The organism is Specibacter sp. NPDC078709, assembly GCF_040686795.1.
In the GTDB taxonomy this organism is placed as follows: domain Bacteria; phylum Actinomycetota; class Actinomycetes; order Actinomycetales; family Micrococcaceae; genus Specibacter.
Genome location: NZ_JBFBLU010000005.1, coordinates 138151 through 251977 on the forward strand (window position 1 = coordinate 138151; position 113827 = coordinate 251977).

At 61.3% G+C, this 113827-nt stretch carries 107 protein-coding genes, 3 pseudogenes and 1 riboswitch (2 of these 111 running past the window's edge); of the genes and pseudogenes, 44 read left to right on the forward strand and 66 right to left on the reverse strand.

Annotation, left to right across the window (positions count from 1 at the left end; all coding sequences use genetic code 11):
- Together AB0P14_RS11085 and tgt are read left to right on the forward strand one after the other, a co-directional pair.
- A protein-coding gene (locus AB0P14_RS11085; protein ID WP_363841764.1) for an MFS transporter crosses the window boundary here: on the forward strand, positions 1-495 show its final stretch. Its footprint begins 963 nt before the window's first position; only the last 495 of its 1458 coding nucleotides appear in the window; its start codon lies off the left edge, out of view; the stop codon is at positions 493-495.
- 198 nt (positions 496-693) lie between these two features.
- Positions 694-2040: a tRNA guanosine(34) transglycosylase Tgt gene (gene tgt, locus AB0P14_RS11090; protein ID WP_363841767.1), complete on the forward strand. Its 1347-nt coding sequence runs from the start codon at positions 694-696 to the stop codon at positions 2038-2040.
- 76 nt (positions 2041-2116) lie between these two features.
- Here tgt and AB0P14_RS11095 read toward each other — a convergent pair whose 3' ends face one another.
- Together AB0P14_RS11095 and AB0P14_RS11100 are read right to left on the reverse strand one after the other, a co-directional pair.
- Positions 2117-2842, reverse strand: a complete 726-nt coding sequence (locus AB0P14_RS11095; RefSeq protein ID WP_363841770.1) for a queuosine precursor transporter — start codon at positions 2840-2842, stop codon at positions 2117-2119.
- Positions 2843-3160: 318 nt separating this feature from the next.
- The gene (locus AB0P14_RS11100; RefSeq protein ID WP_363841773.1) at positions 3161-3790 is read right to left on the reverse strand and encodes a hypothetical protein; all 630 of its coding nucleotides are present in this window, start codon (positions 3788-3790) and stop codon (positions 3161-3163) included.
- Between the two features lie 99 nt (positions 3791-3889).
- Here AB0P14_RS11100 and AB0P14_RS11105 point away from each other — a divergent pair, with 99 nt between their 5' ends.
- From AB0P14_RS11105 to AB0P14_RS11120, 4 genes are all read left to right on the forward strand, one after another.
- The gene (locus AB0P14_RS11105) at positions 3890-5107 is read left to right on the forward strand and encodes an alpha/beta hydrolase (protein WP_363841776.1); all 1218 of its coding nucleotides are present in this window, start codon (positions 3890-3892) and stop codon (positions 5105-5107) included.
- A gap of 195 nt (positions 5108-5302) precedes the next feature.
- Entirely contained in the window at positions 5303-6229 is a 927-nt protein-coding gene (locus AB0P14_RS11110) for an NADP-dependent oxidoreductase (RefSeq protein ID WP_363842172.1), read from the forward strand.
- A 98-nt stretch (positions 6230-6327) separates the two neighbouring features.
- Positions 6328-7551: a hypothetical protein gene (locus AB0P14_RS11115; protein ID WP_363841779.1), complete on the forward strand. Its 1224-nt coding sequence runs from the start codon at positions 6328-6330 to the stop codon at positions 7549-7551.
- A 136-nt stretch (positions 7552-7687) separates the two neighbouring features.
- Positions 7688-9514 carry a plasmid pRiA4b ORF-3 family protein gene (locus tag AB0P14_RS11120; protein WP_363841782.1) on the forward strand — a complete coding sequence of 609 codons (1827 nt, stop codon included), beginning with the start codon at positions 7688-7690 and terminating at the stop codon, positions 9512-9514.
- Between the two features lie 83 nt (positions 9515-9597).
- Here the strand turns inward: AB0P14_RS11120 and AB0P14_RS11125 are convergent, their stop codons facing one another.
- Both AB0P14_RS11125 and AB0P14_RS11130 read right to left on the reverse strand, forming a co-directional pair.
- Complete coding sequence (locus AB0P14_RS11125) at positions 9598-10515, reverse strand: ketopantoate reductase family protein (protein WP_363841784.1); 918 nt, start codon at positions 10513-10515, stop codon at positions 9598-9600.
- The gene (locus AB0P14_RS11130; RefSeq protein ID WP_363841787.1) at positions 10512-11003 is read right to left on the reverse strand and encodes a DUF2127 domain-containing protein; all 492 of its coding nucleotides are present in this window, start codon (positions 11001-11003) and stop codon (positions 10512-10514) included. Before AB0P14_RS11130 ends, AB0P14_RS11125 begins: the two co-directional genes overlap by 4 nt.
- 244 nt (positions 11004-11247) lie before the next feature.
- Here AB0P14_RS11130 and AB0P14_RS11135 point away from each other — a divergent pair, with 244 nt between their 5' ends.
- The 5 genes from AB0P14_RS11135 to AB0P14_RS11155 are packed head-to-tail and all read left to right on the forward strand — an operon-like array spanning position 11248 to position 16902.
- Positions 11248-12744: a fumarylacetoacetate hydrolase family protein gene (locus AB0P14_RS11135; protein WP_363841790.1), complete on the forward strand. Its 1497-nt coding sequence runs from the start codon at positions 11248-11250 to the stop codon at positions 12742-12744.
- Positions 12741-14237, forward strand: a complete 1497-nt coding sequence (gene hpaE, locus AB0P14_RS11140; RefSeq protein WP_363841792.1) for a 5-carboxymethyl-2-hydroxymuconate semialdehyde dehydrogenase — start codon at positions 12741-12743, stop codon at positions 14235-14237. Before AB0P14_RS11135 ends, hpaE begins: the two co-directional genes overlap by 4 nt.
- Positions 14234-15337, forward strand: coding sequence for a 3,4-dihydroxyphenylacetate 2,3-dioxygenase (gene hpaD, locus AB0P14_RS11145; RefSeq protein ID WP_363841795.1), 1104 nt, complete (start codon positions 14234-14236; stop codon positions 15335-15337). The genes hpaE and hpaD overlap by 4 nt, the downstream gene beginning before the upstream one ends.
- Positions 15338-15349: 12 nt before the next feature.
- The gene (gene hpaH / locus AB0P14_RS11150) at positions 15350-16135 is read left to right on the forward strand and encodes a 2-oxo-hept-4-ene-1,7-dioate hydratase (protein ID WP_363841797.1); all 786 of its coding nucleotides are present in this window, start codon (positions 15350-15352) and stop codon (positions 16133-16135) included.
- Entirely contained in the window at positions 16120-16902 is a 783-nt protein-coding gene (locus tag AB0P14_RS11155) for an HpcH/HpaI aldolase/citrate lyase family protein (protein ID WP_363841799.1), read from the forward strand. The genes hpaH and AB0P14_RS11155 overlap by 16 nt, the downstream gene beginning before the upstream one ends.
- Before the next feature lie 30 nt (positions 16903-16932).
- Here the strand turns inward: AB0P14_RS11155 and AB0P14_RS11160 are convergent, their stop codons facing one another.
- Entirely contained in the window at positions 16933-17298 is a 366-nt protein-coding gene (locus AB0P14_RS11160) for a YciI family protein (RefSeq protein ID WP_363841801.1), read from the reverse strand.
- A 207-nt stretch (positions 17299-17505) separates the two neighbouring features.
- On the opposite strand from AB0P14_RS11160, the gene AB0P14_RS11165 reads away from it, so the two are divergent.
- Positions 17506-17673, forward strand: a complete 168-nt coding sequence (locus AB0P14_RS11165) for a hypothetical protein (RefSeq protein WP_363841804.1) — start codon at positions 17506-17508, stop codon at positions 17671-17673.
- A gap of 84 nt (positions 17674-17757) precedes the next feature.
- Here the strand turns inward: AB0P14_RS11165 and AB0P14_RS11170 are convergent, their stop codons facing one another.
- The gene (locus AB0P14_RS11170) at positions 17758-18288 is read right to left on the reverse strand and encodes a hypothetical protein (protein WP_363841806.1); all 531 of its coding nucleotides are present in this window, start codon (positions 18286-18288) and stop codon (positions 17758-17760) included.
- A complete protein-coding gene (locus AB0P14_RS11175) occupies positions 18281-18631 on the reverse strand; it encodes a PadR family transcriptional regulator (RefSeq protein ID WP_363841809.1) in 351 nt (116 codons plus the stop codon). Before AB0P14_RS11175 ends, AB0P14_RS11170 begins: the two co-directional genes overlap by 8 nt.
- Before the next feature lie 85 nt (positions 18632-18716).
- On the opposite strand from AB0P14_RS11175, the gene AB0P14_RS11180 reads away from it, so the two are divergent.
- The 3 genes and pseudogenes from AB0P14_RS11180 (at position 18717) to AB0P14_RS11190 (ending at position 20403) form a co-directional block, all read left to right on the forward strand.
- Positions 18717-19442 (forward strand): DNA methyltransferase, encoded by a 726-nt coding sequence (locus AB0P14_RS11180; protein ID WP_363841811.1) that lies wholly within the window; start codon positions 18717-18719, stop codon positions 19440-19442.
- 300 nt (positions 19443-19742) lie between these two features.
- Positions 19743-19919: pseudogene (locus AB0P14_RS11185) on the forward strand (type II toxin-antitoxin system ParD family antitoxin); the annotation flags it as partial.
- Positions 19920-19977: 58 nt separating this feature from the next.
- Positions 19978-20403, forward strand: coding sequence for a type II toxin-antitoxin system RelE/ParE family toxin (locus AB0P14_RS11190; protein ID WP_363841814.1), 426 nt, complete (start codon positions 19978-19980; stop codon positions 20401-20403).
- Positions 20404-20689: 286 nt separating this feature from the next.
- Here AB0P14_RS11190 and AB0P14_RS11195 read toward each other — a convergent pair whose 3' ends face one another.
- The 10 genes and pseudogenes from AB0P14_RS11195 to AB0P14_RS11240 form a co-directional block, all read right to left on the reverse strand.
- Positions 20690-20947: a type II toxin-antitoxin system RelE/ParE family toxin gene (locus AB0P14_RS11195; protein ID WP_363841817.1), complete on the reverse strand. Its 258-nt coding sequence runs from the start codon at positions 20945-20947 to the stop codon at positions 20690-20692.
- Entirely contained in the window at positions 20944-21192 is a 249-nt protein-coding gene (locus AB0P14_RS11200; RefSeq protein WP_363841820.1) for a type II toxin-antitoxin system Phd/YefM family antitoxin, read from the reverse strand. The genes AB0P14_RS11195 and AB0P14_RS11200 overlap by 4 nt, the downstream gene beginning before the upstream one ends.
- A gap of 93 nt (positions 21193-21285) precedes the next feature.
- On the reverse strand, positions 21286-21885 hold the full coding sequence (locus AB0P14_RS11205) for a class I SAM-dependent methyltransferase (protein WP_363841823.1): 600 nt from the start codon (positions 21883-21885) through the stop codon (positions 21286-21288).
- A 187-nt stretch (positions 21886-22072) separates the two neighbouring features.
- The gene (locus AB0P14_RS11210) at positions 22073-23965 is read right to left on the reverse strand and encodes an FAD-binding monooxygenase (protein ID WP_363841826.1); all 1893 of its coding nucleotides are present in this window, start codon (positions 23963-23965) and stop codon (positions 22073-22075) included.
- Between the two features lie 192 nt (positions 23966-24157).
- Positions 24158-25237, reverse strand: coding sequence for a phosphotransferase family protein (locus AB0P14_RS11215; RefSeq protein WP_363841829.1), 1080 nt, complete (start codon positions 25235-25237; stop codon positions 24158-24160).
- The gene (locus tag AB0P14_RS11220; protein WP_363841831.1) at positions 25237-26493 is read right to left on the reverse strand and encodes an acyl-CoA dehydrogenase family protein; all 1257 of its coding nucleotides are present in this window, start codon (positions 26491-26493) and stop codon (positions 25237-25239) included. The genes AB0P14_RS11215 and AB0P14_RS11220 overlap by 1 nt, the downstream gene beginning before the upstream one ends.
- Positions 26490-27155: pseudogene (locus AB0P14_RS11225) on the reverse strand (SDR family oxidoreductase); the annotation flags it as partial. The gene AB0P14_RS11220 and the pseudogene AB0P14_RS11225, both read right to left, overlap by 4 nt.
- Positions 27156-27172: 17 nt before the next feature.
- The gene (locus AB0P14_RS11230) at positions 27173-27691 is read right to left on the reverse strand and encodes a GIY-YIG nuclease family protein (RefSeq protein ID WP_363841834.1); all 519 of its coding nucleotides are present in this window, start codon (positions 27689-27691) and stop codon (positions 27173-27175) included.
- Between the two features lie 150 nt (positions 27692-27841).
- Positions 27842-28705 carry a hypothetical protein gene (locus tag AB0P14_RS11235; protein ID WP_363841836.1) on the reverse strand — a complete coding sequence of 288 codons (864 nt, stop codon included), beginning with the start codon at positions 28703-28705 and terminating at the stop codon, positions 27842-27844.
- 140 nt (positions 28706-28845) lie between these two features.
- Positions 28846-30342, reverse strand: a complete 1497-nt coding sequence (locus AB0P14_RS11240; RefSeq protein ID WP_363841839.1) for a helix-turn-helix domain-containing protein — start codon at positions 30340-30342, stop codon at positions 28846-28848.
- A gap of 157 nt (positions 30343-30499) precedes the next feature.
- Here AB0P14_RS11240 and aceA point away from each other — a divergent pair, with 157 nt between their 5' ends.
- From aceA to AB0P14_RS11260, 4 genes are all read left to right on the forward strand, one after another.
- Positions 30500-31822, forward strand: coding sequence for an isocitrate lyase (gene aceA, locus AB0P14_RS11245; protein ID WP_363841842.1), 1323 nt, complete (start codon positions 30500-30502; stop codon positions 31820-31822).
- Positions 31823-31947: 125 nt separating this feature from the next.
- Positions 31948-33597, forward strand: a complete 1650-nt coding sequence (aceB, locus tag AB0P14_RS11250; RefSeq protein ID WP_363841845.1) for a malate synthase A — start codon at positions 31948-31950, stop codon at positions 33595-33597.
- 212 nt (positions 33598-33809) lie between these two features.
- Positions 33810-34514, forward strand: coding sequence for a DsbA family oxidoreductase (locus AB0P14_RS11255; protein ID WP_363841848.1), 705 nt, complete (start codon positions 33810-33812; stop codon positions 34512-34514).
- 502 nt (positions 34515-35016) lie between these two features.
- The gene (locus AB0P14_RS11260; RefSeq protein ID WP_363841850.1) at positions 35017-35859 is read left to right on the forward strand and encodes a trypsin-like peptidase domain-containing protein; all 843 of its coding nucleotides are present in this window, start codon (positions 35017-35019) and stop codon (positions 35857-35859) included.
- A 79-nt stretch (positions 35860-35938) separates the two neighbouring features.
- On the opposite strand, the gene AB0P14_RS11265 is transcribed toward AB0P14_RS11260, so the two are convergent.
- The 5 genes from AB0P14_RS11265 to AB0P14_RS11285 all read right to left on the reverse strand — a co-directional run bounded on the left by AB0P14_RS11265 (position 35939) and on the right by AB0P14_RS11285 (position 42026).
- Positions 35939-36778 carry a carbohydrate ABC transporter permease gene (locus AB0P14_RS11265; RefSeq protein WP_363841853.1) on the reverse strand — a complete coding sequence of 280 codons (840 nt, stop codon included), beginning with the start codon at positions 36776-36778 and terminating at the stop codon, positions 35939-35941.
- Positions 36771-37745 (reverse strand): sugar ABC transporter permease, encoded by a 975-nt coding sequence (locus AB0P14_RS11270; protein WP_363841856.1) that lies wholly within the window; start codon positions 37743-37745, stop codon positions 36771-36773. Before AB0P14_RS11270 ends, AB0P14_RS11265 begins: the two co-directional genes overlap by 8 nt.
- A gap of 136 nt (positions 37746-37881) precedes the next feature.
- On the reverse strand, positions 37882-39186 hold the full coding sequence (locus AB0P14_RS11275; protein ID WP_363841859.1) for a sugar ABC transporter substrate-binding protein: 1305 nt from the start codon (positions 39184-39186) through the stop codon (positions 37882-37884).
- Between the two features lie 468 nt (positions 39187-39654).
- Positions 39655-40755, reverse strand: coding sequence for a LacI family DNA-binding transcriptional regulator (locus AB0P14_RS11280; RefSeq protein ID WP_363841862.1), 1101 nt, complete (start codon positions 40753-40755; stop codon positions 39655-39657).
- Between the two features lie 5 nt (positions 40756-40760).
- Positions 40761-42026 carry an ROK family transcriptional regulator gene (locus AB0P14_RS11285; protein ID WP_363841865.1) on the reverse strand — a complete coding sequence of 422 codons (1266 nt, stop codon included), beginning with the start codon at positions 42024-42026 and terminating at the stop codon, positions 40761-40763.
- 138 nt (positions 42027-42164) lie between these two features.
- On the opposite strand from AB0P14_RS11285, the gene AB0P14_RS11290 reads away from it, so the two are divergent.
- The 4 genes from AB0P14_RS11290 to AB0P14_RS11305 are packed head-to-tail and all read left to right on the forward strand — an operon-like array spanning position 42165 to position 46219.
- Positions 42165-42914 (forward strand): sugar phosphate isomerase/epimerase, encoded by a 750-nt coding sequence (locus AB0P14_RS11290; RefSeq protein WP_363841868.1) that lies wholly within the window; start codon positions 42165-42167, stop codon positions 42912-42914.
- A gap of 5 nt (positions 42915-42919) precedes the next feature.
- Complete coding sequence (locus AB0P14_RS11295; protein ID WP_363841871.1) at positions 42920-44026, forward strand: Gfo/Idh/MocA family oxidoreductase; 1107 nt, start codon at positions 42920-42922, stop codon at positions 44024-44026.
- Between the two features lie 11 nt (positions 44027-44037).
- Positions 44038-45213 carry a Gfo/Idh/MocA family oxidoreductase gene (locus tag AB0P14_RS11300; RefSeq protein ID WP_363841874.1) on the forward strand — a complete coding sequence of 392 codons (1176 nt, stop codon included), beginning with the start codon at positions 44038-44040 and terminating at the stop codon, positions 45211-45213.
- A 4-nt stretch (positions 45214-45217) separates the two neighbouring features.
- The gene (locus AB0P14_RS11305; RefSeq protein ID WP_363841877.1) at positions 45218-46219 is read left to right on the forward strand and encodes a sugar phosphate isomerase/epimerase family protein; all 1002 of its coding nucleotides are present in this window, start codon (positions 45218-45220) and stop codon (positions 46217-46219) included.
- Between the two features lie 78 nt (positions 46220-46297).
- Here the strand turns inward: AB0P14_RS11305 and AB0P14_RS11310 are convergent, their stop codons facing one another.
- From AB0P14_RS11310 to AB0P14_RS11355, 10 genes are all read right to left on the reverse strand, one after another.
- Entirely contained in the window at positions 46298-47056 is a 759-nt protein-coding gene (locus AB0P14_RS11310) for an SDR family oxidoreductase (protein ID WP_363841880.1), read from the reverse strand.
- A gap of 76 nt (positions 47057-47132) precedes the next feature.
- Positions 47133-48476 carry an MFS transporter gene (locus tag AB0P14_RS11315; RefSeq protein ID WP_363841883.1) on the reverse strand — a complete coding sequence of 448 codons (1344 nt, stop codon included), beginning with the start codon at positions 48474-48476 and terminating at the stop codon, positions 47133-47135.
- Complete coding sequence (locus AB0P14_RS11320) at positions 48451-49551, reverse strand: allophanate hydrolase (protein ID WP_363841886.1); 1101 nt, start codon at positions 49549-49551, stop codon at positions 48451-48453. The genes AB0P14_RS11315 and AB0P14_RS11320 overlap by 26 nt, the downstream gene beginning before the upstream one ends.
- Positions 49548-50264, reverse strand: coding sequence for a carboxyltransferase domain-containing protein (locus AB0P14_RS11325; RefSeq protein WP_363841889.1), 717 nt, complete (start codon positions 50262-50264; stop codon positions 49548-49550). The genes AB0P14_RS11320 and AB0P14_RS11325 overlap by 4 nt, the downstream gene beginning before the upstream one ends.
- A gap of 1 nt (position 50265) precedes the next feature.
- Positions 50266-51054 carry a 5-oxoprolinase subunit PxpA gene (locus AB0P14_RS11330; protein ID WP_363841892.1) on the reverse strand — a complete coding sequence of 263 codons (789 nt, stop codon included), beginning with the start codon at positions 51052-51054 and terminating at the stop codon, positions 50266-50268.
- A gap of 188 nt (positions 51055-51242) precedes the next feature.
- Entirely contained in the window at positions 51243-52058 is an 816-nt protein-coding gene (locus AB0P14_RS11335) for an ABC transporter permease (RefSeq protein ID WP_363841895.1), read from the reverse strand.
- A gap of 2 nt (positions 52059-52060) precedes the next feature.
- Positions 52061-52633 (reverse strand): ABC transporter permease, encoded by a 573-nt coding sequence (locus AB0P14_RS11340; protein WP_363841898.1) that lies wholly within the window; start codon positions 52631-52633, stop codon positions 52061-52063.
- Positions 52573-52983: a hypothetical protein gene (locus AB0P14_RS11345; protein WP_363841901.1), complete on the reverse strand. Its 411-nt coding sequence runs from the start codon at positions 52981-52983 to the stop codon at positions 52573-52575. Before AB0P14_RS11345 ends, AB0P14_RS11340 begins: the two co-directional genes overlap by 61 nt.
- Positions 52980-54098 (reverse strand): ABC transporter ATP-binding protein, encoded by a 1119-nt coding sequence (locus tag AB0P14_RS11350; protein WP_363841904.1) that lies wholly within the window; start codon positions 54096-54098, stop codon positions 52980-52982. Before AB0P14_RS11350 ends, AB0P14_RS11345 begins: the two co-directional genes overlap by 4 nt.
- A gap of 48 nt (positions 54099-54146) precedes the next feature.
- The gene (locus tag AB0P14_RS11355; RefSeq protein ID WP_363841907.1) at positions 54147-55226 is read right to left on the reverse strand and encodes an ABC transporter substrate-binding protein; all 1080 of its coding nucleotides are present in this window, start codon (positions 55224-55226) and stop codon (positions 54147-54149) included.
- Between the two features lie 305 nt (positions 55227-55531).
- Here AB0P14_RS11355 and nac point away from each other — a divergent pair, with 305 nt between their 5' ends.
- The gene (gene nac / locus AB0P14_RS11360; protein ID WP_363841910.1) at positions 55532-56455 is read left to right on the forward strand and encodes a nitrogen assimilation transcriptional regulator NAC; all 924 of its coding nucleotides are present in this window, start codon (positions 55532-55534) and stop codon (positions 56453-56455) included.
- 127 nt (positions 56456-56582) lie between these two features.
- On the opposite strand, the gene AB0P14_RS11365 is transcribed toward nac, so the two are convergent.
- The gene (locus AB0P14_RS11365) at positions 56583-57260 is read right to left on the reverse strand and encodes a 4-carboxy-4-hydroxy-2-oxoadipate aldolase/oxaloacetate decarboxylase (protein ID WP_363841913.1); all 678 of its coding nucleotides are present in this window, start codon (positions 57258-57260) and stop codon (positions 56583-56585) included.
- Between the two features lie 31 nt (positions 57261-57291).
- Complete coding sequence (locus AB0P14_RS11370; protein ID WP_363841915.1) at positions 57292-58500, reverse strand: aspartate transaminase; 1209 nt, start codon at positions 58498-58500, stop codon at positions 57292-57294.
- 246 nt (positions 58501-58746) lie between these two features.
- Here AB0P14_RS11370 and AB0P14_RS11375 point away from each other — a divergent pair, with 246 nt between their 5' ends.
- Both AB0P14_RS11375 and AB0P14_RS11380 read left to right on the forward strand, forming a co-directional pair.
- Positions 58747-59331 carry a hypothetical protein gene (locus AB0P14_RS11375; RefSeq protein ID WP_363841917.1) on the forward strand — a complete coding sequence of 195 codons (585 nt, stop codon included), beginning with the start codon at positions 58747-58749 and terminating at the stop codon, positions 59329-59331.
- A gap of 12 nt (positions 59332-59343) precedes the next feature.
- Entirely contained in the window at positions 59344-59724 is a 381-nt protein-coding gene (locus AB0P14_RS11380; RefSeq protein ID WP_363841920.1) for an RNA-binding S4 domain-containing protein, read from the forward strand.
- A 124-nt stretch (positions 59725-59848) separates the two neighbouring features.
- Here AB0P14_RS11380 and AB0P14_RS11385 read toward each other — a convergent pair whose 3' ends face one another.
- Positions 59849-61522 (reverse strand): ribonuclease J, encoded by a 1674-nt coding sequence (locus AB0P14_RS11385; protein WP_363841923.1) that lies wholly within the window; start codon positions 61520-61522, stop codon positions 59849-59851.
- A 595-nt stretch (positions 61523-62117) separates the two neighbouring features.
- Here AB0P14_RS11385 and AB0P14_RS11390 point away from each other — a divergent pair.
- The 3 genes and pseudogenes from AB0P14_RS11390 to AB0P14_RS11400 form a co-directional block, all read left to right on the forward strand.
- Positions 62118-62594, forward strand: a complete 477-nt coding sequence (locus AB0P14_RS11390) for an NAD(+)--rifampin ADP-ribosyltransferase (protein WP_363842175.1) — start codon at positions 62118-62120, stop codon at positions 62592-62594.
- Between the two features lie 39 nt (positions 62595-62633).
- Entirely contained in the window at positions 62634-62897 is a 264-nt protein-coding gene (locus tag AB0P14_RS11395) for a ribbon-helix-helix domain-containing protein (protein WP_363841925.1), read from the forward strand.
- Between the two features lie 40 nt (positions 62898-62937).
- Positions 62938-63039, forward strand: a pseudogene (locus AB0P14_RS11400) (toxin); the annotation flags it as partial.
- Between the two features lie 365 nt (positions 63040-63404).
- Here AB0P14_RS11400 and AB0P14_RS11405 read toward each other — a convergent pair.
- The 7 genes from AB0P14_RS11405 to AB0P14_RS11435 form a co-directional block, all read right to left on the reverse strand.
- Entirely contained in the window at positions 63405-63881 is a 477-nt protein-coding gene (locus tag AB0P14_RS11405) for a GNAT family N-acetyltransferase (protein ID WP_363841928.1), read from the reverse strand.
- A gap of 47 nt (positions 63882-63928) precedes the next feature.
- Entirely contained in the window at positions 63929-64222 is a 294-nt protein-coding gene (locus AB0P14_RS11410; RefSeq protein ID WP_363841931.1) for a hypothetical protein, read from the reverse strand.
- 46 nt (positions 64223-64268) lie between these two features.
- Positions 64269-65330, reverse strand: a complete 1062-nt coding sequence (locus tag AB0P14_RS11415; RefSeq protein WP_363841934.1) for an LLM class flavin-dependent oxidoreductase — start codon at positions 65328-65330, stop codon at positions 64269-64271.
- A gap of 136 nt (positions 65331-65466) precedes the next feature.
- Positions 65467-66024 carry a dihydrofolate reductase family protein gene (locus AB0P14_RS11420; RefSeq protein WP_363841937.1) on the reverse strand — a complete coding sequence of 186 codons (558 nt, stop codon included), beginning with the start codon at positions 66022-66024 and terminating at the stop codon, positions 65467-65469.
- Between the two features lie 48 nt (positions 66025-66072).
- Positions 66073-66216: a hypothetical protein gene (locus AB0P14_RS11425; RefSeq protein ID WP_363841940.1), complete on the reverse strand. Its 144-nt coding sequence runs from the start codon at positions 66214-66216 to the stop codon at positions 66073-66075.
- 143 nt (positions 66217-66359) lie between these two features.
- The gene (locus AB0P14_RS11430; RefSeq protein WP_363841943.1) at positions 66360-68105 is read right to left on the reverse strand and encodes an ABC transporter ATP-binding protein; all 1746 of its coding nucleotides are present in this window, start codon (positions 68103-68105) and stop codon (positions 66360-66362) included.
- The gene (locus AB0P14_RS11435; protein WP_363841946.1) at positions 68105-69937 is read right to left on the reverse strand and encodes an ABC transporter ATP-binding protein; all 1833 of its coding nucleotides are present in this window, start codon (positions 69935-69937) and stop codon (positions 68105-68107) included. Before AB0P14_RS11435 ends, AB0P14_RS11430 begins: the two co-directional genes overlap by 1 nt.
- 217 nt (positions 69938-70154) lie before the next feature.
- Between AB0P14_RS11435 and AB0P14_RS11440 the strand changes: the two genes are divergently transcribed.
- Entirely contained in the window at positions 70155-71378 is a 1224-nt protein-coding gene (locus tag AB0P14_RS11440) for a hypothetical protein (protein ID WP_363841948.1), read from the forward strand.
- Between the two features lie 54 nt (positions 71379-71432).
- Here the strand turns inward: AB0P14_RS11440 and AB0P14_RS11445 are convergent, their stop codons facing one another.
- Positions 71433-72440, reverse strand: a complete 1008-nt coding sequence (locus tag AB0P14_RS11445) for a 1-aminocyclopropane-1-carboxylate deaminase (RefSeq protein WP_363841951.1) — start codon at positions 72438-72440, stop codon at positions 71433-71435.
- 113 nt (positions 72441-72553) lie between these two features.
- Here AB0P14_RS11445 and AB0P14_RS11450 point away from each other — a divergent pair, with 113 nt between their 5' ends.
- Positions 72554-73198, forward strand: a complete 645-nt coding sequence (locus AB0P14_RS11450) for a GntR family transcriptional regulator (protein WP_363841954.1) — start codon at positions 72554-72556, stop codon at positions 73196-73198.
- 83 nt (positions 73199-73281) lie between these two features.
- On the opposite strand, the gene AB0P14_RS11455 is transcribed toward AB0P14_RS11450, so the two are convergent.
- Complete coding sequence (locus AB0P14_RS11455; protein ID WP_363841957.1) at positions 73282-73806, reverse strand: MarR family winged helix-turn-helix transcriptional regulator; 525 nt, start codon at positions 73804-73806, stop codon at positions 73282-73284.
- Positions 73807-73927: 121 nt separating this feature from the next.
- Between AB0P14_RS11455 and AB0P14_RS11460 the strand changes: the two genes are divergently transcribed.
- Together AB0P14_RS11460 and AB0P14_RS11465 are read left to right on the forward strand one after the other, a co-directional pair.
- A complete protein-coding gene (locus tag AB0P14_RS11460) occupies positions 73928-74986 on the forward strand; it encodes an LLM class flavin-dependent oxidoreductase (protein WP_363841960.1) in 1059 nt (352 codons plus the stop codon).
- Positions 74983-75681: an NAD(P)-binding domain-containing protein gene (locus AB0P14_RS11465; protein ID WP_363841963.1), complete on the forward strand. Its 699-nt coding sequence runs from the start codon at positions 74983-74985 to the stop codon at positions 75679-75681. The genes AB0P14_RS11460 and AB0P14_RS11465 overlap by 4 nt, the downstream gene beginning before the upstream one ends.
- 179 nt (positions 75682-75860) lie before the next feature.
- Here the strand turns inward: AB0P14_RS11465 and AB0P14_RS11470 are convergent, their stop codons facing one another.
- Entirely contained in the window at positions 75861-76439 is a 579-nt protein-coding gene (locus AB0P14_RS11470) for an OsmC family protein (protein WP_363841966.1), read from the reverse strand.
- 37 nt (positions 76440-76476) lie between these two features.
- Positions 76477-76596, reverse strand: a riboswitch (SAM riboswitch).
- Between the two features lie 230 nt (positions 76597-76826).
- Here AB0P14_RS11470 and AB0P14_RS11475 point away from each other — a divergent pair.
- From AB0P14_RS11475 to AB0P14_RS11485, 3 genes are all read left to right on the forward strand, one after another.
- Positions 76827-78464, forward strand: a complete 1638-nt coding sequence (locus AB0P14_RS11475; RefSeq protein ID WP_363841969.1) for an ABC-F family ATP-binding cassette domain-containing protein — start codon at positions 76827-76829, stop codon at positions 78462-78464.
- A 381-nt stretch (positions 78465-78845) separates the two neighbouring features.
- Entirely contained in the window at positions 78846-80252 is a 1407-nt protein-coding gene (locus AB0P14_RS11480; RefSeq protein WP_363841972.1) for an NAD(P)/FAD-dependent oxidoreductase, read from the forward strand.
- 206 nt (positions 80253-80458) lie between these two features.
- Positions 80459-80920, forward strand: coding sequence for a hypothetical protein (locus AB0P14_RS11485; protein ID WP_363841975.1), 462 nt, complete (start codon positions 80459-80461; stop codon positions 80918-80920).
- Positions 80921-81102: 182 nt separating this feature from the next.
- On the opposite strand, the gene ccsB is transcribed toward AB0P14_RS11485, so the two are convergent.
- From ccsB to AB0P14_RS11510, 5 genes are all read right to left on the reverse strand, one after another.
- The gene (ccsB, locus tag AB0P14_RS11490) at positions 81103-82194 is read right to left on the reverse strand and encodes a c-type cytochrome biogenesis protein CcsB (protein ID WP_363841978.1); all 1092 of its coding nucleotides are present in this window, start codon (positions 82192-82194) and stop codon (positions 81103-81105) included.
- Positions 82194-83807: a cytochrome c biogenesis protein ResB gene (locus AB0P14_RS11495; RefSeq protein ID WP_363842178.1), complete on the reverse strand. Its 1614-nt coding sequence runs from the start codon at positions 83805-83807 to the stop codon at positions 82194-82196. The genes ccsB and AB0P14_RS11495 overlap by 1 nt, the downstream gene beginning before the upstream one ends.
- Before the next feature lie 89 nt (positions 83808-83896).
- Complete coding sequence (locus tag AB0P14_RS11500; protein ID WP_363841981.1) at positions 83897-84652, reverse strand: cytochrome c biogenesis protein CcdA; 756 nt, start codon at positions 84650-84652, stop codon at positions 83897-83899.
- 11 nt (positions 84653-84663) lie between these two features.
- Positions 84664-85251, reverse strand: coding sequence for a TlpA disulfide reductase family protein (locus AB0P14_RS11505; RefSeq protein WP_363841984.1), 588 nt, complete (start codon positions 85249-85251; stop codon positions 84664-84666).
- A 110-nt stretch (positions 85252-85361) separates the two neighbouring features.
- Complete coding sequence (locus tag AB0P14_RS11510; RefSeq protein WP_363841987.1) at positions 85362-86024, reverse strand: histidine phosphatase family protein; 663 nt, start codon at positions 86022-86024, stop codon at positions 85362-85364.
- A gap of 163 nt (positions 86025-86187) precedes the next feature.
- Here AB0P14_RS11510 and AB0P14_RS11515 point away from each other — a divergent pair, with 163 nt between their 5' ends.
- From AB0P14_RS11515 to AB0P14_RS11525, 3 genes are all read left to right on the forward strand, one after another.
- A complete protein-coding gene (locus AB0P14_RS11515) occupies positions 86188-86745 on the forward strand; it encodes a YceI family protein (RefSeq protein WP_363841992.1) in 558 nt (185 codons plus the stop codon).
- 200 nt (positions 86746-86945) lie between these two features.
- Entirely contained in the window at positions 86946-87686 is a 741-nt protein-coding gene (locus tag AB0P14_RS11520; RefSeq protein WP_363841994.1) for a hypothetical protein, read from the forward strand.
- Between the two features lie 177 nt (positions 87687-87863).
- On the forward strand, positions 87864-88571 hold the full coding sequence (locus tag AB0P14_RS11525) for a hypothetical protein (RefSeq protein WP_363841997.1): 708 nt from the start codon (positions 87864-87866) through the stop codon (positions 88569-88571).
- 30 nt (positions 88572-88601) lie between these two features.
- On the opposite strand, the gene AB0P14_RS11530 is transcribed toward AB0P14_RS11525, so the two are convergent.
- Together AB0P14_RS11530 and AB0P14_RS11535 are read right to left on the reverse strand one after the other, a co-directional pair.
- Complete coding sequence (locus AB0P14_RS11530) at positions 88602-89309, reverse strand: redox-sensing transcriptional repressor Rex (protein WP_363842000.1); 708 nt, start codon at positions 89307-89309, stop codon at positions 88602-88604.
- 179 nt (positions 89310-89488) lie between these two features.
- Entirely contained in the window at positions 89489-89797 is a 309-nt protein-coding gene (locus AB0P14_RS11535) for a glutaredoxin family protein (RefSeq protein ID WP_363842003.1), read from the reverse strand.
- 215 nt (positions 89798-90012) lie between these two features.
- On the opposite strand from AB0P14_RS11535, the gene AB0P14_RS11540 reads away from it, so the two are divergent.
- Positions 90013-90825, forward strand: a complete 813-nt coding sequence (locus AB0P14_RS11540; RefSeq protein WP_363842006.1) for an HAD-IB family hydrolase — start codon at positions 90013-90015, stop codon at positions 90823-90825.
- Between the two features lie 98 nt (positions 90826-90923).
- On the opposite strand, the gene AB0P14_RS11545 is transcribed toward AB0P14_RS11540, so the two are convergent.
- From AB0P14_RS11545 to AB0P14_RS11570, 6 genes are all read right to left on the reverse strand, one after another.
- A complete protein-coding gene (locus AB0P14_RS11545) occupies positions 90924-91022 on the reverse strand; it encodes an AURKAIP1/COX24 domain-containing protein (protein ID WP_074712200.1) in 99 nt (32 codons plus the stop codon).
- Between the two features lie 114 nt (positions 91023-91136).
- A complete protein-coding gene (locus AB0P14_RS11550) occupies positions 91137-91373 on the reverse strand; it encodes a helix-turn-helix domain-containing protein (protein WP_363842010.1) in 237 nt (78 codons plus the stop codon).
- A gap of 127 nt (positions 91374-91500) precedes the next feature.
- On the reverse strand, positions 91501-92634 hold the full coding sequence (locus AB0P14_RS11555) for a 3-deoxy-7-phosphoheptulonate synthase (protein ID WP_363842013.1): 1134 nt from the start codon (positions 92632-92634) through the stop codon (positions 91501-91503).
- 201 nt (positions 92635-92835) lie between these two features.
- The gene (locus AB0P14_RS11560; protein ID WP_363842016.1) at positions 92836-93846 is read right to left on the reverse strand and encodes an acetylxylan esterase; all 1011 of its coding nucleotides are present in this window, start codon (positions 93844-93846) and stop codon (positions 92836-92838) included.
- Positions 93847-94047: 201 nt separating this feature from the next.
- On the reverse strand, positions 94048-95307 hold the full coding sequence (locus AB0P14_RS11565) for an FAD-dependent oxidoreductase (RefSeq protein WP_363842019.1): 1260 nt from the start codon (positions 95305-95307) through the stop codon (positions 94048-94050).
- A gap of 101 nt (positions 95308-95408) precedes the next feature.
- Positions 95409-96821, reverse strand: a complete 1413-nt coding sequence (locus AB0P14_RS11570) for an amino acid permease (protein WP_363842022.1) — start codon at positions 96819-96821, stop codon at positions 95409-95411.
- Positions 96822-97294: 473 nt separating this feature from the next.
- Between AB0P14_RS11570 and AB0P14_RS11575 the strand changes: the two genes are divergently transcribed.
- A complete protein-coding gene (locus AB0P14_RS11575) occupies positions 97295-99697 on the forward strand; it encodes a beta-galactosidase (RefSeq protein ID WP_363842024.1) in 2403 nt (800 codons plus the stop codon).
- Between the two features lie 32 nt (positions 99698-99729).
- On the opposite strand, the gene AB0P14_RS11580 is transcribed toward AB0P14_RS11575, so the two are convergent.
- The 4 genes from AB0P14_RS11580 to AB0P14_RS11595 are packed head-to-tail and all read right to left on the reverse strand — an operon-like array spanning position 99730 to position 104848.
- A complete protein-coding gene (locus AB0P14_RS11580) occupies positions 99730-101244 on the reverse strand; it encodes a rhamnulokinase family protein (protein WP_363842027.1) in 1515 nt (504 codons plus the stop codon).
- A complete protein-coding gene (locus AB0P14_RS11585; RefSeq protein WP_363842181.1) occupies positions 101241-103304 on the reverse strand; it encodes a bifunctional aldolase/short-chain dehydrogenase in 2064 nt (687 codons plus the stop codon). The genes AB0P14_RS11580 and AB0P14_RS11585 overlap by 4 nt, the downstream gene beginning before the upstream one ends.
- Before the next feature lie 21 nt (positions 103305-103325).
- Complete coding sequence (gene rhaI / locus AB0P14_RS11590) at positions 103326-104492, reverse strand: L-rhamnose isomerase (protein ID WP_363842030.1); 1167 nt, start codon at positions 104490-104492, stop codon at positions 103326-103328.
- On the reverse strand, positions 104489-104848 hold the full coding sequence (locus tag AB0P14_RS11595) for an L-rhamnose mutarotase (RefSeq protein WP_363842033.1): 360 nt from the start codon (positions 104846-104848) through the stop codon (positions 104489-104491). Before AB0P14_RS11595 ends, rhaI begins: the two co-directional genes overlap by 4 nt.
- Before the next feature lie 118 nt (positions 104849-104966).
- Here AB0P14_RS11595 and AB0P14_RS11600 point away from each other — a divergent pair, with 118 nt between their 5' ends.
- The 3 genes from AB0P14_RS11600 (at position 104967) to AB0P14_RS11610 (ending at position 110459) form a co-directional block, all read left to right on the forward strand.
- Positions 104967-105974: a LacI family DNA-binding transcriptional regulator gene (locus tag AB0P14_RS11600; RefSeq protein WP_363842036.1), complete on the forward strand. Its 1008-nt coding sequence runs from the start codon at positions 104967-104969 to the stop codon at positions 105972-105974.
- 282 nt (positions 105975-106256) lie between these two features.
- Complete coding sequence (locus AB0P14_RS11605) at positions 106257-108251, forward strand: DUF6807 family protein (RefSeq protein ID WP_363842039.1); 1995 nt, start codon at positions 106257-106259, stop codon at positions 108249-108251.
- 216 nt (positions 108252-108467) lie between these two features.
- Positions 108468-110459, forward strand: coding sequence for a beta-galactosidase (locus tag AB0P14_RS11610; protein WP_363842184.1), 1992 nt, complete (start codon positions 108468-108470; stop codon positions 110457-110459).
- Positions 110460-110543: 84 nt separating this feature from the next.
- Here AB0P14_RS11610 and AB0P14_RS11615 read toward each other — a convergent pair whose 3' ends face one another.
- The 4 genes in view from AB0P14_RS11615 to AB0P14_RS11630 are tightly spaced (at most 19 nt apart) and all read right to left on the reverse strand, a layout consistent with a single transcriptional unit that may run on beyond the window.
- Complete coding sequence (locus AB0P14_RS11615) at positions 110544-111245, reverse strand: Poxvirus protein I5 (RefSeq protein ID WP_363842042.1); 702 nt, start codon at positions 111243-111245, stop codon at positions 110544-110546.
- A gap of 2 nt (positions 111246-111247) precedes the next feature.
- Positions 111248-112171, reverse strand: a complete 924-nt coding sequence (locus tag AB0P14_RS11620) for a carbohydrate ABC transporter permease (protein ID WP_363842045.1) — start codon at positions 112169-112171, stop codon at positions 111248-111250.
- Complete coding sequence (locus tag AB0P14_RS11625) at positions 112168-113121, reverse strand: sugar ABC transporter permease (protein WP_363842048.1); 954 nt, start codon at positions 113119-113121, stop codon at positions 112168-112170. The genes AB0P14_RS11620 and AB0P14_RS11625 overlap by 4 nt, the downstream gene beginning before the upstream one ends.
- Before the next feature lie 19 nt (positions 113122-113140).
- Positions 113141-113827, reverse strand: the 3' portion of a protein-coding gene (locus AB0P14_RS11630) for an ABC transporter substrate-binding protein (protein ID WP_363842051.1). Its footprint extends 597 nt past the window's final position; the window shows 687 of its 1284 coding nt (coding positions 598-1284); its start codon lies beyond the right edge, outside the window; the stop codon is at positions 113141-113143.

Sequence of the window (113827 nt, forward strand, 5' to 3'; positions counted from 1 at the left end):
GTCATGATGCTTCTCTCACCCGTTTCGGCCCGCCTATCCGCACGCCGCGGCCCCAAATTCACACTGCTAACCGGTGCCGTAGTGATCGGCATTGGTTACGTGCTGGCCTTCTTCCTCACCTCTGCCGTGTGGGAAGTTATCTTGTCAGCCATGGTTATTGGCGCGGGTATTGGTCTGGCTTATGCCGCCATGCCGGCCCTCATCATGGGTGCCGTTCCGCTGAGGGAAACCGGAGCTGCCAACGGTTTGAACTCGCTGATGCGCTCGGTAGGAACGTCCACCTCGGCCGCCGTCATGGGCGTAGTTCTGGCCAACATGACCATGTCAATCGGCTCAGCAACGCTGCCCACCCTGGATGGATTCCACATGACCTTCGGAATCGCCATCCTCGCCGCAGTTGCTGCAATCATTCTCGGTGCGCTCATCCCCCGGGCCAAGCCTTACGTCGAGAGCACGCCGGAAGTAGCATCCACCCTGGTGGACGCAAACAGCTAGCTTGTTCATCGAGATTCATATTCGTTGAGGAGGCGCATATCCGCTGATTCCGCTTCGGATTGACAGTGATTCCACCGCTTCGGGCTACTGCGCCCGAAGCGGTGGAATTATTTAACCGCACTGCACCAAGTGAGCTGTGAACCGGTCCCGCAGCTTCCTCCGGTCGTGGCCGCGGGCAAAGACTGGCAAAATGGAGGAATGCCTTCCCCAGAAACTACTGCTGATCTGCTTGCCCCCGCCCCTGTTGCCACCCCCGGAACACCCGGCCATCCGGCGTCGCAAGGTGAATTTGGCTTTGAAGTGACCACGCGGTTGAACGAGAGCTGTAATCCCACGGCTGAGGCCATCGAGCAGAACGGCGGGACGTTCCAAGGCCGCACCGGCGTCATCACCACCCCGCACGGCACCATCAAGACCCCGGCGTTCATCGCTGTAGGAACCAAGGCAACGGTGAAATCCGTGCTTCCGGAATCGATGGAAGACCTGGGCGCGCAGGCCCTCTTGTCCAACGCCTACCACCTCTACTTGCAGCCTGGCGCGGACATCCTCGACGCCGCCGGCGGCCTCGGGGCGTTCATGAATTGGCAGGGCCCCACCTTCACCGACAGCGGCGGATTCCAGGTCATGAGCCTGGGCTCGGGCTTCAAGAAGGTCATCAACATGGACGCCGTGGCGGCCTCCCCGCACGCCGGCGCCGACGATTCCGTGGCCGTGGGCAAGGAGCGCTTGGCGCACATTGACGACGACGGCGTCTGGTTCAAGTCCCACCTGAACGGGGACATGCACCGCTTCACCCCCGAGGTTTCCATGCAGGTGCAGCACCAGATTGGCGCCGACATCATGTTCGCTTTCGATGAGCTGACCACGCTGCTGAACTCTCGCGGCTACCAGGAAATGTCGCTGGAACGTACGCGTTTGTGGGCGCTGCGCTGCATCGAGGAACACTTCCGGCTCACCGAGGAGCGCACAGGCAAGCCGTACCAGGCCCTGTTTGGTGTGATTCAGGGAGCCCAGTATGAGGATCTGCGCCGCAAGGCCTCGCATGATCTGGGGGAGATGAACTTTGACGGCTTCGGCATTGGCGGTGCTCTGGAGAAGGAAAACCTCGGAACCATTGTGCGCTGGTGCGCCGAGGAGCTTCCGGAGAACAAGCCCCGCCACTTGCTGGGTATTTCAGAGCCGGATGACATCTTCACCGCTATTGAAAACGGTGCCGACACCTTCGATTGTGTCTCCCCCACAAGGGTGGCCCGCACCTCGGCGTTCTACACCCCTGACGGCCGCTTCAACCTCTCCGGCGCCAAGTACAAGCGAGACTTCACGCCGCTCTCTGAGGAATGCGATTGCTACACCTGCGAGAACTACACGCGCGCCTACATCCACCACTTGTTCAAGGCCAAGGAGATGGTCTCTGCCACGCTGGTCTCGATCCACAACGAGCGCTTCGTGGTGAAAATGGTCGACGACGCCCGCCTCGCCATTGAAAACGGCACCTTCTTCGAGTTCAAGGCCGAGACGCTCCGCCGCTACTACCCCAAGCGCTAGGCGCCACTCGCCACTCGCCTCTCGTCGGGCGCAGGCCGCAGGGCGCTCGGAAGCAGGCCCCGAAACCCGGAGCAAACTATGCCGCGGTGGCAGCCTGGTACGACGGTTCGTTGCGCTTGAACCAGCCGATCGCCAGCGATGTGACCGGAATGAGCGCGTACTGCACACCCACCTTGTACAAGAAGCCCACCAGCACGTAGTTCGCGAACATGCCGAAGCCTACGATCCCGATGACCGGCGCCGCTACGGCGCAGAAGATCAGGGTGTCCAGGAACTCGCCGGCACCGCTGGAACCCATGAGCCGGACCCAGAGTTTGCGCTCCCCGTGGTGTGCCTTCAGGCGAACCATGATCCAGGAGTTGACGGTCTGCCCGGCCAAGAATGCCAGCAAGCTGGCCAGCACAATCTGCGGTACCGGGCCCAGCGCGTCCTCGAGGGCGTGTTGCTTGGAAACGCCGTAATCGTCGGTGAATCCGGGCAGGAGGATGATCACCCAGTAGCTGAGGGAGGCAAAAATGGACAGCACAAAAGTGGTCAGCACGGCCTTGCGGTTGACCTTGAAGCCGTAAATTTCACTGATCACATCGCCCAGAATGTAAGCGAACGGGAACAGGAAAAAGCCGCCGTCGGTGATGATGGGCCCAAATTGGACACCCTTGGAGGCGCCAATGTTGGACAGGATCACAATGACCGCCATGCAGGCCAAGAGAATCCCGAAATAGGGGCTTCCTACTGCGGCAAAGGTGGGGGCGGCGGTGGTTTTAAGAGGGGTTGCCGAAGCGTTGCTTTGCAGCGGGGACATGTTCAGTCTCAAATTTCTGTTGTTTAAGTGGTTTGCTCATGCCGCACCCCGCAGGGCCCGGCCGGCTGTATTATCACTGGGCCCGTCTGCACCCGGGCCATCCTCTATTCTGCCATGTCCTGAATTTTCTGCCCACCCGGCTCAACGGCGGCCGGATGGTTGCATTCCACGCAGTGCGGCGGGAACTGAAACGTGCAAGGCACTCGCACTGCTCACCGATTTGTTGGTGAATGCTACTTCAGCCATGGCGGCCCCACTTTTCGTAACGCACAGCCTCACCTCGACCGGCTCGACCGGCTCAGCGCTAGCTGCGCGGAGCTAGCTGCTGAAGCCGAGAATGTCCGCCACTTTGTGCCAACCTTCGACGCCGGCAAACCTCTCGGCCTGCTCCAGGCCAGCGATCAAGTACAGAGTGTCGGCGCCGTGGGTGAAGGCTTCTTCGCCCAGCCCTGCAACCATGGCCTGTTCGAAGGCGGGGACATGCTCTTCATGTCCGTCGTCGACCACCAGTGCGGCCATGACCGCCAGTCCGTCGCCTAGGCACAGCCGACCCCTAGCCACCGGGCGGTCAAAAAGTGCCACCTCAACCAGGTCGTAATTCTCCATGGGAGCTTCAGCGAGGTATGCGTCCGGCGGCAGATCAGGGACCAAATCCAGGTCCTCCGTCTCGGCGGACAACAACACGTTTGAGATGGTGGCCCGCAGCCCCTGCGACTGGGCAAATTCGGTAGCTCCGCCGGGATCATCGGTGACCAAGAGAAGCTCGCTGCCGGCGGAAACCGGCTCAAAAGCAGCGCCATCGCCCGGCCACACCATCACCTGCTGCGCCCCGATCGTGACCACAGCACCGGTCGCGGTGGGCTCCACATCCTGCAAGGTAGCCCAAGCGCGGGCCCAGTCGTGAAAAGAATCCTGCCAGAGAGCCATGTCTTTGCCTTTCTCGCCCATGCCAGTGTCGCCCACGCCTCGCGGTCAAAACTGGCCGCACGTTAGGGCGCATCTTCAGCATACAACCGCTTCCGCCCGTGATACGGCTAGCATCAAAGCATGACCTCATGGCAGCAAGATGTCCTCGGCCCGAACTTTGAGCAGCTGACCCTGGACCTGCCTGCCGGATCGCCCGCCACGCTGGTCCGGCACGTAGGCGAGTCGTCACCGGGAGCCTCGAGCGCTCTCGCCGGGGTTGACATTTTGTATGTCCACGGCTGGTCCGACTACTTTTTTCAGCACGAATTAGCCGAGTTCTGGCACCGTGCCGGCGCGAATTTTTATGCCCTTGACCTGCACAACTATGGCCGCAGCCTCCGTCCGGGCCTGCTCCCCGGGCAGGTTTCCTCCCTCACCGAGTACGACGACGACATCGCCGCCGCGCTTTCGGCCATGGGGCGCAGCGGGATTCCCGAAGCGGCCCCAGCCGGGCTTGGGGTTGAGGACTCTGCCGGGCAGCAGACCGCAGTTGCGGATGGTCCCGATGAGGAGGCAGAGCAGCAAAGTTTTGAGCTGGCCTTCCTGGAGGAGGCCCGGCACCGGCTCAGTGCGGCCTTTGACGCTTTGGCCGGGCGGGAGCGCCCCGAGGAGACACCCGAGCCCAGCGGTGAACGTCCTCTGGTGCTGCTGGGTCATTCGACAGGCGGGCTGACCTTGAGCCTCTGGGCCGCGCGGCACCCAGGTGCGGCAGCCGCCGTCGTACTCAATAGTCCGTGGCTGGAATTCCAGGCAAGCGAGGTGGGCCGGGCCATGGTGGCGCCGCTCATACAGGCGCGGACCAGGTTCAGGCCGATGGTGCCTTTTCCCTCGATCGATCCTGGTTTCTATACGCGGGCGGTTTCCAAGCGGTTCGACGGCGAGTGGGAGTATGAATCGCTGTGGCGCCCGGACCGCGGATTCCCAGTGACGCCGTCGTTCCTGCACGCCGTTTTTCAAGGACAAGCGCACGTGGCACAAGGGCTGGGACTAGACGTTCCGGTGCTGGTGATGCTCTCCGATAAAAGCTATCTACAGCCAAAATGGTCCTCCACTGCGCTGGCCGCAGATGTGGTGTTGAATGTGGACACGGTGGCCAAACGTGCTCTCGATCTGGGCTCCAAGGTGACGCTGCACAGAATTCCCGGCGCCTTCCATGACGTTTTCTTGTCCCCGTCCAAAATTCGGGAACAGGCATACGCCGGCATGGGCCGCTGGGTCGAGGCCGCGCTGGATACGGCCGCACGAGACCGGTGGCGGGAACAGGCACACCGCGCCCCGGAGTTCAAGGCCCGCATCTAGGCTATGCGTCGTACCCGCCACAGGTTCAGCACATACTGCACATACTGCACATACATAGAAGAGTCTTCACTGGACAGGATAACAAGCGGGGTGAATCAGTAGCTGTACTCCGAGGTGAAGCCGATGCCAAACACCGACTGACACAGACTAAGAGCCACACACGCTACGAAAGGAACAAACGCCATGAGTTCGATGATGAAAGCCATGAGCTACTCCCAGTACGGCGGCACGGAGGTGTTAACCCAATCGCAGCTGCCAACACCCAAGGTCGCCCCGGGGTCGGTGCTGATCCGCGTGAAGGCGGCCGGCGTCAACCCGGTGGATTGGAAGATCATGTCCGGCGGTTTGGATGCCTTGATGGACGTCAATTTTCCTGTCATCCCTGGCTGGGATGTGGCCGGCGTGGTTGCAGCCGTGGGCTTCGACACCCCTGAATTCACGGTGGGCGATGAGGTTTACTCCTATGGCCGCCGTGACACCGTCCATGGCGGAACGTTTGCCGAGCTCGTGGCCCTGCCGGCTGCCATTGTTGCCCACAAACCAGCCGGGCTTTCTTGGGAACAGGCGGCGGCACTCCCCTTGACCGGCCTGACAGCCCAACGCACTCTTGATGCGCTCGGCGTTGCAGAAGAACAGACGCTATTGATCCACAACGGCTCCGGCGGCGTGGGCCGCACAGCCATCCAGCTTGCCGTCAACGACGGCGTCCGTGTCATCGCTACTGCCTCCCCCAAAAATCACGACCGGATGCGTGAACTTGGTGCAATTCCGCTCTCCTACGGTCCCGGTTTGGTGGAGCGTGTGCAGGAACTTGGGCTGGAAGGAGTGGACGCGGTGGCAGATTTTGCCGGTGGGGTGCTAACCGAAACCCGTGCCCTGCTGAAAGCTGGAGGGCGGCACGCCTCTATCGCCGACTGGTCTGTCACACAGCACGGCGGCCAGTACGTGTGGGTGCGCCCCGATGCCAGTGAGCTGGAACGGCTGAGTTTGCTGGTCGAAGATGGCACCTTGAGCGTTGATGTGGCCCAGACCTTTCCGATGCAGGATGCTGCTCAAGCTTTCGAAGCCAGCATGTCTGGCCACGGCACCGGCAAAATTGTCCTGACCGAGTTCACCAACTAGTCCGAGTTCACCAACTAGCCACTGGGCTGGTGCCCTACCGTTGCAGGCGAATGCGGCTACGGTTAAGGGGTCCCATCACGCCGACCGCAAGGAACCCTGTGGCCAAGAAGACCAAGAAGTCCCGATTCGGCAACCCTGCCAAAGCCAGCGCCGACGCCGCCACCCGTTCGGTCAACCGGCCGTCCCTCGAAGCACGCTTGAACCGGGCCATGGAATCGCTGTCGCCGGGGTTCGTAGCGTGGCTGGAAGCCCAGAGCCGCCCGGACAAATCGATCGATATGAGCCTGGCAATCTTGGACGATTTCTTTGACATGTACCGCATGCTGGAGCCCCACACCGACCCCACAAATCTGGATCCGGCCGCTGTTCAGGAAGTCATGGAGGTCACCAGTCACGCGAACCCGCTGGGTGTTCTGACGCTACGCGCAGGCGTGCGGGACTACGTTGATTATTTGACTCAGGCCAAGCTCTGGACCGGGACCGCCGAGGACCTGGGGACCGTTCAAAGCGAGCTTGCGCGCACGGGAGTAGACCCCGCCGAGAGTGATTGGGCCCCTGAGGACTACGAATTTGCCGACGTTTTTGTTCCGGAACTTTCCTCGGAAGAAATCCTTGAAACCGTAACAAAGACCCCCTTGTGGCAGAACACCATGGCCTTGCTAGAGTGGATTGGCGATGGCAAGGAGCTGAATGAAGACAACTCTTTGACTGATGCGGAAGGCGCCGCGGCCACTCTGGTCCACAGTGGCCTGGGGTTGCTGAGCGACGCCACCAAATTGGCCACTGCCGAGGACCGTAGCGCCGCCCGGCTGGCGCTCTACTTGGACATGCTGGATGTCACGGGGCTGATTAGCTTCACCGAAGGTCAGCTGCAGGCCACCAAGCCTGCCCTTGATCCCGAGTCCGACGACGATGTCATCGAGACCATGCGTGAGCTGATGGGCCTGTTTATCTTCACCGTGACGCTGGCCGGTTCCGACAACGGCGACGAGGACGGCGAAGAAGGCGAGCTCGAGTACTGGCAGCTGGAAATGACCGACTGGCTGACGCAGTGTTCATCCGTGGAACCGCCGGAGTCGGCGCTGTTGATCCAGGCGTTGGCGGAGCCCGATTCCGTGCACCCGGATCTGCTGTCCATCGCGACAAACATTGCTCACTGGGCCGATGAGGGCCTGGTCATCGTGGGCGAATTTATTGAAGTTCCGCCCGCCTACCGTGCCGACGTGGTCGATATGCTCAGCGACGATGTTCCGGTTCAGGCCGTGGGCCCGGGCGCGAATTCAGTGAATTCTTCCGCGCGAGATTTGCCTGAGTCGCACTGACCGCCCTTTTCCCAAGCCCCGTTTCCGAGCACCACTCCCAAGCACGACGTCGGCCACGCACCTTTCGCGAAAGGGTGCGGAGCCGGCGTCGGGCTGGGGCTGAATACGACCCTCCGTCCCTATTCTTTAGGAACCCATGGCCAAGAAGTCCAAACCCAGCAAGGCATCCCGTTTCGGCAACCCGGCAAAGGCAGCCGAGGATAAAGCCAAAGCCAGTAGCGCCGGCGTCAACACAGCCCTGAACACAAGCACAAACGTGGTGTCTTTAGCCAACGCCGTGGCTGCGCGGACACTGGCGTCGGTGCTGCCAGCATTCAAGTCTTGGATGATTCAAGCTGGCATTGACCATGAAGAAGCCGATTGGCTCTCCGCTCTGCTGCTGGACTTCTTCAAGAACTACGTACAAAGCGTTCAGGCTTCGGATGCGAGCAATTTAGAGGTCGATATGACCTCTAGAATTTTGGATTCAGCTGGCGGATTCCATCCTGAAATGCGTGTATCCATAGCGCTGGCGCTCAACAGCTATTTGAAATTTCTCATGACCACCCAAGCGTGGACCGGCCCCGTCGATAACCTGATTCAGCTGATCACCATGACTTCCCCGGACGCAACCCAGGCCGCCAATGCGAAGTACGCTCAGCGCGTTTTCAGGCAGCCACAGACCGCCGCACAAGCAGCCGAAGCCGCCGCGGATTTGGTGTTTGTCCATCGGGTGGGGGCTCTTCTGGAATGGATCGGAGAGGGCCGTAAAACCACCCCGTCAGGGTTGCTCCCCCGTAAAGATATCCAGGGGGCCGCGGCCTGCGTCGAGGTGAACGCCGTCGGAGCAGCTACGCGTAGTTCCGTTACTAGTGCCATATCCAGTGATGACGACGAGCCTCGCCAGGTGACGTCCATGACCCAGCTGCCACGCCTGATGGAGTACTGGGAAGTGATGACCGAGGCCGAGCTGATTCACGTTGACCGTCAGCGTGTGCAGCTGACCGGCCAAGGCCGACTCTTTCAAAGCGATCCGAATCAGAGGGCCAGATACGCCGCCATACTGGCCTATTTCTTCCTCTACGACGCTTTGGTTCCGTACGATGACTCCAGGCCGGACAACCCAGTGCGAACCCAAGTCGCAGAGATCATTGCTGCGGCCGCCTCCGGTAATCCCCCGGAGACATCCGCGGTCTTCGGGCAGGGGCCTGCGGCTGGCCCTGAGAAGTACACGGCGATATTTGTTGAGACAAGGATCCGGGACGCCGCCGCCCACGGGCTACTGGAAATAGGTACTCACGTGGTTGTCCCTCCAGTTCTGCGCCACGCCGTGGAGCAACTTCTGGGGCTTTTGGACAAGCACATTGCGAAGCAGTCAAGGGTTCCTCGGGGCCCGTCGAAAGCCACGTTCCAGCTGAAAATTCAGATTGACGGGATCACCCCTCCTGTCTGGCGCAGCGTCACCGTTCCCGCCGAGCTGGGCCTTGATGAGCTCCACGAAATCATCCAAAACCTCTTCGCCTGGAATGAAACTCACCTGCACGAGTTCATGCTGGGCACCCACCCCAACGGCGTCCGCTATGCTCCGGCCGACCCCGAAGCGGACCACTGGGGTGATCCGCCCGCCGATGAGGAGGGCGTAGCCTTGAACACCCTCTTGCACGCCCCGAAGGACACACTGCTGTACACCTACGATTTTGGTGACAACTGGGAGCACACCATCACGTTGGAGAAAATCCTGCCCGCAAAGGCCCCCGGAATCCTGCCGCTGTGCGTGGCCGGCAGCGGTCATCCCCCGCAAGAGGACTCTTCCGGCCCCCACGGCTGGATGGAAAAACTTGCCACCTCAAGAAATCCCAGCGACCCGGACCACGCATACATACGCTCATGGATGGGCTTGCGCAAGGGCCAGCACATTGACCCGACAGCCTTCGATCCGTCCGCCGTCAACAAGCAACTGGCGCCGTTGCGGAAGATGCTTTAGCCCGCTTTCTTGCCTCAAGCACGACGACGGCCCCGCACCTTTCGCGAAAAGGTGCGGGGCCGCCGGGTTACTTCACGCAGGCATCAGGTTCTGGCCACCCCGTGGACGCGCAGCTGCAGTAGAGCCAGGTCCAGGAGCGGCGTGGCCACCCCGAGCTCGGCGGCTCGGCGGGCAAAGTCGCCCACAATGTGCTCGCCCTCATTGGGCAGCCCGGCCGTGACGTCGCGGTACAGCGATGAGGTGAACGCCGAACCCGGGGCGGTCAGGAATGCCAGAGTGTTGGCTTGTTCGGCCTCCGGAACGGGGAACCCGGCAGCAGCTGCCACGGCTGCCGTCTCCGCCACCACACCGGCCACAAAGGCAGCACCTCCGGGCACCGCGGCGATGTCGCCCACGGGCCCGCGCATCAGGCATGTCACCACGCCCGCGGCAACAATGAACACCCATTTTTGCCACATCGCATCCAGTCCGTTGGGCGCCTCAATGACGTCAATGCCGGGCACCGACACCTCGGCCACGAGCCGCTCCAGCCGTGCAGATGGGCCGCCGTCCTGTTCGCCGAGGGTCCACCGCGCCATCGGCGCCAAGATGGCAACGTCGCCGTCTCCGTTAATGGTGCCGATCAGGTGCACCACGGATCCCAGCACCTTCTCCGCACCGAACGCCGCCGCGAGCGCATCCATGTGCGCCATCCCATTCAAGAACGGCACAATCAACGTGTCCGGTCCCACCGCCGGCGCCACATCAGCAATCGCGCTTTGAAGTCCGGCAGCCTTCACGGTGAGAAGAACGACGTCGAACCTCTCACCCAGCTCCCCTGCCGTAAGCACCTTGGGTTCGATCCGCAGCTCCTGCTCAAGCCCAGCAATCCGCAGGCCGCGCCGCTTCAGGAACCCCGCGCGCTGTTCGCGGACCAGGAACGTCACGTCCCGCCCGGCCTCGGCCAGCCGGGCACCAAAATAGCCACCCGTGGCGCCTGCCCCAACAATGAGAATCTTCATGGCGTCCCTATTCTTCGCGCACGGTGCCGGCGGTATTCGTGCCAGGTGAGCACCACGATCAGGATATCGAACACCGTCAGCGCCACGAGGCCGGCCGCCGGCGTGAGGATGAGTTGGTAGAGCTGGTACAGGATGAAGATGATCAGGACGGCTATCATCCACGGGTAGGCCCACAGTTTCTGGCGCAGTAGGGCGGTGACGAGGACAACCTTCACGATGCCGTGAGCCAGCAGGTAGATGGCGCCGAAGAGCACCACATGGTCGGTCAGCCCGGCAGTCCCCTGCAGGACGTGGTTGGCGATGAAGTCGTTGGGGTCTTCCGTCAGTTCCGGCTGGGTGATGAGGATGGCTAGCTGCTTGATCTTGTCCGGGGCAACAAAAAGCAGCAGCGTTCCGCCGATCAATTCCAGCACACCGTCGAGACCTTTGAAGATGATGGCGACGTAGAAGAATCTGTCCCACCAATCGGATTTGCGTGTCGCCTTCACGGTTCCTCCCGCCGTGCTTTCTCTGTCTGGAGGTTAGCACTGCAGGCTAGGCGGAAGCTCAGCGCCGGCCTGGCTGTACGTCGGTTGGTTGACGTGGCGGCAGCGGCGGCGGAAGCTTGAGCGTACATGGTCCCGGACGCCAGCAAGCGGAAAGGACCATCGCAGCGCAACCGCCGCAGCCGCCCCTGGCCGCGGCAGCAGTCAACGGCAGCAGTCAACGGCAACAGTCCAGACGGGATGTTTCGTGGAACAGGTCTCAGCAGGCACATTCAAGGCGGCCGGCAAGGTCATAGCCGTCCACGTGGCCTACCGCTCGCGGGCCGAACAGCGCGGCATCACCCCCGCCCTGCCGTCCTACTTCCTCAAAGCTGCGTCCTCGCTGAGCCTGTCGGGCGCAGACGTTGAACGCCCCGACGGCTGCGAGCTGCTGGCCTTCGAGGGCGAGATCGCCCTGATCATCGGAACCGCGGCCCGCCGCATCAGCCCGGCGGAAGCCTGGTCCCACGTCCAGTACGTCACGGCGGCCAACGACCTCGGCGTGTACGACCTCAAATATGCCGACAAGGGCTCCAATCTCCGCTCAAAATCCGGCGACGGCTTCACCCCGCTAGGCCCGGGACTCATCGCGGCCCCCTCCGTGGACCCAACCGCCCTGCGCCTCCGGACCTGGCTCAACGGGACACTTGCGCAGGAGGACAGCAGCGCAGGCCTGTTGTTCCCGTTCAGCCAGATCATCGCAGACCTGTCCCAGCTCCTGACGCTCGAGCCCGGCGACATCATCCTCACCGGCACCCCCGCCGGCTCCTCCGTTGCCGTGCCGGGCGACGTCATCGAAATTGAGTTGGACGACCCCGCCGCGGGACTGCCCACCGGCCGGCTCCGCACCACCGTAATACAGGGTCAAACCCCCATGGCCACCTACGGAAACCGGCCCAAAATCACCGACGCCGACCGCATCGATGCCTGGGGCTCCCCGGAGGCCGCCGGATTGCCGCCCCAGAGCTTCAGCTCGGACCTCCTGCGCAAACTGTTGAGCGTCGGCACCGCCACCCTGAGCTCGCAACTCCGCAAAAGGGGCCTGAACAACGTCAGCATCGACGGCCTCACCACCACCCAACCCGGCCAGCGCATCGCCGGCCCCGCCCGCACGCTGCGCTTCGTGCCCAACCGCGAGGACCTCTTCACGAGCCACGGCGGCGGCTTCAACGCGCAAAAGCGCATCATCAATTCCCTGCACGACGGCGAGGTGCTGGTCATGGAGGCCCGCGGGGATCCCAGCGCGGGAACCTTGGGTGACGTCCTGGCCCTGCGGGCCCAGGTGCTCGGCGCCGCGGCCATTGTCACCGACGGCGGCGTCCGCGACATCACCGAGGTGGCGGCCCTGGGGCTGTCCGTCTTCCATGCCGGCGCCCACCCGGCCGTCCTGGGCCGGCGCCACATCCCGTGGGACACCGACGTCACCATCTCCTGCGGCGGAGCCACCGTCCAGCCGGGTGACATCATCGTCGGCGACGCCGACGGCGTTCTGGTCATCCCGCCGTCGTACGCGGAAGACGTGGCGGACGCGGCCATCGCCCAGGAACTCGAGGAAACGTTCATCGCCGAGATGGTCGCGCAGGGCCACAGCGTGGAAGGCCTGTTCCCCATGGACGAGACGTGGCGGGCCCGGTTCACGGAATGGGCGGCCGGGCAAACAGGGGCACACACCGCAGACAGAGCAGAAGGAGCGGACACCCCATGACCGGCCACTTCATCCCGGACAAATTGCCCACCCACATCCAGCATTACATCGACGGCGAGCACGTGGATTCGGCGGGTGGGGAGAGCTTTGACGTGCTCGATCCCGTGTCGGACGGCAATTACGCCACGGCCGCCGCTGGGCAAAAGGCGGACGTGGATCGCGCCGTGGACGCCGCCACGCAGGCGTTCAAAAACGGGCCCTGGCCGCACCTGAAACCCCGCGAGCGCGCCCGCATCCTGAACAAGATCGCCGACGCCATCGAGGACCGCGAAGACCGGCTGGCCGAGCTGGAAACGTTCGACACCGGCCTGCCCATCACCCAGGCCCGCGGCCAGGCGCAACGCGCGGCAGAGAATTTCCGCTTCTTCGCAGACCTGGTGGTGGCCCAGGTTGACGACGCCATGAAGGTCCCCGGCGCGCAGCTCAACTACGTGAACCGCAAGCCGATCGGCGTCGCCGGGCTCATCACGCCATGGAACACCCCGTTCATGCTGGAATCGTGGAAGCTGGCGCCCGCGCTCGCCGCCGGCTGCACAGTGGTGCTCAAACCGGCCGAATTCACCCCGCTCTCAGCATCCCTGTGGGCCGGGATCTTCGAGGAAGCAGGCCTGCCCCAGGGCGTGTTCAACCTCGTCAACGGCCTCGGCGAGGACGCCGGCGACGCCCTCGTCAAGCACCCGGGCGTCCCGCTGATCTCCTTCACCGGCGAAACCACCACCGGCCAGACCATCTTCGCCAACGCCGCCGCAAGCCTGAAGGGGCTCTCGATGGAGCTCGGCGGCAAGAGCCCTTGTGTGATCTTCGCCGACGCCGACCTCGACACCGCGATCGACTGCGCCCTGTTCGGAGTCTTCTCCCTCAACGGCGAGCGCTGCACGGCAGGTTCGCGCATCCTCGTGGAACGCAGCATCTACGAGGAATTCTGCGAAAAGTACGCCGCCCGGGCCAGGAACATCGTGGTGGGCGACCCTCACGATCCGCGCACCGAGGTGGGCGCGCTGGTGCACCCCGAGCACTACGCGAAGGTCATGCGCTACGTGGAAATCGGCAAATCCGAGGGCCGCCTACTCGCCGGCGGCGGCCGCCCCGCGGGCCTGGACACCGGCAACTACGTGGCGCCCACCGTCTTTGCCGATGTGGGGCCCGACGCGCGGATCTTCCAGGAGGAGATCTTCGGCCCGGTCGTTGCCATCACGCCTTTCGAGAACGACGCCGAGGCACTGGCTTTGGCCAATGGCGTCAAGTATGGCCTGGCCGCCTATGTGTGGACGAGCGATCTGGCCCGCGCCCACACCTTCGCCCAGAGTCTGGAGGCCGGCATGGTCTGGTTGAACTCGCACAACGTGCGGGACCTGCGGACCCCGTTCGGCGGGGTCAAGGCATCCGGGCTGGGTCATGAGGGCGGCTACCGCTCCATCGACTTCTACACCGACCAGCAGGCAGTCCACATCACGCTGGGGACAGTGCACACGCCCAGGTTTGGAGCGTCATGAGCCGCTTTATCCCCACCCCCAGCGTCCCGCCGCCTGACATTGTGCGCTGCGCCTATATGGAACTGGTGGTCACCGATCTGGCCGCCTCCCGCGAGTTTTATGTGAACCTGTTGGGCCTGCATGTCACGTTCGAGGATGCGGACACCATTTACCTGCGCACCCTGGAGGAGTTCATCCACCACAACTTGGTGCTGCGCCAAGGCCCGGTGGCCGCCGCAGCCGTGGCCGCATTCCGGGTGCGGACCCCTGCCGACGTCGGCGCTGCCGAAGCGTATTACCAGGCGTTGGGCTGCCGCACCGAGCGCCGCCGCGAGGGTTTTGTGAGAGGCATTGGCGACGCCGTCCGGGTGGAGGACCCGCTGGGCTTCCCGTACGAGTTCTTCTACGAGGCGACCCATGTGGAACGGCTGACCCAACGGTACGACCTCTACACCGCGGGCGAGCTGGTCCGGCTGGACCACTTCAACCAGGTCACCCCGGACGTCCCTCGTGGCCAGAAGTACCTGGAGGATCTGGGCTTCCGTGTATCCGAGGACATCCAGGACGGTGCCGGCACCACTTACGCGGTCTGGATGCACCGCAAGCAAACAGTCCACGACACTGCACTCACCCAGGGCGACGGCCCGCGCATGCACCACCTGGCGTTCGCGACGCATGAAAAGCACAACATCATCCAGGTCTGCGACAAGATGGGCGCGCTGCGCATCTCCGACAGGATCGAGCGCGGGCCTGGACGGCACGGCGTCTCCAACGCGTTTTACCTCTACATCCTGGATCCTGACGGGCACCGGGTGGAGATCTACACGCAGGACTACTACACCGGTGATCCAGACAATCCGGTCATCACGTGGGATGTGCACGACAATCAGCGCCGCGACTGGTGGGGCAACCCCGTGGTCCCGTCCTGGTACACCGAGGCTTCCCTGGTGCTGGACCTGGACGGCAACCCACAGCCTGTCTCTTCTCCAGTGGGCACCTCGGAGCAGGCCGTCACTGTCGGCGCCGACGGCTTCTCGTACACCCGCGGCGATCCTGCCAAGGACGGGAACGGCGGCAGAAACGGCGGGAACAAGGGCTTCAAGTTGGGCGGACAGCTATGAGGGGACAACACCATGCTGGATGAGGAAACCATCGCCGCCATTGCCGACGAACTTGTGGATGCGGCACGGACCAGGACACCGGTCCCCCTGCTGACCACACGCCATCCCGGCATGAGCGTTGAGGACGCCTACCGGGTGCAGCGCCTGTGGCGGAAACGCGGCGAGGCCGAAGGCCGGGTGTTGGGCGGGCACAAGATCGGCCTGACGTCCAAGGCCATGCAGCGGGCCACCGGCATTACCGAACCCGACTACGGGGTCATCTTCAAGGACACCATCCTGGAATCAGGCGCCACACTTGACTGGGCGCACTACACCCATCCGCGGGTCGAGGTGGAGCTGGCCTTCCTGCTCAAGGAGGGCATCGGCGGCCCGGATGCCACACTCTTCGACGTCGTGCGCGCCACCGAATACGTCACCCCGGCCCTGGAGATCCTGGACTCGCGCATCGAGATGGAGGGGCGGACCATTGTGGACACCATCAGCGACAATGCAGCCCTGGGCGCCATGGTGGTGGGCGGCACCCCGGTGCACCCGGACGCCGTCGACCTTCGCTGGGTGGCCGCCATCCTGTACCGCAACCAAACAGTGGAGGAGACAGGGGTGGCGGCAGGCGTTCTGGGCCACCCCGCGAACGGCGTGGCGTGGCTGGCCAACAAACTCGCCGCGCACGGGGACACGCTCAAGGCAGGGGAACTCATCCTGGCCGGCTCCTTCACCAGCCCGCTGTGGGTCAGAGCGGGCGACACCATTTATGCCGACTACGGAAAACTGGGAACCATCACATGCCACCTCCAATGACCCCCGACCCCTCTCTCAAGAACGCGCTCGCAGATGCCAAACGTCCGCTCGTGGGCATGTGGGTGTCCTCCGGCAGCGCGCTCATGGCTGAGATTTGTGCCGGGTCCGGCCTGGATGTGGTCCTGGTCGACGGCGAGCACAGCCCGAACGGGCTGGAGGGAATCCTGGCCCAGTTGCAGGCCATCCACGGCTACCCGATCACACCCGTCGTCCGGCCGCCGGTCAACGATCCCGTCATCATCAAGCAGTATCTGGACTTGGGCGTGCAGTCGCTTATGGTCCCCATGGTCCATACGGTGGCCGACGCCGAAGCTGCGGTGGCCGCCGCCCATTACCCGCCGCAGGGCGTGCGCGGCGTGGGCTCGGCACTGGCCCGCTCCTCCCGCTGGAACCGCATCCCGAACTATGCCGAACGCGCCTCGGAAACCGTCACGGTGATGGTGCAGATTGAATCGGCGCACGCGGTGGAGAACGTCGCGGACATCCTGGCCGTGGACGGCATCGACGCCATCTTCCTGGGCCCCGCCGACCTCGCCGCATCCATGGGCAGGCTGGGAGTGCAGGGGCACCCCGAGGTGATGGCCGCCGTCGAACATTGCATTGCGGCGGCGAAGGCGGCAGGCAAGCCGGTGGGCGTGAACGCGTTCGCCCCGGAGACCGCCAAGCACTACATGGACGCCGGCGTGGACCTCATCCTGGTCGGCGCCGACGTCACCCTGCTGGCGAGGGGCAGCGAGGGCTTGGCCGCCACCTACATTCCGGAATAGAGGCACGACGGCGGCACGCCGGGATTCCGTCTAGGCCGGATCTTCCTGGAAGGCGCGAACCTCCACCCGCCCCGCGCAGGCTTGGGAGGCAGCCTTGGCCCACCCCAAGGCGGCGTCGAAGTCGCTGGCTTCAATGACCCAAAACCCGCCGAGGTATTCCGCGAACTGGGCATGCGGCCCATCGGTCACCACAGGTGTGTCGCCGGTGTTGTCGACCGTAGTGGTTGCCTGAATCGGCTGCAACCCTCCGGCGAACACCCAGGCACCTGCTTCACGGAGCTTGTCGTTGAATGCATCGACCGCGTCAATGATCGGCTGGATCACGGCTAGATCCATGTTTTCCATGGTCGGGCCCTCTGCCGCGTTGTGGCTTACCGAGATCATGTACTGCGTCATTTCGGCTCTCCTGCCGAGTGCCAGTTCGTGCTCGTCGCAGTCACTCTACCTATTAACAGGGCCGCCAACAGGGTGCCGGCACAGCCAATTTGTGGCAGGGACGACGGCGACACACCGGCCGGGTGCCATCTGCAGCGTGACGCTGTGGTTACTGTGGTGCAACTGACTATCCGAGACTTTTTGGAAAACACCGAGCAGGAGCCATCCATGAACACAGGCAAGAATGCACAACTCGCCGCAGACTATGCCAACAAGGCGGCTGAGGTTGCCAGCAAATTAAAGCCGGGCACGTGGGACTCCGTTCAATCCTTGGCCCTCTTGTCCATTGCCCACAGCCTTGTTGTCCAGGACGCCGCCGGCAAACCCGCCCCCTGAGCAACTTGGACACGGTGGCGTTGTTGGAGCCCCCGTTCACCGGCAGATTGCCCGCAGTTGGCCGGCCACCCTGCCTACAGCGGCTCAGTGCCGCCTGAACGCCCGCCAGATTCGGGCTCCCGCGAGGAATGCAACAAGGATGACCAGGGTGGGCACCACCAGCCACGCCCAGCCTCCGGTCCAGCCGACACCCAGCGTATCTGCCGAAGCGAATGCCTGGACCGGAATGAACAGGAACGACGATTCTGCCCTTGCCGGTGCCGCGCTTTCAACGGCGGCGAGCATTCCACCGGTGAACGCGAAGAACAGCGCCCAGTAGACCAACAGGGCGGCCCCGGCCGTGACAATTCCAATAGACCACAGCGGGCGCAGCGTCCCTTCATCGGCGTAGCGCGCTGCAAGGATCCGCGGCGCCCCAAGTTCGCGCAGGGCAGCGCCCGTCTCATGGGGATCCGCCACGAGCTCCTCCCGCAGCCCCTTGATGACGGCCTTGCGCTCCCCGCCCCGCAGGCTGCCCTCAAGATGCCACTCGAGGCGCGTCAAATAGGCGTCAATGCGCAGTCGGTCGGCAATGGACCGTCGTGAACCGTTGGCGGGGAAAATGGCGTCAGTCATGGTCGTGCCCTTCATTGGTGAATGCGTTGTCGACGGCGGATGAGACCAGGTGCCACTGATCCTGCGCCGCATTGCGTGCGTTTTGCCCGGCTTCCGTGATGGCGAAGTACTTGCGTGGCGGTCCGGCAGGTGATGCGACCGGGCGGGTGGTGACCAATCCGTCCCGTTCGAGCCGGGCAAGCACCGGGTATATGAGCCCCGTGCTGACGTCCAGCCCCAATCCGGCCAGCCGCTCGAGAATCTCGTAGCCATATGAATCGCGCTCCCCGATCAGGGTGAGTGTGAGAAGCGGCAGAGCCGCACGGACTATTTGGGCATCCTGCTGGGCCTGTATTCGTGACACACTATTAGTAAACTATTAATAGTGAAAATGCGCAATCGTCCTTGCAACCCTGAAACCCCCAGCATGGACGGGTAAACTTCCCCAGATGAAGGGCTTGGACACTCAATTGCTCGGCAGCACGCCACCATCGTCCCCGCTGGACGCCCAACTCAGCGCATCAATCGACACATTCGTGGCAGAGCGTCCCCCGGGCGCCGACGAAGATGTGCACATGGTTTCAGCGCTCGTGGACCACATCATTGAACGGTGCTCCAAACCGGGCGATCTGGTGTTTGATCCCTTCGCAGGGTTTGGCACCACCCTTGAGCGGGCCCTCGCGCTGGAACGGAGGGCGCTCGGCATCGAACTGCTGCCCGAGCGTGCGGAGTACCTGCAGGAACGCATTCCCGGCGCGCGCATTGTGGAGGGCGACGCGCGGGAGCTGCACAGGATTAGCCGCAGTGCAGAACTGCCCCACCTTGACGCCAGCGTCGACCTGATTATCGCCTCTCCGCCGTACATGACCTCAACGTTTCACGACGCCGACCCCCTCACCGGATATGAGAAAAACAACGGCGATTACGGCCGTTACCTGGCCGAGCTTGGTCTGGTCGCAGCCCAGTGCGCAAGCATCGTTGTGCCCGGCGGCTTCGTGGTCTGGAACATGGCGGACATCCACCACAGAGGCCGCACCACCCACCTGATCCGCGACGTCGCACGCGTGCTCGAGCAGCACCTCACCCCCGTGGGCGTCACCGAGATTGTCTGGGACCAATACCCTCACGACCTGATTGCCGACGCACTGCTCGTTTTTCAACGGCCTACCGCGTAACCGTCCCCTTTCAAGGACAAGCACGACGGCGGCACACCCGTCAGGCGCCGAGGCCCAGCCCTGCGATGGGCAAGTGGCGCTCAAAAATGGCAGGGTGGCTCAGCTCAGTTTGGTGTACCAAGTTCTTGTAAAGTGCGTTGCTGTCATCCGCTTATTGTGACTCGTGCGATCGGGCCCGACTTGAAGTTTTTGCAAAGCGCGACGAGGGGCTGCCTGTCCGCCACCTCGTTGACCACCGATTGTGGCCAAGAATTCTCAGTGATTCCATGCCCGGCACCCCCGCATTGGCATATACCGCCAATGGAGGTGGGTGTCGTGGCTACGAGGAATGTTGTCTTGAGTCAACATCAGCACGAACTTGTAGACTTGTTAGTCAGGTCCGGGCGTTATCAGAATGCCAGCGAGGTGCTTCGCGAGGGTCTTCGCCTTCTGGAACGCAGGGAATCGGAGGACGCGGCCAGGCTTGCTGCACTGCGTGATGCTGCAACAAAGGACTGGTCGGATCTCGCCGACGGACGCTACGACGACATTACCGATGACAACCTCGATGGCTGCATTGGACAGCTCGGCGCCCGCGCGGCACGGGCTGGCTGGCTGGCTGATGGTGGGATACCGCCTTACCCGCGTCGCTCAGGCCGATGTCATCGATATCCTTGCGTGGTCTGAAGCGGAGTTCGGTGAGGAAGCACGCAAGCGCTATGAGACTCTGATCGCAAACGGCATCCGCGACGCAGCTTCAAGCACCAGCGACGTCGGGCATATCACCCGCCCCGAAATGGGAGAAGGCGTGTTCTCTTGGCACTTGGCACAGAGTCGCGCAGTGGCCGCTGGACAGACCGTCCGACGACCACGACACTTCCTCATCTGTCGTCGCGAAGAAGAAGTGTTGGTCGTCGGCCGAGTTCTTCACGACGCCATGGATCCCCGGCAACACGTCGAATCCCAGCAGACTCGGGATTAGTCCCTCTCGGCGACACCCATCAATTTCGGAGGCCGCGCCGCTGAGGGTCGGAGGCCTGCCATGCGTCAAGTTGGCGGCGGATCCCATTTCTGGCTGGGAGCGCCAAACGGGACGACTATCGCAGGATGGTGTAGCTGTCATCCCACTCATGCGGCTCACCGTTTTAGGGCTGCCTGCGGTCAAGGCAAGGTTAGGAGCCGGTCGTGAGGAAACCCGATGAGCGAACCCCGTAAAGGGAACGCTCTGGACACCGGGGTGACCGAAAAATGGATTCATTGGTGGGCAGTCAGCGTTCGTAGACGCTGCTGCGATGACCGAGCGTGATCACTGCAACAACGAGGATGTTGTCGTCAACTGTGTAGACGATGCGGTGGTCCCCGATGCGAACCCTGAGGCCGGGACGCCCTTGAAGGGCTTTGGCTCCTGGCGGCCGCGGATCCTCTCCGAGGAGCGCGATCGCTCCACGAATGCGGTCGCGATCCTGATGGTCAATTTGTTTCAACGCGCGAACTGCGGCAGGTCGCAGCTCGACTTGGTAGATCATACCCAGCCCAGATCAGCTTTCACCTGAGCCCAAGGAATATTGGGGCCCTCCTCTGCCATCGCCTCATCGAACGCAGCGACGTCTGCGGCGTCTTCCAGAGCTTCGAGCATCCGGTCGTACTGCTCAGGACTGACAACCACGGCGGCGCGCTGACCGCGGCGCTCGATGAACACCGCTTCGGTCTTCGATCGATCGATGACGTCTGAAAAGTGGTTGCGTGCATCTGCGACGCTGACAATGGACATAGCGCAATTGTACATCCCATATGTTGAAATGTACATGAAGTGGATTCTTTGAAAGGAAAGCCATGCTGATCGCGATACCCACTGAAGGGATGCTTACCGGGCAATCGCGGAGATTGCTGCGTGGGGCCGGCCGCCCGGATCTTGGCGTGCTTCGCTATTGATCACTTCGAACCCGGCGTCATGCAGCAGGCTGCTCATCTGATCGAGCGACCAGCAGTACGCCGGGGTAACAGCATGGTTGAGCGGTTCTGCAGACACACCATCGAAAAAGCCGACGAGCAGGTGTCCTTGAGGTGAAAGAACGCGCGCGAGCTCGGAGAGAACGGGCGGCAATTCTGCTGGTGGCAGGTGAATCAGTGAATACCAGGCGAGCACTCCATGCAGGCTTCCATCGGCATCCTCGAGAGCGCGGAGCGAAGAGACTTGGAATGACACATCGGGGAAGCGAAGCCGGGCGCGCTCAATGAATTCGGGTACGAGGTCAATACCTGAGATGTCGACACCCCGTTTATGCAGAAAGTTGGTCCAATGTCCTGGTCCGCATCCGGCGTCGATGATACGGCCGCTAATCTGCTGAGCCCAATGCTCTATGCGGTTCCGATCAAGCTCATGCATGCCATCGATTGCCCCAAGGATGGCCGTGTACTCGGATGCTCGTGCGGCGTAGGCCTGTTGAACTTGAGAGTCAGTCATGCAAGTAAGCCTAGGGACTCGCTGGTACGACCTTTTGCTCGACATTCGCCCGCGTTGTCGCGAAAGGAGTATTCCGTATTGATGTAGATGAGTTGTACCGTAAGCCTGTCCCTGACCGGACACTCCAGTTGCTGGCCTGCACTTTTGATTCCTCGGCGCGAGTGATGTCCCATAAGACCCGCCCGCATTACCGCCGCGGTGCCATGATCCCCGCAAAGAACACTGCGAGCCCTGCGGTGTCCGACAGCGGCAGCAGGTTGGCCACGTACTGGTCCGGGCGCACCACCACCACGGCCCCACTGCGCGAAATCTCGCGCAACTCGAAGATGTCATTCAAAGGATCGGCGGCGTAGACCAGCTCATAGTCGATCAGCCCAAAGGGGCCGGTCCGCGGCAGGAACAGCGACGGCACACTACCTAAGGGAACGCCCTCAAAGTCCTGCTGGGCAACAAGTTTCACGTCAAAGACGGCGTCGCTGTCGCCATCGGCCGGCGTGTATTTCAGCAGCGGTGATTCCGGCGAAGAAGTCATCCACGCCGCCCAGTCAGAAAGCAAAGACGGCTCCCCCACCGCCGGCGCATCGGCAAAAGCGTAGATGCGCCAGCGCCCGTCGGCCCGGTGGTGGTGGCCCAGCTGCACTGGATTCGCATCCGCCACCCTCACCACCGGCGCGGACTTGAACCGTTTGCCGATTGGAAATCCGGTGGCAAGCTCCTGAAAAGCAGCAGAGCCCGTGATCATGGACGGCTGGTATTCCGTCATGAAACCGGCCGGGAACTCAAACGTCCGCACGTAGAAGTTCTCAAGTTCTGTGGGATCCTCCATGTCTTCGGGCCGCATCGCCATCAGCGTGGACCACTCCATGTCGAAGTCGATCAGGTTCTTCGCGATCACCTGCCGCTCGGCCGAATACGTGGCCAGCAGACTCTCCGGACTGCGCCCCTCCAGCACATGGGCGATCTTCCAAGCCACATTAAAACCATCCTGCATCGAGACGTTCATGCCCTGCCCGGCCTTGGCGCTGTGCGTATGGCAGGCATCGCCCGTGATGAACACCCGCGGCAACCGCCCACCGCGCTCGGCGAGGGGGACGTCGTCGAACCTGTCAGTAAGGCGGTGCCCCACCTCGTAAACGCTGGTCCAGGCGACGCTGCGCACATCGAGCGTGTACGGGTGCAGGATCCTGTTCGCCTTGGCGATGATCTCCTCGATGGTCGTGCTACGGACCGCGTGCACACCGTCCTCCACCACCTCGCCGAGGTCAACATACATGCGGAACAGCGAGCCGCCTTCGCGCGGAATCAGCAGGATGTTCCCGCCGTCCTCGGACTGGATGGCGCACTTGGCGCGGATGTCCGGGAAATCCGTGACGGCCAGGACATCCATGACACCCCACGCATGATTCGCGTGGACGCTGGTGTGCCGAGCACCGATCGATTCGCGCACCCGGCTGTGCGCACCGTCCGCGCCCACCACGTACTTTGCATGCACAACGCGTTCGACGCCGGAACCCTCACCGTGGGTGCCCACCAGCGTCACGGCCACCGGGTACTCGCCCGTTTCGGCAATGGTCAGGCTGCGGAATTCCCAGCCGTAATCGGGCTTGATGCGGGCCGGCGAATAGGCCATGACCTCGGCGAAGTAGTCAAGTACGCGCGCCTGGTTGACGATCAGGTGCGGGAACTCGCTGATGCCTGTGGTGTCGTCAGGGGCCCGTGCTGCCCGAACAATCCGCGAACGGTCCGTTGGGTCCGGCTTCCAAAAGACCGTGGCCGTGATGCGGTAGGCCTCTGTGATGATGCGCTCGGCAAAACCAAACGCCTGAAACGTCTCCACGCTGCGGGCCTGGATTCCGTCGGCCTGGCCAATCTCTAGACGTCCGCGGCGGCGCTCGATGATGCGCGTGTTGATGTTCGGGAACGCGGCCAGCTGGGCGGCGGTGATCATGCCGGCAGGGCCCGTGCCCACAATGAGCACATCCATGGTGTCTGGCAGTTCCGCGGGACGGTCGATCCCGGTCCCGGCAGCCGCCTTGATGCGCGGGTCTCCTGAAACATATCCGTGCTGGTGGAACTGCATCTGGTCTCCTCCTGCCTGGCTGATGGGCCAACCCACTGCGCGTCGGCCGGAACGACCGCCCGGCTGCCCGGCTGCCGCACAACGGGCTCTGCCCTTCATCATGTGCCACGCGGGCAGCCCGATCAAGAGGTGCGGCGGCGCTCCCCAGGCGGCGGGCGGTACAGGCCGGCGGGTAGCTGGAAGCGCGACTCGTTACGGCAGCTGGGCGGCATGCGCGGCGGCGGTTTCCAGCAGCCGCGACACGCCGGACTCCAGCGCCGCCCCAAAATCCCCGCCATCGGAGCGCTCGCCGTTCTTCCAGCGCGTGTAAATGGCCTCGCTGAATACGGCGGCCTTCCACAGCGCGATCGCCTGGTACCAGGGCAGCGCCGACAAATCCAGGCCAAGGTGCGCGTTGTACCGTTGCGCCAACCCGGCACGGTTCAAGTAGCCAGGCTGCGCCGTCACGGGTGTCAGCTCCAGCAACGTGGCGGGCGTTCCGGCCTGCGCATACGTGGCGCTCAGGTAGCCCAGATCGGCCAGCGGATCACCCAGCGTTGCCATCTCCCAATCCAGCACGCTCTTTACATGCGCGGGACCCTGCCGTGCGAACATCAGGTTCCCGAGCCGGTAGTCGCCGTGGATCACGGCATAGCGCTGCGTGTCCGGCCGGTTCGATTCCAGCCAGTTCGCCAGCTGGGCCACCCGCGGCAGATCCCGTGTAGCGCCGCGGTCCCACAGCGCTGCAAACCGTTCGACTTGCCGTTTCAGGTACCCGTCGGGGCGTCCGATTCCGGCAATCTCACCGCTGCCAATGTCCACAGCGTGCAGGCGCAGCACCATGTCCACTGCGGCCTCACTCGTGGCGCGGCGCTGGGCAGGCGCGTCCAGGTGCGCCGGAATTTCATCCGTGATGACCTCGCCCTCCACATGGTTCATCACGTAGAAAGGTACCTCGAGCACGTGATCATCCGCGCACACGGCCAGGATTTTCGGCACCGGAATGCCCAGCGGCGCCAGCAGTGATTGAATGTGCGCCTCCCGGACCATGTCGTGCGTGGACGGCGGCAGCGGTGGCCGCGGTCCTCTGCGAAGCACGACGTCGGATCCCTTGCGTTTGATCCGGAAGGTCACGTTGGACTGGCCCCCACCGATGCGACGGGCGTGCACGGGCCCGGCTCCGATGCCGTGGGCATCGAGGAATTCTTCCACCCGTTCCAGAATCAGCAGCGGCGTTGTATCCTGCCGGGCTGCTTCTTCCGTTGTCTGCACAATGTCCTGGTTGGTGCCCATCAGCGTTCCCCTTCATGGATCTTCGCGGTGCCTTGGAACGGTTCCCCGGCCGCAACGGCCCGGCGGCGTCCCGAGGCCGCGCGGCGGGCGATGGCCCATTTGTGGGTCTCGGTGGAGCCGTCGTAGATGCGGAACGGGCGCACCTCGTTCAAGTATTGGGCCAGCGGCAGCCCGTCGGAGACGCCGTCGCCGCCGCAGAGCTGCACGGCCCTGTCGATCACGCGGTATACGGCTTCGGAGACGTGCACCTTTGCCACGGAAGACAGCGCCGAACCGGCCTTCGGGCGTGCGGCCAGCAGTGCCGCGCACTTTGCGATGATGGCGTCGGACGTCTCAATGTCTATGACCGATTGCGCGATCAGCTCCTGTGCGATGCCCAGCTGCGAGAGGTGCGCCCCGAAAATCTCCCGGGTGTTGGCGCGGTCCAGCATGATGTCCATGGCGCGCCGGGCCAACCCCAGCCACCGCATGCAATGGGTCAGCCGCGCCGGACCCAACCGCACCTGGGCGTACTTGAATCCAAGCCCGGCCTCGCCGAGGACAGCGGATCCAGGGACGCGCACGCCGTCGAAATGCACGTTGGGGTGACCGCCGGGCAGGTACCTGTCCACCGTGTGGATGGGGGCGCCGATCCGCACTCCCGGAGTGTCCATGGGCACCAGGAACATCGTGGCGCCGGCAGGTGCCGGCCCGCCGTCCGTGTCCGCCACGGTGCGCGCCATGACGATGGCAAAGGAGGCGAAGGTGGCACCGCTCGTGAACCGTTTGTGCCCGGTGATCAGCCAGCCACTGCCGTCCCGGACAGCGGTGGTGTTCAGCGCATCGGGATCGGATCCGGCACCTGGGTGCGGCTCCGTCATGGCAAAACACGAGCTGATCTCCCCGGCCGCAAGCGGCGCCAGGAACTGCCTCTTTTGCGCAGTGTTCCCGATCAGGTTGAGCATGTGCATATTGCCCTCATCCGGCGCCATGGCATTGAGCACAGCCGGACCGATCGGCGAATATCCCGCCTCCTGGAACACGGGCGACCAGTGCTCCACGGCCAGCCCCTGCCCGCCGAATTCCACGGGCACGTGTGGGGCAAAAACGCCGGCGTCCCGCGCAGCGGCCTGCAATTCACGCCGGACGGCCAGATTCAACGCCTGCCCGGGCCGGGGCTCGGCAGGGATCACCGTGTTGCGGATGAAGGCGCGTGTGCGCTGGCGAAGATCTTCAACGGCACCCGGGTAGGCACCGGCAACAGGAACCGTGTTCATCCCAGCCCTCCCGCGTTGCGCAGGCCACCATCGAGCGTAAGCACCTGCCCCGTCACCCAGGCCGCATCGGCGGAGGCGAGGTAGGCAACTGCTGCGGCAACGTCGTCGGGCTCCCCCAGCCGCCCCAGCGGATAGGAGGCTGCAACCTCGGCCTCACGTCCTTCATACAAGGCTCCAGCAAATCGGGTCTTGACCACTGCCGGCGCCACCGCGTTCACCCGGATTTCCGGCGCCAACTCCATGGACAGCGTACGGCTAAGGTGTGAAACGGCAGCCTTGCTGACGCCGTACAGGCCCAGGCCCGGGGCGGGCACGTCGCCGCTGACCGAGCTTACATTCACCACATTCCCGCGCCGCGCCCGGAACTTCAGCCCTGGGTGCGCCAGCACGGCCTGCGTCCAGGCGAGCGTGCCGAGCACGTTGACCTCGAAGATCTTGCGTGCTGCATCCAGCTCGGCTGTTTCCAGCGGCCCGTAGACGGGGTTGATGCCGGCATTGTTGACCAGAATGTCCAGCCCGCCAAAATGATGTTCTGCTGCGGCCAGCACCTCTGCACGGTGGTCCGGGTCGTCCGCGTGCCCGGCAACGGCAAGGGCGCTTTCGCCTAGTTCCGCCAAGGCCGCATCCAGCGGTTCCTGGCGGCGGGCGGTAATCAGGACGCGCGCACCCGCAGTGTTTCTTAGCCCTTCTCGCGGAGCGCGTTCCGGTTTGCTTCCGTCGTAGCAGCCGAGACGTACAACTGCTCGGGCGTCAGTCCGTCTCGGTTAAAGGGCGGGCGGAGTTCGGCGCGCATTTCATCTTCCAAGGCGGCAACACGGTCCGCGTCCGCAACCAGGCTAAAGGACGTGCCGAGGTTGCTCACCATCCATGCGCTGAGAAGTTCCTCATCCTTGTCGGTCAGCCGCGGATGCGCGGACCGCCCGTGCCACTGTGCCTGGAGCCCCAGGATGGCGGCTAGCGAACGGCGGAATGTGGACTTTGAAGTTTGCACGTCGTGGTGCCGGGCCCGGCTGCGCAGGTTGGTTGCCCGTCCCACATAGATCAAATCCCCCTTCTTGAGGGGTTTCAATTCGGCGGGCCAGACCACGTTTTTGGGCAGGCCGCCTGTCAGGTAGCACTTGTAGATGCCGGGGCCGAAGGGCATCTCCTGCCACGCGGTTTTGGCGGGCGCAGTCTTTGTCCATTTGAGATCTTCCATGCGTTGACCTTACGGCAATACTGCGGCATTCCGGTTGTCCGGAGTGCCGCAGCCTTGCCGCAAGCGGGGACCGCATCAGCCTCAGGCCTCAAGCGCCACACCTCAGGCCTTAGACCTTAGACCTTAGACCTTAGACCTTAGACCCCAGCCTCAGACCTCGACGAGGTCTTCATCCAGCTCGAATTCCACGGTGGCGAGGATCTCCTGGGTTTGCGGGTTGATCATGACGGCTTCCTCGTCGTCGTCAATCATGATGAATTCGCCCTGTTCGGTGGTGAAGTGCCAGGCCAGAACAGTTTCACCGTTGTGCTCGTAGTTGGGGTCACCCATGGAGATTTTCAGCAGTTCATGACCGGCAACGGCGCAGAGTTCCCGGATGATGAGCTCAAATTCAGGGCCGTTCTCACGCTCTTCCTCCGCCAGACGCTCCTCCATGTCAGGTACCTGTGCCACCCGGTCGGCAATATGTGCGGCAAGTTCCTGCTCCGTCAGAATCAGCAGGCACGGCTGGTTGCGCAGCCAGTCGGCGTTGAGCCCCGTGACGTCCTCGGCCTCGAACAGGTCTTCAAACTCTGCGTCCAGCAATTCCATAGCGGCGGCGCCGTCGGCACGGTGGCCGTCAGCGGCGCCTTCTTCGTTGTCTTCTGCGGGGGCACCGTCCTCGAGATAGTCCTGCAGCTCCGTTTCGGTGAGCAGGTCATAGAGCGCGGCTGACCTGTTGAACAGCTCAAGATGGGCCTTGGCGCCCATGGCTTCAAGTCCTTCGCGGATGTAGCCATCGAGTTCTGCACGGTCTGGCGTCATGAAAACATACTGGGCAAATCCGCCGTCGAGCGCCTGTGTGAGATAGAAGTCAGCAAAGTAGCTGCGCAGGGCGTTCGGTGCGATTTCCTCGGCGTTGAGAAGCGAGCGGTACATTTCGTTGACAACGGAGACGTTGTCGCCGACGACGTCCTCGTTGTTGCCGGCAGCGCCCGCGGCGGTAAGGACAACGGGAATGTGGTGCGTGGTCATGAGAGTTCCTTAGCGTGGAGTCCTTGGTTCAGCTGACCCCTTCACGCTAAGCGGCTTTCCGGACAGCGCCCCCTGCTCCGAGTGAACGTCAGACGAAGAGCTAGGGAACGTTTCACCCTGTGCAGCGCCCGACCTGCTCCCTACTTTCCCTCGTGTGCTGCCAGAAATCTGTACACCTCGGTTTCATCAACACCGGGGAAAGCACCTTGCGGCATGGCCGCCAACAAATGTGAGTTGGCCCTGGTGGACGGCCACGCATTGCCAGCCCACTGTGCCGAAAGATCGGCCGGCGGGCGGCGGCAGCAATCCGGGTCCGGACACCGCGACTGTGAACGCTCCGTGGTTTCCCGCCCGCGAAACCACTTCACATGCTCATACGGCACACCAATGCTCAGCGAATATTCGCCGGAGGAGTGCCGCTCCGTCCGGGCCGTGCACCAATACGTCCCCATCACCGTATCCGTGTACTGGTTGAACGCACGGAACTTATCCGGCACATCAAAAACCGCCCGGGAGGTCCATAACCTGCAAACGGCTTGGCCCTCAATGGCGCCGGTGTGATCGGCCGGGAAGTTCACGCCGTCGTTCTCGTAGGCCTTGTGAATGATCCCGGATTCATGCACCTTCTGGAAGTGAGTGGTGATGCCCAGATGTTCCGTGGCCAAGTTGGTGAAGCGGTGCGCGGCCGTTTCATAGGAGACGGCAAAGGCGTCCCTGATGTCCTCGATGGCCAGCTCCTTGGCCGATTTTGCGGTTTGCAGGAAGTCCACGGTGGCCCGCTCTGGCATAAGCAGCGAGGCCGCAAAATAATTCGTGTACACCCGCTGGCGCAGAAAATCTGCATAGTTGCGCGGCGTCTGATGCCCCAAAACATAGTGCCCCAGCGCCTGCAACAGCACCGATCGCGGGTCGTGGTCGGAGCGCTGGCCATGCGTGAGATAAATTCGGCGATTCTTCAAATCCGTCACAGAACGGGTCGAATGCGGCAAATCCCCCACATAATGCAAGTCAAAACCGAGGTGCTCGGCCACGTCGGCAGCCACGTGATGAGACAGCGGCCCACTGTCATGCCCCACGGCCGTCAGCAGCTCCTGAGCTTGACGTTCAATCTCCGGATAATAGTTGTTGCGTTGACGCATTTCCAGCCGCAACTCATTGTTGGCCCGGCGCGCCTCCTCCGGCGTGGCCGACTGCTCATCGAGGCGCCGTTCCAACTCATGCTGCAACCCCACCAGCGATTCGAGCACTTCGGTGGAAAGCCGCGAACTGACGCGGACGGTGGGCAATCCCAACGACTGATACAGCGGTCCGCGCTGCGCCCTTTCCAACTCAATTTCCAATGCTGCCCGACGGCTGGGCGGCTCGTTCCCCAACAACTGATCAAGCCCGACGCCGAGTGCCCCAGCCAGTGCCTGCAGCAGCCCCAGTTTGGGCTCGCGTTTACCGTTTTCTATCAAGGAAAGTTGCGACGGCGCAGCGCCCACCTTTGCGCCTAAATCATCGAGGGTCAGCCCCAAGGTTTTGCGCAGATGCCGTACCCGCCGGCCCAGGGAAATGATGTCCAATTCAGTGCTTGGGGCGGCTGCCTTGCCACCACCGCCGAGCGATTCGCCTGTGTTCCAGCCCACATTAGTCATTTCTTGAGGATACGTGAAGAACTGCAAATCTTTCCACCACTTTGCTCTAGTAACCCCTTGAAAAGCTCTGAATAGTAGAAATCACGAAGAAGGAACGCAAGATCCCCACCGCTTCACCGTCGAACCGGCAAGATCAAAACCACAAGGAGCTTTCATCATGACTGCAGCATTTGAACCCGCAAAGACGCCGGAACAGATTCGCACCGAAGCCGTTGCCGCCCTCGAACTCGAGTGGGCCGCCAACCCCCGTTGGGAAGGCGTGGAACGTTCCTTCAGCGCAGCAGACGTCATTCAGCTCCGCGGCCGGGTCAATGAGGAACACACCCTGGCCCGCCGCGGCTCCGAAAAGCTGTGGAACCAGCTGACCACTGCGGCACCAGGCGGCTACACCAACGCACTTGGCGCACTCACCGGCAACCAGGCCGTCCAGCAGGTCAAGGCCGGCTTGAAAGCCATCTACCTCTCCGGCTGGCAGGTTGCCGCAGACGCCAACTCCAATGGCAACACCTACCCGGACCAGTCGCTCTACCCCGTTGACTCAGTCCCCAAGGTGGTCCGCCGCATCAACAACGCCCTCCTGCGCTCGGACCAGATTGAATTCTCCGAAGGCCTGCAAACCGTTGAAGACTGGCTGGTCCCGATCGTGGCCGATGCCGAGGCAGGCTTTGGCGGCCCGCTCAACGCCTACGAGCTCATGAAGTCCATGATCACCTCCGGCGCAGCCGGCGTGCACTGGGAAGATCAGCTTGCCAGCGAGAAGAAGTGCGGGCACCTGGGCGGCAAGGTCTTGATCCCCACGGCCCAGCATGTCCGTACGCTGAACGCGGCAAGGCTCGCGGCCGACGTCGCCGGCGTCCCCTCGGTGATCATTGCCCGCACCGACGCCGAGGCAGCCACCCTGATCACCTCGGATGTGGATGAGCGCGATGCGCCGTTCCTCACCGGCGAGCGCACGGCCGAAGGTTTCTACCACGTCAAGAACGGGCTGGAGCCTTCCATCGCCAGGGCCCGCGCCTACGCTCCCCACTCTGACCTCATCTGGATGGAGACCGGAACACCCGACCTGGAGCATGCCAAAAAGTTTGCCGAAGGCGTCAAGTCCGAGTTCCCCGACCAGATGCTTGCCTACAACTGCTCACCGTCGTTCAACTGGAAAAAGCACCTGGACGACGCAACGATCGCCAAGTTCCAACGAGAGCTTGGCGCCATGGGATACACCTTCCAGTTCATCACCTTGGCTGGTTTCCACTCCCTGAACTACTCGATGTTTGATCTTGCCCATGGCTACGCCCGCAACGGCATGAGTTCCTACGTCGAACTGCAGGAGCGTGAATTCGACTCCGAATCCCGCGGCTACACCGCAACCAAGCACCAGCGCGAAGTGGGCACAGGCTACTTCGATCTGGTCGCGACCGCCCTGAACCCGAACAGCGGCACCCTCGCATTGGCTGGTTCCACAGAAGCCCAGCAGTTCCACTAACCCTTTTTGCAGATCGCCTGCGGTTCTCGAGCTTGTCCCCGGTCCTCAAGCTCGTCGAGACCATATTCGCCCCTAGCTCGAGAACCGCAGGCCATGATCGCACTCATTAAACTTGGAGAATTCCCATGAACTCAACGAACAGCCTGAACGGGATCACGTTCAACGGCATCACCCTGACAGCCCCGCCCATCCACCGCCAGGACGAAATCCTCACCCCCGAGGCTCTGGACTTCATTGCAGCACTGAACCGCACCACGACGGCGCGACGCCAAGAGCTGCTCGACGCCCGAAGCACCCGCCGCTCCCAGATTCTCGGCGGTACCGACCCCCGCTACCTGCGCGAAACCTCGGCCATCCGGGAAGATCCCCGCTGGCGCGTCGCTCCCCCGGCTCCCGGGCTGGAGGACCGACGCGTGGAAATCACCGGCCCGGTTGACCGCAAGATGACCATCAATGCCATGAACTCCGGCGCGAAGGTCTGGCTGGCCGACATGGAAGATTCCTCCACGCCCACCTGGGGCAATGTGATCCGCGGCCAACTCAACCTGATCGACGCACTGGAACGCCGCATCGACTTCACCAGCCCCGAGGGCAAGGAGTACAAGTTGGCCCCGCAGGAGGAGCTGCCCACCATCGTGGTCCGCCCCCGCGGCTGGCACCTGCCGGAGAAGCACCTGCTGATCAACGGCAAGCCCATGGCCGGCGGCGTTGTCGACTTCGGCCTGTACTTCTTCCACAACGCCCGCCGGCTGATCGCCCAGGGCAAGGGTCCGTACTTCTACCTGCCGAAGATTGAAAACCACCTCGAGGCACGCCTGTGGAATGACATCTTCATCCAGGCCCAGGACCTGCTCGGCATCCCGCAGGGCACCATCCGCGCAACAGTCCTGATCGAGACCATCACGGCAGCTTTTGAGATGGAGGAAATCCTGTACGAACTGCGCGATCACGCCGCAGGGTTGAACGCGGGACGCTGGGACTACCTGTTCTCCGTCATCAAGAACTTCCGCACCCGTGGCCCGCGCTTCGTGCTCCCGGACCGCAACCAGATCACCATGACGGCCCCGTTCATGCGCGCCTACACCGAACAGCTGGTCCGTGCCTGCCACACCCGCGGCGCCATGGCGATCGGCGGCATGGCGGCCTTTGTGCCCAACCGCCGCGACCCGGAAGCCAACGCCAATGCGATGGCCAAGGTCCGCGCCGACAAAACCCGCGAAGCCAACGACGGCTTCGACGGTTCCTGGGTGGCCCACCCCGACCTGGTCCCCGTGGCCATGGCGGTCTTCGACGAGATCCTCGGCTGGAACCCGAACCAGATCAGCCGCACCCGCGAAGAAGTAGAACTCGATGACCGGGCACTGCTGAACGTCGCTGGCACCCAGGGCAACATCACCGAACAGGGCATCCGCGACAACATCTGGGTCGGCATCCAGTACATTGAATCCTGGCTGCGCGGCCACGGCGCCGTCGCCCTGAACAACCTCATGGAGGACGCCGCCACCGCGGAAATCTCCCGCTCGCAGATCTGGCAGTGGATCCACAGCCAGGCCATCACCGATACCGGCGAACTCATCACCTTCGACTGGGTCACGGAGATGCTCGAGGAGGAATTCGCGCGCCTGCCCCGATTCGAGGGCGACCGTTTCGAGGACGCACTAGAAATCTTCACCGACGTCGCCATGGGCGAGACCTTCCCCGCCTTCCTGACCACCTCGGCCTACGCAAACTACCTGCACGCCGAGCAGCCGGAACGGCAGCTCACGGCAGCATAGATTTGGTTGCCCTCGCCGGATGCGACGCCACTGCAAACCCGAAATCCGGGTGCCGGTGAGGCAGCCTTAATTCCCACCCGCGAAATTCCCGCTCACGAAAAGGAGAGTAGTTGCTGATGTTCACGCCGAACATTAGCAACTACCCTCCTTTCGCGGTGCCATGGTGACGAAATGACAGGAATAACCACCGCCCCGCCCCCGTTACCGCAAGTATGAAGATTGAAATCTGGTCCGACGTGGCCTGCCCCTGGTGCTACATTGGCAAACGCCGTTTTGAAACCGCTCTTGAAGCTTTCCCGCACAAGGATTCCGTGGATGTCCAGTGGCGCAGCTACCAGCTAGACCCCACTCTCCCGGAGCACTATGACGGCACCGAGATCAGCTACCTCAGCGAACGCAAGGGCATGGATCCGGCGCAGGTTGCTGGCATGTTCACGCACGTCACCGAACAGGCTGCGGGCGAAGGCCTCAACTACAAGTTCGACGACGTCGTGGTCGCCAATAGCTTCAACGCCCACCAGCTGCTGCATTTGGCCAAGGCCAATGGCTTGGGTGACGTCGTCAAGGAAGCCCTGCTATCAGGTCACTTTGAGCACGGAGTGGACATTGGTTCACGCGCTGCGCTCGTGAAAATCGGCACGGAGTCCGGCTTGTCCGCCGCTGACATCAACGAAGCACTCGATACTGACAAGTACGCCGATGACGTCCGGGAAGACATTGCCGAGGCTCGTGCCATAGGCGTCACCGGCGTTCCATTCTTTGTCATTGACCGTAAATACGGCATCTCCGGCGCTCAGCCGGCCGAAGTGTTCGGTCAGGCACTGGATCAGGCGTGGCAGGAAGCGAACCCGTTGACTATGGTCTCGGCAAACGGTTCCGACGCCGAAGCGTGCGGCCCGGACGGCTGTGCCCTCTAAGAAAGCTGCGCCCTCTAAGAAACCGGCCCCGGCACACAAATGCCGCCACTCCCGTAGATTGCCGCAAATAGACCCGGCGGCAGTATACGGTAGCGGCGGCATTTTTCGTTTGGCAACATCGAGTGGTGACAATAAGGGGTGACGTAGCATGGGAAGTCATATCGCCGCGGTTGATGCCCTGATCCGAGCACCCCATGAACGTCTCGCCGAATGAGCCACTGAGTGCGCCGACGAACCCTCCGCTAAATTCTCGACCCAACGAATTGCAGGGCAGCAGCTGGTTCCAACAGCTTCCGCTCTCAACAGTGATTGCCGCGGCCGCGGCCCTGGCCCTGATCGCGGGGCTTGCCGGTGGCTGGATCAGTAGCTTGGTGACGCGTCCGGCAGCAACCGCGGCAGCACTGCCGGAACCCGTAACGCCACGGACGTCGCCCAAAGCGTCCTGCCGGGAGTTGTCACAGTCTCCATCAGGAACGGGAATGCCAGTGGCGTGGGCAGCGGTGTGATTGTCCGTAAAGAGGTCTACATCATGACCAATAACCATGTCATTGCGGCGGCTGAGAACGGCGGCACCATTGACGTTTTATTCAGCGACGGGCGCTCCTCCGAAGTTGAGCTGGTGGGACTGGATCCGAAATCGGACCTGGCTGTACTGAAGATGACGGCCGAGAAGGACCTGCCAACTGTTGAACTTGGTAAGTCAGACGATGTCCGGGTGGGCCAACCCGTGGTGGCATTGGGCGCCCCGCTTGGACTCTCCAGCACCGTCACGGCCGGAATCATCAGCGCACTCGGCCGCAACGTTCCAGTTCCCGTTGATGAAGACACCACGGCCATGCTGGCGGGCGCCATCCAAACTGACGCCTCCATCAATCCCGGCAACTCCGGCGGCGCACTGGTTGACTGCAGCGGGAAATTGATCGGCATCAACACGGCCATCGCCACCATCCCCAACGATCTCCAAGTGGCCAGCGGCAGCGTGGGCATTGGCTTTGCCGTCCCCATTGATTTGGCCGCCCGTATCACCGGCCAACTCATTGACACCGGCACCGTCGCCTACCCCTACTTTGGCCTCAGTGCGGTGCCCCTGCCCCCGCGGGCTGCCGAGCTCTTCGGGGTAGATAACGGCCTGTATCTGCAGTCGGTGGCGCCCGGCGGTCCCGCCGCCCAGGCCGGTCTTCAGCCCAGCGATATCGTCACGCTTCTGGACAACCGGCCAGCCACCAGCAACGCGGTCCTCGCCGAAGTCACCCTTACCCGGAAGGCCGGCGACACCGTCGAAGTCACCTACGTGCGAGCCGGAAAAACTTCCACCACCACCCTGACCTTGGGCGCCATCCCTTAAAGAAGAACGACGTCGGCACCTGGGTGAGAAAAACAACTCACCCAAGTGCCGCCGTCGTACGTGTTTCTCTTCTCTTAGATCACTTCACGGCACCAGCGGTGAGGCCGGCGACGAAGTTCTTTTGCAGGAGCAGGAAGCCGATCACGATCGGGATGGAGACCACCACGGAGGCGGCCATGATCTGGTTCCAGTAGACGTTGGTCTGGGTCGAATAGAGCTGCAGACCCACGGCGAGGGTTCGGTTGGCGTCGGTGGTCATGACCGAGGCGAACAGGACCTCTCCCCAACTGGTCATGAAGCTGTAGATGGCGACCGCGACCAGGCCCGGGCGGGCTGTGGGCAAGATGATGGTGAACAGGGTCCGCATGGGACCGCAACCGTCGACCGTTGCGGCCTCATCTAAATCGCGCGGGATGCCGTTGAAATAGCCGGCGAGCATCCAGATGGAGAACGGCAGCGAGAACGTCAGATAGGTGATGATCAGGCCGGCGCGGGTTCCGACCAACTGGACGCCGAAGTTGGTGTTGATGTTCACGAAGATCAGGAACAGCGGCAGCAAAAAGAGCACGCCAGGCAGCATCTGGGTGGAGAGCACTGCTCCGGAGAACAGTGACCGGCCGCGGAAGGTGTAGCGGGACACGGCGTAGGCGGCGAAGATCGCGATGATGAGCGAGAGGATCGTGGCTACGGTCGAGACCACCACGGAGTTCATGAAGTAGTCGGCCAGCGGGACGGTCTTCCACATGTCGATGTAGGGCTGGATGGTCAGCTGTTCGGGCCACCAGGTGAAAGCACCTTGGACATCTTGGAGCGGTTTCAGGCCGGAGATGACCATGACGTAGATGGGGATGATGGTGAAGATACTGAGGGCGGTAATCGTGACGATTCTAAAGATCTTTGTCCCGGTTGTGTCATGCATTGTCTTTCCTCCGGTTCATGAAGAGAACGTAGATTCCGCTAACAACCGAGAGGAAGAGCAGGAGCAGTACCGACATGGCGGCACCCGAGCCGAAGTTCCAGGTCAGGAATGAGGCGTTGTAAATGTGGAAGGAGATCAGATCGCCGGCGGGTGGCTGCGAGCCACCGAAGAGGACGAACGGAGTGTTGAAGTCGTTGAAGGTCCAGAGGAACATCACCAGGACCAGCGACATATTCACCGGACGCAGCAGCGGAAGCGTGATGTTCCACCACTGACGCAGCGGCTTGGCGCCGTCAACGGAGGCAGCCTCGTAGATGTCGGTGGGGACGGACTGGAGCCCAGCCATCAGCATCAAGAAAGCGAAGGGCCAGAGCCGCCAGATGGCAACAATGACGACGGCGGCGAAGGCGTTATCACCGATCAGCCAGAAGGGCTTGTCGCCGGGGAGGCCGAAGGTGTCGAACAAGAGGTGGTTGAGTGCGCCGTTGTCTTTCTGCAGGATGAACTTCCAGGCAATGACGCCGGCATACATGGGCAGAGCGTACGGGATCAGAAAAAGTGTGCGGAAGACTGCGCGTCCGGGGAAAACCTTTTGCAGCGCTACGGCCGCGGCCATACCCAGCAACCACGAGAATCCGACGACGAGAATGGTGAAGGCTACGGTGATCCCGAAGGATTTCAGCAGCCCTGCCCCGATGGCGGAGTTGAAGTCGAGGGCCACCTCGTAGTTCTTGAAGCCAATGACCGGGGCGTTGCCCCAGTTGGAAATGTACATTTTGGTGAGCTTAAGGAAGCTCATCCAAATGCCGGTCACCATGGGAACAATGTGGATGACGAGTTCAAAGATGACGGCGGGGGCCAGCAGCGCGTATGGCAGCCACCAGCCGGCACGACGAGGCTTGCGCTCTCTCCGTCCGGCTGCCCCGGCGGAGTGGCCGGAATTCTTTACGGCGGTGGAAGCAGACACTGTTCGACACTCACCTTTCATGGAAAATTGAAGTATTGAAGAGGCGGATCGTTGAGTTCACCCTGCGTTGGGTTCAACCCCGCGGGGCCCAGTTGCGGGTCGGGGTTAGCGACCCGCAACTGGGGAGCAGGTGGGGTTAGCCCGCTGCTTCGACTGCCTGCTGTGCTGTTTCCAGTGCCTTCTTGATGTCATCCTTGCTGACCGTGCCACCGGAGGCGACGGTTGCGAACATCTGGTTCATGGCCTTACCGACAGTGCTTTCAAACTGGTCTTCACCCGGTACCAGGGGAAGCGGCTTGGACCGGTTCTCGTAGATGTCAGAGAACGTCTTGGCCAGTTCCGTGTCAGTGGTGAAGGTGGGGGTCACACCGGTGAGGACCGGCAGGGTCGCGAAGGACTTGCCGAGTTCAGCCTGTGTGGCTTCGCTGGTCATGAACTTCACGAACTCCAGTGCGGAGTCCTTGTTCTTGGTGTTCTTGAAGATGGACATGTTGATACCAGCAACCATGGTGGCGATGTCCTTGCCACCCTCCGGTGCCGGGAAGGCAACTACGCCGAAAGCGTCATCTTTCATACCCTGTGAAGCGATGGAGCTGTTGGCGTTGTTCTGGCTGATGACCATGGCTGCCTTGCCGTTGGCGAAATCATTGATGGCCTGGGTGCCGTTGTCGTACTGGGCGTTGCCCGCGTCAACAACTTTGTCTGCCTGCATCAGGTCAACATAGCGAGCGATGCCGTCGACAATTCCGTCCTGTGTGAAGGTGGGCTTGCCGTCGGCATCGAAGAACTCAGCGTCATTCTGGGCCGCGTTAATAAATGCGAAGTGTGAGTTCTCCGTGTAACTGCCAGCAGCCAAGGTCATTCCGTGGACGTCACCGGTGGTCAGCTTCTTGGCGGCTGCAACCATTTCTTCCCATGAGGTGGGAGGGGTGAGGCCGGCATCCTTGAACATTGCCTTGTTGTAGTACAGGCCGTAGGACAGACCGTAGAGCGGGACCGAGGTGGGGTCTTGGCCGGGCATGCCACCGGTGTCCATGGCGGTCTTGACGAACTTGTCCTTGCCACCAATGGCGGTGAAGGCTGCATCGTCAAACGGCAGGAATGCTCCGGTGGACTGCAGTGACGCGGCCCAGGTGTTACCGATGTTCAATACATCCGGTGCTTGGCCGGAGGTGACGGCCGTCTGGATGCGGGTCTGGAGATCGTTCCAACCAATGACTTCAAGGTTGACCTTGATGCCGGTTTCGTCCTCGAACTTCTTCAGCTGCGGGGTCAGGACTTCTTTATCGTTATCCACACTGGTGCCCTGGTTGCTGGCCCAGTAAGTGATGGATTTCCCACCTGCATCGGTGGATTCACTGCCGGTGCCGCCGCTGCAGCCGGTGGCTGTAATGGCGAGTGCTGCGATGGCCGCTACTGCGGCAAAAGTACGTCTTTTCACTTCCGTGACTTCCTTGTCTGTGTGGAAATTGTTCGTAAAACCCGAGGTGTGGGAGCTTTTCAGACTCGCGCTGCTCGACGTTGAACCAAACCTAGATGAACTTATGCCGAGCGTCAATCAAAAGTCAGAAAATGTTTGAAATAATATTGACTCGTGACCTCACCGAAAGCTTCAGTCCCCGGCAGGGAGTGAATGAATTTTCCCGCTTGAAGCTTAGAAATCCCCTAGATCACGGGAAACTTCCGCCGCAAAAGGTCATGTAACCACCATAACTGAACCGGTTCAGTAGAGGTCACTTGTTATCAATCCGTTATAAGTTTTTTGGATATCGCCCCACCAAAGTTGACGGGCAGGACGGCGGCAATTCAAGCCTGTTCAGGCAGGACACAGGGGAATCCGAGGCTGGGCAGGTGGAGGATCAAGCCGGCTGCAGCTAGCACCCACTAGCCCGGACCGGCGAGGAATCCGCTAGAACGGGTTGCGGCCCAGACTTTCGCGTACCTGCAGGAGGCCAGGGGCAGCCTCAATGTTGCGTGATTCGTGGCCGGAAATCAGTTCCATCAACAGCTGGGCAGAGTTCCGCCCAAGGTCAGACACGCTACGTCCCAAAGCTGCCAGACCAGGAGAGCTCACCCGGCACAGAATTGAGTCATCCCAACTGACCACCGAAACTTGCTCAGGGACACGCAGTTTCAGCCGTTGGAGAGCCTGCAAGCCACCCACCGCCATGAGGTCATTGCCATAGATGATTGCCGTGGGGAAATCAGGGGACCCCGGGGCCAACCCGGCCATGACAGCAACAGTGGCGGTGCCGCCGTCGTCCGCGGAATAATCTGAGGGGCACAGCACCACGGTCATGCCCAGACGCGCAGCATGTGCGCTGATGTGCTCGGTCTTTCGCTCCTCATGCAGGAGATCCACCGGTCCGGAAATGAAGGCGACATGCCGGTGCCCGCGCTCATGCAGAGCCTCCACCACGGTGGCCGCGTCCGTCGCCTGCGAGACGGTGACATTGGAGTTTCGAGCCGCAGGCAACACTTCAGTTCCAGCTCCCAAGCGCACAAAGGGCATCCTGAAACGATTGAGTAAGGGCGGGCGGGGATCGTCTCGGACATGGTCAAAGAGGATGACCCCGTCGACCCGCCCCTCCCCCGCCCAGCGCTCGTAGACGGCGAGGTCGCGGCTGCGCGAATCCGGCACTGTGAGGGGGTTGACCATGCGCAGCATCAGGCTCATGTCGTGGGCGCCGAGGACCCCTTCGATTCCGGCCAAAATGCTCATGTAGAACGGTTCCGCACCAATTTGTACGGGATCGCGGAATAGCACAATGCCAACCGCATCACTACGAGATTGCGAGAGGGCCCGGGCGCTGGAGCTGGGGTACCAGCCAAGCTCGCCAGCCAGCGCCAGCACGCGTGCCCTCGTGGTTTCACTGACGCCGGACTGGCCGTTGAGGGCATAAGAAACCGAGGCTTTGGAGATGCCCAATCTGGTAGCGAGGTCGCTGATCGTGACCTTGCCCGCCTGCGGCTTGCCGGGCTGCGGATTACCAGCCTGCGGGGCGTCCACGCCACTCATCCTTGAGAATGGGCGGCGACGATCCGCTCAACCGACGCTGGAGCCAGGATATGGTCAATCACCATTCGGCCCGCACCTAGTACGCCGGCGTGGTCCCCGGCCATTGACTGGACGATCCGTAGCCGCGCTGTAGCCAGCGGCAAGGAGCGTTGGTATACGATCTCGCGTACGCCGGCCATTAGATATTCGCCGGCCGAGGACAGTCCGCCGCCAATGACTATCACGGAAGGATTGAGCAAGTTTACGGACGCCGCCAGGACATCCCCCACGTCCCGTCCGGCCTGGCGCATGGCGTGAATGGCGACCAGATTTCCCCTGCGCGCCAACTCCAAAACATCCTCGCCGCTGTGCGCTGGAACGCCGCCAGCCGAGAGCGCTGCGGCCACGGCCGGCCCCGACGCCATGGCTTCCAAACAGCCGTAGTTACCGCAGCGACACAGCACCTCACCGCCACGGGGGACCCGCACATGGCCGATGTCGCCGGCCGTGCCATCGGCGCCGCGCTGTAACCGCCCGCCGCTAATAATGCCCGCACCAATGCCTGTGGCAACCTTGACAAAGAGCAGGTCCTGAGCATCCGGCCAGTAGTGAGCGCGCTCCCCCAAAGCCATAATATTTACGTCGTTATCCACCAGCACATCGGTGGGGAACCGTTGCTGTACGTAGGCCGGCACATCAAAACCATCCCACCCAGGCATGATAGGTGGGCTGGCAGGCCGTCCAGTGGAATGTTCCACGGGCCCGGGAAGGCCAATGCCAATGCCTACGAGTTCCCTTTCGTGGCGTCCGGCCGTGGCAAAAACTTGCGCGCACTGCTCCAACACCGCATCCAGCACCTCGGTGGGCCCCAACGCAATATCAATCGAGGTCCGCAACTCGCTCAGCACCCGCCCACCAAGATCTGTCAGCGCAATGAGCACATGGGTGGCCCCGATATCCACGGCTAGGATGACGCGGGCTGAGGGGTGAAAAGCAAAGCGCGACGGCGGACGCCCACCTGAGGAGATCGCCTCACCAGCCGGACCAATCAACCCTGCAGCAGTGAGCGCGTCAATGCGGGCGGCAACAGTTGAACGGGCCAACCCCGTGACCTCTGCAAGTTCCGCTCGGGTACGCGCCTGCCCGTCTCGCAGGATTTGGAAAACATCTCCTGCTCGTGAATGTCCGAATTTTTCCTGAGCGCGCGACGCTGCTCCATCGCTGCTGGCTGCTGCGCCGACGACAGGGTTGCGTGGGGCTTGCTGGAGTGGTGTCTTTGGCATTCCCAATAAATAACACATGCACTTCCATCTGTCACAATCTAAAGCTATACGGGTTAGCCATTAACTTTTGCTTGACGCTCGGCATAAGTTCCCCTAAGTTGAGTCTTGAACACACTTTCATGCCTTCAAGGAGTTTCAATGACGTATTCCCTTCAGCTGTACACCGTCCGCAAGCCCCTTGAAGAAGACTTGCCCGGAACCATTGCCCGCGTCGCCGAGCTGGGGTTCACCCACGTTGAGCCGTACAACTTCGTCGCCACCGCCGATGCCCTCGCTGCCGCGTTCACCGAGCACGGCATCACCGCACCCTCTGGCCACGCGCCCTTGCTCAGTGCCGATCAGGACGAGATCTTCGCTGCGGCCAAGAAGCTGGGCATCACTACCGTGATCGATCCGTTCATTCCCGCCGATCGCTGGCAAACTGCCGAGGACGTGCAGAAGATCGCCGAGGGCCTCAACGCTGCTGCCAAGAAGGGTGCCGAATACGGCATCCGCGTGGGTTACCACAACCACCAGTGGGAGTTGGAGTCCACGATCAACGGCACCACGGCACTGCAGTACTTTGAAACACTGCTGGATCCGGAACTCATCCTAGAAGTGGACACCTACTGGGTGTCCGTGGGCGGCGCCAACGCCGTTGACCTGCTGACCAGTTTGGGCGAGCGCGTAAAGTTCATCCACATCAAGGACGGCCCGATCTCGACCGACACGAAGGCCCAGCTGCCAGCCGGCCAGGGGCAGGTCCCGGTCTGGGATGTCATTGAAGCAGCTAAGTCACTGGAAGTTGGCGTGGTGGAATTCGATGACTACGCCGGCGACATCTTCGAGGGCATCGCCGCAAGCCTTGCCTTCCTCAACGCCGGAAACATTAACGCCGGAAAGGCCTAATCACCATGGCAAAAACAGGACCCGTCGGCATTGCCTTCATTGGCGCCGGCAACATCAGCAAGCAGTACCTGGACAACCTGACCACGTTCCCTGACGTGAAGGTGCTGGTCATCGCCGACCTCTTCGAAGAAGCAGCAGCCGCGCGCGCCGCTGAATACGGTGTTGAAATTTCCGGCGGCGTCGATGTGGCGCTCAACCACCCCGACGTTGAAATCATCGTCAACTTGACCATCCCGGCCGCCCACGTGGAAGTTGCCACGGCAGCCGTCCGTGCAGGCAAGCATGTCTGGACGGAAAAGCCGTTCTCCCTCGATCGGGAAAGTGGCTTGGGCCTGCTCAAAGAAGCAGACGCTGCTGGCGTTCGGCTCGGCTGCGCACCCGACACCTTCCTTGGTGCAGGGCTGCAGACGGCTCGCCGCCTGATCGACAGCGGAGCCATTGGCACCCCGCTGACGGCACTGACCATGTTCCAGTCCCCCGGCCCGGAGTCCTGGCACCCGAACCCCGCATTCCTGTTCCAGGAAGGGGCTGGCCCGCTCTTTGATATGGCGCCGTACTACCTGACCACACTGGTGCAGGCCTTCGGTCCGCTTTCCAAGGTGGCTGCCATGGGCAACACCGCGTTCCCCACCCGCACCATTGGCTCGGGCCCGAAGGAAGGCGAGGTGTTCGACGTCGAGGTTCCCACTCACGTCAGCGCCATCGCCCAGTTCGAATCCGGCGCCTCCTCGCACAGCGTCTTCAGCTTTGAATCCCCGCGGCCGCGCATGGGATTTGTGGAGATCACCGGTACCGAAGGCACCATTTCACTGCCGGATCCGAACAACTTCGACGGCGACATCCAGCTCTTCAAGAGCGGCGATGAAGACTGGAGAACCGTCCCCGCAGAAGGACCGGACCATGGCCGCGGCTTGGGCGTGCTGGACATGGCACGCTCCATCCGCGCCGGCGTTCCGCACCGCGCCACCGGCGAACTGGCGTACCACATCCTGGATGCCATGGTCTCGATCACGGAGTCCGTCAACAGCGGAGAGTTCGTCGATGTTGCCAGCTCCGCCCCGAGCTCCGAGGCAGTGCCCGTTGACTGGGCACCCACCGCCGCAACCCTCTAGGAATCACGATCATGACCTCCCCTCAATCACCGGCCGCCCGTCCGCTCGGCGTGGCTGCCATCGGCTACGCCTTCATGGGGCAGGCCCACTCGAACGCGTGGCGCACCGTGGCCAACCACTTCGACGTCCCTGACTTCGAACAAAAGGTCTTGGTGGGCCGGGACGCCGTAGCCGTTGCTGCCGCCGCAAAGAAGTATGGCTGGAGCGAATCGGCCACCGATTGGCGGGAGGTCATTGCCCGCGATGACATCGACATTGTGGACATCTGCGCCCCCGGCTGGCTGCACGCTGAAATTGCGACGGCGGCACTCGCCGCAGGCAAGCACGTGCTCGTGGAGAAGCCACTGGCTAACTCCATGTCCGAATCCCAATCCATGGTGGCCGCCGCGCAGGCCGCCCGTGCGCAAGGCGTCCGCTCCATGGTGGGGTTCAACTACCGCCGCATCCCGGCGCTGGCCTTGGCTCGCAAGCTCATCGCAGATGGTGAGCTGGGCAGCATCCGTCAGGTCCGCGCGTCGTACTTGCAGGACTGGCTGGCCGACAGCGAATCCCCCATGACCTGGCGGCTGCGCAAGGAAACGGCGGGCTCAGGCGCGCTAGGCGACATCGCATCGCACGCCATCGATCAGGTCCAGTACCTGCTCGGCGACACCGTTACCGAAGTCTCCGGCAAGCTGCACACCTTCACCACCGAGCGTCCTGGTCCCGATGGTCCTGAAGCTGTCACGGTCGACGACGCAGCCTGGGCCACGCTGTCCATGGCGAGTGGCGCCGTGGCCAGCGTAGATGTTTCGCGCGTGGCGCTGGGACAGAAGAACGCCCTCCGCGTGGAGGTTTATGGCACCGCCGGGGCGCTGACGTTCAACTTAGAAAACCCCAATGAGCTGTTCTTCCTCAACGGCAGCGAGCCCGTTGAGGTTCAGGGCTTTAGACGTATTCTCGTCACCGAACCCGAGCACCCTTATATTTCCGGTTGGTGGCCGCAGGGGCACGTGATTGGCTGGGAGCACAGTTTCACGCATCAGATCCGCGACTTCCTGCTGAACATCTCCACGGGAACCGACCCGTCGCCGTCGTTCGAGGAAGGGTACGGTGTGCAGCAGGTCTTGGCCGCCATCGAGGCCTCCTCGGCAGCTGGCGGAACCACCGTCGCCATCCCCCAACTCATCACCACCTCAAAGGACTGAACGCATGAGCCGCCCATACACCTTGTTCACCGGCCAGTGGGCCGATCTCCCGCTCGAAGAAGTGGCCAAACTGGCTTCCGAATGGGGCTACGAAGGCCTGGAAATTGCCTGCTCGGGCGATCACTTGGATCCGTGGCGTTGGGATGAGCCCGGCTATGTTGCCGGCAAGCTCGCCATGCTCGAAAGCTACGGCCTGAAGGTCTGGGCCATCTCCAACCACCTCAAGGGCCAGGCCGTGTGCGATGACCCCATCGATTTCCGCCACCAGGCAATTGTGGGGTCGAAGGTGTGGGGCGACGGCGATCCCGAGGGCGTGCGCCAGCGGGCCGCCGAGGAAATGAAGCACACGGCCCGCCTCGCGCAGGCCTTGGGCGTTTCGACGGTGGTCGGCTTCACCGGTTCCTCGATCTGGCAGTACGTAGCCATGTTCCCACCCGTTCCGGAATCCGTAATTGAGGCCGGGTACCAAGACTTCGCGGACCGCTGGAACCCCATCCTGGACGTCTTTGACGAATGTGGTGTGCGCTTCGCCCACGAGGTTCACCCCTCAGAAATCGCCTACGACTACTGGACCACCGTGCGCACGCTGGAGGCCATTGGCCACCGCCCCGCGTTTGGCTTGAACTGGGATCCCTCCCACTTCATGTGGCAGGGCATTGACCCGGTCTCCTTCATCTGGGACTTCAAGGACCGGATCTACCACGTGGACTGCAAAGATACGAAGCTGCGCCCCACCGGCCGCAACACCGTCATGGGCTCTCACCTGCCGTGGGGAGATCCGCGCCGCGGCTGGGACTTCGTCTCGGCGGGCCGGGGCGATGTGCCCTGGGAATCCTCCTTCCGCGCCCTGACGGCCATTGGCTACGGCGGGCCCATCTCCATCGAGTGGGAAGACGCCGGCATGGACCGCCTGCAGGGCGCTCCCGAAGCGTTGGCCGCCCTGAAGAAGTTCGACTTTGCCCCGTCCGAGCTGTCCTTCGACGCCGCCTTCAGCAACCAAGACTGATCCTTTTTCAGGTACGACGGCGGCACCCGGGTGAGTTTGTCTCACTCACCCGGGTGCCGCCGTCGTTCTATTTTTTTCTTAGGCGGCTTTCCGGCGGTCAAAAGTGAGGCCGCCGGGAACCTGGAAGGTGGGCATGAGTTCCAGCATGCCCACGTTGACGTGGCGTGGAGTCTCAACGGCGTAGTCCACGGCGTTGACAATATCGTCCGTGGTGAGGGATTCGTATCCTTCGTAGTACGTCTCCCACGCCTCCTGCATGGCCTCCTGCGAGCCGCCCATGTTGCGTCCGAAAATCTCAGTCTCAACCCGTCCGGGGCAGATCTCCGTGACTCGGATCCGCTTGCCCATGGTGTCGTTGCGCAGCTGTCGCGAAACCTGGTGAACGGCAGCCTTGGTGGCGTGGTAAGCGGTGTGGCCGAAGAAGTTGTAGAGACCGGCGATGGAGCTGATGTTGACGATGTGGCCGAGGTCCCGCTCCACCATGCCCGGCAGGACCAGGCGTGTCAGTTGCAGCAGGCCGCGGAGGTTGACGTCTATGAGCTCGTCAATGTCGCTTTCCGACGAGGTGAGGATGTTTCCGGGCCGCGAGACACCGGCACAGTTGACCAGGACGTCAAGCTTCAGCTCCGACACCATGGCGGTCAGCGCAGCGGTGTCGGTCAGGTCGAGGACATGCGGGATGGCGCCTGTCCGGTCGGCCAGTTCAGCGAGCCGTTCCTCATTGCGGGCCACCGCGTGGACAGTCAAGCCCCGCTTGACCAGGCGCTCGGTGATTGCTGCGCCCATCCCTGTTGAAGCCCCCGTGACCAGAGCTGTTGAGTAGTCTGAAAATGACATGGTTGTCTCCCAATGTGTGAAGTGAATGGTCTATTTGCTGCTCGGTGGATGACTGTTGGACTGTCTGCCGTGGTGCTTATTCGTCGCGCAGCGGCAGGTGGGCCCTGTCTTGGACCGTACTGACTGCCAGCAGGGTCCCCAGTGCGGTGATGACCGCGTAGAAGGCTGGCATGTAGATGTTTCCTGTGGAGGAAATGAGCCAGGTCATCAGCAATGGCGCCGTTCCGCCGAAAAGTGCCGAAGACACGTTGTAGCCCAGACCGTAGGCCGAGTACCGGACCCGCGTCGGGAAAAGTTCCACGATCAGGATGTGGATGACGGCGGTGTGCCCGGAGAATGCGACAGCCATGATGCAGGCGCCCAGGACGGCCAGCCCCATTTGCCCCGTGGCGATGAGCGCATAGGACGGGATGCCCACAATTGCCATGGCAATGGCTGATCCTGCAATGACCTTCTTGCGGCCGATCCGGTCCGAAAGACTGCCCATGAAAGGGATTGCAATGCAGATGACCACCAGGCTGCAGGCCGTAACCAGAAGCGCCTCGCCTATGCCAAAGTTGATTTGTTCACCCTTGAGGAACGTTGGCATGAAGGAGAACAGGACGTAGTATCCGGAGCCGTTCATGAGGGGAATGAACAGTGCCAGCAGCATCGCCCGGCGGTGCACGGGCGTGGCGAAGGCTTCCTTCAACGGGTTCTTGGACAGCCCGCCTTCCTCTTTGAGCTTCTCAAAGTTGGGGGTGTCGGTGATCGACTTCCTGATGTACCAGCCGATGAAGCCCATGGGGATGGCGACCAGGAACGGGATGCGCCAGGCAAACGAGCCAAACCCGCCTCCGTTGATGGCCTCCTCGGTGAGCCACGGTGACATGGAGTAGGCCACCAGGGTCCCGGTGAGGAGTGCGGCAAAGGAGGCGATCTGGGCATACGAGGTGATGATGCCGCGTTTGCCCTCAGGAGCGTGTTCGGCCAGGAACGTCATGGCACCGGCCGACTCGCCGCCAACCGAGAAGCCCTGGAGCAGGCGCAGGGTGACCAGCAGGATGGGTGCCGCAATTCCGATGGCTGCATAGTCCGGCAGCATCCCGATGCCGGCAGTGGCCACACTGATCAACAGTATGACAAAGACCAGGAGGCGCTGGCGCCCGATCCGGTCGCCAAGGTAGCCGCAGACGATGGCGCCCAGTGGGCGGACTAGGAAAGAAATGGCATAACCGGCAAAAACAAACAACAAAGCGTTGTCAGGGTTGCCCGGTGCGAGGAAGACCAGGGCCAGGGTGCCGGCCATGAAGGCGAAGATGCCGTTGTCGTAAAGCTCGACAAAAATACCTACGCACCCGGCGGTGACAACCTTCCGGGTTTGCGCCGCATTGAGTGGCGCCTTGTCCGCGCTTTCAGCACGCATTGTTGTGCTTGACATCTATGTTCCTCATTGACTTCATGGACGGGCCAGGGCTTGGTTTTTCCTTGCCGCAGGCCGTTTGGGTGTTCACCAAAAGGTGCGTTTCGTTCTCGCTGGCATCGCTCTCCAGACCGAGCAGACCGAAGACTGTGCCGATCCGGGTCCGCAGTTTGTCCAGTTCCCGCATGGCGGACCGGTAGTTGGCGCTCGCTTCGGCAACCGTGGTGTGGCGAAAGGTGACGAGATGTCCCGGCCGCGCCTGGGCCAGGGTGTCGAGTGAAAGACTTGTTACCACTGCCATCACCGGATACCCCGCGGTCACTCCACGCCCGCGGTGCAGTACCAGCAGTTCTTCCCGTGACGGAACCTCGACGGCGCCCACGGGCACGCCGCGTGAGAGCACCTCGGAGTTCAGCTGCCGCTCGGGCAGGTCTCCGCGGAGCCTGAGCCCGATGTGGTTGCTGCGGTCACCGACAGTGTAGGTACCGGTGAACAATTTCTGGGCTGTTTCACCAAACTCCTCGATGTCCGGGCCGTCTGTCACATCGATGACCGGGTGGGTGCTGATGCAGGGCCTGGACAGCCCCAGCCGGAACAGGGGCAGGTCAAAGTAGGGCTGGCGGATGGGGCGTACGCTCCTCCGCGTGGTCAGCGAGTCCCCTTCCATGAGCCTGCGGCCGAACCCGACCACCGTGTCGGGTGCGCAACTGCCCAGGAGCGTGGGTGTTTCGACCGAGCCGTGGACTGCAAGGTAGGCACGCAGGCCGCCTGCCATGGTGCGGATGGAAATGATTTCCCCCGCCGCCACCGAGACTGGCTCCCACTGTGGGCATTCCCTGCCGCCCACGGTAAGTGTCACGGACGCGCCTGTCACGGATATCAGGATGTCCGTGGTGCTGCGCAGTCGGACATCCAAGGCGGTGATTTCCAGCAGCGGTTCGCTGTCCCTGTTGCCCACAAGGATGTTCGCTGCACGTGCGGAAAATTGGTCAAGGGCTCCGTTGACAGGCAGGCCGTAGCGCGGGCCGCGGACACGGCCAAGGTCGGTGACAACACAGTGGCCGCCTTGTTGAACCAGAAGTTTCCCAGTCATTGCCAAGCCTCCAGCAGTTGTCCGACATAGCGTGTGAAATCCTCAGCTGAAATCCGGCGAAAGCGCAGGACATCCCCGGGCAGGTACGGCACAAGCGGTTCCCTGGAAGCCTCAAGGAGAGTCAGGGGTGTCTGCCCGATCACGCACCAGCCGCCTGGGGCGGAAGCCGGCGCGATGACCGCCTGCCGGCCGGCAACCGAGACGGCTCCTGCCGGCACAGATACGCGTGGATCCTTCAGCCGGGGAACCGGCAGGGGAAAGTCGGGACCGTCCATCATGGGAGAACCGGCTGGCGCGCCAAGGCACCGGATTACGTATGATTTGGCGGTGTGAATGCGGATGACTTCCTCGATGTCCAGGCCCTCGTGGTCAGCCACGCGTTCCAAGTCCGGTCCGAACTCACCCCCGTAGGCCACAGGAACCTCAAATTGCTGCGGGGCCCGGGACGTGGCGCCCACGAAATCGATCTGTCGCATGGCCATAAGCACGATGGCCCGGACCTGGCGTGCCGAGGTGAGGTAGGCGTCGAACTCGACCAGCACTGAATCATAGGTGGGGACTGCCCCGTGGATGCCCTCCATGCCTGACGAGTCGAGCCAGCCCGCCAGTGCATGGACTGTCTGCCAGTCACGTTCCCGGTCGCCTGTGGCGGCAACGATGCGCAGTGCCGCGTCACCTGCTTCGTGCACCTCGACGGTGGTGGTGGATCCCATGTCAGGCCACCGTGTGCTTGTTCTCAAGGACCTCGCGGAGCGGAGCAATGCGCACGCCGGCACTCGTCAATTCAGTGCGAATAAGCCGGGCAAGGTCCACGGCGCCCGGGTTGTCTCCGTGCAGCAGGACGGTGTCGGCGGCGATCGGGATGTCGGTCCCGTCCACGGCCCGGATGAGTCCTTCGCAGACCATTCGAATGGTCCGGTCCACAATCGTCTTCGCGTCGTGGATGACTGCACCGGGCTGGCTGCGAGGCACCAGCGTGCCGTCCGGCTTGTAGGCGCGATCGATGATTCCGACAATTCCGATCGGCAGGCCGCGCTCTGAACCCGCGGTGGAGAGCTCGCCGTCCTGCGCCACCAGGATGAGGTCCGGGCGGACAGCGGCGGCGGCGTCGGCCACCGCTGCCGCGTAGTCCGCCCTGGTGGCCACGAGGTTGCCTAGGCGTCCGTGAGGTGCAATGTGGGACACTTCGGTCCCATGGTAAGCGGCGAAGCCGTTCAGGGCTCCGAGCTGGTAAAGGACATCGTTGCGGACTTCGTCAGCGGCCAGCTCCATGGCGCGGCGGCCAAAGCCTCTGAGGTCGGGGAAGCTCGGGTGCGCACCAATACTGACTCCGCGGCGGACGCATTCGGCCACTGTGGCGTCCATGATGTCGGGGTCCCCGGCATGAAATCCGCAGGCGATGTTGGCGCTGGTGACGATGTCGAGCAGCGCCTTGTCGTCCCCCATGGACCAGGCGCCGAATCCTTCGCCGAGGTCTGCGACAAGATCAATTGTGGGGCCCATTGCTGCCTTCCTTAGTTCATAAGTTTCGTTCAATGCCCGGAACCGTTTCCCTGGCTACTTGCCTTTGAGTCTGTCACCGAGAGATGGCTCACACAAAGACCTAAAAACTGTCATGCGACAGCTTCGGCTTATGGCCCACGACACGGGACTCGCAGGTGCGGGCGGCCTGCCCGCACCCGCTATGGGCCCTAGTTGAGAGCCTTGCGGAGCCCCATGACGCGTTCCACCACAACAACGACGGCCAGGGAAATCAGGATGAGGATCACGGAGAGTGCAGCCACCGCCGCATCAGCCGAGTTTTCCACATACCGGAGGACTTGGACGGGGAGAGTAGGGAGCCCGGATTCGGCAACGAAGAGGGAGATTACCGCTTCGTCGAAGGAGACGATGAAAGCGATGACGCCGCCGGCAATCACACCGGGGCGGATGATCGGCAGGGTGACCCTGCGAAACACCGTCCAGGGGCCGGCGCCTAGGATTCGTGCCGCATCTTCGCATGAAGTGTCGGCGGTGGCCAGGCTCATGATGGTGGTCCGGATGACGAAGGGGATGGTGATGGCCACGTGCCCGATGATGATTCCGGTATAGGTGTTGTTCAGGTTCAACGGCCCAAACAGCAAAACCATACCCAAGGCTAGGACGATGCTGGGCGTCAGCAGGGGCGAGAGGAAAAACGCCTCCATCGCCGCTTTCGACTTGAATTCAAACCGTTGCAGGGCCAGGGCCGCAGGAACACCAATGGCCAGGACCACCACCGTGACGAACACGGCAACTATGAGGCTGACCTTCATGCCCTCCACGAAAATGGTTTCCGAGGGCAGCGCCTGATACCACTTGAGGGTGAAGCCCTCTGGCGGGAAAGACAGGTACTGGTTGGATGCGAAGGACACCACGAAAACAATGATCAATGGCGCCAGCAGGAACAGGTAGAGCAAAAAGACAATGATGTTGAAAACCGGTTTCGCGGGGTTGAACCGCGGCTTGAAAAGACGTGCCTCGCTCATGGTCAGCCTCCAATCTTTTGGACGATGCGCTGGTAAATGGCAATGATGGTGCCGAACAGGACCAACAGGATCACGGAGAGGGCTGCGGCAAACGGCCAGTTCAACAGGCCCGTGGTTTGGTCATAGATTTCAGTAGCCAGCACCTGCACGCTGCCGCCGCCCAGGAGGCGTGGCGTGATGAACGTACTGATGGCCATGACAAAGACCAATAGGAATGCGGTGAAGACGCCTGGCAGGCTCAGCGGAAGGGTGACCCGCATGAAAACCTTGAACTTGCTGGCACCCAGCGATCCGGCGGCCTCCTCCAGTTGCGGGCTGAGTCGCCCGAAGCCGGAAATCATGGCCAGGATGGCATAGGGCATGAAAATCTCAACCAGCCCGATTGTCACACCTGTCATATTGTTGGTCAGTTTCAACGGTGAGCCAATGAGTCCCATGGATTCCAGCGACGTGTTGACGAGGCCGTTGGTGCCCAAAATGACCATCCACCCGTAGGTGCGCACAACTGCGGATGTCAGGAGCGGCGCGATGGCAACGGCCAGCAGCAGCCCCTTGTATTTACTTGTGCTGCGCACAAGGAACAATGCGATCGGGTAGAAACAATCAGGCAGAGCACACCAACTGTCAGCCCCATCCTGAAGGTGTCGAGAGTGACCCGCCAGTAATAGGGGTCGGTGAGTGGCTTGATGTAGGTCTGGAACGTGAAGGTGTCGATGACGACGCCGTCCGGTGCCCCCTCATTGAAGGACATCCTGACCATGTAGAGCAGCGGAAAGACGAAGCTGACCAGCAGTCCGAGAATCCCCGGTATCAGCAAGGCCAGGTAGGTGCGCTTGCGCCGCTTGTTCGCTGCGGCCTCGAGGACTCCAGACTCAAGGCCTTTGCGGGTTCCCGGGACAGGGTTCTTTGTCGCGATTGTTGTCACGCCGCAACCGCTTTCGCATGCTCCGGAAGGATGTACGCGTGCTCTGGTTCCCACGACAGGTACGCCTTATCACCGGTATGCGGCAGGCTGCCGCTGGTGGTGTGGAGCTGCGATTGCAGGACTTCGCCGCCGACCCGTACTGCGATGCTCAAGGTGTCTCCCGTGTAGCTGACCTGCTCGACGGTTCCCTTGAGTTCCTGGACGGAAGGGGAGGGCTGCAGGGATGCCCTGAGCCGGTGCGGACGAATGAGCACAGGCAGGCTGCGCCCGGTCAGGCCAGGGGCACCCACTGCGCCGAATTGTCCCAGCTCAGGCACCTCAATCTTGTAGTTCCGCTCCCCCGCCGCGGATGCCTGGCCGACATCCTCGCCAACCGTAATTGTCAGGAAGTTTGCCTGGCCAATGAAGTTGGCTACAAAGTGTGTTCGGGGACGCTCGTAGACGTCGATGGGCGAGCCGAACTGCTCGATGAGCCCACCGTTCATGACTGCGATGCGGTCAGCCATGTCGAGGGCTTCGTCCTGGTCGTGCGTCACGAATAGGGTTGTTGCCCTGGTGCGCTGCTGGATGGACCTGATTTCCGTGCGCATGGTGTCTCGAAGTTTGGCGTCCAGGTTGGACAGCGGCTCGTCGAGCAGAAGCAGGGTCGGCTCGACAACGAGTGCCCGTGCAAGGGCGATGCGCTGCTGCTGGCCTCCGGAGAGCGCCTTGGTGGCCCGCTTGCCAAGATGGCCCAGCTGAACCATGTCCAAGGCTTCGGCGACACGCACCTTTTGTTCGGATTTGGGAACCTGGCGCATCTGTAGCCCGAAGGCGACGTTCTGCTCAACGTTCATGTGCGGGAAAAGTGCATAGGACTGGAAGACCATCCCCATGCCGCGCTTGTTGACGGGCTCCTGGGTGATTTCACGGCCGTCAACCATGATGGATCCGGCGGTGGGGTCCATCAGGCCGGCAACCATGCGCAGCGTTGTTGTCTTGCCGCAGCCGGATGGACCCAAAAGTGCCACCAGGTGCCCTTCCTCCACTTCCATGTTGAGGCGGTCGACGGCAGGTGCCATGCCTGCAGCATATTTCTTCGTCAGGTCAACGATCGACAGTTTGGATTCAGTCATGGTTTTGGTTCTCCTGGAACAGTAAGTGGGAAGGGCACCTGGGTGCGGCTATTTGATGATCTGGCGCTTCCAGATGTCAGTCCATTTGTCGCGCGCGGATGACAGGAAGTCCACGTCAAGCGGGACGATGTTCAATGAACCATCAGTGGGTACAACACGGTCCTTGACGTCATCGGGCAGCTTCGCGTTTGTGACGGAGGGAGCGTAGAAGAGCTTCTCGGCGAATGCTGTCTGTGCCTCGGCTGACAGCGCGTAGTCAATGAACGTCTTGGCTGCAGCGGCGTGCGGGGCATCTTTGACTAGGTTGATGGTGTTGATTTGGTAGACGGTGCCCTCCTTCGGGAAGGTGACGCCCATCTTCTTGTTGCTCTGGTCGCTGTAGAACTGGCCTCGCGCATTCTGCCCCAGGCCGAGCACCGTCTGACCTGTAATGATGCTCTGGTATTCGTCGGGGTTGGGGGCGAACGTCTGGACGGCGGGCGCCAGTTCCTTCAGGCGGACCACTGCCTTGTCGATGCTCTTCGTGTAATCCTCACCTTCCATTTTGGAGGTGATGGCGGTCAGCGAAAGGCCGAGCAGTGAAGGCGGGGCGTTCACATTGATCTTGCCCGCATAGGCCGGATCCCACAGCACGTTCCAGCTCTGAGGGGGTGTTGGGAACGTGGCCGTGTCGTAGACCAAGCCGATGGCGTCAAGCATGGCTACCGGACCGAATCCGTCCTTGTCCTTGAACTCATCTGCGACGTTGGCCAGGTTAGGTACTCCCGCTGTATCGATCTTTTCAAACAAGCCCTGCTTGTTGCCTGAGGTGGAGACGGAATTGTCCATGATCGCAACGTCTGTGGATGGCTTGCCCTTTTGGCCTTGAAGTGCGCTGAGCATCTCTGCGGACGATCGCTTGGATGCGTAGGTAACCTTGATGTCGGGATATTTGGCTTTGAAGGGCTCGATGACGGCGGCGTTGTACTGGTCCTGCCACACACCCGAGTAGGCAATGATGCTCACCTCGCCCGAGGTCGGGCTGTCTTCACCGGCGGCATTGCCCGGTCCGCCGCATGAGGCCAGCGCAAGCGCCATCGCGGAGACCGTGACTACTGCGGCAATCTTGCCCTTAATGGATTTCTTCATTTGCCGATTCCTTCTATTTGGCAAGGCACATGCCTTGCAGTGAAATATTCAAGCAACCAGGTCTCAGCATTTTTTGCCGACCGGCCAGTGACACTTCATCGTGCAACTATTGGCGTGAGTCCTGGGGTGAAAAGTTTTCTTCACAAGCGCTGCAGGATAGAATCAGAGTGGCGCCGGAATTGCTTTCTCAGATCAACTTATTATGCGAGATATGGATCACACAAAGACCTATTGTGTGTCTCTCCATAAGTTTCAGATATGACCCCTGTCCCGACGACCAGGTGCCATCAGGAAAGAAGACCACCGTGGACACGCGCAGGCTTGCCTATTTTGTAAAGATTGTTGATTCCGGCAGCATCACCAAGGCTGCGGCAGCCCTGCATGTGGCCCAGCCGGCGCTCAGCCAGCAAGTTTCGGCCCTGGAAAAGGACCTCAAGCAGCGGCTCCTGATCCGAAGCAAGCAAGGCGTCTCACCAACAGCCGCCGGGCATACCTTGTACCGTCACGCCCAAACCATCCTGCGCCTCGTGGAGCAGGCCCGTTTGGACGTTTCCGACTCAGGGGCCGCTCCGTCCGGGCGCGTTTCCATAGCCATCGCCCCCTACAGCATGGCGTCGGCACTGACACCCCGGATCATGGGCGAGGTCAGCCGCAGATACCCCGACATTGTGCTGCATTTGACGGAAATATATGGTGGAGTACTCAGCGACGCCATCCGCAACGGCCGCCTGGATATGGCCCTGATTTACGAGCCCGGCCCCATCCGGGGAGTTCAATTCACCACTTTGAGCATTGAAGAGCTCTATCTTGTGGTGAACTCCAAGCGAGTGTCAGAGGCCGTTGCCGAAAGTGGCGTGACGACACTGGAGGAAGCTTCCCACCTTGGCATGATCCTGCCGGAACAGAACCACACCCTGCGGCAAATCGTCGAGGAGGGATTCAGGGGCAAGGGCCTTGAACTGAAGCTGGTGGGTGAAGTGGAATCTTCCCCCACGCTTCGGCAGCTTCTTCGCGCCGACCTGGGCGCAACGATCCTGCCCCGCTCGGCAGCCGAGTCCTTGTTTGACGACGAGGACTTCGCCTTCCTGCGCATCACGGACCCGGCCATTTCGTGCAAGATTGCCTTGTGCACCCCGGACCACGAACCGCTGTCAGAGGCCGCATCCGCCGTTTTGAGAATTCTCAATGAAATGTTTCATGAAATGCTGACGGAAAACGGACTGCAATAGGCTCAATTATTCCATCCACATTCCTAATTCCAATTTTGAAGTTCTTCATCGAACTGGCCAGCCCCTTAAAATAGAATTCATTTTGAGGGGCTGGCTGTTGCGTGGATAAGTTATTCAGCCCCCTCGGCTACGCGTCCTCAACCAGGAGACCCTTGGCCTTGAGCACTTCCGTGAGGTTGCACAGTTCAATGGTTGTGCCGCCTGCCAGGTACCTGCCCATGAGTTCGCGCTCTTCGTCATCGCGCTGCTGTGACAGGCGGATGACGTCTTCGATTTCTTCACGGCGAATGACGACGACGCCGTCGGCGTCTCCCTTGAGGATGTCACCGGGGTAGATGATCTCGTCTCCAAAGACCACCGGGTGGTTGATGGGCCCGATAGTCTCCTTGACGGTTCCCTTAATGCAGACGTTGGCTGAGAAGACTGGCAGGCCCAGTTCAATGAGGTCCTGGGTGTCCCGGACGCCGGAATCAGTCACCATCGCAGCCAATCCCTTGGCCTTCATGGCGGTTCCCAGCACATCACCGAACGTTCCCGCTTCACCGTATTCGCCGGCTGACACCAGGACGACGTCCCCTGCTTCGGCATAGTGGATGGCCACTTGCAGCATGAGGTTGTCCCTGGGCGCGCAGCGCACTGTCACCGCCGGACCGCAGAAAGACATGTTCCGGTCGATCGGCTTGATCTTGGAATTGAGTGCGCCCTTGCGGCCCTGTGCCTCGTGAATGGTGGCGGATGAGAATTTAGCCAACCTGGCAACAGCGTCGGCGGTGGGACGCATAAATCTGGTTTTGACATGAATCATGGCAGTGCTCCTTGGGTGTTTGGTGTGGCAGCTAGCTAAGTGCCATGACAGATTTTTCAATGGCGGCAAGCGCCTCATTGATGACTTCCACGCTGGTGGCGTAGGAAATCCGGAAGTAGGGCCCGAACCCGTAGGCGGATCCCTGAATGACGGCCACTGAGGCACTGTCGAGCAGGTACAGGGTGAAATCCTCATCATTGCTGATCACGGCACCGTCGGGGGTAGTCTTGCCCACGACGCCGGCGCAGTTGACGTAGGCGTAAAAGGCGCCGTCGGGCGTCTTGCAGGCCAGGCCGTCGATGGTGTTGAGACCGGCCACAGCAATGTCGCGGCGGGAGCGGTACACGTCCCGGCTTTCCAGCACGAAGGTCTGGTCCCCGGTTAGGGCTTCGGCGGCGGCAGCCTGACTAACGGATGAGGGGCATGAGGAAATCTGTGATTGGAGCTTGTTGATGGCGGCAATCACGGGCTTTGGCCCAACCGCATAGCCCAACCGCCATCCTGTCATGGCGTAGGACTTGGATACTCCGTTGACCATGAGGACGCGCCCGTCCAACTCCGGTGCCACCCTGAGCAGGCAGGCCGGGCGTTCAGGCCCAAAGTAGATTTCATCGTAGATTTCGTCCGTCAGGACATGAACCTTGGGGAACTCAGCCAGGACGCGAGCCAGTCCGCGCAGCTCCTCTGCCGTATAAACGGCACCCGTGGGGTTGGAAGGCGTGTTCAGGATCAACCATTTGCTCCGGTCGGTCAGCGCAGCGGCCAGCAACTCCGGTGTCAGCTTGAATCCTGTGTCTTCACCGCAATCCACGATGACGGGTGTGCCTTCGTTGGCCAGGACCATGTCTGGGTAGGACACCCAGTAAGGGGCGGGGATGACCACTTCGTCGCCTTCGGCCAGTGAGGCCATGAAGGCCGTGAAGATGACCTGTTTGGCGCCGCCGCCAATGGTAATCCGGTCCGTCGTGTAGCGGACGCCGGACCGGGATTCCATGGAATGGATGATCGCAGCCTGCAGCGCAGGCGTCCCTGCAACCGCGGTGTACTTTGTCTCACCGTTGCGGACCGCCGCGATGGCGGCGTCCTTGATGTTCGCCGGGGTGTCGAAGTCGGGCTCGCCGACTGTTAGGTCAAGAATCCTCCGGCCCCCTGCCTTGAGCTCGCGGACGCGTCCTGCGGCTGCAACACTGGGTGAGGATTTGATGCGGGTCACGCGAGATGCGGGCACAAATTCAGTCATTGGAATTCCAAGCACTAGGACCGGACGGGAGTTTCACTTCCTTTGAGCCTAGGCACCCTGGGTGGCCTGTGACCAAGACCTAAACCACGTGGAACTATAAGCGGATCTTATGGCCCGCGTCACTGCACCCACGCAGTCATTTTCTTATGGCTGCACGCATTTTAGGTATGCCCACACGGGCCCACTTTCTGAGTAGCATCCTAATGAGGCACTACCCCGATCCGGAAATTGAAACGAGGAATCGCATTGTCCCGCAGCCAGGGTGTCCGCCACCGACCAGCTTTCTCCGCATCGGCAACCACAACGCCGGGATCCGCCGGCTCCGGTTACCGATACCGTGGCAATTCCGGATTGGATCAGCAAGCTGCCCGCCTTGACCAGCTCAGGAGCACGTTCGATCGGCAACGGCAGCTTCTTGCCTTCAAAGCCGACAGGCTCCGCGGTGTAACGTCGACACTGAACCGGCAGCTGGCATTGGCGTTGGAAGACGGAGTGAAAGCCGGGGAGCTGGCGGAGGCCGCCCAACTTTCACGCAAGGAAGTGATCCATGCAGGGCTGGCATTCGAGGACCTCCATCCATCAGGGACGCCGGCCCGGCACTATTTGGCGGCTGTTCACAGCCTGGGCAACGAGCTTTCCTCGATGAAGCTCTCCAAGGCGGCGACCGAGGCCGAACAGTTGGAACTGCTTGCGGCTACCCGGAGGCAGGGCATCATGGACGATTTCGAGCTGGCACGCCTTACAGGCCTTCGGCATGACCAGATTCGACGGCTGACATGGGGCGTGGGCACACATGGCGCAATCTCCCGGCAATCCGGCGGGCCACAGTAGACTCAAGGCATTATGAGCATTCCCAAAAGTTCACCGGCGTCGGTGCGTATTGACGCCTGGCTCTGGTCCATCCGCGCCTACAAGACCCGGTCCCTGGCCACCGCTGCCTGCCGCGCGGGCCATGTAAAACTCAACGATGCCAACGCCAAGGCCGCCCACACCGTGGTTCCGGGCGATACCATCCGAGTCCGCCAGCCCGGTTATGACAGGATCCTTGAGGTCCGTGCGCTCATCAACAAGCGCGTGGGCCCGGAAGCTGCCTCGCATTGCTTCACCGACCACACTCCCCCGCGCCCGGTCCTGCCGGCGCTCGGCCTCCCCCAGCGTGACCGCGGCACCGGCCGTCCCACCAAAAAGGACCGCCGCGAAATGGACAGACTCCGCGGGGAATGATCCCGCCACGCAGCGTCCCCGCACCAGCCCCAGCGCATGGCGTCGGAACCCTTAAAAGCCAAGTGCCGCCGTCGTACTTCCCAAAAGAAGTACGGCGGCGGCACCCGGGAAACGCAGAAGGGGTTTACGCCTCGACGATGATGACCGTGTAGACGGGCTTGCGGCGCAGCGCGCGGTCGGACCAGCGCAGCAGGCCGTTGGCTACAGCCTTCTCGGCGTTGGGGCCGGTCTTTTCGCCGCGAAGACCGGTGATGGTCTTCTCGACGATGACGGCGGCCTTTTCGATGTCCTTGGGCGTCAGGTTGAAACCGACCGAGAAGAACTCGGGGTCTTCTTCGATCTTGCCGGTGTCCGGGTTGACGATCAGCAGAACGGTGACGGCTCCGTCTTCGGCGAGACGGATGCGATCCTGCAGCGACTCTTCAGTGGCCGCACCGGCAACCATGTTCTCGACGTAGACGTAGGCGGCGGGAACGCTACCGGTGACCTTGGCAACGCCGTCCTTGAGGTCGATCGTGGTGCCATCTTCAACGATGAACGCGTTCTTGGGATCCACACCGGTGCGGATAGCCAGTTCGGCGTTCGCCTTCAGGTGGCGGTATTCGCCGTGAACCGGCATGACGTTCTTGGGACGAACCAAGTTGTAGCAGTAGACGAGCTCGCCGGCACTGGCGTGGCCGGAGACGTGCACCTTGGCGTTGCCCTTGTGAATGACGTTGGCGCCCTGCTTGGTGAGGTCATTGATCAGGCGGTAGATCGAGGACTCGTTACCAGGCACCAGCGAGCTCGCCAGCAGCACGGTGTCGCCGTCGGTCAAGTTGATCTGGTGATCGCCGTTAGCCATGCGAGCCAGCGCAGCCATGGGCTCGCCCTGAGAACCGGTGCAGATCAGAACGGCCTTTTCGGGGGCCATCTTTTCCAGTTCCTTGGCGTCAACGAGCATGCCGCGCGGGATCTTCAAGTAGCCCAGTTCGCGCGCAGTGGTCATGTTGCGGACCATGGAACGGCCAACGAACGCGATCTTACGGTTGTACTTGTGAGCAGAATCGATGATCTGCTGAATGCGGTGCACGTGGCTGGCGAAGCTGGAGACAATAACGCGGCGCGGGGCCGTGCGCATGACCTGGTCGATGGCCGGGATCAGGTCAGCTTCAGCGGCCAGGAAGCCGGGAACTTCGGCGTTGGTGGAGTCAGGCAGGAACAAATCCACGCCTTCCTCACCCAAGCGGGCAAAGCCAGCGAGGTCGGTGATGCGCTTATCCAGCGGGAACTGGTCCATCTTGAAGTCGCCAGTTTCCAGCACCAGGCCGGCAGGCGTACGGATAGCTACAGCCAGGCCGTCCGGGATGGAGTGGTTGACGGCCAGGAATTCAACGTCGAACGGGCCGAACTTGCGTCGGTCGCCTTCCTTGACCTGGATCATCTTGCCCTTGATGCGGTGCTCTTCAAGCTTGGTCTTCAAGAAGGCCAAAGTCAGCTTGGCGGAGATTACGGGGATGTCGCCGCGGTGCTTAAGCAGGTACGGGACACCGCCAATGTGATCTTCGTGGCCGTGGGTCAGCACCAGGCCAACCACGTCCTGCCAGCGGTTCTTCAAGTACGAGAAGTCCGGCAGAATCAAGTCAACGCCGGGGTGGTGATCCTCGGGGAAGAGCACGCCGCAGTCAACGATCAGCAACTTTCCCGCGTATTCGAAGACGGTCATGTTGCGGCCAATTTCGCCCAAACCACCCAGTGCGACGATGCGCATTGCACCTTCGGCGAGGGCGGGAGGGGTCTGGCGGGCAGTTCTTCTCATGGGTTCCAAACTTTGTTCTGTTGTAGGCGGCCGGCGGCGACGATGCGCTGCCTTTCTTGTGCGACGCGTTCGGATAAAAAGCTGGTCCGGTGTCGCTAAAATTTAGGGGGATTGCTCCACCCTCGATTTTACCACCGCGGCACAACGGCTAACGCCACGTGCCGCCGTCGTTATTCTTGAGCACGACGGCGGCACGTGGGTTTTGTTAGCGCAGCCGGGTTAAGCGGCGGCTGATTTCCGTCCCATCGCTGGCATCACGGGAACCGCGCTCGGCAAAGTTCTCGCTGTATTTTCGTGATTCTGTGGGTTCTGTGGGCTCCGGTCGCCTTCGAGCTGCGACAACGCACCCACCTGCTGCTGCGCGATCGAGCACATCCCGACCAACTCAAGACCCGTCAATACGAACGCCGCTTCGACAATGCGCAAAATCGTTCCGAGTGGGGCCTGGGTTGCGCTCCCTCAAAGTACCTTCTACTTCCGGATCCCAACACGAGGACCCCGCCCAAGAGGAAAGGAATGAGTGAGACAAAAAATAGAAAGCTGGCAACACCTGGAAGGCGAATGTAGGGCTACGTTTAGTCCGGCACTTATTCCGATGCGAGCTGCGGCTGCGTGTTCGTCAGTCCTGAAGCCTACCGGCGTGAGCGACGGACCGTTCTTCCGCGGACCAATTGCCGACTTGCAGGTAGACGTTTTCCTCACGGCGGGTCATCGCTCGAATTGCCGTCCCGAAGTGGTCATGAACCACGTCTATTTCACAGCCCTTGCGGATGGCGCCGGACTCGCCGCCGAGATCACAGCAGGGCTCTCCGGTACCGACGCCGCTCCTCATGTCTACGCCATTGAACCAATCGGAATATTTGGGAACGAGCCGGACGTCACCGACAAGAAGTTCCCGGGTAATCCAACTCGCTCGTACCGCACTAGCGCACCGCTGCGCATTACGGGCGAAATCGTCAACTGGACCAGCGCTAGACGCTACAAATGCGCCGCACTTTTCACCCACGAGCAGGTCGATCCATTCGCTGCCGATATCTGCCCCGAGACTCTTCGGAGCCGAGTTGGCCAGTGACATCTTGTCCAGTCGATATTTTCGTTATACATTAATGGCATGAGCGAACGCGAGACGATCAACGGGGTTCCGGTCACTGAAGAGGAGATCGCGCTCTGGGCTGCCGAAGCCGAGCACGGGTACGGTGTCGACGCGCTGAAAAAGCGTGGTCGCGGCCGCCCTGGTCGTGGAGCTGAGCCGTCACAGGTGGTCGCCCTCCGCCTGACTCTTGAAGAGATCGCGGCGATTGATGAGCGTGCTGAACGTGAGGGCAAGTCTCGCTCAGAAGTAATTCGAGAAGCACTCCACCGCTTGGCCGCATGAAAGTTTATGCCTCGGCGCTGAAACACGGAGTTCTCCCCGAGGGCGGCTGCTAGAGACGGTTGTTCTCGTCTTCGACAGCGGCAATGAGCTTGTGATTCATGCTATGAAGGCGCGGCCACAGATGATTGAGTTGCTGCCCTAATCGTTGACCTCGTTGGGTTTTCGCGCTAGAACCCGACGCTGCGGCGTGATGGCGCCAATGTCCCTTTTCTCCCCTGTGCGCGCCCACCAGAGGGTCTTGGCAGCAGGTCTTGGCGATGGAGCAATTGCTGCAGGTTCGGGCGTAAGCATCTCGCTGGCGCCACAGGCTTCACACCAATGCTCAATCCTCTCTTCGTTCATATTTCGATGGCACGGGCAACCTCCGGCACCGATGCTACGGCAGGACTCCCGCGCAGAGCGGGAACCCCCTCTCAATAGTTTCCCCGGCAGTGAAACAGCTATGCCGAACAGCGGTAGCTTTTCAGGGGACGCGGGTCACGCCCGTCCAGTCTCCCCCTCTAGCCCTTAGTCCGGCGCGAGACTTTTACGCATTTTGATGCTCATGGTTTCGTAACCCAGAGATTCATAGAGCTTGCGCGCTGAATGGTTGAAGCCAAAAACATTCAGTCCCAGTGTGGCGGCGCCCCGCGACCGGGCATACTCTTCTGCGAGTTTCATGCCGTCTCTGCCGTATCCTCTGCCCCGATATTCGGAGTCTATGAGGATGTCCCACACCCACCACGAGGTGGGATCATCGGAACTGTCCCGGCCAACCCAGAGGTAGCCAACACCAACACCAGCGTCATCAATCAGGTCAAATACGGCGTTATCTGGGCCCGGGCGACTTTCGGGGAATGCCTGACGAAGCGACGATTCCGCCTGGCGCTGGGCCTCCCCAGGTGAGGTACCCAAGGAGACGAGATCAGCAACATACTCGCGGCTGCTGCGTTCTACCCACTGAGGGAAGCTGTCGGGGTCCAGAGGATCAAGACGAATTGTCATCGTCCCAGCGTATGCCTTCCCATCTGAATGGGGCACCGTTGTTGGTCCTACGGATCCCGGAGAAACCCGGTTGCGGCGTCGATTCCGGCGAGGAAATCACGAATGGAAGCAACGTGCTGTTCACGGCTGGAGGCGCCGCTGCCGCCGAACGTGTTGAACCCATAGCCGTCGTTGGGGCCCGAGACCCAGTCATAGAGAGTCGTTCCTTCAGCGTCGCTCCTGCGCACTACGAACACCTCACCATCCACGTTAAACGTCCCGAGGTCTGTAAAGGTGTTCGTATCCGGCGGCGCAGGTGCATAGAACCAGCCGTCGTCCGTGGGTGTGCGATCGTTCTCCATGCGTTTCACGCTACCCAGTGGCGACGGCTGCGTCGATTACTGCGCACTACTCGAGCCGAGCCTCGATGTTTGGCATCCAGCCAATAGCCGGGGCAATATGCTCGGCAATGTTCGCCAACATCTTGGTGTTGTAAGCAACCCCGAGCTGATTGGGGACCGTAAGCATCAGGGTGTCCGCAGCCTGAACCGCGGCGTCGGCAGCAAGATCGCGGGCAATGTCCGCCGGATCGCCCATATAACTCTTGCCGAAGCGGGACAGCAGCCCGTCGATCATGCCCACCTGGTCCTTGTTCTCAGCCTGGGCGCGCAGACCAAAGTACATGCGGTCCACATCGTCCACCACGGGGATGATGCTGCGGCTGACCGAAACCCGGGGTGTAAAGCCGTGCCCGGCCGCAGCCCATTCGTCGCGGAACAATTGAATCTGCTCGGCCTGCAGCTGATCGAAGGGCACTCCAGTGTCTTCGGTGAGCAGGGTTGAACTCATCAAGTTCATGCCTTGGCGAGCAGCCCATACGGCCGTGGCGCGAGATCCTGCACCCCACCAAATACGCTCGGACAAACCCGGTGACTGCGGCTCAATGCGCAGCAACCGTTCCCCACCCATGGAGACACGTTCGCCGGGCTCAGCTATGCCGGCGCCAGAAATCGCGTGCCGGAAGGTAGCGGTGTGGCGCCTGGCCATGTCCGCATCCGTTTCGCCGTCGAGCGGGAAATGGCCAAAGTCTGCTGCGCCATTGGCAGCGGGCTCGGGTGACCCGCGGCTCACACCGATCTGCAGCCGGCCATCGCTGATGAGATCCGTGGCCGCAGCCTGCTCTGCCATATAAAGAGGATTTTCATAACGCATGTCAATGACGCCGGTACCAATTTCAATCCGGCTGGTGCGGGCCGCAATGGCCGCCATGAGCGGGAAAGGCGCCGCCTGCTGGCGGGCAAAGTGGTGAACACGGAAGAAGGCGCCGTCAATGCCCAGCTCCTCGGCAGCGACCGAAAGGTCAATTGCTTGATGTAGTGCGTCAGCTGCCGAGTTAGTTTGGGAGCCGCGGCCAGTACCGTAGTGGCCAAAAGAGAGGAATCCAATGCGCTTCTTGAAGTTTGTTTCCATACACGGCACAACGGGAAAAGCAGTCCAGCTATTCCATGCATATGCATCTAGCCGGTCTGCGTTCCGAAGCGGGCACCAGCGCCTTCTGACGATGTGCGCCGCCCCGCTCGACGGGCCTCAGGCAGCTCGACGGGCGTCAGTCAGTCCGGCGATAGTGCATGGCGACCGCGCCGTTGCTCAGCGGCTCGGCCGAGATCAGCTCGAGGCGTCGAGTGCTGGGTATTCCACCTTGGTACAGGGTGGGGCCGTGGCCAGCGATCATGGGATGGAGGAGGAATTTGTACTCGTCAATCAAATCCAACCGGTCCAGCTGCGTCGCAAGTTTGCCGCTGCCAACGAGCACCCCGCGGGGTGTCTGATCTTTGAGTGCTTGCACCGCCGTGCGCAGTTCGCCCTCGATGTGGTGGCTGTTGGTCCACGGGAAATCACTCCGAGTCGCCGACACCACGTATTTGGACTTGGACTCCAGCTTAAGCGCCCACTCGCGTAGCGCCGGCGGCGCATCGAAGTCCCCTCGGGCGACCGCCGGCCAGTAGCTCTCCATCATCTCGTAGGTCGTGCGGCCCCAGAGCATTGCGCCGCTCTCATCCAACAGTCGGGTGAAGTACGTGTGCGTCTCCTCATCGGAGATACCCTCTTGATGGTCGACGCAACCATCAAGAGTGACGTTGATGGTGAACGTCAGAAGACCCATACGGCACTTCCTCTGCTGCCAGGGCGCGGCCACGAACGTAGCTGAGCACTACCGTTTCTTGGCGATGTGGGCCACTGGGTCAGCAGCCTCAACGGCTGCGCTACGGGCCTTTTTCTCTGCACGCTTGGCCTTGATTGCATGGCCCTTGTCCAGCTTTTTGTGTTCGTGGTGGTGTGGCTGTTTGTCAGGCATAGTGAACTCCTGGTGATCTTACGAGCAGACACGCACCGGGCCGGGTCGGTCCAACGCGTCCCCCTCTTTGAACGTTACGCGCCTTTCCGCAGACCCAACAGGCCCCGGCGGGGTCTCGACACACTCGAGCACCGGGGCGGAGCTCAGGCGTCCTGCCGCCACGAGTTCCACAGTGCCGCGTAGGAACCGTCCTGCGCCAACAGTTCGTCGTGCGAGCCCAGCTCTGTGATCCGTCCCTTTTCCACCACGGCGACCCGATCGGCGTCGTGCGCGGTGTGCAAACGGTGCGCAATCGCGATCACTGTCCGCCCCTCCAACACGGCACTGAGCGAAAACTCCAGATCCCGTGCAGCCTGCGGATCAATCAGCGAGGTGGCCTCATCCAGCACCAGCGTGTGCGGATCGGCCAGTACCAGCCGCGCGAGGGCCAATTCCTGCGCCTGAGCCGGCGTCAATGTGTGCGAACCCGAACCCACCTCAGTAGCCAAGCCCTTGGGGAGGGCACGCACCCAAGCTAAGGATCCGACGTCGGACAGGGCCTTTTCGATCTCAGCGTCACTGGCGTTGGCCTTACCTAGGCGGACGTTATCGGCCAGCGTCCCCACAAATACGTGGTGTTCCTGCGTCACGAGAGCCACCTCGCCACGCAATTCATCCAGCGGCCGGTCCACCAGCGGCACCCCGCCCACCGTGACCGAACCGGACGTGGGTCCGTGGATTCCAGCCAACAACCTGCCCAGCGTGGACTTGCCAGCGCCGGAGGGACCCACCATGGCCAGCCGCTCCCCCTGCCGCAGCGTCAGGTCGATGCCGTGCAAAACATTGTGCCCGGGACGGTAGGCGTAGCGGACGTCATCCACCACCAGCAGATCGTCGGCGGGGACGGCGTCCGTGGCAATGCGGTCAGCCTTGACATCGCGAATGCCCACGATCCGGGCCAGCGAGGACGCACCCACCTGGATCTCATCAATCCACATGATCAAGGTGTCCACCGGATCAATGAGCTGCATGGCGTAGAGCGCAACCGTGGCCACCATACCCGTGGTCACCAGATCCTGCGAGGACAGCCAGCCACCCCACAACAGCACCCCAGCTACTGGAAGCCAAAAGGAAAGTTCGGCCACGGGGAAGAGCACGGTGCGCAGGCCCAAGGTGTACTTTTCACGTTCAAAGCAGTTGCGCAGAGCCGCGTCGATCCGGTCGCGGCGATGCTGGCCAAGACTCAGCGCATCGACCGTGCGGGCACCCTCAATGGTCTCGGTGATGGCACCGTTGAGACCGGCGTAGCTCTCCCGCTCAGCCAAATAGCCGGGGGTGGCGCGCTTGAGATACCAGCGCGTGACAGGCACCAGCAACGGCACGCCAATGAGCAGCGCCACGGCTACGAGCGGGCTCGTAAGCACCGCCGCGGCCACCGTCAGTGCAATGGTTGCCACCGAAACCAGCACCTGCGGCACGCCGAAGCGGACCGTGTGCGAGACCGCGTCCACGTCATTGGTGGTGCGCGAGACCAGATCACCGGTACCCGCTTTTTCCACTGTTGAGAGCGGCAGCGAGGTGACTTGTTCCATGAATTCCTCGCGCAGCTGGGCAAAGACCTTCTCACCCAGAATCATGCCCTTGCGCCGTGCCCATCGGGCCAGCACCGTCTGGACAATGACGAATCCGGCGAGCGCCAGCGCCACCATGGCCACGAACCCGGCGGTGGTGCCAACGCTGATGGCATCCACCAACCGGCCCAGCAGGAACGGCCCCGCCAATCCCGCAACGGCGGCCACACCGTACAGGCCAACAACGCCTGCGAGCGGCTTTTTGTGCATGCCCATGAGGCGCAAACCCTCGGCCTTGACCTCGGCAGAATTTGCCACAGGAAGCTTCGTTTCAGCCATTAGTTCTCCCCTCCGTGCATGACGTTGTTGCTGTTGCTGGCAAGTTCGACGCCGTTGCTCGCCTGGGCGCTTGCCGCATGATCCGCTGTGGTTCCGCCATGTCCGTCCATGCCTTCACCGCGGATGACCACCTTGCGGTATTCGGGCTCGGTGTCCAGTAGATGCCGGTGCGTGCCTTGGGCCCGCAGCTTGCCGTCCTTCAAAAATGCCACGGTGTCCATGGCACTTAGCAGTAGCGGGCTGGCCGTAACCACCACGGTGGTGTGGCCGGGGGTGTTGCGGGTGCGGCGCAGCGCGCTGGCAATGCGTGATTCGGTATGGGCGTCAACGGCGCTGGTGGGTTCAATCAGCACCAGCACCTCGGCCTCTGTCAGCACAGCGCGTGCCAAGGTCAGGCGTTGGCGCTGGCCTCCGGAGAAGCTGCGACCCTTCTCCGTGACCTCATCATTCAACCCGTCTTCCAGTCCGTCGAAGACATCCTCCGCGCTGGCCACGTCAATGGCCGCCATGATTTCGGTATCCGTGTGCTCTCCCGTGGGGTCCAGCTCCTCGCGAAGGGTTCCCGTGAAGAGCTGGGGCTCGGCGTCGGAAACCACAATGCGTGAGCGCACATCGCGCAGCGGCATCAGGTGCAGGGCCTCATCGCCCCACCGCACTTGCGCCTCACGCAGTACGGCGTCTTCAAAGCGGCCCAGCCGCCGGGCCAAAGATGCCGAGTGTTCCGGGTCTCCCGAGACAATGGCGCTGAGTCCGCCCGGGGAAACCATCACCCCCGTCACCGAATCGACCAAAGGGCTAGGTTCCGACGGTGCAGGAACTGTGGTCTCGGCGTCGTGCACGGCAGAGGGTGTGGACAACACATCGATGATGCGTTTGGCACCAACGTGGGCGCGGATGAAGCGTGAGACGGCGTCGGCGGCGGTGCGGATGGGCGAGACTAAAAAGACCGCATAGCCGTAAAGCGCCACGAGCTGACCGGCCTCGATCTGCCCCGATACGGCTTGCAGGGCACCGATCCAGGTGAAAGCGACGCTGAAGACGCCGACCACGAATACCTGAGCGGCGTCCAAATCGGCCAGCGAATAAGCCACCTTATTTCCGGCGAGCTGGGTTGCCCGCGACCGTTCCCGGTAACGCTCCACGAAAATGTGTTCCCCGCCTATGCCACGCAACACGCGCAGTCCGGCAACGGTGTCGGCGCCGAGCGCAGTCATTTGTCCGGCCGCTTCGCGCTGATCCTTCTGGCGTCTTTGGAGCGGACGGATCACGAAGAGCAGGCCGGCACCGCACAGCGGCACGCCCACTAACACCACCAGGCCAAGCTGCCAGGACGATTGGAAGACAAGGTAGGAGACCAGCAGGTACCCCACTACAGATCCGGCCAGACGCGCAACCACGTCAAAGATTTCGCCAATTCGCATGGCATCGGAGGCGCTGGTGGAGACCACCTCGCCGGTGGAAAACTTTTGCGGCAGTGCGTCCCCGCTGCGGGTGACCTTGTAGCCCACCACTTGCGAGGAACGGTACGCCGCCTGCATCCAGTTGCTCACGGCGGCGCGGTGGCGCAGGGTGGTTGAGATTGACTGGACCACGGTGATCCCTACCAGCAGGCCAACCCAGACGGAGAGCCGGGCGAAGTCACCGGGCAGAATCCCCTGATCAATCGCCTGGCCCAAGATGTAGGGTGTCAGCGCCTGACACACCGTCCAGATGGAGCCGTAGAAGATCCCCAGCCAGAGCGTGCCGCGTTGGGCACCCGCCAACCACAGGAGATAACGGCCCGGCGAGCGGAGGTCCGGTTTTTTGGCGGATTTGTAAGGAAACGAGCGCACTACGGCCTTCTAACGAGAATTGTGGATTGGCAGGCAGGTCAGGCGCGATCCGGCAATCCACTGTTACAGCGGAAGCGATCGGCGCGGGCGGGGGCTGCGTTATCTATCTCACAATCATTTACCCTAGTACACGTGTGCGCCCGAATCCAACAGGAACCCACATTCTTTGAACGGGCTCGGCTAGGATCACCGGATAGGGACAATCAAGGGGACAGAATTGGCCGATGCACACGAACACACCATGGCTGCTGTTGCGGATTTTCACCGCGAAAAGCGTAGCCAGCGGAGACAGATTTTCACCCTCCTCTTTCTCGGCTGGCTCATGTGTCTGCTGATCCTGCAGGTACACCACCCAGCAAATACTGCCATCGTTGCCTCCTTTGGTGACCTGAATGTGGTGTGGGCCCGTTTCAGTGAACGGATCCTGGCACCCTTCACCAGTCCGGAAACCTTCGACTTTGGTCTTGACGCCCTCGGCTGGATCATTGGTGCCACGGCCACCATTTTGGTGGCGTTGGTGTTCAGTGGACGCAACCCGCTGGGCATGGCTAATCAAGCCCAGGTCATGGCGTTGGATGACCTGCTTGAACTCTTGACCCTGCTCGTGGGAATCGCTGCGGCGGCCACCATGTGGATGGCGCTGCACAACGTATTCTTCCTCCCCTCCGATCCTGATTCTGGTCCCAAGTTCTTCTTGGGTCTGCTGTGCCTGATGCTGGCCATCTTCTCTGTCGTGCGCCAGCGAGATGCAGCCGTGCAGCGCGAGATTGACGAGTTTCATCTGACCACCGCCATGCGTCTGCACACTCACCGATGGGAGCGCATGTGGGGAGTCTCTGCCAAGACTCGGATCAAGGTTGAGCCGGCAAAGACGGTCAAATTGGTGCTGTGGTGGGCAGGCAGCGGTCTGGTATTTACCGTTGTCCCGCTGATCGTCAACAGTGGTTTCTCGCCCGTGCTTTTAGCGCTGTCTCTGATGGCATTGATCTTGTTGGCGATTGCCACCGCGACACTGACCGCCTTGGCTGTCTCCTTGTACCGCAGCAATCCCCATCCGGGTGTGGGTTTGGGATATTCATTGGTCTTATTGGTTGTGGTGGCCTTGGCCGTAGTCAGCCCCTTGACGGTGGCAGCACTCCAGAACGAACGAGTACTGCATTCGCTCATTGGCTATTTCCTCTGGTTGACACCTTCGCTGCTGTTGATCTTCCGCAAACCGCAGTCGACCCACATGACTCCATTGGAATACCGGTTGGCCGCTCGGCCCAAAAACCGGCTGACCCACGGATTAATTGCCTGTTTCGATGGAGCACGCGAAGCCGCTTACTGGACTGAACTGAGCGTTGAAGGCCACAAGCAGGCCCGCTACGAAACGAAACTTGCCCGCCTTGAGGCTGAGCTTGCCGCAGCTGTACGCAGCGAGAAAGAAACTCTGCAATAGAGCTCGCCGGCAGCCCCACTGGAGTCAGGCTCGGGTCACCGGATCAGGCTCGGGTCACCGAAACAATCCGCTGTAGGCATTCAAGGCAAGTTGTCCGCCGAGGTGTGCATACAGGACGTTGCTGCTGGCAGGGATGTCCTGGGATTTGACCAGGTCAATGAGACCGGCCATGGATTTACCTTCGTAGACCGGGTCAATAATCATGCCTTCAAGGGAACCGGTGAGGTGGATGGCATCCAGGGTTGATTGCACCGGGATGCCGTAAAGATCCCCTGCCCAGCCTTCCAAGACGGTGATCTCATCGTCACGCAGTTCACGGTCCAAGCCAATGAGTTTTGCCGTGTGCCGGGCGATCCGCTCCACCTGCGCACGCGTTTTCTCAATGGTTGCAGAGGCATCGATGCCCAGGACGCGGCGGGGCTTGTCCTGTCCGGCGAATCCGGCAATCATGCCCGCATGCGTGGAACCAGTGACGGTGCAAACCACAATGGTGTCAAAGAAGACGCCCAGTTCCTGTTCCTGCTGTTCCACTTCATACGCCCAATTGGCAAAGCCAAGTCCACCTAATGGGTGCTCCGAGGCGCCCGCGGGGATGGGGTAGGGCTTTCCACCAGAATCCTCGACGTCCTTGATGGCCTGTTCCCAACTGCTACGGATGCCGATGTCGAAACCGGCAGCGTCGAGGCGAACATCGGCGCCCATGATGCGCGAAAGTTGGATGTTACCCACACGATCACTGAGTGGGTCTGGCCAATCAACCCAGTTCTCCTGCACGAGACGGGCCTTCATTCCCAATTTGGCTGCGACCGCGGCCACCTGCCGGGTGTGATTGGACTGGTAGCCACCAATGGAGACTAGTGTGTCTGCGCCCTGGGCGATGGCGTCCGGAACGATGTATTCAAGTTTTCGAGTCTTGTTGCCGCCAAACGCCAGACCACTGTTGACGTCCTCGCGCTTGGCCCACACTCTTGCGCCACCTAGGTGTTGGCTCAAGCGGGGAAGATCGTGGATGGGGCTAGGCCCAAACGTCAGCGGATAGCGTTCAAAATCTGAGAGGGCCATGATTTCCTTCGTTGTGGGAACATCAAAAGCAGTATGCAATATATTGGATACTAATTACGCGATTCCGTCAATGCTAAGTCCGGTAACTCAGTGAGCCAGATATCCTAGGTTGCATGCCCACACCCCCGCCCCTTGGAATTCACAAGCGCTCACTGCTGCGAAACAACGTGTATGAATCCATCCGTGACGCCATCATCGACGGCACTTTTGCCCCGGGCGAACGCCTGCGCGATGCAGAGCTTGAGGCGTGGCTGGGCGTCAGCAGAACACCCATCCGCGAAGCAGTTCTGCGCCTCGAGCACGCCGGCTTGATCCAGTCTGAGCCGGGGCGCGCCACGATCGTGACACCCTTCGATCCGGTTTCAACCAAGAACGCGCAACAAGTGGTGGCTGCCATGCACGAATTGGCCACCCGCCTAGCAGTGCCCTCATTAAACGATGGTGAGCTAGCTACTATGACGGCGGCAAACACAGATTTCGCAGCCGCCCTGAAGGCGAACGACGCCGATGCCGCCCTGGCTGCCGACGATCAGTTTCACGCCGTCATGGTGACGGCCGCAAACAACACCATGATTCCATCCGTCCTAGAGCAGGCCATGCCGCTTCTGCGACGTGTTGAGTATCAGCGCTTTAGCACCGACGCAGCCAAGCATTCAGTTTCTACCCACGCACAGATCATCGCCTTGGCTATCGCAGGAGATACCGACGGAGCCGCCCTGGCCACGAGGGAGAATTGGCTTTCATTGGCTGCCCACTAGCGCGTTAACGCTAACGCGAAGGGATGACGGAGGACCGTCTGGGAAACGTCATCGCTAGACGCCCAATGACCATGTAGCCGTCGCTATTGACGCGGAGCCGAATCACCCAGCATCTGCTCCACCGCCTCGCAGGCGCCCAGCTCGTGTTCCGTCGCGACAGGTGCATGGCAGGCAACGCGGCGCAATAGTGAGCGGAACAGTTCCCGCTCGTCGTCGGCGAGGGTGCCCAGGACTGCCCCTTCGGCTTCGGCGACCCGCTGCTGCAAATCCGCCAACACCGCAAGGCCAGCATCCGTGGCCACCACAATGCGGGCACGACGATCGGCAGGGTTGAGTTGGCGCTCCACTAGACCGGCCTTCACGAAGTCATCCACCAGGTACGTCATGACGGTCCTGTCAATACCCAGATGCTGGGCTAGCGCCAACTGGTTGGGCTGTTCGCCACTAACAACGGCAACCAAGACTTGATAACCGCGAGCGCCATGGGGAAACTCACCTATGGCCTCGTTTGAAGCGTTTTGGTAGTTGCGCACAAGAACGCCCAGTGTCCACCCAAAATCTTCTTGGGGACTGACCTGCGGCGATACGGCGGTTGCTGCGTTACTCATGACACCCATCATAACGGATATCTACGCTTTACAACAGATCATATTTGAGTAAGATGATCTGTAGAGCAACACATATCGTACTTTCCGCTACCGCTGCGGAAATAGGCGTGAGGAGCATTTCGTGGAACTAGGCGTTTACAGCTTTGGTGACGTACATCAAGATCCCGTCACGGGTGTGCAGGTCAGCCCGCAACAGCGCATGGCCGATCTCCTTGAACGTGCCCGGCTGGCCGATGAGGTAGGCCTTGACTACTTTGGACTCGGCGAACATCATCGCCCCGAGTATGCCATCTCCTCTCCCGTCCCCGTGCTTGCTGCCGCCGCCGCGCAAACCAAGAACATCAAAGTAGGCTCCGCTGTCACGGTCTTGAGCACCGAGGACCCCGTCCGCGTCTACCAGCAGTTCGCCACCCTGGACCTGCTTTCCGGAGGCCGCGCGGAACTGACAGCCGGTCGCGGCTCTTTTATTGAGTCCTACCCGCTTTTCGGCGCCGACTTGAACGATTACGAGGAACTCTACGAAGAGAAGATCGCCCTCCTGCTGGCACTTAATGAAGCTGGTCGCAAGGAAGAGTCCATCACGTGGAGCGGCAAGTTCCGGCCCGCCTTGGAGGACGCCACCATCTATCCTCGCCCCGTCAACAACAATCTGGACATCTGGATCGCCACGGGCGGCACTCCCAGCTCAACAGCACGGGCCGCAGCATTGGGCACCAACGTCATTTACGCACTGCTCGGCGGAGCCGTCAGCAATTTCGCCCGGCACGCGCAGCTCTTCCGGGCCGGAGCCGAGCAAGCCGGGCACGATGCCAAGGCACTCAAGGTGGGGGTCAGCGCCGTCGGACTTGTCAGTAAGAACAATGCCACGGAGACGTTTTACCCGTACTGGCGCCGAGTCATGGAGGACATTGCCCGCGAGCGCGGCTTCACCCCTCCCAACCGCATCAGCTACAACATGCAGACCGCACCGGCCGGCGCCATCTACACCGGCACCCCGGAACAGGTCGCCGAGAAGATCCTGCTCACGCATCAGCACATGGGCCACGACCGCCATATCCTGGAAATGGATTTCGCCTCGGTGCCGCAAACCGACGTCCTGAAGTCCATTGAACTCTTCGGCACCGAGGTCAAGCCCTTGATCGATGCAGAACTCCGCACCACAAAGAAGGTAAGCGCATGAGCCAGCAGTCCCCCGCCCTCCACGATCCGGCAACCACCACCATTGGCATCCTCGGCGCCGGAAAAGTAGGCACCGGCGTTGCCCGGCAGGCCATCAAGGCAGGCTACCGAGTGCTGATTGCCGCCTCCGGGGACCCGAAAAAGATTGACTTGATCGTCTCTGTCATGGCCCCCGGCGCCATCGCCGTCTCAGCGCAGGACGCCATGGAGCTCTCCGATTTGGTGGTACTTTCGGTGCCGCTGCACAAATTCCGCACACTGGATCCGGCCGCTCTTACCGGCAAGCACGTCCTGGACACCATGAACTATTGGCGCGACACCAACGGCGACATGCCGGAGCTGGCGGATGCCCGCTCGAGCTCGGAAATGGTGCACGCTCATCTTCCCGGCTCCCGGCTCGCGAAATCGCTGAACCACATTGGCTACCACGAGCTGGAGTTGGATGCCCGTGACGCCGGAGCCGCTGATCGCCGCGCGCTGGCCGTTGCCTCGGACGATCCCGAGACTCGCGCCATGGTGCTGAACTTCGTGGAGCACCTAGGGTTTGACGCGGTCGACGCCGGTCACCTCGCCCAGGGCGCTGCATTCGAACCGGACACCCCCATCTTCACCGGCTCCTACGATGAGGCTGGGTTGCAGGCAGAACTTCTGGCACATGCCGCTACTGCACAAGCTGATCTCAGCCCCGTCGCCTAGACGCCTTGAAGCCTTGACGCTTAGAGGCATAGGCGGCTATGCCTCAGGACACTTAGGTCTCTGGATCTGAGCGCGGCGCTTGCCGGTGCGGTCGATTCCCTATGCTTTATCCTCGATCACGCACCGGCTAGCGCCGTCTTGCCCAGCATCTAAATCTGGCCCTGCAGCTAAATCAGCGCTCACACCTTGGTGATGGCGGTGCGGAACGGTGTCGGGTTACTGAATAGATCCTGGACGGGGCAACGCGCCTCCACGGTGCGGGCCAGTTCGTCATACCGTTCCTGTGTTTCCGGACCGCTGATGTTCACTGCCAGACGGATATCACTGAACCCCGGGCGCACGGTGTCATCCAGACCAAATAGGCCGCGCACGTCCAGATCCCCCTCGGCGTTGATGGTGATGTCATCCACCTGAATGCCGAGCTGCTCGGCGTACAGCCGGTACACCACCACCTGGCAGGAAATGATGGCACCCAACGCGTATTCCACCGGGCTGGCAGCCACGTCGTCGCCGGCCAACGCTGCGGGCTCGTCCACAATGAATTGGTGCTTTCCGGAGCTGATGCGGGTGGCCACCGAACCCACGCCAACGCCGTCAACTTTGTAGGTCAGCTTTGCGCTATCCGGGTTGGCACCGATCCGCTGCGCCCATGCTGCACCTGCCTCGCTGAGACGGGCTGAACGGAGGGCTGCGTCATCGATCGACGGGATAAACGTTGATTCGGTCAGCGTTGATTCGCTAAGTGTTGCTTCACTCATGGTGGTGTCCTTCGTATGAAGGCGAGTGCGAGGCACTGCGCCATACTTACGCCAACGGCTGGTGTCGAAGGCGTCGAATCCTCACCTGGGGCACCCCACTATGGTTGCGAGGGTTGCCGTTCGACCGGCCAGGGCCGCATGGTCGAAACTCTTGATTCTGCCTCTCAGTCTGCCTACCACCGGTCCCCGCTGACAAGGATTCCGTCACACAGGGCAACATCACGACATCCATCAGTGAGAAATGGTCGCTTTGATCCGTGAAAGCGACCATTTCTCACGGATGAATCCGACATCAGGCTCCGCCGGGACGGGCAGGAGCGGAAGGCAGGTCCAGCCGCTCCGGAGGGCAGGTCCGTCCACCACCTAGAAGCAACTTAAGATGGATACATGAGCGCAACACTTGTGGCAAAGGGCCTTTCCGGCGGCCACGCCCACCGCACCCTGTTCACCAACCTCTCCTTCACGGTGGCCCCCGGCGACGTCATTGGCGTAGTCGGCGCCAACGGAGCCGGAAAATCAACACTTTTGGGCCTCCTTGCAGGCGCTGCCACCCCGCAGGGCGGCACCGTGAGCACAGCACCGCAGGACGCCTTCGTCGGATGGTTGCCGCAGGAGCATGAGCGACTCGACGGCGAGAGTATCGCCGCGTACATTGGCCGGCGCACCGGCTGCACCGCCGCCACTGAAGCCATGGAATCCTCCGCCGAAGCCCTGGGTTCCGGCAATTCCGCCGACGAGGACCGCTACGCCACAGCTCTGGATCACTGGCTGGCGTGCGGCGCCGCAGACCTCGATGAGCGCATCCCGGCCACCCTGGCCGAGCTCGGTCTGGATGTTGGCCCCGAGGCCGCCATGACAGGGCTTTCTGGCGGGCAGGCCGCGCGCGTTGCCTTGGCCGCGCTCCTGTTGAGCCGCTTCGACATCGTGCTACTAGATGAGCCCACCAACGATCTGGATCTGGCGGGGCTGGCCCGGCTCGAGGAGTTCGTGAAGGGACTGCGTGGCGGGGTGGTGCTGGTGTCCCACGATCGTGAGTTCCTGGCTCGCACCATCACCTCCGTGGTGGAGCTGGATCTGGCACAGAACAAGGTGGGCGTGTACGACGGCGGCTACGATTCCTTCCTCGAGGAACGCGCCATCGCCAAACGCCACGCCCGGGAGGCCTATGACGAGTTCGCCGACAAAAAAGCTGACCTCGTGGGACGGGCCCGTGTACAGCGCGAATGGAGCTCCCAGGGCGTGCGCAACGCCATGAAAAAAAGCCCCGACAATGACAAGATTCGGCGCAAGGCGGCCAGCGAATCCAGCGAGAAGCAGGCGCAGAAGGTGCGGCAGATGGAGTCCCGGATCGCCCGCCTGGACGAAGTTGAGGAGCCACGCAAGGAATGGGCGTTGCAGTTCAGCATTGGCGCAGCCCCGCGCTCCAGCACCGTAGTTTCCACCCTGAACGAAGCCGTAGTCCGGCAGGGAGATTTCACGCTCGGCCCGATCTCGGCGCAGGTCAACGCCGGTGAACGCATTGGCATCACCGGCCCCAATGGTGCCGGGAAGTCCACCCTTTTGCGGTTGCTGCTGGGCCGCACTACCCCGGACGACGGCGTCGCCTCCTTGGGTGCTAACGTGGCCATCGGTGAGATTGATCAGGCCCGCAGCCAATTCCCGGAAGCCGCTCCCTTGGGGGATGCGTTTGAGGCTCTGGTGCCGGAGCTGAATCAAGCCGAGGTGCGCACACTGCTGGCCAAATTCGGCCTCAAGGCCGATCAGGTGACCAGCCCGGTGGGCGCCCTTTCCCCAGGCGAACGCACCCGCGCCTCACTGGCGTTGCTGCAGGCCCGCGGTGTGAATGTACTGGTACTCGACGAACCCACCAACCATCTTGACCTGCCCGCCATCGAGCAGCTGGAAGAGGCTCTGGAAAGCTACGAAGGCACGCTGCTGCTGGTAACCCACGACCGCCGACTGCTGGAAAATGTTCGGCTGGACGCCCGCTGGGCCGTTTCCGGAGGGCAGCTCACGGAGCTGTAATGAGCTACTCAGCCAACCCACCCCATTCAACGCATTAGCGCAGCTTATCGATCTGACCATTTTGACTTACGTTCTCTAAAATGTTGCAATGGGTAACAGGTTTGCTGCTTCTTGGATCTGCGGCAAGCTGCTGATCGAATCCTGGTGCCACTTGCACCACCCCGGTCCCGGACATCGCCCCTGCGCTTGATTTTCCGTGGACCACCAGCGCTTACCCGGCTGGTTTTTGCCGCAGTCATATCTGCCGCCGCGCTCCCTGCGCATTATTGCCCCGCTTGGAGGCGCTGACGAATCGTCCGCTTCCGCACTATCGCCGCGGGCATGGATTCGAAGCGTCATGTTCACAACGACATAGTCGATCCAAATGATGAGGAGAACAGCATGACATTGCGAGTCGGAATCATTGGCGCAGGCCCCAGCGGCATGGCCCAGTTGCGAGCCTTTGAATCAGCACGCCAAAACGGTGCGGATATCCCAGAGATCATGTGCTTTGAAAAGCAGTCCGATTGGGGCGGCCAGTGGAACAGCAGCTGGCGAATTGGCTTGGATGGCCACGGCGAGCCCGTGCACTCCAGTATGTACCGCCACCTGTGGTCCAACGGGCCCAAGGAATGCCTGGAATTTTCCGACTACTCCTTCGATGAGCACTTTGGCCGTGCCATCTCGTCCTTCCCTCCCCGCGAAGTCCTCTTTGACTACATCAAGGGCCGCGTGGAAAAGTCCGATGTGCGCAAGTACGTGCAGTTCAATACCGTGGCACGCCACACCAGCTACAACGAAGCCACGCAAGAATTTACCCTGACTGTTGAAGATCTGACCACAGGCACAACCACGGACCACATCTTTGACAAGCTCGTGGTTTCCACCGGCCACTTCTCCACCCCGACCGTCCCCGAGTTTGACGGCATCAACAGCTTCCCAGGAGAGGTCCTGCACGCCCACGATTTCCGCGGCGCCGAGCGTTTTGCCGGCAAAAACCTGCTCCTGATCGGCAGCAGTTACTCCGCTGAAGACATTGGCATGCAGGCCCACAAAATGGGCGCAGCATCCATCACCTTCAGCTACCGTTCAGGCCCCATGGGCTTCGACTGGCCTGAGAACACGGTAGAGCGCCCACTGGTCACCCGCTTCGATGGCCGCACCGCCCACTTCTTAGACGGCACCCAAGGTGAGTTTGACGCCGTCGTACTGTGCACCGGCTACCAGCACAAGTATCCGTTCCTGCCCAGCGAACTGAGCTTGAAGTCCAAGAACGTGCTCTACCCGAGCAATCTGTACAAGGGCGTGGTGTGGCAAGGGAACACCAACCTGTTCTACCTGGGCGCACAGGATCAGTACTACACGTTCAACATGTTTGACGCGCAGGCCTGGTTTGCCCGCGATGTCATGACAGGCGCTATTGCGCTCCCCTCACCGGAAGTACGCGAGGCCGATATTCAGCTCTGGCTCGAGCGCCAGGCCGCACTACCGGACCACAACGCCGAAGCTGATTTCCAGTCGGACTACCTGCGCGAGCTCATTGACGCTACCGACTACCCGCCGTTTGACCTGAACGCAGTTTCGCAGCTCTTCAAGGACTGGATGGGCCACAAGGAAACCGACATCCTCGGCTACCGCGACATGGTTCACCGCTCCGTTGTCACCGGCACCATGGCCACCAAACACCACACCCGGTGGATCAACGCCATGGACGATTCACTGGAACGCTACCTCAACGGCCCCTCACAGGACGTGGACACCGCCACCTTGGCTGCGCTCACCAGCGAGGACCAGATCTCCCGCAAGTAGCCTCCTCCCCCGGAACGCTATCGCAGCAATGGCTGCTATTTTCGGAACGCTATCGCACCATGGTGCGATAGCGTTCCCATTTAAGGCACCATTGCTGCGATAGCGTTGTTCTGCCTTGCAGGTGCGGGAGCAAAAATCCGGCATTGACAAACGCTTCGGGTGCGCGCACTCTAAAAACATAACTCATGTTTTTAGATGGAGGAGTCATGGCAACACATTCAATTTCTGCACCCGTCGCCGGCTGGTCATCGCACGCACTGTCGCGTGCCAAGGCCGACCCCGCGTACGGCGCATTCCTCATGCTGTGGATTGGCTTCATTGCCATTCCGTTGATCATGGTCCTGGACAAGTTCTTCAACGTGTTGACCAACTGGGAGAGCTACCTAGCCCCGTGGATTGAGAACCTGTCCCCCTTCACCGCACAAGGAACCATGATGGTGATCGGCATCGTTGAGATCATCGCCGCGATTGCCATGGTGCTGCGTCCGCGCTATGCAGTGTTCGTCGTGGCTCTTTGGCTGGCTGGCATTATCGTGAACCTGCTGTCCTACTCAGGCTTCTACGATGTGGCGTTGCGCGATTTCGGCCTACTCGTGGCAGCACTGGCCCTGGCAGTCCTAGCCCGGACGTATACCAAGCCCGGCTTCCGCAAGGGCGGCATGAAGTAGCCGCTACGGAAACCTGGGTCAGCGGCACTGAACCTGCGTACCGTTAACTGCTAATGACGCGCCACTCACGAAGTGGCGCGTCATTAGGGGGTAACCGCAGGCAGAAGTGTGACCGCCGCGGGGGCTAGAACACTGACCGCCGCGCGAGGTGAGAACTGCTAAGGCTAGAACTGCGGTGAAGTCTAGCTGCCAACACCGGCGTAGGAGTGGAGGCCGGAGAAGTACATGTTCACGATGGTGAAATTGAAGACCACGCAGAGGTAGCCAACAATGGACAGCCAGGCGGCACGGGTGCCGGTCCAGCCCTTCGTAGCGCGGGCATGCAGATAGCCTGCGTACACCACCCAAATCACGAACGTCCAAACTTCTTTGGTGTCCCAGCCCCAGAAGCGGCCCCATGCCTTTTCGGCCCAGATGGAACCGAACATCAGCGTCAGGGTCCAGCCCACAAAGGCGATGCCGTTGATGCGGTAGGACAGGTTTTCCAGGCTCAACGCGTTCGGCACCAGCCGCATGACGGGGGCCTTGTCCGGCTTGCCAGCAGCAATAGCGGTCTCGCGGCGCGCCTGGAACAGCTGCAGCACGGACATCGCGAAGGTTATGGTGAAGAATGCCGAGGACAGCACCGCAATGGAGACGTGGATGATCAGCCAGTAGCTCTGCAGCGCCGGAACCAGGTGGCCCACAGGCGTCCAGAAGGAGACGTGTGCGGCAACGATCATGACCAGCGCCAGGCCGATCACAAAGGTGCCCAGGAAGCGCAGGTCGCGGCGGATCAGCACCAGCAGGAAGACCACAACCACGGCGAACGAGCCCGTGGTGCAGAATTCGTACATATTGCCCCACGGCACACGCCCTGCGGCCAGTCCGCGGAACACCACGGCAAAGCCTTGGACGATGGCGGCCACAACAGTCAGTGCCACAGCCACCCGGGCCACCACGCGGCGTTCCTTGCCGTAGCGCATGGAGTCGCCGGCGGTGACGCCGTCGGATCCCGCATGCGTTTTGCTACTGGGACGCACAGCCCGGTCTTGCGGACCGGATTCCAGTCCCTGACCGGCCGCTCCGCGAGCACCAACGCCTGCCATGACCGTGCTGTTTTGTGCTGCGGCGCCCTGCGATACCGCGGGCTCGGGGGCCAAGCCTCTTTTGACTGTTTGGCTGAACGTCACCAGGTCCCAGACATAGGCACACACCGCAACGGCGTAGGCCAGACCGGCAACCAGCATGAGCTGCTCGCTGAGTAGGGCAAAGCCTTCATTGATCTCTGGCATTACTGGTCCTTACTTGCCGCGGTGACGCTCTGTGCGGAGTCATTGATTGTTGTTTGCTCACCATTTTGCCCTGCAACGTCCATGGGTACCAGCCATTTGTTGTGCAGTGATTTGTTGATGGCCGCATATTCTCCGGCCAAGCGGTGGTCTTCACCGCGAGCCAGCAGACCGAACTCGACCATGGTGCGCCCATCAGGGTGGTTTCCTGTCCGGACCCAGACGCGTCGTCGGTTCAAGAACAAGGAACCCATCAGGCCGGCCAGGGCCAGCAGCGCGAACACCAGAACGTAGACCTGGCCGGGGTCGTGGCGAATGTCCAATGCGGCGAATCGTTTGATGCTGTCGAAGCTGATGCTGCCGTTACCTGCGGGCAGTGTGTAGCTCTGGCCGGGGGCCAGAACAATGCCACCGGCGTCCAGATTGCGGGAGTTGATCTCCGTCATTTTGGAGGTATCCAACGTATAGACGTTGCGCGGCACGCCGCTATCCAAGCCAAGATCGCCGGTGTAGGCGTTCAGGTTCAGTTGCGGGTTGAAGGGGTCCGGGTCGGAACCAAAGGCTACGCCCCGCTCATCTACCAAGGCCGTAGGGAGGAAGAAGCCCACAAAACCAAGCTGATTCGGCTTGGCATCGGGGGCCTTGATCACCACGAGCGAGGTGTAGGCGCCGTCGGTGGGGATGGTGACAACGGGGCCTTGGAAGGTGATGTCCCCGGCGCCGTCCTTGATGGTGACCACGGGAGCATAGCCGTTGCCCACCAGATACATATTGGTGCCGCCGACATTCACGGGCTCGTTGACCTTCAAGGTCTTGGTTTCGGCTTCAGCGCCGGGGCCGTCCTTGATGGTCAACGTGGCGTTGAAGTCCAGCGGCTGTCCGTAGTGCGCTTCTGTGGAGCGATCGTACTTGACGACTAGGCGGTCCAGTGTGGCCGAGTAGGGGCTCAACCTACCGTCACCAAAGTTGGCGCCGGGGGTGAACGTGTCATAACTGGTCAAAGTGTTGACGAAGGTGTCACCCTCCACGAGTACTTTCTGTCCGCTGTAGCCAAAGAGTCCGCTGAAAGCGATGGCGGCCAGCACGCCGATCATGGCCGTGTGGAAAAGCAGGTTGCCTACTTCTTTCAGGAACCCGATCTCGGCACCCACCGAAGGCCGCTCGGTGTCCAGATCGCGCACATCCACCCGGTAACCGCGCGATTTCAAGATGGCAGCAGCATCCTTGACGGCCGTTTCGGCGTCCACGCCGCTGTCGGCGGGGATCGTGACGGTTCCATATTCAGCCAGTCGGGAAAGCCGTTTGGGTGTGCGCGGCGGTGCCGAGCGCATGGCCTTCCAATGGATCTTGGCCCGCGGTGTCACACAGCCAATCAAGGAGGTGAACAGCAGCAGGTAAATGGCTGCGAACCAGGGCGAGGAGTAGACGTCAAAAAGCTTGAACCAGTCCATGACCGGTCCCGAACCTGGGTTGTCCTTCAAATACTGTGTCACTTCGGCAGGTGCCGAGGGCCGTTGTGGGAACAACGAGCCAGGCACGGCCGCCACGGCGAGCATCAGCAGCAGGAACAAGGCTGTGCGCATGCTTGTCAGCTGACGCCACGCCCACCTGAGCATGCCCAAGAAGCCAAGCTGCGGCAGGACAGCCTCGCCACCACCAGCCTTGGGCGTCTGGCCCTTGGGTTCTTTCACTACGTTCTCTTTCATTAGATGGGCAATCTCACATCGTTGGCAAACCATAATTGCAGTTCATTGACCCAGGTTCCCCACAGCCCTGAAACCATCAAAATACCGAGGGCAATCAGCATGCCGCCTCCAAAGTACTGAAGTCCGCGCCGGTGTTTGCGGAAGAACGCTAGCGCTCCCACCCCCCGGCGGGCACCCAGCGCAATCAGCAGGAACGGTATTCCCAACCCCATGCAGTAGATAAACGTCAAGAACGCGCCCTTGGCGGCATTTGAGCCGTCGGAGAACGCGAGTAATTGCACGGCACTGAAGGTGGGGCCAATGCATGGCGCCCAGCCCAATCCAAAGGTTACGCCCAAAATGGGCGCACCCCACAGTCCAGCCGGTGGCTTCGCATGAATCTTGGCTTCGCTTTGGAACCAGCTCATTCCGCCGAGGAAAACCACACCCATAAGAATCACCACCAAGCCCAACACCTGGGTGACCCAAGCGGCGTCGGGCCCCATGAGCCATGCACCCAACTGGCCAAAAACGGCGCCGATGAGGACAAAAACTACGGAGAAGCCCAGCACGAACAGCCCGATTCCGGCAAACATTCGGCCTCGGCGCTGGTCCTGCAAATCTGCCCCGCTGAGTCCGCTGACGTAGCCCAGATAACCGGGAACCAGTGGCAGCACGCAGGGGGAAAGGAAGGAGACCAGCCCGGCCAGCAGAGCCACGGGTATGGCCAGCAGCATAGAACCGCTCAGGATTGTTTCGGCAAAGGGATTGTTCATGGGAGGGGCTGTTAGTTCTCCGCCAGTGCGGAGGTGATGAGCGCCTTCAGGGTGCCCTTCTCGGCAACGCCGAGGATTCTGGCCGAGACCCGGCCTTTCTTATCCAACACCAGTGTGGTGGGCACTGCGGCCGGGGGCACATGCTTGGTCATGGCCAACAAGACGCCGCCGTCCTTGTCCGCAATGCTCGGGTAGCTCAGCTCAAAATTGCGCTCAAAAGCCTCTGCAGCGGCCTTGTCATCACGGACGTTGACGCCTATAAATTCCACACCCGAGGGCTTGAAATCCGTGTAGAGCGCCTGCAGATCACGCGCTTCAATGCGACAGGGGGCGCAGGCTGCGTACCAAAAATTGAGTACCGTAACGTGTCCGGGGAAATCTGCGGCATCCACAGAAGTGCCGTCGAAGAAGGTCCCGGTGAAGGTCACCGGTTCCTTCCTGTCGCCAGCACCATATTCGGTCACGGAGCCATCGCCGGCAATGTAGTTCTTGTTATCTCCCGCGTTGGCCTGCTGCGCCAACGGGTCCTCACTGGTACAGGCTGCCAGCACCGCAGTCAGTGCGGCACCGCCAACAACAAGGAGCGATCTACGGCTCATCGAAGAAGTCACGGAGCAGGTCTTTCAGTTAACAGGGAGGCCATTGGGCAGACGCGGAAATGGCATTATGTTCTACGCTACGTCGAATAGCTGATGATCAGCTGTGTGCCCTAGGCGCCGGGAGTGGTCGAGGCGCCGGGCAAAAGTGCCGCGGCGGGTTCGCTGTAGCTCACATCCACAATGTCATCGCCGTCAAACGTCAGCGATGTCAGAGAGGCCAGCGTGCATTCGCGGTTGCGGGGATCATGCCAGAGCCGCTTGCCTTCCGCGCTGCGCCGAGTGGACCAGATGGGCAGCTGGTGGCTGACCATGATGGCCTGTGCGCCATCGCCTCCAATCTCAAACGCACGACGCCGGGCATCACGTGCCGCTTCGAGCATGCGATCCGCTTGGGCTTGGTAGGCCTCACCCCAAGATGGCCTGAAGGGGTTCACGAAGTAGGGCCAGTGCTTAGGCTTGCGCAGCTCGGCCGGGCTCATGACCAAACCCTCGAAGTGATTTTCAGCCTCAATGATGCGAGGGTCGGTCACAATCTCCAGTCCCAGCGCCTCAGCCGTGGGCTGCGCTGTTTCTTGGGCACGGGTCAAAGGTGAGGCCACCAGATAAACCGGTGCGCCGCCGTCGTTCTTCAGGGCAGAAAAGTGCTCCGCCACCATCACCGCCATGGCGCGCCCGCGCTCTGAGAGGTGAAACTCGGGGAGCCGGCCGTAGAGGACGCCATCGGGGTTGAAAACCTCGCCGTGACGCAAAAGGTGCACTGTTACTCGGGACATTGCACCAGTTTCTCAAAGTTGTTGTTCAAGAGGTTAATCCGGCCAGGGAAAAGTTTTTTTGAAACACGGGAATATTAGATGCAAACGCATGCTTATGCTCTGTGAAGGTCAACCGCAGCGGCTGATCTGCTCTTGCTTCACCAACTATTTCAAGGAGTTCCACATGTCAGTAACCACCATCGAATCAACCGGTCTTGCCCAGGGCGTCTGGAACCTCGATCCCTCACACAGCACGGTTGGCTTCGTTGTCCGCCACGCAGGCATCTCCAAGGTTCGTGGCCAGTTCACCGCCATTGACGGCACACTGACCCTCGGCGACACCCTCGCCGAGTCCTCCGTGACCGCCACGATCCAGTCCGCCAGCTTCAGCTCAGGCGACGAAGGCCGCGACGGCCACGTCAAGAGCGCCGACTTCTTCGACGTCGAAACCTTCCCGACGCTGACCTTCGTTTCCTCCGCCGTCTCCGGCGATGCTGAGGACTTCGAGCTCACCGGCGAGCTGACCATCCGTGGCATCTCCAAGACCGTAACCTTCAAGGGCGAATACAACGGCGTTGCTGTTGACCCGTTCGGTGCAACCCGCGCAGGCTTCGAAGCCAAGACCGTCATCAGCCGCAAGGAGTTCGGTCTGACTTGGAACGCTGCCCTTGAAGCCGGTGGCGTCCTAGTCTCGGACAAGGTCACCATCACCTTGGATGTTGCTTTCGTCAAGTCTGCATAATTTTTCCAACACTGCTTCTGCAAGCCTGCTCTGAGTCTGCTCTAAGAAGCCACTAATGCCGGTCCGCTACCCCAGCGGATCGGCATTTTTGCGCCCACCAGAGGCTTAACACCGCACCCTTCGACGACGTGTGAGACGCCGAGTATGGCGCCGTGCATAGCGCCATATACAAGGCACGGTACAAAGGCTAGGGTCTAACTATGAGCACACCGAATGAGCTTCCAGGTCCCGAGCAGCAAGGCTCGCAACCACCTCCTTCCGGCTATGGTTCCCAGCCCAACCCCACCCCTCCCGTGACGCCAACACCTCCCACGGGTCAGGGCTATCAGGGAGGCCCCGCGCAGCCACCTCCCGGATACCAGCAACCCGGCACCCCGCCGCATCAGCCACCTCCCGGATACCAGCAACCCGGAGCTCCGCAATACCAGCCACCCGGCGCTCCGTCAGGTGACTTCAAGTTTGAAATGCCGCAAGATATGCCTCACTCCGTCCGGGAGGTGATGCCAGTGGGTGGATTCGCTGGCATCTTCAAGATGGACGGGCTGCCACAGATGTTGAAACTCAGCTACATCATGTGGCTGGCCGCGGCCGGCATCTGGGTCCTGACCACTTTGGTGTTGCTGCTGGGCTCACTCTTTGCCTTGGGTGCAGGGAACGACCCCTTTGGATTTGGGGCTGCGGTCCGAGCAGCTGGCGTAAAGGGAATCATCGTTTCCCTCATTTCCTTCGTGCTGATTGCCGCCATTGTCATATGTGCCATGAAACTCAAGGAAGGCATGCAGTGGGCCAGGATGGCACTTTCTGCCATCGCCTTCCTGACCATCGTCTTGATGTTCTTTGGCGGCGGGGGCGGCTTGCTAGCTGTTGTGGCAACGGTCCTGATGTGGCTGCCGGAATCCACCGCATGGCTCAATTCCCGCTCCGGAAACGCACTCCACTAGTTTCTTGGCAGTAGCTGCTCCGGCAGTAAGCGATTGGGCAGTAGGAGATTGGGTAGTAGGAGCGCAGAGAGAGGTCGCGTAGGGTTTAAGTAATACCCGCCGCGGCCTTTCTCCATGTCTGGCTGCAGTTGACTTGTCTGCCGGCCATCACCGGCACCCCTTGAGAGAGCAGTCGCCATGAGCACCCCCGGTGAAGAGCCGCACGAGCAAACCCCGAGAACCCCGGGAAGCTACGGTGAAATTGCACCTGGCGTCCCTCGCTACGGTCAGTACGCCCCAGCCGGGTGGGAACCGCCGCAGGAGATCAAGGACGCCCAAGCTCGGCTCACCTCCAACTCACCACTGGCACCGGCCTCGAAGTACCCGGGATTTCAGGGTGCCCAGGCAGGCCTAGGCTCTGACTCGGGCGCATCATTGGCACCACCAAACAAAGTCATTGTCGCCACCCGAATGATCATGGCCGCCGGGGTTCTCCAACTGCTTGGCTTGGTGGTTTGGGCCTTTGCCATGACCACGCCCACCGGACAGGAACTGATCCGTGCCGCCGTGGAGCAGTCCGTCGCAAACAATCCACAGGCACTTGCCGACGCCGGCGTGACCGAAGATCAGTTGTTCGCTTCAGCTGCGACCCTCTTGGCCGTCATGCAGGGAATCTGTGTGGTCCTGTATTTCTGGATCGCCGCCAAACTGCGGCGCGGGCGCACCTGGGCCCGAACCCTGGCGCTGATTCTAGCCATCATCTCGATTGCGTTGGTGCCTGACGGCGGCTCGTACACACTGTACTCAGGAGCCCGGATCATTCTGGGGTTGGTTGCGGTGCTCATTCTTTTCCGCTCCCCTGCCAAGGAGTTTTTCCTAGCTCACAAGGCTCGCTCGAAGCGCTGACACAGCGGTAGCTGACAGAGCCCGCACAGCTCAGGCGCCGGGCCTGTCCTCTTCCAGCCCTAATTCCTGGAGCCGTTGTGCGTGGTAGGCAAGGATTTGTAACTCGGTAGCCATATCCACTTTGCGCAGGTTCACATGGTCGGGAACAGCAAGGGGAATCGGGGCAAAGCTGAGAATGCTACGCACACCGGCGGCCACCACCCTGTCGCAGACTGATTGCGCCACGGCGGCCGGTAACGCCAACACCGCCATGTTGGCCCGGGTGGACTCGACAACTTTTTCGAGGTTTTCCACGTCGCTGACGCGTAGCCATCCGATTTCCGTGCCCACCACCAATTGGTCGGCATCCAATAGGGCCACTACATCGAAGCCGCGTGATTCAAACCCTGCATATCGCGCCAGCGCACGGCCCAAGTTTCCGGCCCCGACAATGGCTACACGCCATTCATGGGTCAGCCCCAAGGCTTGGGCAATTTTGCGACTCAAATTGGCTGCGTCATAACCAACGCCGCGGGTTCCATAAGAACCCAAATAGGACAGGTCTTTGCGAACATTGGCGGAGCCGACACCTGCAGATTCGGCTAGTTCTTCAGAAGAGACGCTGTCCGCGCCGTCGGCCAACAAGGCGTTGAGCGTACGTAGATAGAGAGTTAGTCTGGCCACGGTGGCAGGGGGAAGCTGTCTGGCCGGTTCTACTGCTTCTACTGCCGGCTCCTCCGCGGGTTGCGTTGGGATCAAAACACCACTCCACCTTCTCAAACTGAGGCCGCAGCGCACTGCTGAACACGTGTCTGCAAAGTCCGCGTCGGTCTTGATCAACTCTAAGACGTGGCAAGGTCAGAGCCAAAAAGCTGCGGGCAGGTTCGCTGTACGGGGAAATTTCGTCCCCGTACAGCGCAGCCTTTGCAGCCCAGCGGTCACTGGCCCGTCAGGGCCCGGCTAAGAATTGTTCCCAAACGGATGGGGTCAATGTGCCAGAAATCGCGCTGGATCCCGTTGACGAGCACTACTGGAACTTCCTCGCCGTAGAGCTCGGTCAGCTCGGGATGCTCATCGAGGCTGACCTCGGTCCACCGAAGCTGTAACTGGCCAGCTACGGTGGCCACCACCTCGCGAGCATTTTCGCAGAGGTGACAGCCTGAACGTGTCACGAGCTGCAGCAGTGGCACTTTGGGGGCGGCAAGCGAGTCAAGCGAGTCAGAGGGGTCATGTGCAACAGATTCCATGACTACAACGTTACTCAACTCCAGCCCCTACACAATGTAGGCACCTGCACAGCAAACACCTGCACACAGCCATGAGCCGCTCCACTGCTTGCCATTGAGCTGCCCAGAGCCGCCCACGGGCTGTCCCGGGCCTAAAAATGAAAGTTTCCCCACAGTTAACCACTACCACCGGTGGCGTGCAGTCACAGGGTGAAAGCATTGACTAGACTCGTTCCATGCCCGACGTGACTAGCAACAGTGCCGAGGCCCCCTCGACAGCTGTAGAGCATCACGGCGAGGCCGCCTTCTTCGATGTGGACAACACCCTCATGAAGGGTGCCAGCTTGTTCCACGTGGCCCGAAAAATGTATCAAAGGCGCGCTTTCACGCTGCACGATGTTGCAGGCTTCGCCTGGAAGCAGACCAAATTTATTCTGCGCGGCGAAAACATGAACGATGTCCATTCCGTTCAGGACTCGGCTCAAAAACTGGCTGCCGGCATCAGCACCGAATTTATCCGCCAGCTTGGCGAAGAGGTCTACGACGAGATGATCGTTTCCAAGATCTGGCCCGGTACCAAGGCCCTCACCCAAGAGCACCTGAAGTCAGGTCGCCAAGTGTGGCTGGTCACCGCCACACCGGTAGAAGTTGCCGGAGTCATTGCCTCCCGGCTGAACCTGACGGGAGCCTTGGGCACCGTAGCCGAGAGTCAAGACGGCATCTACACGGGGCACCTGGTGGGCGAGATTCTGCACGGGGCTGCCAAGGGTCGCGCCATTGAAGCTCTGGCCATAACCGAAGGTCTGGACCTGTCCCGTTGCTGGGCATACAGCGATTCTTACAACGACATTCCCTTGCTGACTGCGGTGGGCAACCCCGTCGCGATCAATCCGGATGCGAAACTGCGCAAGCACGCCCGGGATAACAACTGGCCGATCTACGATTACCGCTCCGGGCGCCGTGCGGCCACCCTAGGCCTCAAGGCAGCCACGGGCGCGGGAGTTGTCTACGGGCTCTGGAAGGGCATCTCCATGGTCCGCAAGCGCTAACCAGGCGGTGGCACACGGGTCCGCGTCCGGCGTCGAACAAGAAAAAAGCACCCTCCCACCACAAGGGTGAACGGGTGCTTTTTGCACAGAAAGAAGATTTACTTCTTATTGCGACGCTGGTGACGCGTCTTGCGAAGCTGCTTACGGTGCTTCTTCTTGGACATCCGCTTGCGGCGCTTCTTAACTACTGAACCCATGAAAGTTCCTCACAAACTGCATAGAACAACCTCGAACGAGGCCGTAAACGATTAGGTCGACCGATCTCAGGAATCGGTCAAAGCCGAAAATGGATCTTTCCTAGGGTACCGCCTTTACCCTGTCTGCGCCGAACCGGAGGGTCCTTGCGTCGTTGTGCGATCAACCACGGCATCCTTCAGGAAACTCTCGACGGCGTTTGCCGGGACCCGATATGACCTTCCGAAACGCACTGCTGGCAGCTCGCCGGCATGCACCATGCGGTAAATGGTCATCTTAGAAACACGCATGAGTTCGGCCACTTCTTGCACCGTCAAGAAGTGAACATCGGAGAAATTTTGCTCCTGCGTCATGGCTGCCTCAGTTTTCACGCGCTATCAAAAGGTGGCTGCTGGCGCCTGTACGCCTTCTGCCCGTAGCGCTAACTCTAGGGGCAGAAGGCGGCTTCGGGGAAGTCATGACCGCCGTATGAAGCCGGGCTTAGGCGGTTGCTGCACCATTGCGGCGGGTGCGTGAGGCGTCGGCCAGCTTGGCCAGGACGTCCGCTGTGATGTCCCAATCCATGCAGGCATCCGTGACGCTCTGGCCGTACACGAGTTCCGCAGTGCCCGCAGCAACGGCGTCCACGTTCAGGTTCTGGGCACCGCCCACCAAGAAGCTTTCGAGCATGACGCCGGCAATGGTGTGGGCGGAGGCATCGCCGGATTCGAGCTGGGCGCCGATTTCAAGGGCGACCTCTGCTTGGCGGTGATGACTCTTGCCCGAGTTGGCGTGGCTGGCGTCGACGATCAGTCGCGGGTTGACTCCTGAACCGGCGGCTTGTTCCGAGGCCACGGCCACATCGGCAGCCTTGTAGTTGGGGCCCTTGCGTCCGCCGCGCAGGATCACGTGGGTATCCTGATTGCCGGCCGTGCTGACCAGGGAGGCGCGGCCATTTGAGTCAATGCCGAGGAACGACTGCGCCGCACTGGCCGCATTGCAGGCATCCAGGGCAACTTGCAGATCGCCGTCGGTACCGTTCTTGAAACCAATGGGCATGGACAGACCGGAGCTGAGCTGGCGGTGGATCTGGCTTTCGGTGGTTCTGGCTCCAATGGCGCCCCAGGAAATCAGGTCTGCCGTGTACTGCGGGCTGATCGGTTCCAGGAATTCGGTGCCCGTGGGCAGGCCCAGCGCGGCCACGTTCAGCAGGAATTCGCGCGCCATTTCCAGGCCGGTCGCGACATCATGGCTGCCGTCGAGAGTGGGATCGTTGATCAGACCCTTCCAGCCCACCGTGGTGCGCGGCTTTTCGAAGTAGGCACGCATCACGATCAACAGGTCTTCTTCGTGGGCCTTGGCAGTTTCAGCCAGCAGTGCGGCGTATTCCAGTCCAGCCTTGGTGTCGTGGATGGAGCAGGGACCCACCACCACCAGGAGCCTGTCATCGACGCCATCCATGATGGCGCGGACCTGGTCACGGCCACGTTCGACGACGTTAGAAGTGTGCGCGTCCAGCGGCAGCTTTTCTGCCAGTTGGGCAGGTGACGGCAGTTCGGTGAACTGGCTGACGCGCAGATTTGCTGTGGTGGCTGCGTTTGTTGCGGGGGCTGCGGTGGCTGCGGTGATGCTCATGGGGAAAGTTTCCTTTTGCGTGGCTGGCAGCGAGCCCCTTTTCAGAAACCCGCCTGGAAATGGCGAAGGACAGAGAAAAGATTCTCTGTCCTGTTGGCTCTGAAGGTGATTGGATGCGTGTCAGTTAGACGCGGGCCCCTCCAGAGCCAACGAAAAATACGCATACCAACGGTTTGTCATGTCCACACCATACGTCGATACTTATGCGGCCAGCAAATCGGCCACGTAATGCAGTTGCCTAACCCACTGGTGCTCCTGACCGCCTTCATGGTTATTGAAGCGGTAGTATTCAATGCTTTTGGCAGGCTGGAGCGCAGCTTGGCGGCCATAGGCGTTAAAGGAGCCGTAGACGGTCGATGGCGGGCAGACATCGTCCAGACCTGCACAGGAATACAGGGCTGGGGCGGTGCAGCGGCTGGCGAGGTGCACGCCGTCGTAGTAGTTCAGTACCTCCAAGCTGCTCTCGTAAGAGGTGCGGTGACGCTTGAGGAAGCTAGCAATTTCCGGATATGGACCACGGACTGCGAGATCGATCGAGCGGGAGAAGTCCTGCAAGAACGGTACATCGGGCATGACGCCGATGACGCCGTCGAGCCTGCCCGCAGCCAGGCCTGCCGCTGCGATTGCGAGCCCGCCACCTTGGCTGATGCCGGTGACAATGACTTTGTTTTCATCGATCTCGGCGTGCGACTGTGCTGCTTCGATGGCGCGGAAGGAGTCAACGTAGGCGCGGCGATAGTAGTAGTCCTCCCGGTTGCTGATGCCTCGGGTCATGAGGCCTGGGTGGGCCACTCCACCGGCGGACGGGTGCGGGTCAGAGGTTTCCCCCAGCAGTCCGCCGTAGCCCTGCCCACGGGTGTCCATAATGAAGTGCGCGTAGCCGGCCTGCGCCCAGGCGGTGTCCTGCTGGACCAGCCCGCGGCCGCCGGAATAGCCGATGTACTGGACCACCACTGGCAAGTTTTCACCGGGAATGCGGTGCGCCGGAAGGTGCAACCAACCCTTGATGGTATCCCCGCCAAACCCGGCGAAACTTACGTCATAACTGTCGATGAGCGGCAGCAAGTTCTCCACGGGTTCAAAGCTGGCGGCGAGCTCAAATTCGCGCGCCTCGGCAATGCTCGCATCCCAGAAGGCGTCAAAGTCTTCCGGCACGGTGGCAGTGGATTCGTGACGTTCCAGTTGCCCCAACGGCAGGTCGAACAGCGGCATGGACAGGCTCCGTTTCAGTCGGTTTCCGACGCCTGGGCCGGACAGTGCTTACTGAAGACATCCTATGTCCTACTTGAGCGAACGTGACGTTATTCCACTTGCTTTGCAGCAGAACTCAAATTCGCCGCGAGGTGGGCCCACGATCCCGAGGGCCCCAATGTCTAGACGCGCCGGAGGCTGGACATTGGGCGGGATTGGGGACTACCGCAGCGGGTTGAAATGCCGCATGGTCGCTGGCCGCGTTCCACCCGTCAGTTCTGCAGCGACCATCTTGCCCGTGAGAGGACCCAGAGCGATCCCCCACATGCCGTGGCCGCCAGCGACGTGCACGCGCGGGGATCGTGTTGCCCCCACCAGCGGGAAACCGTCGGTGGTGCAGGGCCTGGAACCAACCCACTCCTCGGAGCGGTCCTCCCAGTTAATGCCGGTGAACATGGGTGAGGCCGCTTCTACGATGGCCTTGATGCGCCTTGGGTCCAGAGGTGCGTCGGCATCCCTGAACTCCATCATGCCGGCCACCCGGAACCTGTCACCCAGTGGGGTGCAGGCCACCCGCTGAGCGGGGAAGTAGATAGGGTGACTGGGCATGGATTCCGGGACCACTGTGAAGCTGTAGCCGCGACCGGCCTGAACCACTCGCTTGACACCAAATTTACTGGCTAGCGATCCCAGCCAGGCACCCGTGGCGAGAACTACGGCGTCGGCCGTCATGGAACGGCCTTCCGAACCAATCACCTCGACGCCAGTTCCTGTGTCACGGACGTCCATGACGTTGAAAGAGCTCATCAAGGTGGCACCACGGGCAACCACTGCCTCGGCCAGTGAATGCATGAAGGCGGGCGGGTCGATGAAGCGCTGGTTATGGATTTCAATCCCGGCAACCACACCTGAGCCAAGGGTGGGTTCCAGCTCGCGGATCTGCTCACCGGAGATGAGGTTGAAGTCGACAGTACCTCCGGTTTCGCGGATCACATGAAATTCCTTCACCAAGGCGTCGCGGTCTTTCAACGAAGCAAAGCCCGTCAGGAAAGGCGTTGCTTCGTGGGTTGGCTCCGCGACAGCGTGGGGGCCGGCAGCTATTTCGGCAAAGGCGTCGATCCCGGAACGGCCAATCTCGGCAAAGACCGCCATGGCTGCGCGCCACTTGCCCGGCGTGCAGTTGCGGGCAAAGCCGAGCAAAAACTTCAACAGCGCCGGGTCGGTAGAGAAGGGGATATAAAGCGGTGACGCCGGGTCCAGCATGGCTTTGAGCCCGTAAGTGAGCACGGAGGGCTCACTTAGTGGCAACGTCAGCGCAGGCGTAAGCCAGCCTGCGTTGCCCCAAGAGGAGCCCGAGGCCACACCCTCACGGTCCACGACGGTAACCTTGACGCCCTGCTCCTGCAAATACCAGGCAGTAGACAACCCAATGATTCCCGCACCAACAACCACTACATGTTCAGGCGCCTTTGCACTGACCACGATTCACTCTCCTCGCGCGTTGGTCGGCCCCTTTTCGGGCCGACGCTAATCCCAGCGTAGCCGTGTTTCTCGGAGCCGTGGACAGCAGCTCCGAAGCACGCCTACGGCATTGATTGAACTTCGTCCTTGCGACCACCGGTGCGATCGTTGGCCGCACCCTCCTGAGGGCCATTCTTGCGGTAGCGGTAGACCCCGATCGCCACGACAACGGCGGCCAATCCCATAGACAATAGCAATGCTTCTCGCGTTTGCGGAACAACAGCCATACCAACGAGCAGAGCCGCGATGGCGACAATGGAAAGCCATGTTAGGTAGGGGAAGAGCCACATTTTCAAGGCGAGGTCTTTCGCGTCCGCACCCATTCTGCGCCGCAAGATCAGCTGGGAAATAGCGATGACAAGCCACACGAACAAGGCAATTGCGCCGGAGGTGTTCACCATGAACAAGAAGACAGTCTCGGGAGCCAAGTAGTTCAAGCCCACGGTCACGAAACCCACCACGGTTGAAGCCAACACTGCACTGACTGGAACGCCGCGCTTGGAGATTTTGCGCCAGGACTTGGGGGCATCACCGCGCATGGAAAGTGAAAACAGCATGCGGCTTGCCGTGTAGAGCCCAGAGTTCAAGCAGGAGAGCACCGAAGTCAGCACTACAACGTCCATGATGACGCCAGCTCCAGGGATGCCAAATAGTTCAATGACTGCCACATATGGGCTCTTGGCTACGGATGCATCGTTCCATGGCAATAGGGTCACCACGACCGCTACAGATCCAATGTAGAAAACCAGGATGCGCCATACTGTGGATTTGACTGCCTTTTTCACAGCGTCCACAGGGTTTTCGGACTCCCCTGCGGCAATCGTGGCAATTTCGGCACCAAAGAAGGAGAAGACAACCACTAGCACGCCTGCCAACACAGCACCAGGTCCATTCGGGAAGAATCCGCCGTTACCTGTGAGATTCTGCAGACCCGGAGCGTCGACGCCAGGCATCAGCCCCAGAATCGCCGTGATACCGAGCAACAAGAACACGACGATGGCGGCCACCTTGACCGAGGCAAACCAAAACTCAAACTCTCCGAACGACTTCACGGACGCCACGTTGGTTAGCGTCAGCAGCACCATCAGGATCAGCGCCCACTCCCACTGGTCAACCATGGGGAGCCACCGGTGCATGATGGCGGCGCCAGCGGTGGCTTCCACCCCGAGCACGATGATCCAAAACCACGCGTAGAGCCAGCCAATACTGAAACCCGCCCACCGACCCAGGGCCTTGTCAGCGTACGTTGAGAAGGAACCGGTTTCTGGATGTGCTGCAGCCATTTCGCCGAGCATGCGCATTACGAGAATGACCACGAGTCCGGCCGCCGTATAGGCGACCAAGATGCCCGGTCCGGCCTGCTGGATGGCGGCACCCGAGCCGACAAATAGCCCGGCACCGATGACACCGGCAATGGCAATCATGGAAAGATGCCGGGGCTTAAGCGACTTTGATAGCTGTTGTTCTGCTTGCATTGGTGAAACTTCCTCTTGGGTATCCATCGGCGGCAACGCCGTCGCGTAGATTTCGTGAGCTGAATCACGGTGACGATTCAGACTAGAACGACCACCCGCAGACCTCCCTTGTCCAAATACCCAAAATTGTTTCTCCGTATCTGCGCAGATGCACTGAATCCTGCCGGTTTGGGTCCCCCTGTTGACCGTGAGGAAACATGATGGGCTCAATTGCGTGCCCGGCAGTGCGTGGAAACCGGTGGGCGGAAGATCGGTTTTCGCAGTAGTGAGAGCCTCCTAGTAGTCAGAGGATCGATGGTGCATAATGAGGGAACGAGTCCGAATGAATCGATACAAAGCCTATTTCGTCGACTCGGCTAAGCACTCGGAACTCAAGCTCCGCGGACTGCTCTTTCCCTCAGCACTACCCAGGCAAGGGCCCACTCAGTTCCTGGCCCAACCCACTGCCTCTCACCATCATGCAAGGAACCCTTATGCCCCATGTTTCGCTTCGGCGTCCGGCACCTCTCCTGTCAGGCCATCTCCGGATGGGAGCTAATGGCACGCAGTCGGACGCCACGCACCGCCACGGCATCAACGCCAACAGCCGGCATCTCACCAGAGACGGCGGCGCATGGTTCCCCATCATGGGTGAATACCACTACAGTCGGCAGGACCCCGCGCGCTGGAAAACCGGGCTGGAGCGCATGAAGCAAGGCGGCATCACTGTTGTCTCCACCTACGTCTTCTGGCATCACCATGAAGAACAGCACGGTCAGTTTCGATGGTCAGGCAAATATAATCTCCGTGCTTTCGTGGAACTGTGCGCTGAACTGGGGCTGGACGCCGTTGTCCGCATCGGTCCCTGGGTCCATGGCGAGGCCCGCAACGGCGGCTTCCCAGATTGGCTGCAAGAATTGCCCATCAACCACCGCAGCGACGATCCGGAATATCTGAGGCACGTCCGGCCGTTCTTTGCGCAGATCGCGCAGCAGCTCAAGGGCTTGTACAACGGCGACCGTGCCAGCGGTAGTAGTGCCGAGCGCACCAAAAGAACCGGCAAAAGCACCGGGCCCATCGTGGCCATCCAAGTGGAAAACGAGCTCTACGACCAGCCCGAGCACATCCTCACGCTCAAACGGCTGGCCACCAGTCTCGGCATGACTCCCCCATTGTGGACCGCGACGGCGTGGGGCGGCGCGCAGCTTCCTGCCGGTGAGGTACTTCCGCTCTATGGCGGCTACCCTGAAGCTTTTTGGGAGGACGCCCATCCGGGGTGGGCCCGTGGCAGTCGCAAGCACTACTTTTTCAGTAACATCCGCGACGACCACTCCATCGGCGCGGATCTGCGCTCCACGGCGGTCACCGATGATGAGAGCAACGACGCCCCGTATCCTTACGCCACCTGCGAGCTGGGTGGCGGCATGCCCTCTGCTTATCACCGCCGCCCCATTATCCCGGCTCAGGATGTCGCGGCGCTTGCCTTGTCTAAGATCGGCAGCGGTTCCACGTGGCAGGGCTACTACATGTACCACGGCGGTTCCCAAGGGATGGGCGAAAAGTCCACCCTGCAGGAGTCCCAGGCCACCGGCTACCCCAACGATTTACCGGTCATCAGCTATGACTTTCAGGCGCCGCTGGGTGAGTACGGCCAGATCCGTGAGTCCTATCACCGACTGCGCCTGCAGCACCTGCTTTTGGCCGAGGTCGGTGCGCAGCTCGCAACCATGCCGATGACCCTGCCCAGTGTTGTCCCGGCCGGGCTCGATGACACCCACACCGTCCGGTGGGCCGTGCGCAGCGACGGCCACAGCGGTTTCATTTTCGTCAACAATTACCAGCCGTCAACGGACGCACTGCCAGCACACGACGACGTCCAGTTCCGGCTCGCCCTCGACGGTGGCGGACTCACCGTGCCCAGCCTGCCCGTGACGATCCCCGCCGGGGCGCACTTCATCTGGCCGTTCAACCTGCCGTTGGGCCAAGACCTCACCCTCCTTAGCGCCACAGCACAGCTCATCACGAGCCTGCCCACCGACGCCGGAATCTGCCATGTCTTTTCCCGCACCTCCAGCATTCCCGCTGAGTTTGTGGTGCAGTTTCCCGCGGACGACGGCGGCCCGCACCGCACACTGTGCCCGGAAGTCCCCCTGGGGTCCGGCCCTGTGCTGATACCGCTGGCGGAAGGTGTCAGTGTGCTGCTCGTCGATGAAGCAGCCTCCTTACGCCTGTGGAAGGCGGATTTTGCGGGCGCACCAAGAATCGTTTTGGCCGACTCTCTGGTGGTCTCTGACGGTGAGCTGCTACTGGATATCAGCACGTCAGAGCAGCTGATTGGGGTGTTCCCGCCCATCACGCAACTGCACACGGCCGTGGGGAGCCTTGCGGACATTAGCCGGGCACCGAATCTGGGGCCGTTCAGTATGTTCTCCGTGAGCGTCCCAGCGGCTGCACTTGAAACGACTCTGGCCGTGCGGCTGGAAAAAGCAGCTGTCGGCCCGGCGCCCATCCGCGCGGGCGGAGCCCACCAGCGGGCCTGCGCACCCTTAGACGGCGACTACGCCGATGCCGCCCGCTACGTCATCGCCTTCACTCCTGAGGAGCTGGCCAGCGGCCCCGATCAGCTGCTGCGCATCACGTGGACGGGCGACGCCGCACGAGCATACGTCCACGGCCAGCTGATCTCCGACAATTACTGGAACGGTCTGCCCTGGGACATTGACCTGAGCGCGCACCGCGAAGCTATTTTGCGCCACGGCCTGAGCATCCAAGCTTTCCCCTTCAACCCCGACGCCGCCATCTATGTTGCAGAGTCCATTCGCCCCCGGACCACCACGCTCGAGATCCACGACGCGCGCATCCTCCACCGCCAAAACATTCAACTATCAGGAGGCTGAAGGCAACCCCCTGCCGCAGCACTTCCGCGTTGTTAGTGCTGTGGCAGGTACTGGATGCCCGGATGGCTCGCAGCAACAATGGTGCGTAATTCCGTGAGCGAACTCGGCGCAGCACCGGCGGCCCGTGCCTGAATGAGCACATTGCCCAGCGCCGTCGCTTCCACCGGTCCCGCCACCACCGGCAGCCCGGTAGCGTCAGCCGTAAGCTGGCACAGCAGCCGGTTTTGCGAGCCGCCGCCCACAATGTGAATGACGTCCAGCTGCTGGCCGGAAAGCTCCTGTGCCTGCGCAACCGTTGTTGCATAGGCAGCAGCCAGGCTGTCCAAAATGCACCGTACGACGGCGGCTGGCCGGGTGCCCAGCGTCCCTCCCGTAGCGTTGACCGCGGCACGGATGCGCTCGGGCAGGTTTCCGGGGGCGATGAAGTCCGCGGAATCCACGTCGATGCGTGGTCCACCAACGGGTTCGGCAGCGGCGGCAGCCAACAACTCCGACAAGTCCAACAGCTCAGGCAAGGACAGCGTGGCGGAGGAGGCACTGGAAGCCGGAGTCCCGGCGTCGTACACTTCATGCTCCCAGGTCCGCATGGATTCGCTCAGCAACCAGAGCCCACCCACATTGCGCAGGTAACGAATGGTGCCGTCCACGCCGCGCTCGTTGGTGAAGTTCGCCAGGCGGCTCGCCTCGGACAGGACCGGGTGGTGCAGCTCCACACCTACCAGCGACCAGGTGCCGGAGGAGATGTAGGCAAAGTTTGGGCTAGTGGCGGGCACGGCAGCAACGGCCGAGGCGGTATCGTGCGAACCAACGGCCACCACCTTCGTAGTCGCTACCAGCCCGGTCCGTTCGGCCACCTCGGTCAGCAGTGTGCCGATGGTTTCACCTGGCTCGATCAGCGGTGGAAACAGCTCTGCCGGCAAGCCCAGAGCGGTCAGGAATTCCGTGGCCCACTCCCCCGCCACCGCGTCAAAGAGACCCGTGGTGGAGGCGTTCGTAGATTCGGTCCGGCGCGCACCTGTGAGCATGTAAGCCAACAGATCCGGGATCAGCAAGGCCTGTTTGCCAGCCAAATCTGGCTCCGCAGCCAGCTGGTAGAGCGTGTTGAACGGCAGGTGTTGCAGTCCCGTGGTGGCGTACAGCCGTTCCGTGGCGATGCGTTCGTGAACGCCAGCCACTTGGGCGGCTCCCCGGCCGTCCCGGTAACTGAAGGGCTGGCTGAGGAGCTTGCCCTCGGCATCGAGCAGGCCGTAGTCCACAGCCCAGGTATCGATGCCGATGCTTTCGATGACGCCGCCTGCTGCGGCGGCAAACTCGGCGGCCGCAGCAAGACCCGTCAGGACCTCCGCGAAGAGTCCGGCAAAGTCCCAGTGCAGGCTGCCGTGACGCTCAATGACGCCGTTGGGGAAGCGGTGCACCACATGCAGCTGCGCCGCTTCGTGACCGGCGCTCCCCACAATCACGCGCCCGGAGGAGGCACCAATGTCGACGGCGGCGAACAGCCTACCCGCCGAGGCAGGGCCAGGCACCGCTTCCCCAACACCGCTCATCGCAGGAAGGCTGCGGCGACGCCGGCGTCTACCGGGATGTGGAGTCCGGTGGTGTGGGAGAGCTCAGCGCTGGTGAGCACGGCGGCGGCGTTGGCCACGTTTTCCGGCAGGACTTCGCGCTTGAGCAGGGTCCGCTGGGCGTAGTATTCGCCCAGCTTCTCCTCGTCCACCCCGTACACGGCGGCGCGCTTGGCACCCCAACCGCCGGCGAAGATGCCGGAGCCGCGGACCACGCCGTCGGGGTTAATGCCGTTGACGCGGATGCCGTATTCGCCCAGTTCAGCAGCGAGCAGGCGCACCTGGTGAGCCTGATCAGCCTTCGTAGCGGAGTAGGCGATGTTATTCGGACCAGCGAACACGGAATTTTTAGAGGAGATGTAAATGATGTCTCCGCCCATGTCCTGTTCGATCAGGACCTTGGCCGCAGCCTTGGAAACCAGGAAGGAACCCTTGGCCATGACGTTGTGCTGGAGATCCCAGTCCTTCTCGGAGGTTTCCAGCAACGGCTTGGAGATGGACAGACCGGCGTTGTTAACCACCAAATCCAGGCCGCCAAATGCCAAAACGGCGGCGTCAACGGCGCCCTGCACAGCGGCTTCGTCCGTGACATCGGCACGGATTCCGATGGCCACATCCGGGCCGCCCAACTCCAGTGCCACGGCCTGAGCCGCTTCCAGATTCAGGTCGGCAATAACAACGCAGGCACCTTCTGCCGCGAGGCGGGTGGCAATAGCCTTGCCAATACCGCTCGCCGCACCGGTCACCAAGGCGATACGAGTCGCATGCGACTTGGGCTTGGGCAGACGGGCCAGCTTGGCTTCTTCCAACGCCCAATACTCGATGCGGAACTTCTCCACCTCAGCAATAGGAGCATAAGTAGAGAGAGCCTCTGCGCCGCGCATGACGTTGATGGCGTTGAGGTAGAACTCGCCAGCGACACGTGCTGTCTGCTTATTGGCCCCGTAGGAGAACATGCCAACGCCGGGCACCAGCACAATGGCAGGATCAGCACCCCGCATGGCCGGGGAATCCTCAACGGCGTTGCGGTCATAGTAAGCCGCGTAATCGGTGCGGTACTCGGCGTGGAGTTCCTTCAAGCGTGCAATGGAATCTTCCACCGAAGTATCTGCCGGCAGATCCAGGATGAGCGGGGTGACCTTGGTGCGCAGGAAGTGGTCCGGGCAGCTGGTGCCCAAAGCACCCAAACGCGGGTGTTCGGCCGAAGCCAGGAAGTCTAGGACGGCGGTGTCGTCACTGAAGTGACCCACCGCGGCTTTGTCCGTGGATGCCAATCCGCGAATCGTCGGTGCCAGTGCAGCGGCCTTGGCCAGACGCTCGGCCTCGGGCAGTGTGCCGTAACCGGGAAGTTCCGCACCAAAGGGATCCTTGCGGCCATGAGCGGCAATGTAGTTCTCTGCCGTTTCAATCATCCACAACGAGTTGGCCTCGGCCTCTTCACTGGTGGCACCCCACGCAGTGATACCGTGACCACCCAGGATCACGCCAACAGCATCCGGGTTTCCGGCCTTGATCGCAGCAATGTCCAGGCCCAGCTGGAAACCGGGGCGGCGCCACGGCACCCAGGCCACCTTCGTGCCGAAAATAGTAGCGGTGAGCGCTTCACCATCAACCGCTGTAGCAATCGCGATACCGGAATCCGGGTGCAAATGATCCACATGGGCCGCATCAACCAGACCGTGCATGGCCGTATCAATGGACGGCGCAGCCCCACCCTTGCCGTGCAAGCAGTAATCAAAAGCGGCCACCATCTCATCTTCACGCTCAACACCCGGGTACGTGTTAACCATGGCGCGCAAACGATCCAGACGCAGCACCGCCAATCCGGTTTCCTTCAAAGTCCCCAGGTCTCCACCGGATCCCTTGACCCAGAGAAGCTCAACGTTCTCACCCGTAACAGGATCAACCGCAGTGCCCTTCGCAGAGGTGTTACCACCGGCGTAGTTCGTATTGCGCTTATCCGCACCCAAACGGTTCGAGCGCAAGATCAGTTCAGCCACCGTGTCGGCACCCCTGGACGCCTTGGTGGGGGCCGCCGTCATGCTAGTTGCTTCAGTCATTTCTTATGCTCCCCAACCGGCCTGGGTTCCGCCCACGCGCTCTTCGTTGATCTTCTTCTGGTAACCGCTGGCAGCAAATTCGGCCAGCGGATTTGCCGGCAGGCCGCGGGATTCACGCCAGCCGGCAAGAACCGGGCGAACGTCGGTGTAGAAAGCGTCGGAGAAGATCTCATTCGCCCCCAGAACATCTCCGGCATTCTGCGCTTCGGTCAGGGCAACACGGTCCACGAGCAGTGCGCGCGCCGTCATTTCCTGCACGTTGAGCACGGAACGGATCTGGCCGGGGATCTTTTCTTCCAAGTTGTGGCACTGGTCCAGCATCAGGGCCACGCCACTGTCCGGGCCCAAGCCGTCGCCGCGGATCACTTCATACATGATGCGGAAGAGCTGGTACGGGTCGGCTGAGCCAACAATCAGGTCATCGTCGGCGTAGAAACGCGAGTTGAAATCGAAGGAACCCAGCTTGCCCAAGCGCAGCAGCTGAGCCACGATGAACTCAATGTTGGTTCCGGGGGCGTGGTGACCGGTGTCCAAGCACACCAGTGCCTTCTCGCCAAGAGCCAGTGTCTGGGCGTAGGAAGTACCCCAATCCGGGACGTCCATGTGGTAAAAAGCTGGCTCAAAGAACTTGTATTCCAAGACCATGCGCTGGTTCTCGCCGAGGCGTGCGTAGATCTCCTGCAAGGACTCGGCCAGTCGGTCCTGGCGACCGCGGATGTCGCCCTGGCCCGGGTAATTGGTGCCGTCTGCCAGCCAGATCTTCAGGTCGCGGGAGCCGGTGGCATCCATGACGTCAATGCACTCAAAATGGTGATCAATGGCTTGACGGCGTACTGCCGCGTCCACGTGAGTCAAGGAGCCGAACTTGTAAATGTCGTCCTGGAAGGTGTTTGAGTTGACGGTTCCAAGACCAACGCCCTGGTCCGCAGCGTAAGCGTTGAGGGCGTCGTAGTCTTCGACCTTGTCCCACGGGATATGGAGGGCAACAAGCGGGGCTAAGCCGGTGAGCTTGTTAACTTGAGCGGCATCAGCAATCTTCTCTTCAATGGTCCGTGGCGTACCCGGGGTACCAAACACCTTGAAGCGGGTACCGGAGTTGCCATATGCCCATGAGGGCACCTCAATGGCCAGATCATCTAGGCGGTTCAGCGCCGTTGCCATATCCGTCATTTGTTGATTCCTTCTACGTCGTTGCCAGCCGTTGCCAGCTGGTGTTCAAGATTGAAAACTTCTTCCAGCACAATGAACCCTTCATCGGGATTGGTGTCCGACGCCGGGAAGAGACTTGCCATTTCTCCCTGCCACCGGGCGTTGACCTCGGCTAGGGCCATCCGGGCTCGTGCTGCGTCAAGGTCATCGCAGTCCACAAACCCGATCAGGAGCCCGTCCTCCCCTAGGTGCAGCGTGTAGTCATTCCAGCCAGCAGCCTTGAGTTCCCGCAGCATCTCCGGCCACACCGCTGCGTGCCGTTTCTTGTACTCGATCAGGTTCTTGGGATCGACTTTGGACCGAAAGCAGACTTTCACGGCACTCCCACTCTTGAAACGATTCATTGTTACGTTTCAAAGTACACTTGGATGCAAAGTGATGTCAACCATGGTTCTGCAGGACACTGCGGCCTGAACCTCGAAACTGGAGTATTACATGCGGTCAGCAAGCATCAAGGATGTTGCCAGCCATGCCGGCGTTGCCGTGGGCACCGTCTCCAATGTCTTGAACTACCCTGGCCGCGTAGCCCAGAAGACGCGCGACCGCGTACTGGATTCCATTGCCGAACTTGGTTTTGTCCGTAATGACGTGGCCCGCCAGCTGCGGGCTGGCCACAGCCGCACCATTGGACTGATCGTCTTGGATATTGGCAATCCCTTCTTCTCATCGGTGTCCCGGGCCGCGGAAGACTCGGCCGCGCAGGGCGGCAACGCCGTAGTCCTGGGCAATAGTGGCCACGACAGTCAGCGCGAAGGCCACTACATTGAGCTCTTTGAGGAGCAGCGCGTCCAGGGGCTACTTATTTCCCCTGTCGGGGAGAACTCCAAGCGCCTGACCTCACTCTCGGAGCGTGGAACAAAGGTGGTGCTGGTGGACAGCACCTCAAGCACAGGCGAATTCAGCTCCGTGTCCACCGACGATGTTTCCGGCGGTTACATGGCTACCCAGCACTTGCTGGACATCGGCAAGCGCAAACTCGCCTTCGTAGCCGGCCCGCAGCAGCTCCACCAGGTCACCGACCGCCTCGCAGGCGCCAGGCGCGCCGTCGCCGAGGTGACCGGCGCCACCCTTGAAGTTCTGCAGGCCAGTGACTTGACTGTCCTTGCCGGACGCGAGGTAGGAGACTCCCTGGCGGAACGCGAACCCTGTGAACTGCCTGATGGATTGTTTTGCACCAACGATCTGCTCGCCCTTGGTGTCATGCAGTCACTGACCATGCTGCGCACCTTGCGGATTCCTCAAGATGTTGCGCTGGTTGGTTATGACGATACTGTTTTTGCCGCCTCAGCGGTGGTTCCACTGACCTCCATTCAGCAGCCCACCGCCTTGATCGGGCGCACAGCCATTGAGCTCCTCACCGAGCAAGTAGAAAACCCCAACGCGCAGCCGCGCTCCGTGGTCTTCAAGCCTGAACTGATACTGCGGGCCAGCACTCTCGGCTAGCAGCTCAAGGCCACTTTGTTATCGAGCCCACTGCGTTCGCTGAACGCATTAGCCCCGCTGGTCTCATGGCGCTCACTGGGCTTCTTTCCCTCGCTCCTGTCACGGGACTCACTGAGCTCACCTCACAATGGGGCATTGACCACCTTCATCCATTTTTGATACGTTTCATATCAGCATGAAGACCATGCCTGCTGCTAACGCTAAGGGCCTGCAGCGGCAGCTTTGGCGCCGCTTCTGAGTTACTCAAACTCGCCCGGAACATACCTCAAAAGGATTCACATCATGGCCAGCTCGGAACACTCCGCTTCACCACAAGCTCCAGCAACCCGCGTTGCACTGGTGGGGGTACACGGTTTTGGTACCCATCACCTAGTCAATCTGGACCGGCTTGTGGCGGCAGGCCTGGTGGAAATGGTGGCTGTTGCCGATCCCAACCCACCGGCTCCGGGCCGCTTGGCGGAGCACGTGGCCGTGTTCAACAACCTGGACGAGTTGCTAGCTGCCGGCACGGCACCGGAGATCATCATCATCGCCACCCCCATCCAGACCCATGCCACGCTGGGCTTGGCGGCGCTGGCCTCGGGTGCCGATGTCTATTTGGAAAAGCCGACGGCAGCTTCCATGGCCCAATTCCAGGAACTACGTGAGGCTGCCGCGCAAGCAGGCAAAGCTGTCCAGATCGGCTTCCAATCGCTGGGCTCACTGGCCCTGCCAGCCCTTGCTCAGTTAATTTCCGACGGCGCTCTGGGCACTATCCGCGGTTACTCCGCGTCAGGGATGTGGGTGCGCGACAAGGCCTATTACCAACGTTCCCGCTGGGCAGGTAAACGCACCATCAACGGCGTGGACGTGGTGGATGGTGTCACCACCAATCCGTTAGCCCACGCGGTGGCTACGGCTCTTCATATTGCCGGCATCAATTCGGCGGAGGCCATTGCACGGGTCGATACCGATTTGTACCGTGCCCATGACATCGAGGGCGATGACACCTCCACGGTTCGGGTTGTTCCCCGTCAAGGCCCCTCGGTGATGAGCGCACTGACGGTGTGTGCCGCCGCAGATTCTGATCCATTCGTCACGGTTCACGGCACGGCAGCCCAGGCCGTTTTCTACTACACCGAAGACATTTTGGAAATCACCACCCCTGCCGGCACTGTGCGTCAGGAGTTTGGCCGCACCGACCTTTTGGAAAACCTCATAGCGCACCGGAACAATGGCACCGCCTTGTTGAGCTCTTTGGAGAACAGCGGCGCCTTTATGAGTGTGCTCGAAGCCGTCCGCACCGCCGAAGACCCCGCGCCCATAGCTCCCGCCCATCTGGACTGGATCGGAGAAGGAATGGCCGCCCACCCTGTCGTCAAAGACATTGACCAATGGATCGCGCGGGCCGTAGCAGCGCAAGCCACCTTCAGCGAAATTGGTGCACCCTGGGCCCGAGCCGTCCCGTCAGAGACGTCATTGAGCATTTCCGGTGTGCCTCTCGCTGAAGAAATCAGTGGACAGAACATCGCCCAAACACTGTCCCCCCGCCCCTATCTGCACCCGGTCACCACCCGCGGCGGCATCCTGGTCACAGCGGCCATGCCTTTGGATCACCCCTGGCACCTCGGCGCAAGCATCGCCATCCCGGCAGTGAACAACGTCAACTTCTGGGGCGGGCCAAGCTTTGTTCGTGACACCAACGCCTATGAGTGGCTTGCGGACCACGGCGTGGTCGTGGTGACCAGTTCCACACAAGACAACTCTTCCTGCCGCCAAGAATTGTCGTGGCAGGACCCGGAGGGCAAAACGCTGCTCCACGAAACCCGAACTTGGTCTTGGCGTGAGGCAGGTTTTGGGGCGTGGACGCTGCAGCTGAACTTTACGCTTTCCCCAGCATCAGACACAGCGGTGGTGCTGGGCAGCCCTGGCTCCAACGGCCGCGAAGCCGCCGGATACGGCGGCTTCTTCTGGCGCTTCCCCCAGGCGGCGAGAGTGCATGTGCGGACAAACGCCCACACCGGGGAGGACGCCGTCAATGGCACTTCCGCCCCTTGGCTCGCATTCTCGGGCGAATTTGGTGGCAAGGAAGCAACCCTGGTCTTCACAGCGCCGCCTGAAGCCCAGGACCCGTGGTTTGTCCGTTCACATGACTACCCGGGCGTCGGTTCATGCCTGGCCTGGGACAAACCCCTCACACTACAACCCGGAGAACCCTTGTCCCGGTCCATCACTGTCACCGTGGCCGACGGCCTGGTGACAGAGGAACAGCTCCAGCACTGGAGTAACACCCACTGACGGGTTACAACACCGCCGGCTGACAAAAACCCACTGACCTTCTTCACGGTGAGCGCATCCACCCACACGCTCGCCCAGGAATCATTCAAAGCCGTTAAGGAACCCGACCCAAGGAGCTACATGCCCTCCCTGACCCCCACGACGTCCAGTCATCCCACCCCCAACACCAGCACCGGCGAACTCCCCACAGAGGAGGCAACTGCCAGCGCCTTGCGGATGGCGCGGTTCTGGGACAAAATCCCGGGCATCGCCTACGGCGCCGACTACAACCCGGAACAGTGGCCCGTTGAGGTCCATCGTGAGGATCTGGAGTTGATGCGCCAAGCCGGTGTCAATGCACTCAGCGTGGGCATCTTCTCCTGGGCTTGGCTGGAACCTGCCGAAGGCAACTACAACTTCAGTTGGCTCGATGACATCATGGACAATCTCGCCACAGCAGGCATCAACGTGGCCCTCGCCACGGCAACAGCGGCGCCGCCCGCGTGGCTGGTACGTAAGCACCCGGAAATCCTGCCCGTCACCATTGACGGCACCACGCTGGGGCCGGGCTCACGGCGGCACTACTCTCCGTCGTCGTCCGTCTACCGCGCGTACGCCGCGAAAATGACACGCGTTCTCGCCGAACGGTACAAGGACCATCCGGCGTTGGCCTTGTGGCACGTTGATAACGAGCTGGGCTGCCATGTCTCGGAATTCTACGGACCCGAGGACACCGTGGCCTTCCGAAGCTGGCTGGAACGGCGCTACGGCAGCATCGAGGCTCTCAACGAGGCATGGGGCACCGCTTTCTGGTCCCAGCGCTACGGCAGCTTTGCCGAAATCTTGCCCCCTGGGAACGCCCCCACCACCTTGAACCCAACCCAGCAACTGGACTTCGCGCGCTTCAGTTCATGGGCATTCATCGATTTTTACAACATGTTGGCAGCCGTGATCCGCGAGGTCACTCCGCTGATTCCCACCACCACCAACTTCATGGCCAGCAGCGCCACGAAAGCTTTGGACTACTTCGACTGGGCTAAAAACGTCGATGTGATCGCCAACGATCATTACTTGGTCGCGGCCGATACCGAACGCCATATCGAGTTGGCTTTCAGCGCCGATCTGACGCGCGGAGTCTCGGCTGGCAAACCGTGGATGCTCATGGAACACTCCACCTCGGCCGTGAATTGGCAGCCACGCAACATGCCCAAGATGCCGGGGGAAATGCTCAGAAACTCGCTGACCCATGTGGCCCGCGGCGCGGATGCCGTGATGTTCTTCCAGTGGCGCCAAAGCAAGGCGGGCTCGGAGAAATTCCACTCCTCCATGGTTCCTCATGGCGGAACGAACACCCGTGTCTGGCGCGAGGTGGTGGAGCTTGGCTCCGCTTTGACGTCCCTGGCATCCATCCAAGGCTCCCGCGTGGAGTCCCGCGCAGCCATTGTCTTTGACTACGAGGCGTGGTGGGCCAGCGAATTGGATTCACATCCCAGCACCGATGTGCAGTATCTGGATATGCTTCGCGCGTTCCACCGCTCGCTGTTCCGGCGCGGCATCACGGTGGACTTTGTGCACCCGGACGCCGCCCTGGAGAACTACGATCTGGTCTTCGTTTGCACCCTGTACACCGTCACCGACAGTGCCGCAGCGAACATTGCCGCCGCTGCTCAGCGGGGGGCCACGGTGCTTATCAGCTACTTCAGTGGGATCGTCAATGAGAACGACGCCGTCCGTCTGGGCGGCTACCCCGGCGCCTTCCGCGAACTCCTCGGCATCAACATAGAAGAGTTCCATCCCCTGCCCGAGGCCGGCACCGTAGCGCTGGACAACGGCAACGCGGGAAGCATCTGGAGCGAACACGTTCATCTGGCCGGCGCCGAGGCAAAGGTCTCCTTCACGGCTTACCCGCTTCAGGGAGTACCCGCCATTACCCGCAACACCGCAGGCGCTGGATCCGCCTGGTACCTAGCCACCTTCCCCGACACCGCCACCTTGGAAGGCTTGGTGGATGCCCTGCTAGAAGAATCCGGCATCGTTGCTCCGACGACGGCGGCTGCCGGAGTTGAGCTGTCCCGCCGCCTGCACGCTGATGGCCGCAGCTTCCTCTTCGCCATCAACCACAGTGATCTCGATGCAACGGTGAGCGCCCAAGGAACTGAGCTCCTCAGCGGAGCCGCCTTCACCGGCATCGTAGCTGCCGGAGCAGTTGCCGTGATCGCCGAATCCTAAGACATACAACAAAGGCCGGTGGCTTTGCAGGAAATCCTGCAAAGCCACCGGCCTTTTGCTGTACTAGCTTGTTTGCTTGTTTCTCTAGTTCGCTACCGTTCGGTACCGAACACCAACAACGGCCAGTACCAGCGCACCGGGGACAATAAAGACCAGCGGCGGCAGCATCCAGACAAACGTCACAGCCATCGCCATGGCTGCCAGCAACAAGACCGAACCGGACACATCACCGGCCGCATCAACCTTGGCTTGAGCCCATGCACCGGACCAGACATCCTTGGCGGGCACGTCTGTAGCGGGTACGTCCTTGGTGCGCACGTCTTTGGAGCGCACCTGAGCAGCCTCCTGTTCAAACTGCCACAGGGCAGCTGTACGCAAGAGCACCACAGCCAACCCAGCAACGAGAGCCACCGTAGCAACGAGGACCGGAGTCCCGCCGGGAAGTTGCTCCGAACCAGCCAGCAAAGCATTGATGCCTGCCACCACGCCGGCCGCCAACGCAACCAGACCAAAGCGCCAGCTTCCGGGCAGGGCCGCCCGGAAGTCGGCCCAAAGTGAGGCCACACTGTCGCTACGGCCCGAGATATGGCGTTCCATATGAGCGGAACCCGCCGCGAAGGCTGCCGGGGCAGTCACCACGGGCAGCGCCAGTACAAACAAGCACACTCCTAGCAAAAGGGTCTCACTGAGGAGCGCGAACTTGTTCACTTTGGGCGCCGCCGTCGCGGCAAGCCTGGCGTTGCGTGCCTGCCGGGTTTCTTTGCCGGAACGGAGTGAGGAAGCCATCTCTAGCCCTTGAGTCCTTGCGTAGAAACACCTTCGACGATGTGGCGCTGGAAGATCAGGAAGAACAGCAGCACCGGAAGCAACGCCAAAACCGACATGGCGATCATGGCACCGTAATCGGAACTCTGCGTCTGGTCAACGAACAGGCGCAGGGCCAGTGGCAGCGGGTACTTGTCCGGGGTGTTCAAGTACAGCAACGGCCCCAGGAAATCGTTCCAACTCCAAATGAAGGCAAAGATAGAGGAGGTGATAATTGAAGGCTTCATCAGCGGAAGCATGATGCTGAAGAAGATCCGCACATGGCCGGCTCCGTCAATACGTGCAGCCTCATCCAGTTCCTTGGGCAAATTACGCATGAACTGGACCATCAAGAACACAAAGAATGCTTCCGCACCAAGGAACTTGCCCAGGAGCAGCGGCACAAAGGTATCCACCAATCCCAACTGCTGGAAGATGATGTACTGCGGGATGATGACCACGTGAAAGGGCAGCAACAAGGTCACGATCATCAGGGTGAAAAAGAGCTTCCGCCCCGGGAAATTGATACGCGTAAACGCATACGCCGTCACGGTTGAGGAAAACACCACCCCGACAACTGAGCCAACGGCCAAGAAGAGCGAGTTACCAAAGAACTGCAGCGTGCTAACCCCGCCAATGCCGTCCATGGCTTTAGCGAAGTTTTTGAAGCTGAAGTTGCTCGACCAGATTGCAGCGTTGCCGACAATCTCACTGCTGGGCTTGAAGGCTGAGGCCACCATCCACGCTGCGGGGTAAAGCACCACCGCGATGAGGATCAGTGACACTGCATGGAAAATCAGTGTCTTGATGCTGCGGCCAAAAAGGGTCCGGGACTTCGGTGAACGGAGCACCGGGTCACCAGTGCCACCACCAATAGTCTCATCGGGTTTGATGGAAGTGATTGTCATTTTTCATCCCCGCTGTAGTGGACCCAGTTGTCGGAGGTCTTGAAGAAGATCAAAGTGATAATACCGATCACGATCAGCAGCAACCAGGCCATCGCCGAGGCGTAGCCCATTCGATAGTCCCCAAAACCACGCAGGTACAGGTAGAGCGTGTAGAACATGGTGGACCCTGCGGGGCCGCCTGCACCATTGGAAATGATGAAAGCAGACGCGAAGATCTGGAACGCGTGGATGGTCTCCATCAACAGGTTGAAGAAGATCACCGGGGAGAGCATGGGCAAGGTGATACTGGTGAATTTCTTCAACCAGCCCGCGCCGTCCATCTCGGCGGCCTCGTAAAGCTCTGCCGGGACCTGCTTCAGGCCTGCCAGGAAAATGATCATCGGGGCACCAAACTGCCAGACCGTCAGCAGGATCATCATGGGCATGGTCATGTTGGGGTTACCCACCCAGCCACCGATCCCAATTCCGAAGAACTGCAGGAACTGATCCACCGGACCGGCGTCACCAAACATGGCTTTCCACACGATAGCGATGGAGACGCTCGCTCCGATGAGTGAGGGAACGTAGAACGCTGAGCGGTAGAACCCCTGGCCGCGACGCTTGCTGTTGAGCAGCATGGCAATAGCCAAAGCGGCGAGCAGCTTCGTTGGCGTACCGAAGACAACGTAGGTCAGCGTGACCTTCACAGACTGGATGAATCGATCGTCCTGGAAAAGGTCCGTGTAATTCTCAAGACCGATCCACTTCGGTGCTTCAAACAAGTTGTAATTGGTGAATGAGAGGTACAGAGAATAAATCATCGGACCCGCAGTCAGAACAATGAAGCCCAACAGCCAAGGAAGGAGGAAGGTGTAACCGGTGAGGGCCTCAGCCCTCCGCTGCTTGGACTTTTTAGTCGGCAGCGGAGGACCGGACTTGGCGCGCCGGGAGAGAGCTGGTGTTCGCGTCACAATGCCTTGCTTTCGTTAACTACGCGTTTTGCTTAATAACGTCTTCAGCCGAGATGAACCACTGCTCCACAGCCTTATCCACGTCGACCTTGCCGAAGTTCAGCTCTTCCTGAATACGCAGGAACTCGGACTCCAGAGTACCGAAACCAACGATGGGCGGCTCGGGTGCATCGCTGAGGTACTTGGAGATCGACTCCTCGTAGGCCACCACCTGGGCATCGACACCCTCAAAGGTGGTACCTTCACGCTGGGTCTTGGACGCCGGTACGCCACGGGTGGTTTTGAAGATGTCGCCCACCTCGGGTGCGTTAACCATGAAGTCAATGAACTTCGTCGCTGCTGCGGCATTCTTGGTCTTGGCACTTGCCACCATCAACATGGCCGGCTTAAGGAAAAGACCCAGGTTGTCAGGATCATCGGAGGGTACAGCAACCATTTTCAGTTCCGTAGCGCCGGAGTCTCCCAGGTAACCGCCCATGAAGTTATCCCACGTAGGCTCCGAGACCGTCTTGTTGGCGCCAAAGGGCGACTTGGGCAGCAGCTGGGTCACCTGATCGGGCGAAATAAGTGCAGGGGTGCCGCGCAGTTCCGAGACGGATCCCCACCAGTTCTTCAAGTCAGCCTTGGTGAAGCCCAACTTTCCGTCAGCGGTGAAGGCCTCGATCTTGTTCTGGCGAAGCCAGATGTTGAACTGCCACCAGACACC

Excerpts from the sequence above, each read along its gene's own strand:
- AB0P14_RS11600 (WP_363842036.1), top strand. The coding sequence starts at position 104,967 with ATGCGGTCAGCAAGCATCAAGGATGTTGCCAGCCATGCCGGCGTTGCC.
- AB0P14_RS11230 (WP_363841834.1), bottom strand. The coding sequence starts at position 27,691 with ATGGAAGATCTCAAATGGACAAAGACTGCGCCCGCCAAAACCGCGTGG.
- AB0P14_RS11500 (WP_363841981.1), bottom strand. The coding sequence starts at position 84,652 with ATGAACAATCCCTTTGCCGAAACAATCCTGAGCGGTTCTATGCTGCTG.
- AB0P14_RS11160 (WP_363841801.1), bottom strand. The coding sequence starts at position 17,298 with ATGACGCAGTACATGATCTCGGTAAGCCACAACGCGGCAGAGGGCCCG.
- AB0P14_RS11610 (WP_363842184.1), top strand. The coding sequence starts at position 108,468 with ATGGCGCGGTTCTGGGACAAAATCCCGGGCATCGCCTACGGCGCCGAC.
- AB0P14_RS11405 (WP_363841928.1), bottom strand. The coding sequence starts at position 63,881 with ATGACAATTCGTCTTGATCCTCTGGACCCCGACAGCTTCCCTCAGTGG.
- AB0P14_RS11205 (WP_363841823.1), bottom strand. The coding sequence starts at position 21,885 with ATGACTGACTCTCAAGTTCAACAGGCCTACGCCGCACGAGCATCCGAG.
- AB0P14_RS11220 (WP_363841831.1), bottom strand. The coding sequence starts at position 26,493 with ATGAACACGGTTCCTGTTGCCGGTGCCTACCCGGGTGCCGTTGAAGAT.
- AB0P14_RS11470 (WP_363841966.1), bottom strand. The coding sequence starts at position 76,439 with ATGAGTGAAGCAACACTTAGCGAATCAACGCTGACCGAATCAACGTTT.
- AB0P14_RS11575 (WP_363842024.1), top strand. The coding sequence starts at position 97,295 with ATGCCCCATGTTTCGCTTCGGCGTCCGGCACCTCTCCTGTCAGGCCAT.
- AB0P14_RS11325 (WP_363841889.1), bottom strand. The coding sequence starts at position 50,264 with ATGGGATCCACCACCACCGTCGAGGTGCACGAAGCAGGTGACGCGGCA.
- AB0P14_RS11455 (WP_363841957.1), bottom strand. The coding sequence starts at position 73,806 with ATGAGTAACGCAGCAACCGCCGTATCGCCGCAGGTCAGTCCCCAAGAA.
- AB0P14_RS11355 (WP_363841907.1), bottom strand. The coding sequence starts at position 55,226 with ATGAAGAAATCCATTAAGGGCAAGATTGCCGCAGTAGTCACGGTCTCC.
- AB0P14_RS11520 (WP_363841994.1), top strand. The coding sequence starts at position 86,946 with ATGAGCACACCGAATGAGCTTCCAGGTCCCGAGCAGCAAGGCTCGCAA.
- AB0P14_RS11165 (WP_363841804.1), top strand. The coding sequence starts at position 17,506 with ATGAACACAGGCAAGAATGCACAACTCGCCGCAGACTATGCCAACAAG.
- AB0P14_RS11255 (WP_363841848.1), top strand. The coding sequence starts at position 33,810 with ATGAAGATTGAAATCTGGTCCGACGTGGCCTGCCCCTGGTGCTACATT.
- AB0P14_RS11350 (WP_363841904.1), bottom strand. The coding sequence starts at position 54,098 with ATGACTGAATCCAAACTGTCGATCGTTGACCTGACGAAGAAATATGCT.
- AB0P14_RS11415 (WP_363841934.1), bottom strand. The coding sequence starts at position 65,330 with ATGGAAACAAACTTCAAGAAGCGCATTGGATTCCTCTCTTTTGGCCAC.
- AB0P14_RS11410 (WP_363841931.1), bottom strand. The coding sequence starts at position 64,222 with ATGGAGAACGATCGCACACCCACGGACGACGGCTGGTTCTATGCACCT.
- AB0P14_RS11240 (WP_363841839.1), bottom strand. The coding sequence starts at position 30,342 with ATGACTAATGTGGGCTGGAACACAGGCGAATCGCTCGGCGGTGGTGGC.
- AB0P14_RS11170 (WP_363841806.1), bottom strand. The coding sequence starts at position 18,288 with ATGACTGACGCCATTTTCCCCGCCAACGGTTCACGACGGTCCATTGCC.
- AB0P14_RS11365 (WP_363841913.1), bottom strand. The coding sequence starts at position 57,260 with ATGATTCATGTCAAAACCAGATTTATGCGTCCCACCGCCGACGCTGTT.
- aceA (WP_363841842.1), top strand. The coding sequence starts at position 30,500 with ATGACTGCAGCATTTGAACCCGCAAAGACGCCGGAACAGATTCGCACC.
- rhaI (WP_363842030.1), bottom strand. The coding sequence starts at position 104,492 with ATGACGGATATGGCAACGGCGCTGAACCGCCTAGATGATCTGGCCATT.
- AB0P14_RS11445 (WP_363841951.1), bottom strand. The coding sequence starts at position 72,440 with ATGGCCCTCTCAGATTTTGAACGCTATCCGCTGACGTTTGGGCCTAGC.
- AB0P14_RS11535 (WP_363842003.1), bottom strand. The coding sequence starts at position 89,797 with ATGGAATCTGTTGCACATGACCCCTCTGACTCGCTTGACTCGCTTGCC.
- AB0P14_RS11125 (WP_363841784.1), bottom strand. The coding sequence starts at position 10,515 with ATGAAGATTCTCATTGTTGGGGCAGGCGCCACGGGTGGCTATTTTGGT.
- AB0P14_RS11200 (WP_363841820.1), bottom strand. The coding sequence starts at position 21,192 with ATGTCCATTGTCAGCGTCGCAGATGCACGCAACCACTTTTCAGACGTC.
- AB0P14_RS11180 (WP_363841811.1), top strand. The coding sequence starts at position 18,717 with ATGAAGGGCTTGGACACTCAATTGCTCGGCAGCACGCCACCATCGTCC.
- tgt (WP_363841767.1), top strand. The coding sequence starts at position 694 with ATGCCTTCCCCAGAAACTACTGCTGATCTGCTTGCCCCCGCCCCTGTT.
- AB0P14_RS11110 (WP_363842172.1), top strand. The coding sequence starts at position 5,303 with ATGAAAGCCATGAGCTACTCCCAGTACGGCGGCACGGAGGTGTTAACC.
- AB0P14_RS11605 (WP_363842039.1), top strand. The coding sequence starts at position 106,257 with ATGGCCAGCTCGGAACACTCCGCTTCACCACAAGCTCCAGCAACCCGC.
- AB0P14_RS11100 (WP_363841773.1), bottom strand. The coding sequence starts at position 3,790 with ATGGGCGAGAAAGGCAAAGACATGGCTCTCTGGCAGGATTCTTTTCAC.
- AB0P14_RS11385 (WP_363841923.1), bottom strand. The coding sequence starts at position 61,522 with ATGAGAAGAACTGCCCGCCAGACCCCTCCCGCCCTCGCCGAAGGTGCA.
- aceB (WP_363841845.1), top strand. The coding sequence starts at position 31,948 with ATGAACTCAACGAACAGCCTGAACGGGATCACGTTCAACGGCATCACC.
- AB0P14_RS11370 (WP_363841915.1), bottom strand. The coding sequence starts at position 58,500 with ATGACTGAATTTGTGCCCGCATCTCGCGTGACCCGCATCAAATCCTCA.
- AB0P14_RS11120 (WP_363841782.1), top strand. The coding sequence starts at position 7,688 with ATGGCCAAGAAGTCCAAACCCAGCAAGGCATCCCGTTTCGGCAACCCG.
- AB0P14_RS11210 (WP_363841826.1), bottom strand. The coding sequence starts at position 23,965 with ATGCAGTTCCACCAGCACGGATATGTTTCAGGAGACCCGCGCATCAAG.
- hpaD (WP_363841795.1), top strand. The coding sequence starts at position 14,234 with ATGAGCCGCTTTATCCCCACCCCCAGCGTCCCGCCGCCTGACATTGTG.
- AB0P14_RS11510 (WP_363841987.1), bottom strand. The coding sequence starts at position 86,024 with ATGTCCCGAGTAACAGTGCACCTTTTGCGTCACGGCGAGGTTTTCAAC.
- AB0P14_RS11515 (WP_363841992.1), top strand. The coding sequence starts at position 86,188 with ATGTCAGTAACCACCATCGAATCAACCGGTCTTGCCCAGGGCGTCTGG.
- AB0P14_RS11295 (WP_363841871.1), top strand. The coding sequence starts at position 42,920 with ATGGCAAAAACAGGACCCGTCGGCATTGCCTTCATTGGCGCCGGCAAC.
- AB0P14_RS11300 (WP_363841874.1), top strand. The coding sequence starts at position 44,038 with ATGACCTCCCCTCAATCACCGGCCGCCCGTCCGCTCGGCGTGGCTGCC.
- AB0P14_RS11335 (WP_363841895.1), bottom strand. The coding sequence starts at position 52,058 with ATGAGCGAGGCACGTCTTTTCAAGCCGCGGTTCAACCCCGCGAAACCG.
- AB0P14_RS11505 (WP_363841984.1), bottom strand. The coding sequence starts at position 85,251 with ATGAGCCGTAGATCGCTCCTTGTTGTTGGCGGTGCCGCACTGACTGCG.
- AB0P14_RS11105 (WP_363841776.1), top strand. The coding sequence starts at position 3,890 with ATGACCTCATGGCAGCAAGATGTCCTCGGCCCGAACTTTGAGCAGCTG.
- AB0P14_RS11620 (WP_363842045.1), bottom strand. The coding sequence starts at position 112,171 with ATGACAATCACTTCCATCAAACCCGATGAGACTATTGGTGGTGGCACT.
- AB0P14_RS11465 (WP_363841963.1), top strand. The coding sequence starts at position 74,983 with ATGAGCCAGCAGTCCCCCGCCCTCCACGATCCGGCAACCACCACCATT.
- hpaE (WP_363841792.1), top strand. The coding sequence starts at position 12,741 with ATGACCGGCCACTTCATCCCGGACAAATTGCCCACCCACATCCAGCAT.
- AB0P14_RS11450 (WP_363841954.1), top strand. The coding sequence starts at position 72,554 with ATGCCCACACCCCCGCCCCTTGGAATTCACAAGCGCTCACTGCTGCGA.
- AB0P14_RS11540 (WP_363842006.1), top strand. The coding sequence starts at position 90,013 with ATGCCCGACGTGACTAGCAACAGTGCCGAGGCCCCCTCGACAGCTGTA.
- AB0P14_RS11495 (WP_363842178.1), bottom strand. The coding sequence starts at position 83,807 with ATGCTCAGGTGGGCGTGGCGTCAGCTGACAAGCATGCGCACAGCCTTG.
- AB0P14_RS11560 (WP_363842016.1), bottom strand. The coding sequence starts at position 93,846 with ATGCCGCTGTTCGACCTGCCGTTGGGGCAACTGGAACGTCACGAATCC.
- hpaH (WP_363841797.1), top strand. The coding sequence starts at position 15,350 with ATGCTGGATGAGGAAACCATCGCCGCCATTGCCGACGAACTTGTGGAT.
- AB0P14_RS11585 (WP_363842181.1), bottom strand. The coding sequence starts at position 103,304 with ATGACGGCGGCCCCCACCAAGGCGTCCAGGGGTGCCGACACGGTGGCT.
- AB0P14_RS11570 (WP_363842022.1), bottom strand. The coding sequence starts at position 96,821 with ATGCAAGCAGAACAACAGCTATCAAAGTCGCTTAAGCCCCGGCATCTT.
- AB0P14_RS11480 (WP_363841972.1), top strand. The coding sequence starts at position 78,846 with ATGACATTGCGAGTCGGAATCATTGGCGCAGGCCCCAGCGGCATGGCC.
- AB0P14_RS11155 (WP_363841799.1), top strand. The coding sequence starts at position 16,120 with ATGCCACCTCCAATGACCCCCGACCCCTCTCTCAAGAACGCGCTCGCA.
- AB0P14_RS11265 (WP_363841853.1), bottom strand. The coding sequence starts at position 36,778 with ATGCATGACACAACCGGGACAAAGATCTTTAGAATCGTCACGATTACC.
- AB0P14_RS11420 (WP_363841937.1), bottom strand. The coding sequence starts at position 66,024 with ATGGGTCTTCTGACGTTCACCATCAACGTCACTCTTGATGGTTGCGTC.
- AB0P14_RS11305 (WP_363841877.1), top strand. The coding sequence starts at position 45,218 with ATGAGCCGCCCATACACCTTGTTCACCGGCCAGTGGGCCGATCTCCCG.
- AB0P14_RS11430 (WP_363841943.1), bottom strand. The coding sequence starts at position 68,105 with ATGGCTGAAACGAAGCTTCCTGTGGCAAATTCTGCCGAGGTCAAGGCC.
- AB0P14_RS11330 (WP_363841892.1), bottom strand. The coding sequence starts at position 51,054 with ATGGGCCCCACAATTGATCTTGTCGCAGACCTCGGCGAAGGATTCGGC.
- AB0P14_RS11425 (WP_363841940.1), bottom strand. The coding sequence starts at position 66,216 with ATGCCTGACAAACAGCCACACCACCACGAACACAAAAAGCTGGACAAG.
- AB0P14_RS11485 (WP_363841975.1), top strand. The coding sequence starts at position 80,459 with ATGGCAACACATTCAATTTCTGCACCCGTCGCCGGCTGGTCATCGCAC.
- AB0P14_RS11215 (WP_363841829.1), bottom strand. The coding sequence starts at position 25,237 with ATGGGCACCAACCAGGACATTGTGCAGACAACGGAAGAAGCAGCCCGG.
- AB0P14_RS11235 (WP_363841836.1), bottom strand. The coding sequence starts at position 28,705 with ATGACCACGCACCACATTCCCGTTGTCCTTACCGCCGCGGGCGCTGCC.
- AB0P14_RS11320 (WP_363841886.1), bottom strand. The coding sequence starts at position 49,551 with ATGACTGGGAAACTTCTGGTTCAACAAGGCGGCCACTGTGTTGTCACC.
- AB0P14_RS11310 (WP_363841880.1), bottom strand. The coding sequence starts at position 47,056 with ATGTCATTTTCAGACTACTCAACAGCTCTGGTCACGGGGGCTTCAACA.
- AB0P14_RS11545 (WP_074712200.1), bottom strand. The coding sequence starts at position 91,022 with ATGGGTTCAGTAGTTAAGAAGCGCCGCAAGCGGATGTCCAAGAAGAAG.
- AB0P14_RS11290 (WP_363841868.1), top strand. The coding sequence starts at position 42,165 with ATGACGTATTCCCTTCAGCTGTACACCGTCCGCAAGCCCCTTGAAGAA.
- AB0P14_RS11315 (WP_363841883.1), bottom strand. The coding sequence starts at position 48,476 with ATGTCAAGCACAACAATGCGTGCTGAAAGCGCGGACAAGGCGCCACTC.
- AB0P14_RS11190 (WP_363841814.1), top strand. The coding sequence starts at position 19,978 with ATGACAACCTCGATGGCTGCATTGGACAGCTCGGCGCCCGCGCGGCAC.
- AB0P14_RS11195 (WP_363841817.1), bottom strand. The coding sequence starts at position 20,947 with ATGATCTACCAAGTCGAGCTGCGACCTGCCGCAGTTCGCGCGTTGAAA.
- AB0P14_RS11390 (WP_363842175.1), top strand. The coding sequence starts at position 62,118 with ATGCGAGCTGCGGCTGCGTGTTCGTCAGTCCTGAAGCCTACCGGCGTG.
- ccsB (WP_363841978.1), bottom strand. The coding sequence starts at position 82,194 with ATGCCAGAGATCAATGAAGGCTTTGCCCTACTCAGCGAGCAGCTCATG.
- AB0P14_RS11475 (WP_363841969.1), top strand. The coding sequence starts at position 76,827 with ATGAGCGCAACACTTGTGGCAAAGGGCCTTTCCGGCGGCCACGCCCAC.
- AB0P14_RS11285 (WP_363841865.1), bottom strand. The coding sequence starts at position 42,026 with ATGCCAAAGACACCACTCCAGCAAGCCCCACGCAACCCTGTCGTCGGC.
- AB0P14_RS11380 (WP_363841920.1), top strand. The coding sequence starts at position 59,344 with ATGAGCATTCCCAAAAGTTCACCGGCGTCGGTGCGTATTGACGCCTGG.
- AB0P14_RS11580 (WP_363842027.1), bottom strand. The coding sequence starts at position 101,244 with ATGAGCGGTGTTGGGGAAGCGGTGCCTGGCCCTGCCTCGGCGGGTAGG.
- AB0P14_RS11555 (WP_363842013.1), bottom strand. The coding sequence starts at position 92,634 with ATGAGCATCACCGCAGCCACCGCAGCCCCCGCAACAAACGCAGCCACC.
- AB0P14_RS11095 (WP_363841770.1), bottom strand. The coding sequence starts at position 2,842 with ATGTCCCCGCTGCAAAGCAACGCTTCGGCAACCCCTCTTAAAACCACC.
- AB0P14_RS11550 (WP_363842010.1), bottom strand. The coding sequence starts at position 91,373 with ATGACGCAGGAGCAAAATTTCTCCGATGTTCACTTCTTGACGGTGCAA.
- AB0P14_RS11525 (WP_363841997.1), top strand. The coding sequence starts at position 87,864 with ATGAGCACCCCCGGTGAAGAGCCGCACGAGCAAACCCCGAGAACCCCG.
- AB0P14_RS11395 (WP_363841925.1), top strand. The coding sequence starts at position 62,634 with ATGAGCGAACGCGAGACGATCAACGGGGTTCCGGTCACTGAAGAGGAG.
- AB0P14_RS11615 (WP_363842042.1), bottom strand. The coding sequence starts at position 111,245 with ATGGCTTCCTCACTCCGTTCCGGCAAAGAAACCCGGCAGGCACGCAAC.